We start from the raw sequence: 112,952 nt of genomic DNA, 5'->3' as shown, positions 1-112,952 counted from the left end.
GACCGTGGGCATGCCGGCCCGGCGCCGCCGGGTCGCACGCCGGGAGATCGAGAGCCGCGTACGAGCGGAGGCGTCGGCCTGACGTTCGCCAGCCCGAACTGCCGGTTCGGTACAGGCCCGTACGCCCCGTCCCGGATCCCACGGGTGGGCTTGCCCTGCCGCCTCGCTGAAGGTTGGAGGCGGTTGGGCGGGGCTGCCCTACCTCTGCCCTCTGCCCTCTGCCCTCTGCCCTCTGCCCTCTGCCCTCTGCCCGGTGAACGGTGAACGGGACCAGACCGGTGTCGTGATGACGGCCGCCACGCCAAGAGCATCGCGCCATGGCCCGGAGCGCGAGGCAGAGCTACCACTCGATCTGTCCGGTCAGTCATCTCCGGAGGTACCCGACCAGGCTCGGTGCCCCCCAGGTGCGACTGTCGTCCTCGTGGTTCCGGACGAAGCCATCGGGCCGGTCGATGGTGGAGAGCAGTGCGAAGGGCTCCCCGCTTCCCGCGTCCGCGAAGCAGGCGACGCGTCGAACGGCATGTATAGGGAGGCGAGTTCCGGATCTCCCGGCAGGGCGCGCCTGGCAGACCAGATGAGACCGCCCCGCACCGGCCTCGGGCCCATGTGCGGGGCGGTCATGTCGCTCCTGCGTGAGCTCAGGCGGCTGCCGACCGGCGGCGACGTGCGCGAAGCGCCCAGAGGCCGAGGAGCACGCCTGTGACCGCCAGGACAGCAACTCCCAGGGGTACTACGTAAGTTGAGGCTTTGCTTTCGCTGGCCTCTACCGAGGGGGGCGCGGCGTGTCCAGCGCCCTTGCCGCTGGAGTCCGGCGCGGGAGGTGCAGCGGACGCGGTGAGGTCGGGCAGGGGATATACGTCGGCGGGGCCGGGGTCACCGGGGTTTTCCAGGGCGACGCGGGGACGCACGATCCCGTAGCCGATCGAATCGTTCCGCTTGCTGCCGTCCGTGGGACCGCCGATGGTGTTGAGCATGACGCGCAGCACCTGGTTGTTGGTCCAACTCGGGTGCTTTGACCAAATCAGGGCGGCCGAGGCCGAGGCCAGGGCGGTGGCGTCGCTGGTGCCGTCGGTCTTGCACACGCCGGTCTTGCCTCCGCAAGGGTGGACCATCTCCTCGCCCGGCGCGGCCATGTCCACCTGAGCACCGTATTCGGACCACGCGGTCCTGCGGAGGTTCTTCCCCACTGCCCCTACGCCGACGACACCCGGTGTGGCAGCGGGGTACTCGACCTCGTTACCTCCGTCCCCGCTGTTTCCCACCGCGGCGAAGACCAACGAGCCCTTGTCCAAGGCGTACTTCACCGCTGCGGTCAACTGGGGCGAGCCCTCCTGCACGCCCATGGAGATGTTGATGACCCGCGCGCCCGCGTCGACCGCATACCGGATCGCCTCCGGCGCAACTGCGTTGAAACGCTTGGTTCCCTCAGCCCCACTGTTCACCTCCCCCGACATCCTTACGGGCAGGATCTTGGCTCCGGGGGCGAGCCCGAACGCGCCGCTTCCACCACCGTAGGCACCCGTACCGGCAATCAGACCGGCCATGCCGGTGCCGTGGCCGTGGCCGTGGCCGTCGGTGTGGTCCTCTCCCGGTTCGCCTTGTGTGAAGTCCTTGCCTTGGAGTACCTGACCTGCAAGGTCAGGGTTGGTCGCATCGACTCCTGTGTCGATCACTGCGACAGTGACACCCTTGCCCGTGCTGGTACGCCACATCTCCTGAGCTTTCATGGCGTCGAGAAACCACTGCTGCTCCCTGGTCGATCCTGCCCGGGCCGGCGCACCCGCGGCGCCCACGAGCAGCAGACCGCAGACCGCAGACGCGGCAGCACTGCGAGACGTACGTCGAAACGTTCCGGCCGGCATCAGCATCCCTCGTCGCTTCGCTGGATCTGACACATCTCCGACCTCGTCATTCGATCACCGGGGGCACAGCGCGGTCCGCACCCCGCAGCCAGGTTTCCTCATCCTCCGTGAGGTAGCCGGGGCTTCGACCCGCCGCTCTCCTGCCCTGAGGGCGCGCGGCTTGAGAGCCCCGCGCCGTACCGGCAGTGCCCGGTCGGCCAATGGTGGGTGTACCGCCTGAGACGCCCCCGCGCTCGGGCCCAGCCCCTGTCGATGAGGAAGAGCGAAATCCCGCGCTCCCCGCCTGTCGCGCGCTTCCGCCACTCACCCCTCTGTTCGGCACGGGCGTACCGCGAGCAGGGGCCCCGCCCGGCCTGCCAACCGGCTGCCCAGCGGGGCCTGCGCCTGCGGCGGGACCAACAACTCCACGCCCTCCCGCGGCCTCCGCTCCGACGACCGTGCCTCGCGGCGCTGTTCCCAAAGGCTCGCCCGAGGACGGTGGAACAGGTCGACCTCCGATGATGCCGACATCGCCACTCGGCAGACGTCGGGGGGCGAAGCGGGAGGGACCCGGCTCGGACACCTGCGGGGGCTTTGCTACCAGCCCGTCGCGCCCCGGGCCGACCGGACGGACGATGGGCGCTCGCCCCTCGCCGCCAACCAGCGGCGGCGGGACGGCCCCGGGCTGCGTCGCCATGCCGTCATCGGCTCCGCCAGGAACGGGAGCAGATCGGCCGTCAGCGGTTTCGGCCCTGTGGGGAAGCACAGTCGTGGAGTCGACCTCCATAGCTGCAGGGCGTTCACTGTAGGTCGGCACTGGGCTCTCAGCCGTTTTCTGCCCGGTGCTCACCACTCTCGGCACGGCCTCATGTTCCCTCGCTCCAGACACGGAATCGAGGGCCGATGGGGGCGACCCGTCGCCCACCACTGCACCTGGACGAGCCACGTCCTGCGCCGTCTGGTCGCGGGTCCGGCTCTCCGGCACGATCGCCGACGGCGGTGGCGGAAACCTGGGCCGCTCCAAGCCGTTCATCTGCGTAGCCGACACCTGGTACGCCTGCCCCAGCTTCCGCATCTGCGCGACAGCCTCCTGCCGCACCTTCTCCTCGTCCGCCGCCAGCGCCGCCAGCTCCCCGGCGGACTTCCGGCTCACCGCCGCCGCGTCCGGGTCGTTGTGTGCCGCCCGTGCCGCATCCAGGTTCGCCTGTGCGCCCGCCTTGTCGCGTGGGATGGCGGCCTGCGCCGAAGCGATCGCGTCGGAGGCGTGACCCAGCCACGTGGCCGACCCTTCGCTGAAGTCACCCAGCCGCAGCGTGGCGTTGGCAAGGTCCGCGCTCCAGGTGCGGAAGGCGTCCGCGCCCGCCCCCTTCCACTCCACCCACTGAGGACGGACCTTCAGCTCGTCCGCGATCTTCCGGATCTCTTTGGCCGCTTGCGCCAGCCGGTCGGCGGCTCCCTGAACGGTGCCGCTGTTCGCCTGGTCCAGCCAGGCGAGCATGGCCTCGTGACTCATGCCCTCGAACGGCATGCTGCCACCGCTCTCCTTGCCACCCATCAGATCGTCCCTCCGGCGTCGCCGCCCGACGACGCGCCCGGCTTGGCCCGCTGGCTGGCACCACCGCCCGGACCGATCTCCGGCTTGGCCCGACCGGGCTCGTACTCGCCCCCGTAGTGCTTCTTGGTCTGCACGCTGATCGCCGCCATCCGCGCGCGGATCTCGGCGTCGATGTTCTGGTAACCCTTGTGGGAAGCCAGGACAGCGATGCCCATGCCCTCGATGGAATCCGACAGCAGCGCCGACAGGCCCTCCAGCTCGGCGATCACCGTCTCGTACGAGGTGAACAGACCCGAGGCCTCGGCGAACGCCTCTCCCCCGCCCCCGAACTGGTCGCGGACAAGCCGCTCTTGGCCGACCTCACCCGGGCCTGCCGGAGACCCCTTGAGGTTCCGGATCAGCTCGTCGACACGCTGCTGGAACTTCGTGAACGACGTCAGCTCGGTGACCACGTCCCCCGCCGCCGCCTGCGCCACAGCGAGCGCGCTGAACGGCCAGGACCGCGACTCCGACGCCGCCCCACCCCCGCTTGGTGGCACACCACCCTCCCCGTACAGCCAGAGCCTCACCTGCAACTCTAACCAGCGGCGATTACTGTTCACAGTCGCATCATCGCAATGAGTGATCAGGACGGGCCAACCTTGACCAGGCCGGCAGATCGGGACAGCGACGCGTCTACCGGGCTACACGGTCAGCTGGGCGGGCCGCTTGAAGACCTGTCGGCCGTGCCAGATGACGAAGTCCGGGTCGAGGGACGGACGTCCGGGGCGCGGGGAGGCCAGGGGGCGGTTGTGGAGGGCGTCTATGGCTTGCCCGGCGGGACTGCGGGCTACGTACTGCTGGGACACCTGGATACTCAGGCTGGTGGTGAGGCCGAGCACACCAAGGTCGAAGAGCGTGTGGTGCAGTGCGCACAGGGCCAGCCCGTTGTGCACCTCGTCCGGGCCGTCCTGACTGTGCCAGCGGACGTGGGCCGCTTCGAGTCCGACGGGGTTACGTCCGAGCGCACCGTCGAAGCCGCACATCGCGCACGCGAAGGCGTACGCGTGGAGAACCTCCTCAGCGAACCCGGCGCGACGCGCTGCTCGCCTCCTCCGAACCCCCGGCTGCTGGGCGGCTTCTTCGGCCGCGATCAGATCGAGGCCGACCTCCGCGCAGATGGGGCCTTCCAACGCCGGGGTGAAATGCTGATCCAGCAGGAGCCGGGCCGCAGCCGCCAGATTCGCCGGGTCGGTCAAGAGCTGCTCAATGTTGGGATGCAGACGTCCGTGCGCGCCGACTCTCCGCAGCAGACTCCCGCGCTCCTGGGTGTCGGGGGCAAGGGGCGCGCCGTTCCCGTCCCTCACGTCCCAGAGGTCCCGCTCGAGGTGGACGAACGGCATAGCGGCCCGCTCCCGCGCCCGCCTGGGATCGGCCATCGTCGGCCCGAAGTCATTGATCAGACGGCTGACGGGGTCCTCCGCTTCCTCGTACGAGACCGCGGTGCTGCCCACCGCGGAGAACCGCCCGATCAGCCACAGCAGGAGCAGCGGCTTGTGCGGGGCGCGCCGGCTCCCGATCTGCGCCCGGCGCACGGAAGCCAGCAGTCCCATCAGCTCCTCAACCGTCATGCCGCCAACTCTGGCATGCGCCACGCTGACAGATCCCTTGGGTGCCGTCCCGCCATCGCGCAGCGCACCGCCCTCACCGCGAATCAGACTCGCGAGCCAATGGAAGTCGGCGGCACCTCTGCGTCCCGCACCCCGCGGACACCGCAGCCCAGAAAGCGAAGCTCGCAGCCCTTAGCCGATCCACAACACAAAAGAGCGGACCGTGATCCTGGAGTCACAATCCGCTCTGTCATGCGTTCTTACTGGGTGTCCGAGGGGGGACTTGAACCCCCACGCCCGATAAAGGGCACTAGCACCTCAAGCTAGCGCGTCTGCCATTCCGCCACCCGGACTAGGTGTTGTCTTCGCGGTGTGTTCCCCGCGGCGACATAGAGAACTCTACCAGGGGTTCGAGGTGCTGTTCACCCGCATATCGCGTGGTCAGGCGAGCGTCAGCTCTTGTTCGCCGACACCCAGTCCTCGTTGGCCTGCCAGGCGTACAGAGTGTTGCCCTCCATGTACGCGTAGTACAGGTCGCAGCGGGCCGCGGCGCGCTGCTCCGCGTGCTTCGGGAACCAGGTCGCCTTCATCGCCGGGGGCTTCGGGGAGGCGGGCTGGTCAGGCTTGCACGTGGGCGGGAGGGATCCCGTCGGGATGGTGGCCTTGAGGAGGCGGTCGCCGCCCGTCGTCTTCATCGCGTACTCGATCCGCTTCGCCTCGTCGGGGAGCCAGCGCGGCACGGAGGCCCGGTCGCCCTTCGCTTCCTTGCCCGAGCTGTAGGACGCGGCTTCGTCATGGCGGTTCGTGTACCAGTCCTGCGCGGCCGGGACGGCTACGAACCCGGCGAAGCCGAGGGCCACCGCCACCGAGGCGACGGTGAGGACGACGGTCCGGTTCCTGGTGCGGCTGGCCGGCATGGCTCTCGCTCCTCAGTGGTCAATGATCAGTGGTCAGGGGGCGGCGGTCGGGGAGGTCGCTCAGGTCCGGACGGGCTCCGTGCGTGCGCCGCGGCCGTCCCGGTCGGCCGGGAGCGCTCGCCGCGCTTCCTCTCTCTTCCATTCTTCGCGCCCAGATGTACGCATTCGTACTCCGGGAGGACCAATGTGTGTACGACTGAGGGACCACTCGGCGGCGTAGCAGGATCAGCACTGCGGCGCACGCCTAGCCTCGCCGCGTGAGCAAGGGCGAAGACAAGGGCATCGGGAACGGCACCCGGAACAGCAAGGGATACCGGCGGCCGCGGGCGCTCTCCCCGTTGCGGGAGCATCTGCGGGACACCTTCTGGTTCGCGCCGACCGCCGCCATGGTGCTGGTCTTCCTGCTGTGGACCGGCGCGTACGAACTCGACGCGGCCCTCGTGCGACTGCTCCAGGACCACGAGAGCTTCGACGACGTCGATGACCTGATCCGGATCGTCAACGACGTAAAGCCCGTGGTCAACACGGTCAGCTCGGCGATGATGACCTTCATCGGTGTCGTCTTCAGCATCTCGCTCGTCGCCGTGCAGATGGCGGGCGGGCAGTTCACGCCCCGGGTCGTACGGATCTTCGTGCGATCGCGGATCACCAAGCTGACTCTCGCCGTCTTCCTCTCCACCTTCACACTGTCGCTGCTCGTGCTCACCTCGTTCGAGAGCGACACAGACCCCCGGCTCGTGACCGGCGTCCCGTTCCTGCAAAGCGTCCTGACCCTGCTCATGGTCGCCCTGAGCCTCTTCCTCTTCATCGCGTACGTGAACTCCACGCTGCGCCTCATGCGGGTCGGGTACGTCGTCGAACGGATCACCGCCGAGGCCCTGCGGGTCGTCGACAAGATGCCTCGCGGTGATCTCGACAGCCTCGACCTCGATCCGGAGATCGCCCGGGTCGGACACAGCGGACGCGCCGGGGTGCTGCGGGACGTGAACATCGCCCGGCTGGTGCGGGCCGCGCGGCGGCACGACGTCGTGCTCCGGCTCATCCCCCGCATCGGGGATTTCGTCGTGCCGGGCACCCCGCTGCTCGCGGTCCACGGCCCCCTCGATGCCAAGCCTCCCTCGCGGGGCGCGCTGCGCTGCACCGTGTCGGTCGGTGTGGAGCGTACGTTCCACCAGGACCTCGGGTTCGGGCTCCGGCAGCTGTCCGACATCGCGCTGCGCGCTCTCTCCCCCGCCGTCAACGACCCGACCACCGCCGTCCAGTGCCTCGACAGGATCGTCCAGTTGCTCTCGGCGCTCGCGGACCGGCCGCTCGGCGCCGTCGGGCATCCGGACGGCCGGGGGCAGGTCCGGCTCGTCCAGGATGTGCCGGACTGGGCCGACCTCGTCGACCTCGGCTTCGCCGAGATCCGCCTCTGCGCGATCGGAAACCCGCAGGCCACCCGCCGGATCATGGCCGGGCTCGACGACCTGCTCGACCTCACCCCCGCATCCCGCCGCGAGCCGCTGCTCCGGCATCGGGAGCTCCTGGCCCAGGCCGTCGCCCTCGCGGTGCCGGAGGCCGCCGAGCGCACGTTCGCACTGGAGCCGGACCGGCAGGGCATCGGATGACCTTGCCGTGCCGGTCCGGAGCAGACGGGGCCGCCCCTGTCTCTACGGGATCAGCTGGTCCGCCGGGAAGTTGCCCGGCGCCCGCTCGCCCCGCCGGGCGGGAGGCCGTGTCTCCGGAATCCATGGGCCCGGAGCCGGTACCCCGGGGCCACTGGTACCGGTAGGTACCGGGACGCCATGTCCTCGGCCCCCATGCGCCGGGAACCCACAGCCTCAGCCCCCATATGCGCACAGCCTCCCCAGAGTTGAGACAGTCCGGGGCGGCTTCGTTCCGCTCGGCTAGGGTGTCGGCCGCACATGGGAACGACATGCCTGCTGGGGGAACGTATGTCTGCCGTCGATGGCACAGCGGGGGCGAGCGAGGACGCCCCGGGGCACCGGGTCTCCACCCTGGAGCTCTTCTTCGACCTCGTCTTCGTCTTCACGATCACACAGCTGACCGTGCTGCTCACCCACGACCTGTCCTTCGCCCAGGCGGGCCGGGTCCTGCTGATCTTCGCCGTCCTGTTCTGGATGTACGGCGCCTACGCCTACCTCACCAACCAGGTGCCGCCGGAGACCAACGCCCGCCGCATCCCGCTGATCCTCGGCATGTGCGGCTTCCTCACCTGCGCCCTCGCCATCCCCGGCGTGTTCACCACGAACGGCGTCGCGTTCGGCCTCGGCTACCTCCTGGTCACCGTCGTCCACGGCGCCCTCTACGCCCTCCTGCACGGGCGGCACGTGCTCAGCTTCGCGCTCACCAACGGCCTCTCCGCGCTGTGCGTGACGGCGGCGGGCACGGTGAGCGGCCGGGCCACCGAGGCCCTCTGGCTGGCCGCCCTGATCATCCAGGCCATCACCCCCGTCCTCTCCAGCCGCATCACCACCGACGTCGACGGCGAGCGCGTCCCGGTCACGGGCCGCGTCGGCACCCTCGACCCGGCGCACTTCGTGGAGCGGCACGGCCTCCTCCTCATCGTCGCGTTCGGCGAGTCCGTGATCGCCATCGGCGTCGGCTCCGGTGATCTCAAGCTGGACTGGGGCCTGTTCGGCGGCGCGGCCCTGGCTCTCGCGCTGGCGACCGCACTGTGGTGGACGTACTTCATCCGCGACGAGGAGGCCGCCGAGCAGGCGCTGCGGGCGGTGTCCGGGCTCGCCAGGTTCCGGGTGACGATGCTCGCGTACTACTACAGCTTCGTGCCGATGCTGCTCGGCGTCGCGGTGCTGGCGGCCGGGGTGAAGAAGTCCATCGGCCATCTGCCCGAGCACCTGCCGACCGCGCCCGCCGTCGCCCTGGCGGGCGGTGTGGCTCTCTTCCTCGCGGGCAACGTCGCCTTCCGGGCGGCGCTGCACATCCCGCCGTTCCGCTTCCGCGCCGCGGGTGCGGCCGCCGCCCTCGCCACGATCCCGCTCGGCACACATGTCTCCTCGCTGGCCGAACTGTTCGCCCTGGTAGGGGTGTTGGTGGCGATGCTGCTGGCCGAGGCGCGGTGGGCGCCCTGCTCGCACGGGGCCGCGCGAGAGTGACGCGTCTGCCGAAGGGCGGGGCCGGGCATGTGCGGCCCCCTCCTGCCCTTCTGGCACCTCGTAAGGTTGCTGGGATGACATCACAGCACGCACCCGATCTTGGCCCCCACTCCCCCGAGGGCGAGGAGAGCGTCGAGGAGATACTGCGGGGCGCGCACATCCGGCTGCTGGCCGTCGACTCGCTGACCCCGCGGATCGCCCAGGCCATGACCTACGCGCGCGTGGTGGCCGACGGACTCGTCTTCGCGTACGCCCTCGACCGGCCCACCAGCGTGCGCGTCCTCACGGACAGGGACGTCGAACGGGTGGGCCTCGAAGCGCTGGGCGCCGCGGCGTACGCGAACCTCATGCGGGCGCCCGCCGAACACGACGAGGTGACCGAGCAGGGTGCGCGGCTGCACACCGTCTACGGTGATTCCCACTTCGTCGCGAGCAAGGCGCTGTACCTCTCCGAAGCGGTGCGGCAGATCACCGGCGAGCCGCTCCCCGACGACGGCGCTCTCGTCGTCGTCCCGAGTCGGCACAACCTCGTCTACCACCCCATTGTCGACGGCACCGTGACGGCCGGTCTCAACAGTCTCGCCTCGTACGCGCTGGGCGCGTACGAGGACAGCGGCAAGGGCGCGTTGTCCCCGCGGGTCTACTGGTGGCACCGCGGCCGCCTGACCTCGCTCACGGCCATCGACCACGAGACGCGGGTCTTCTCCTTCGACCTGCCACCGCGCCTGCTCGGCCTGATGAAGGGCCTGGTACGCCTCGACGGCGGCGGACGTCTGGCCGGTCGGGCCGCCCCCGAGACGCCCGGCGTCACCGAACTCGCTCGCACCACCGCCCAGTTGATTTCAGGCGTCACAGAGAATCCGGCCCGGCTGGGCGAGGCGTTCCACTCGGCCGTAGCCTTGGCCCACGCCCACTGCGCCGCCGATCCCGGGGCCGCGCACATCGGCACATGGGACGCCTGGGCCACCGCCGTACAGCTCGGGTCGGCGCTGTTCACCGGCGCCGACCCGCAGGAATGCCACCTGGGCGAGGACCTGGTTGCCTCCCTTCCCGCGACGCGCGCCGAACCGCCCGTGGACGCGCGGGCCTGGCTGGACGCCCTGTACTTCGCGGTGGTGTGCCGCCAGCGGGACCGGATCAGCAGGTTGTGCCAGGTGCCGCTGGAGCGGCTGGGCGAGGACGACTCGGTCGACGAGTACGTCCTGGACTGGATCGATACCCTGCGGACCTTCTTCGCCGGGGGCTCCATGGACGATGTGGTCCACAAGCTCCTCGCCACCATGAAGTCATCCATGCCGGACGCCGTGACACACGCGCCCATGGACTTCGTGAACCGGATCGACTACCAGCCGGCGGCCCTGTTCCACCGGTATGTGGCGGCCGACCACGACGCCTTCGCCGAGACGCTGGCCGAAGCCCTCCAGGAACACGGCGGCTACTGGGGCGAATCCACCGCACCGCGGGCCCGGGTCGCCCTGGGACCGCTCGCGATGGCGAGCCTCGCCTACGACCGCGGCTTCCCGATCGCCTCGAAACAGCCGTATCTGCCGACCTACCTCCTCAACCGCGAGCGCATCGAGGACATCCCGTAACGGCACCCTCCGACGGCCGGGGCACGCGGGCCCCGGCCGTACTCAGTCGGCCGTCGCCCGGCGGACCCGGTAGTTCCAGCGATGGAGCGACCGGACGACGGTCGCCGCGCCGCTGGGGTTGGCGCTGTGGACGAACACCATGCCGATGTGGAAGGGCCGCCCGTTGAAGGCGGCTTCCTCCAGGAGGGTCACCACGGGCATGATGCTGTCGTCGCCGCCGAGGTCATGATCGAGCCAGAGCTCGTCGATGGCGACGTCCCGGTGCTCCTCCAGGAGCCGCACGCCTTCTCGGCTGGTGCGGGCGATGTGCGTGGCTCCGGGAAGCGCCCGGAGGTCATCGATGCCCAGGACGATGCGCGCCGGTGCCGTCGAATCCTTGTTCACGTCGCCATCATCCCAGGTGGGCAGCCGCGGGAGCTGCCCCGAAGGCCCGGCCCCGGGTTGAACGCGTCGTCCCGCGGCGACCGTTCACGAGCACGCGCGGGCGGCGACCGATGACCGCACCCCGCGCCCAAAACCCATGTGCGACGGCCCGTACCCCTCTGGGAACATGCCCGGATGGTCCACCCTCTCGAACCCCTGGTCCTCCGGCACACCCACCGTCTTCCCGCCCCCTGCGGTCCCGCCGGGCAAGGCGGCGTCGCCGCGCGGCAGTTCGACGCGGCGTTGATGTCCGTGGGCTACAAGCTGTCGGCGGACCTGCTGGCACACCTGTCGGCGCTTTCCGAGGGGACGGTCGTCGACACCGCGGTACGGACGCTCGACACCGTCCGCGCGATGGCCGGTGACCACGTCCAGCACAACGCCTACTTCATCGATTTCCCGGCCAACGTGCCGGAGACATTCGCCTTCTGGACCCAGTGCGTCGTCGACGCGCTCGCCGACGGCGTGACGCCCGAGCAGCTCAGCCCCGGCGTGGTCAACCTGCTGACCCTCCCCGCATACGGCACCTATCAGCACACCTACGCCGAGCTGCTCGCCGCCCACGAAGAGCTCATCGCCGCCGCGGGCGACCGCCTGACGATCCTGCACCTGGGCGGCGCTCCGGACGACGAGGTGACCGCTCTCTACCTGGCCCTGGCCGGGAGCAGTACGCCGCTGGGCGAGGAGGGTCTGCTCGACCTGGCCGTGCTCGCCGGGCACTGCGTGGACGGCCCGCAGCCGGAGACGATCCTGGTGCGGGAGAACCGTGCCGTCGTCAACCGCGCCCGCCTCGACGCGGGCGCCGACCTCCTCCTGGACACCGTCACCGACGTGCTCCGGCTCGCCTGCGCCCTCGCGGACGGCGATGTGACCCTGCTGGAGCCGACCCGCTTCCGTTCGCCCTCCCGCCGGGTCCGGCGCGCCCTGCTCGCGGGCCTCGACTCGGTGGTAGCGGCGGCCCCGGCCAAGCTCGCCGACGTACCCGCGCACCGTGAGGCGTGGAAGCGCCTGGGTGAGCGGCTGCACGCGCACGAGTACGGGGCGCGGTGGCCGCACGCCGCGGACGTGTTCGCCGTGGCCCGGGGCGAGAAGCAGGCGCGCTCCTTCGACAGCCGCGTCGAGGAACTGCTCGGCGCGCACGACGTTCTCGGCGCGGTGCGGCTGCTGGAGTCCGCTCCGGGCAGGCTGTTCCGTTCGCTGGACCGCCTGCTGCGTGGATGCGTCACCCAGGACGAGCGGGACGCGGTGGTCGCCGCCGTCGAGCGGGTCGCCCCGCAGGTCGCGGGCCGGGTCGTGCTGTCGGTGCGGGAGCACCTCCACAACCGCGCGACCAAGGGCGTGGAGCAGCGTGTCTTCGTCAATCGCCTCGGCCGGGCCTGGGTCGCGCCCGACACCCGTCCGCCGGTGCCCGCGACCGAGCGCGACCGTCTCACCACCGCCTTGGACGCCGAGATACGCCGGCGTCTGCCCGCCCCCGGCCATCTGCTGATCGACCCCGACGTCCTCGATGTCGCCCTCCCGCTCAGCGGCAAGGCGTCGGCCGCGGGCCTCGGCGTGCTGCCGCGCGGCTCGCTGTCGCCGGTGGAGGGCGAGCTGCTCCGCTTCTTCGTGCACTGGAAGCAGACGAGCCGCACCACCGACTTCGACCTGTCGGCGCTGATGCTGAACGCCGCCTACGAGACCGTGTCCTGGCTGTCGTACACCGCGCTCACGGAGATCGAGGGCGAGCACTCCGGCGACATCACCGACGCACCGGACGGCGCCTCGGAGTTCATCAACCTGCGCCTGGGTGCGGTGCGCGGCACGTACATCGTGCCGCAGGTCAACATCTACTCGGGGGAAGGCTTCGAGGAGGTCGAGGAGTCGTTCTTCGGGTTCATGCTGCGCGACGCCGAGCAGCGGGGCCGCCCCTTCGAGGCTCGTACGGTGCGCATGAAGTCGGAGCTGCGCGGCCCGGGCCGGGTCGCGCTGCCCCTGGCGTTCGTGCGCGGAGACGACGGCCGCTGGCACGCCAAGTGGCTGCACCTATATCTCAAGGGCCATCCCAACGCCAACCGCGTTGAGCGCAACAGGGTTTCGCTGGCGACCCTGCTGCGCGGCATCGTGGAGCGCGACCACCTCACGGTCCGCCACCTCACGGAGCTGATGGCCGACAGCACCACGTCCACCACGCTCTGGGACGGCACGACGGTCCCGGACGGCCCGGTCACCTACATCGGCCTGGAACGCCCCGAGGGGCTGCACCCGGACTCACACGTCATCACCCTGGAAAACCTGCGCGACTTGATCCCCGCCTGACTGCTAACGTTGGCCGGGCGAGGCCATGAACGGACTTCCTTCTCACACTCCTTGAAACTAGTCCCTTCGCTTTCCTCGCCCTCGATGTCACGCCGGGGCGCCGCAAGGCCATCCCGGCGTCGTCGTATCCCCAACTCCCCGTATTTCCACGGTTGATGGCGTCGCGGTGCCGAGTACAGCCCGACTCCCGTTCGCCTGTCCGCGCGGGCGTCAAAACCGCGACGTGCCGATGGGCTCCAGCCGGAGCTGCTGCGGGGCCGTCTTCAAATAGGCGGAGAGATCAGGCAATGGGGCGGGCGCCTCGCCGGTCGAGAACCAGAGCACGACATCCTCGCCGGTCCGGACCGGCAGGGCGGGGAAGGTGTTCTCCGCGTGCTCGGTCCGGTGCACCGCGAGGGCCGGGGTCCCGGCCGCGGCCAGGGCGGGACGCAGGTGCTGCTCGAAGTGGTCGGTGAAGCGGGAGTCCAGTGGGTGGCAGACGGTCACCACGACCGGCTCCGTGGTGTCGGGGGCGGCGAAACCCGGTCCGCGCAGCAGCAGTACGTCGTCCGAGTCCAGCATGGTCGCGTTGGCCGCTTCCCGGTGGGCCTGCCAGACGGGCCCGTAGTAGAAGGCGTGCAGCGCCCGCGCCCGCGCCTCCATGTCCGGGAAGCTGCGCATCCACACGAACCGGTCGGCGTCGTCCAGATCCCGGAACCGGCCTCCCATCGTGATGCCGGCGGCCTCCTGCCCGGTGACGAATTCCCGCTCGAAGAGCTCAACCAGGGTGTCCCGGCATCCCGGGAGGAGGGTGTACTGCCGGAGTTCGACTATGGCGTTCATGGGCCGCAGGTTAGGGCCGGTCCCCTGTCAGATCCTGTCAGTTGACCGACGGACTTCCCTGACGGACGTCTCACTGTCCCGGGCGGCGGGGCGGGACAGGTCGGTAACCCGATGTCGCGGTACGAGGGCCGAGGGGATGCACCGAGGTGCCCACCACCGCGATGGCCGACGGCGCCGCACCATCGCCCCTGCTCCGCCCGCACTAACGGCGCGGGCCGCAGGGCGTTAGTGGAGCGTTTCCGGCGGCTGCGAGCGTTGCCCACGTACGCCCGCAGCCGTCGGCGCGACCAACGGGGCTGCCGCAGCCCCACGACGAATGGACGTGCCGGTCGTTGCGCGTGGGAGGACCGATGCACGCCAACGAGCAGACCCACCTGCAGGACGGCGGTAAGCCCGCTCGCACCGCGGCGGCGCGCCCCGCACCCGGCCGGGGCATTCCGGCCAGCCTGCGTGCTCTGCAGAGCGGCGCGGGCAATGCGGCCGTCGTCCAGATGCTCCGCCAGGCCGGTCACCCCTGGGCTCAGGAGCAGCACCAGCACACCGCCGGCTGCGGCCACCGGCGGACCGAGCCCCCGACACAGCCCGCCGTGCAGCGCTCCACGGTCCCCGACGTCCTCAGAACCAGCGGGCGCCCCCTGGACGAGGCCACGCGGACCGACATGGAGACACGGCTCGGCGCCGACTTCTCCGACGTACGCGTGCACAACGACGCCGCGGCCAAGGCGTCCGCCACCGAAGTGGGCGCCCGCGCGTACACCAGCGGCAACCACATCGTCATCGGCCAAGGCGGCGGCGACCGGCATACGCTCGCACACGAGCTCACCCATGTCATCCAGCAACGCTCGGGCCCCGTCTCGGGCACCGACAACGGCGCGGGCCTGAAGGTCTCGGATCCGGGTGACCGGCACGAGCGCGAGGCCGAGGCCAACGCCACGCGGGTACTGCGGGCGCCCGCGTCCGGGGCAGCCGCGGCGAGGACAACCGGTCCGGGGAAGTCCGAGGGGCCTGCGACGGACCGCCCGGAGATCCAGCGCGCCAATGACCGGAGCCGGAACCCGCACGCGGGCAACGGCCCCAAGGACAAGAAGGACCAACCCGACTGGGAGCTCACCGCGCACCACATCGTTCCCCACACCGCGTTGAAGAGCGCACTGGAGAAGCTCGACCCGACGGACCGGCAGGACGTCCTCGTCGAAGCGATTCCCGACAAGATCAGCAAAGACATGCTGCGGGGCCTCGGCCTGTCCGAGGAACAGTGCGCAAAGACGAATCGGGTGACGCTCCAGAAAGATCTCAAGGACAGGACGAAGACCGCCGAGGAGATCGTCCCGGGGACCACCTACGACGAGATTCGTCTCGCGTTCTTCGAATGGCAGGGCGGGAACCAGTTCCTCGGCCCCAACACCAGCATCCGGGCGGAACCGAGCTCGGACAAGGACGGGATCGACGTCGACGGCCAGTACTTCCTTCCCCAGGAAGCCGCCCAGCTCAAGATGGAGTTCAGCAAGGTGACCAGGCTGGGCAACGAGCTGAAGGCCGCGTTGCGGGCAGGGGGCGCGTCGAGGGAACTCGCCGACGTCCTGAAGAAGCTCCTGGCCCTGACGCGTGACGTCGTCCCGACGACCTTCGATCCGGCGGGCTGGGTCGAGCTGACGGACCCTCAGCAGATCACGGCACTGGCGGAGAACAAGGAGCTGGGCCGGAGCCACCTCAAGGAATACTCCTTCTTCAACTTCGGTGCCACCGGCATCGACGCCTGCCCGATGATCCAGAAGCGGGACGACGGCCACTACTACGAGCTACAGGGCGCGGACAAGGACGGAAGCGGCTGGAAGCCCTACAAGGGCGACTACGCGACGAAGATCGAACCGAGACTCCTGCAGATCAAGGGCAATTCGACCTACGTCAACATGGCCAAGCTCCGCCAAGCGCACCAGAAGCTGTACGAGTACTGCGTCGAGCAGAAGCAGCAGACCTCCACCTTCCTCCCGAGGACTCTGTGCACGAAGCTGCGCATCGCCTGACCCGGCGGACGGATGGTGACGACGGCGCGCGCGTCAGCTGCGGGCGGCGGCACTGGGCACGCGCCGTGATGGCGCCGCTCGGACGGGTACGGGCGTGGTCGCCGCAACCGCGATCGCGGCCACCGGGACCGGCTTTCGGCGCCGACTTCCTCCCTCGTCACGGGTGACGTACCGCCGCCCTCGCGGCCAGCGAGCCCTGCCGCCCGACTGGCCCACCCCCGCAGCCACCGGCGCGGGCGGGGCCGGTCACTCCGCGGGGTGGGCCTCGCGCCAGGCCGCCATGGAACGGTTCCACTCGTCGCCCGACAAGGCCGTCAGGGACGCCGGGAACAGCCCGTCCTCCTCGCGGCTGACGTGGTCGTGGAGCTCCTTGACCATGGAGTCGAACTGGGCCCGACCTTCGGGCGTCTCCAGGTCCAGCGCGGGCAACCGGATGCTGTGGTCCCGGTGCTCGTCCACCAGGACGCCGATGTAGTCCGCGTATTCGGGATCTTCGCGCATCACGGCGAAGAGGCCGTTCTCCTCACCGCGCCAGTGCGAGGCCAGCTCCCGCGTCATGAAGGCGATGAGCTCCCGGGCCCGCGCCGTGTCGCCCGCGGCCAGCGCCCGCTGGGCGTCCCCGGCCGCATCGGTGACGCGTTCATGCTCGGCGATGAACTCCTTGATGAGGGGAATCTCGCGACATCCGCAGTAATGACACATGTCGTCAGTTGTACGTCCACGCGGGCACGACAGCCTGGGAGACACCGCCTGCGTCACGACCTGGGCCCGCGCCCTCCACCCGATCGGCGAACGGGCCGCCTCCCGCCGAGGGTCATGCGACCGGGCCGGACCACACCGCCTCGTCGTACAGGATGCTGGGGTGGACCTCCACCCGGAGCTCCTTCGCCGCATCGGCCGACACCGGGTACGAGTACTGGGCGGTGGCCGTGGCGCCCGGCGCCAGCGAGCCCCTGAACGGCTTGAACCCGGCCCTGGTGCTGTACAGCATGCCGAGGTCCTTGCCGGTCGCGTCCTTCACGTGGGGCTGCGCGAAGTCGAGGTTGAGCGGCTCCGAGGAGGCGTTGACGATGGTGAGGTCGATGTGGAACGTCCGGTCGCCGTCGTGCATTCCGGGCAGCCGGCGGCCGCTGAGTTCGAACTCGGTGGGCGGGGCGACAGTGACCTTCACGCCGCCCACGTATTCATGGCTCGCCCCGAACCGTACGGGCGCGGGGTCGGCCAGATCGCTGTCCAGGAGTTCGTCATCCGGGTCCTGCGCAGGGGCGGCGGGGAGACCGGGGGCCGAGGGCCTGCCGGAATCGCGCACTTCGTCCACCGCCGACCTGACCATGGTGGCGGTGATGATCAAGCCGACCACCGCGAGCAGGATCGACACCCCGCCGAGGACGGTGCCGCCCAGTGCCGAACTCCTGTTGGTCGCAAGGCCCTTGCGGACATTGCTCAGCCCCACCAAACCGAAGACGAGGCCGACTATTCCGAGGATCCATGCAATCCAGAAGAGGAACGGGAGGAACGCGACGAAGGTGCTGATGGCCCCGATGACCAGGGCGGCCGTACCGAGACCGTTGCGGGGCTGCGGCGGCAACTCCGACGCCCACGGCATACCCGGGTAGCTCGCCGTCGTCGTTCCCGCGTAGCCGGGCGGAGGCGGGAACGGGGGGCCGGGCGGCGGGCCCCAGTGCGGCTGGGACGGGTGCGAGTCCGGCTCCTGTCGCGCCGGCGGCTCCGGTCGCGTTGGGTGGGGGGTCGGCGATTCCGGCTGCGGTGACGGGGATGGCTGCGATGACTGCGGCTCCTGAGTTCGCGGCTGTGGCTGCGGCTGCGGCTCAGGGGAATCGGCGGGCGCTGTCATGCGAGTCCTTCGGCGGTGCTGTGCGGGGCCGCACCACAGTAGCAGCGGGCTTTGCGCCCCCTTTACCCGTGAGGAGATGGCCGCTCTTGCGAGACGCCCCCGCAGGAGGTAGCCGCCGCGCGAAAGGCTCTCCCGAGAGGGCGAACGAGCATGTGCAGCGCGGCGAATTCACCCAGCCAGCAGGGCAGTTGGAAGCGGGGCCCCGCGGAGTCGGAACTAAGACGGCAGGCCGATCGTCCTGGAGGACATGTCTTCCGTACTGGTTCTCGGTATCGACCCGCACACTGTCCCCGGCATGGACGGGGACGCGATGCGCGCGGTCCTCGACGAGGAGTTGGCCCGCTTCGGCGAGCACGGCATCGATGCGTCCATGGCCCTCATAGCGCTGGATGAGACAGCCGAATCCGTCGTGGTCGGCGCATTGGACGAGCGAGCATGGGACGTCGTCGTGATCGGCGGCGGAATCCGCAAACCCGAGCCACTGCTCACCTTCTTCGAACTGGTCGTGAACCTGGTCCGCCAACACACCCCGGGGGCCGCGATCGCCTTCAACACGAGCGGTGGCGACAGCGTCGACGCGGCGAAGCGCTGGCTCTGACTCCCGGCACCGGCCATGCCGGGGCGGGCGGGCAACGGACAGCTCCCGGCATTGTCAGTGCCCCGTGCCACAGTGAGGGCATGCTTGCGATCACGGTCGAGACGGAGAACGGGCAGCGGCACAGTCGGGCCACCGCCGAGCAACTGGCTGCCCTGGTGCACCGGATCGGTGCCGAGGGCGACCGGTTTCTGGTCGTCCAGCGCATACCCGATCTGCCCGACGTGTTCCTCCAGGTGTGGCACGACGCGACCAGTGACGGCTACAGGCTGGAACACCGCGACGGCGCAGCCGATCGGCACTTCGGGACGACACTCGACGGGCCGGAACCGGTGATCGCGGCCATGACCGGCTGGGCGCGCGCCAGGGACGATTGGGGTGCCGGACTGGAGTGGGAGCGGCTGGACTTCGAGAACCCCGCCCCTGTTCCGCCGCTTGAGCTCGGCGAGGAGGAGCGCGGCCTGCTGGAGACGCGGGTCCGCGAGGTGATCAAGGGCGGCTACGCGACGCGGGCCCAGTTGGCGGAGCTCGCCGAGGACTATCTCGTCTCCGGTGACTCCCGGCCCGTGTCGCCCCAGCAGGCACGTCAGTTGGTGGACCGCATGTGGCTGGAGCGAGTGGCGGAACAGTCCGCCTGGGCGGACGAGGAGACGGACCCGGAGCGGCTCGGCCGGGCCTTCGCGGCTCTGGGGAAAGCCGGTCTCACCGCCCGGGAGAACTTCACCTGTTGCCGCCCGTGCGGCCAGGCGGAGATCGGCGGGGCGGGCTCACCCGACGCCCGTGGCTTTGTCTACTTCCATTCCCAGGCTACCGACGCGGCCGCGTCCGGGCACGGACTCACGCTGCTGTACGGCGGGTTCGACGGCTCGCCGGACACCACGGCGTCCGTGGGCCGGGAAGTCGTTGCCGCCCTGGAACGGTGTGGCCTGTCGGTCGAGTGGGACGGCGACCCCGGCAAAGCCATCACCGTCATACCGCTGGACTGGCGCAAACGCCTCGTTGGCTGACGGGAGTTGACGGGCAGGGGGGCGGGCGTTGCGGACGGGGTCAAGACCTCCCCTACAAGGCCGCACTCTCGTGGTCGTGCCCCGCCTCCACGGGGCACTCCTGGTGCGGTCACGGGCAGCGTACGACCTGTCCCGCGTACGACAGGTTCCCTCCGAAGCCGAAGAGCAGGACCGGGTCGCCGGTGCGGATCTCGCCGCGCTCCACCAGTTTGGAGAGGGTCATCGGAATGCTGGCCGCCGACGTGTTGCCGGACTCGATCACATCGCGGGCGATGACGGCGTTCACAGCGCCGATCTTGCGTGCGACGGGTTCGATGATCCGCAGGTTCGCCTGGTGCAGCACGACCGCGGCCAGGTCCTCTGGTGTGAACCCGGCCCGCTCGCAGACCTGACGGGCGATGGGCGGCAGCTGAGTGGTGGCCCAGCGGTAGACGGACTGACCCTCCTGCGCGAACACCGGCGGGGTGCCCTCGATACGTACCGCGTGCCCCATCTCGGGCACCGAACCCCACAACACCGGCCCGATCAGGGCCTCTTCGCTCGCCTCGACCACCACGGCGCCGGCACCGTCACCGACCAGGACGCAGGTGGTGCGGTCGGTCCAGTCGGTCACGGCCGTCATCTTGTCCGCGCCGATGACCAGCGCCCGTCGCGCGGTGCCGGTGCGCACCAGGCTGTCGGCCGTGGCCAGCGCATGCGTGAACCCGGCACAGACGACATTGAGGTCCATCACCGCGGGCGAGCCCATCCCGAGCCGGGCGGCGACCCGGGCGGCCGTGTTCGGTGAGCGGTCGACGGCGGTGGAGGTGGCGACCAGGACCAGGTCGACGTCGGCGGGGCTCAGCCCGGCGGTGGCCAGCGCCTTCGCTCCGGCGTGCGCGGCCAGTTCGTCAACGGGCTCGTCCGGGCCCGCGACATGGCGGGTACGGATCCCGACCCGGCTGCTGATCCACTCATCACTGGTGTCGACCAGCTCGGCGAGGTCGTCATTGGTGAGCACCTTGGCGGGCTGGTAGTGCCCGACTGCGACAACGCGCGAGCCTCGCATGCCGGTCATGACGGATCTCCTCGGGACGAACATGGACTGCTGACATCCGGAGCCATCCAGTCTTCGTGGCTACTGATCGGTACAGGGGCGCGGGACCCAACAGGATTCACTGCCGCACCTTTGGAGCCTTGTGTCAGCGTTTCGTCCGAGCGGAGTGCGTCAGATATCGCGATCACTGCGAGAAAGAGGCTATGTAGACAATATTCCGTCGACGATTCCGGCTCCTCCAGCCAGCTGCTGACGGTTTTCGCCGACGGATGCCGGGCCGCCCGACGAGAGCCTCCGGGACTCCAAGATCAGTAGCGGAGCTTGAGCTGCGGTGCCCCCAGGCCCGGCTGAGCAGAACCCGGGTCCCGGTTGTCCGTCATGCCGGACAACCACAAGATGTCCATGGGCTGGGCGGAGCCCCCGATGGGTGCCGTGGTCGGGGCAGCACAACGCCCAAACATGCGCACGGAGCGACACCGCGCCTTCTACGGGCACCAAGCTGTTCCGCGTCTCGGGAAACGTGTCCCCGCCGGGCATGTACGAGCTGCCGTTCGCCTCCTCGCTCGGGCTGATCGCGCTCTCAGGCCCACCGGAACGGGTGCGGACCGTGCTCCTGGCGGTGCGACGTCCCGCTTCGTACGCCCCGACGAGCTGGACATCCCGCTCACAATCGGCGGGCCCGACATCGCGGGTGGCAGCCACCCTGGGACGAGGCGGCCCGGACGGCGACCCCCGCCGTGTACGCCTAGCGCGGCGTCGGCTGCAACGTCACCCTCCCTGTGCAGGACAATGAGACCGTCCAGGTCACCTCACCGCACGACATCCCGGTGACCCAGGCCAACCTGTGCGTCAGGACGCTTCGGCTCCCAGCACGTACAGACACGAGCACGCACAGACACGAGACCGACCAGAGCGACTGTAGGGACTGAGGGCATGGGACGAGTCACCGAACGCCGCCGCGTCATCCGCATCCGAGACGGTGCGGTGTCGACCCGCCCGGACACCCTGGTCGCGGAGGAGCCTCTGGAGATCCGGCTCAACGGGAAGCCCCTCGCGATCACGATGCGGACGCCGGGCGACGACTTCGCCCTCGCAGCCGGGTTCCTGGCCAGCGAGGGGGTGCTCGGCTCCGCGTCCGAGCTCCAGTCGATCGTGTACTGCGCGGGCGCGACGGCCGACGGGCACAACACCTACAACGTGGTCGACGTGAAACTGGCGCCCGGCGTCGCGGTGCCGGACATCACCCTCGAACGCAACGTGTACACGACGTCCTCGTGCGGCCTGTGCGGCAAGGCCAGTCTGGACGCGGTCCGTACGCAGGCCCGCTTCCCGATCGCCGACACTCCCCCGGTGCGGGTGAAGCCCGAACTGCTCGCGAGCCTCCCCGACCTGCTGCGCGCCTCGCAGCAGGTTTTCGACCGGACCGGGGGGCTGCACGCCGCCGCGCTGTTCTCGCCGGAGGGCGAACTGCTCGACGTCCGCGAGGACGTGGGCCGCCACAACGCGGTCGACAAGCTGGTTGGTCGCGCTCTCCAGGACGACCGGCTGCCGCTGTCGCGCTGCATCCTGCTGGTGTCGGGGCGAGCCTCCTTCGAGCTCGCGCAGAAGGCCGTCATGGCCGGGATACCGGTCCTCGCGGCGGTCTCCGCGCCGTCCTCGCTCGCCGTGGACCTGGCCGCCGAGTCGGGCCTGACCCTGGTGGGATTCCTGCGCGGCACGTCCATGAACGTGTACGCGGGGGACGAGCGCATCGCCCTGCCCACGGACGTCTGACCACCCCGTCCAAGCGGCCCGGCAGGCGAGGTGCGCCCCCCTGCTGCTGGTTCTGCTTCTCCTGTTCGCGGTCGAGCGGCCTGGCAGGCGAGAGACGCCCTTGCACCGGCCGGGTCTTCGCCTGCCGCCGCCTGGTCTCCGGCCTTGTCGAGAGCGCTCTCAGCGCCCCCTTGTCGGCGGCGAGGTCTCGATCCCGAAGCTCGGTCGGGAGCGGACCAAGGCCTGGTCGGGGCCCCTGTAGGCCGCCATGCGGCACCCGCTTACGCTGGCCCAGTGCGGCGAGTGACGCTGCCCTGATGCGGAGGAAGCGGCGCGATGCATGTGAGTCGGCGTACGGTGCTGGCGGTTGCGGCCGGGGGCTTGCTCACCGGGTGTTCTCGGTCGGCCGCCCCCTCCCCGGCCCCCGCCTCCCCCACTCCCGCTTCCTCGCCCTCCTCGGTGGCGGCCACGGGTTCGCCTCCGCCCTCCACGCCCCCGGCCGCCATTCCATCGAAGGCCGAGATCGTGGCCAGGTACGGCAAGCAGACCCCCACGAGCTGGGGGCTGACCGTGCCGGGAGCGCTCTCACGCCTTCCGGCCAGCGGCAAGACGGCCGCACTGACCTTCGATGCCTGTGGCGGCAAGGGCGGCGGCGACTACGACCGTGCGCTCATCGAGTTCCTGCGTCAGCGTTCGGTTCCGGCGACGCTGTTCATCAACTCCCGCTGGATCGAGGAGAACCCCTCGGTCTTCAAGGAGCTCGCCACCGACTCGCTCTTCGAGATCGCCAACCACGGCACCCGGCACCTCCCTCTGTCCGTCGCCGGACGCTCCGCCTACCGAATACCCGGCACGCGGAACGCGGGCGAGGTGTATGACGAGGTCTCCGGCAACCGCGCCAAGCTCACCGACCTCCTCGGCCGGCCACCGCGTTTCTTCCGCTCCGGAACCGCCTACTGCGACGACGTGGCGGCCAAGATCGTCACCGACCTCGGAGAGCGCTTCGCGAGCTTCGACGTCAACGGCGACGGCGGAGCGACTTTCACACCCGCACAGGTGCATCAGGCGATGCAAAGCGTGCGGCCGGGCTCGGTCGTCATCGGCCACATGAACCATCCGAAGGGCGGCACGGCAGCCGGAATGCGCCTCGCCGTGCCTCACCTCCTCGACACGGGCTACACGTTCGTGCGTCTGTCGGACGCCGTCAAAGCCTGACTTCAGACGCTCGGGCCGCGCCCCGGACCGTATCGCCGGATGCGGAGAGCCCAGGCATGGGCCAGCGCGACAAGACCCCACCCCCGGTCGTGGCACGTCCGGGACCTGCGACGCGACCACGGCACCGGCTCCCGGCCCGACGCCCCACGCCCCACGCCCCACGCCCCACGCCCCACGCCCGACAAGCGGTATCACCGCCGCACTCCGAACGCGAACGGCGCCAGCCCACGTCACCTAGGGTGCAGACGACCAACTCTCCTCTGTGAAACTGGTGTTGTATGCCGATCGCGCGCAGATCAGTACTGGCCGGTTCGACGGCAGCCGCGGCCGCGGCTCTCGGTGCCGCGGGGAGCGCCGAAGCCGCCGACCGGCCCCAGCCCCCGCCGCTGCCTTTACTCCAGCGCACACCGAGCCGCATCGGCGCTCCTGGCGTGGCGGGCCTGCACCTCCAGTTCGGCGCGGACCCCGCCGCCGAGATGACCATCTCCTGGATCAGCCCCCAGTCCGTGCGCCGCCCGCATGTGCGCCTCGGCTCCCCGGACGGGGGCGGCGGCCCGGTCATCGGCGCCGAGACCCGCACATACCGCGACGGTCTCTCCCAGGCGGAGGTGTATGTGCATCACGCCCGCCTGACCCGGCTTCGGCCGGGCACCACGTACCTGTACTCGGCCGGACACGACGGCGCCGCGCCGGAGACGGGTTCGTTCACCACGGCGCCGCGCGGCCGCGCGGCGTTCACGTTCACGAGCTTCGGCGACCAGGGCGCCCCCAACCTGCGACGGGCCGTCAAATGGCCTGCGGGCGGGGCGCCTTCACCCTCCGGACGCTTCCCGCTCTACACCAGCAGCCAGGCGGGCACCGCGGCCTCGGCCGACATCGTGGCCGCGGTGGAACGGGTGGGTCCCCTCTTCAACCTGGTCAACGGTGACCTCTGCTACGCCTCCGCGGCCGGCGTCGTCGGCCAGGACCGGGTGGCGACGTGGGCGGACTGGTTCATCGGCAACAGTCGCTCGACGCGACTGCGGCCGTGGATGCCGTGCGTCGGCAACGGCGAGAACGAGAAGGGCAACGGCCCGCTGGGCGTGGCCGGTTACCAGACGTACTTCACCCTGCCCGGGTCGGCGGCAGACACCGACCCGGAGACACGGGGCCTGTGGTACGCCTTCACGGTCGGCGCGGTCCGCTTCATCAGCCTGGCCAACGACGACGTGGCCATCCAGGACTCCGGCGACACCTACGTACGGGGATACTCCGGGGGCGCCCAACGCCGCTGGCTGGAAAGGGAGTTGAAGGCAGCTCGGGCAAGTGACGGGATCGACTGGATCGTCGTCTTCATGCACCACCCCATGATCTCCAGCAGCCGCAGCGGAAGCGGGAGCGATCTCGGTATCCGCGAGGCGTGGGGCCCGCTCTTCGACGCCTACGGGGTCGATCTGGTACTCAGCGGCCACGAGCACTACTACGAGCGCTCCCTGCCGGTCCGCGGCACCCTGCCGAACGAGGCCCGCACCCCGGTCCCGGCATCCACCAGGACCGATGTCGCCGACACCGCCAAGGGCACCGTCCACATGATCATCGGGGGTGGCGGCAATTTCGCGACCACCCAGGACGACCTGTTCGAGGAGCCCAAGGGTCGGGTCGTGGTCGATCTGGGCAAGGAGACCGAGGGCCGCCACCGCAAGGCGGTCTTCGTCACGGAGGACGCACCCTGGCGCGCCGTCCAGGACCGCGTCCACACCCACGGGTTCGCCGCCTTCGACGTCGACCCGGGCGATCCCCGCACCGGTCACACGTTCATGCGGGTCACGTACTACACCTTCGACGGGCCGTACGGGGACCTCACGCCGGTCGACCACTTCACCTTGGAACGGCCTCGCCGCGACACCCGGCGCTGACCGAAAGGCCGGGCCCACCGTCCGTGACCGTAGGGCGCGGGCCGCAGGAACAGGGGGCGGCGGCGCATCCGCCGCCGCCTCTCGAAAAGTGTAGGAAAAGCCCTGGCGGCAGGAGCGAAACGTCCGGGTCCCAGCGATTTGGCCGTGCGGGTTTTGTTTTCCCTTTCCGTCATCGGGCCGGATAGGAGACATGTGCGATCCGGCGTGATTTCGTCAGGACTGACGGGACTGTCCGAAGACCAGGGGTTGCGGTTTCGAACGCTGCCGGTATGGTCGAGTCCGACTTAGAGGAATGACCAACTCCGGAGTACGGAAAGAAAGGTGGGGGTGCCGCCAGCCATCCGGCACGATGCCGCGAAGCCGCGTTTTCCGGCTATTCGCCGGGCCGGTGAGCGATGCCGTCAGGCCCGAGGCCTCAACCCGGCGCCACACCCGCGAGCATGAGGTTCGCCCACTTCGGGGGATAGTTCCGGTCCGGATTTCCAAGGCATCGCGTCGGCGATTTACGACCTCTTTCCGTATGACGGAATGCGAAGACGACCGAAAGACGTTCGAGGCGAGGCAGATCATGAACGCTCCCACCACGACGGGCGAGAACGACTCTTCCGGCGGCGGCAACGGCGAGCGGGGCTGGTTCACTCCGCCGAAAGCGGCCTCTGCCGCTTCCCGCGAACCGCGACGGGATCAGCACGACGGCGATGAAGGCATCGCCGATCCCCGAGGCAGACAGGACGTACGGGGAAACAGCCCCGGCAGCGTGCCGAGTTCGATACGGCCCGTAGGCAACGCAGCCGAGCGGGCGCGCACGGCGGAGGCCCAGCCCACGCCGCCTCCCTGGCTGACCCGGCTCTCCCACCCCGGTGACGGAGACCGCGCCGTGCCCCCGCTCGAGACCACCCCCGCACAGGCCGCCCCCGGCCGCCAGCACGAGCACCAGCACGAGTCGCAACGGCACCCAGTGCGAGACGCGAACAAATTCGACGGCCCGGAAGGGACCACCCGAACTGCTCAGCCCGCCGAGGCAGCCGGACATAGTGAAGCGCCCCGGTCCTATGAGGCCGCCGAGCCCGGCGAGGGCCCCAGGGCCGCCGCTCAGGCCCCCACGTCCTATGAGGCGGTCAGGCCGGGCGAGGCCGTCTGGCCGGACGATCCGGGCACATGGCCGGACGACACGGCCAGCCCTGATGAAGTCAGCAGCATTCATGGGACAGTTGAGGCCGAACACACCGAGCATGCGGAAGACGCCGACGTGAGTGCACCGCCGACTTCCAACACCTGGCCTGCCGCGGCGGTGCACGGCACGCCGTCCGCCACCGCCGCGGACACACCAGAACCGGAGGCCGCTCCTGGCCCCTCCGCCGGCGCTGCCTCCACGGCGGCCTCCCCCACCGCCGTCCTCATCCGGCGCACCATGACGGAGATCGGGCCCGTCGCCGACAAGGTGACCTCCTACTTCTACGCGCTGCTCTTCGTGCGGCATCCCGAGCTGCGCGCGCTCTTCCCCGCCGCGATGGACGCGCAGCGCGACCGCCTCTTCAAAGCGCTGCTGACGGCGGCGGAACACGTCGACGACGCCGACACGCTGACCGACTACCTGTCCCATCTCGGCCGCGGTCACCGCAAGTACGGCACCAGACCCGAGCACTACCCGGCCGTCGGGGAGTGCCTGCTCGGCGCGCTGGCCCGCTACGCCCCCGACACGTGGGGCCCGGAGGCAGAGGCGGCGTGGGTGCACGCCTACACCGCCGTCTCGCAGATCATGATCGATGCCGCCGCGGCGGACGAGTCCGTCTCCCCCGCCTGGTGGCACGCCGAGGTCGTCTCCCACGAGCTGCGGACCCCCGACATCGCGGTCGTGACCGTACGCCCCGACCAGCCCTACCCCTTCCTCGCCGGTCAGTACACCACTCTGGAAACCCCCTGGTGGCCGCGCGTGTGGCGGCACTACTCGTTCGCGTCGGCGCCCCGCTCCGACGGGCTGCTCTCCTTCCACGTCAAGGCCGTCCCGGCCGGCTGGGTATCCGGAGCCCTCGTCCATCGCGCACGCCCCGGCGACGTCATCCGTCTCGGACCCCCAGCAGGTTCCATGACCGTAGACCACACCACTGACAACGGCCTGCTGTGCCTGGGCGGCGGCACCGGTATCGCCCCCATCAGGGCACTGGTCGAGGACGTCGCCGAGCACGGCCGCCGTCGTCTCATGGACGTTTTCTACGGCGCCCGCACCGGAAGCGACCTGTACGACATCGACCCCCTGCTGACCCTGGCCCGGAAGCACCCCTGGCTGTCCGTGCGCCCCGTCGTCGCGACCGGCCCGGTCGGCGGCGAGGTGAACAGCATCAGCGGACAACTGCCGGACGCCGTAAGGCAGTACGGGCCCTGGCGGGCGTACGACGCGTATCTGTCCGGACCGGCCGGAATGGTCCGCAGCGGCGTCGACGCGCTGATGGGATCCGGCATGCCGTCCGAACGCATACGGCACGACTTCATCGAAGAGCTGGTCACGGCAGGAGACTGAGGACTTGGCGACAGAGATCGAGCACGGCAGGGCGGCCGAGCCGGGACGAGTACGTCCCGGCAGTGAAGGCGAGCACCTGATACAGCGTCACCTCGGCACCACCGAGCGCGCGGACCGCTTCTACGACGAGCAGGTCCTGGACCAACTCAACGAACGCATGAGGGAGTTCGTGGCCCGCCAGGAGATGTTCTTCCTGGCCACCTCGGACCGGAACGGCGAGTGCGACTCGACCTTCCGGGCGGGCCCGCCGGGCTTCCTGCGGGTCCTGGACGAACACACCCTCATCTACCCCGAGTACCGCGGCAACGGCGTCATGGCCTCGATGGGCAACATCGCGGAAAACCCTCACGTCGGCGTCCTGATGGTCGACTTCACCCGGGACCGCATCGGCCTGCACGTCAACGGTCGGGCCCGCATCCTCCTGGACGAGGACGTCCGCGCCCACCACCCCGACATCCCGCTCGACCCGGCCCCCGGCCGCCGCGCCCGCCTGTGGGTGGAGGTCACGGTGGAAGAGGCCTACATCCACTGCGCCAAACACATCCCCCACCTGCAGAAGGTCCCTCCACAGCAACGTGCCGCACGCGCCTGGGGTACGGACGACTCCCGGCGCAAGGGGGGCGACTACTTCGGGGCGGCGGAACAGTCCGGGGCGGCCGCCCCGACCGGCGGCCATGCGGGGCGCACCGTCCCGGCATCCACCTGAGAGCGCTCTCGCTCGGCACCGCATGCGAGCATCACCTGAGGATGCCCGCGCCGAGGAGAACTGCCCCGGACTGGCACTCACGCAACTCCAACAGCACGCAGCATGACCGGAGTTGCGACGCCGACACGAACGGCCCGTCGCGCGGAGAAGCGAAAGGCCCGTTCGCGGCGCGCTCCCTGAATTGGCCACGAAGAGAACCCTCCCCCGGGAAGACGGGGAAGTCGGCTCCACTCACCGCACAGGACATCCCCTCGCCCTCCCGCTCAGGAGGACATGGCTCAGCGCGCGCGTCTGCGGGCCTCGGACGGGGCCGGGATCATCTGAAGGGCAAGTGTGGCCGGCGGGTCGGCCTCGCCGGGGCCGCCTTCTCTGGCCCAGGCCAGGATGTCGTCGGTGGCGTCGTCGTCGAGTACTCAGCCGATCCAGGCCGCCCGGGCGCCTCGCTGGCGGGCCCGGCCCGAGGGCTGGACCACGATCACGTTGGCCTGGCCGCAGGGCCCGAGGCAATCGGTGGTGCGTACCGCGAGCCGGCCGCCGGATTCGGCGGCTGCCGTACGCAGACGGGCGAGCTGGCGGGCATGGTCGGTGCCGGGGTTCTTGCGGGCGTCCCCGCAGCAGCACCCGCGGCAGACGACGAGGGTGCAGGGGCGCGAACCGGCCGCGGATATCGTGAACTTGGGCACGCGATCAGCCGAATCCGACGGCGGAGGAGGTGATGACCGTTCCGAGGCGGGGGAAGTTCAGGGCCACCGCGGCCCGGTGTTCGTCCTCGGTCAGCGCGGCCATGGCGTCCTCCGCGAAGAGCAGCTCGTAGCCGTGATCGGCGGCGGCTCGGGCCGTCGACTCGACGCCGAGGTTGGTGGCGATGCCGCCGAACACGAGGGTGCCGATTCCGCGTTCCGCGAGCAGTCCATGGAGCCCCGTACTGTGGAAACCGCCGATGGTGCGCTTCACCACGACCAGGTCGCCTTCGGCCTGGAGACCGGCGACGAGAGCGCTTCCAGGCGGCTGGGCGGCCACCCCGGGACGTTCGACCCGGACGAGTACGACGGTCGCGCCCGCCGCACGGAAGGCGTCCGCCAACTGCCTTGATGTGGCGACTACTTGCTCACCGGAACGCGGCGCGAGCGGCAGCGCGGTGATGCGGTCCATCAGATCGACGAGGACGAGCGCGGTGCGCGCGGGGTCGACAAGGGCGGGCTCGCCTTCGAATGCGGTCATGGCGGCACCGTACCGGCCCCGATGATCTAGACCGTACGCCGGGGACCGCTTCAGGCCACGGCCAAGCTCCGGGGACCCGGGCCGGATCGGCTGCGACCCCGCGACACGGTGGAGATCACGCCTCGTGCAGGCGCGCCAGGAGCGCCATGAGCCGACGCGCTTCGGCGGGAGCGAGCGGCGCGAGGAGACGGGCGTTGGCATCCTCTGCCGCGGCCGCACAGCGTTCGAGGAGACTCTCACCGGCCGGGGTGACCGTGACCGCGTTCTTGCGGCGGTCCCTGGGATCGGGCTCGCGGACGGTCAGGCCGTCGGCCTGGAGGTCGTTGAGGATGCCGACGAGATCCTTGGGGTCGATGGAGAGTCTGCGCCCGAGGTCGGCCTGCGCGATCGGGCCGAGTTCGGACACCGCGGCGAGCACCGCGTGATGCAGCATTTTGACGCCGTGCTCTGCCAGCGCCTCCGCAACGAGGCCCCGCCCGCGCGCCGCCACCCGGCCGATCAGCCAGCTCGGGAGTGACTGGATGTGCTGGAGCGGGGGGATGGCCCCGCGGGGCCCGTTCGCCGCGCCGGCCCCATGTGCATTGCCGGACGCACTGGCCCCACCAGCCCCCTCGGACTCGGCGGACTCGGCGGACTCGGCGGGAACGTCGCCGGCGCGTGCTGAGAGCGCGACCTCAGGCCCGGTGCGCGAAGAGCTAGGGCGGGCACGTTTTGCAGCCCGACCAGCCCGATCAACGCGGTCAGTCCGGCCAGTCCGGCCCGGCCCGTCGCCGGGGGCGGCTGCCGAGGTGAGGTCGGCCGCCAAGGCGGGGCCGTTGAGAGCGCTCTCACTCATGCGGGTCCTCCGAGTCATGCAGGCCTGCGGGCTTTGCGGACCATGCGCACCCTCAACACCCTAACCCGAGCCCATTGGGCTTCCCAACGATTCGCTTCAGCTATACCGTTGGGACTCCCAATGAATTTTCGACCCCGGGAGGGTGCATGCGTCGCGTTCGGTATGAGATCAACGGCGGCCCCGAAGTCATGTTCCTTGAGGACGTCACCCCGCCCGCACCAGGCGCCGGTGAGCTTCTGGTCGACGTCGAGGCGATCGGGGTGACCTTGCCCGTGGTGCGCAAGCTCCGCGAGGGCAGCGAGCCGATACCGCTGGGCGGCGAGGTGGCCGGCACGGTGGTCGCGCTCGGCGAAGGCGTCACCGGGTTCGCGGTCGGCGACCGGGTGACAGGGCTCTGCTTCGGCCACGGCTACGCGGAACAGGCCATCATCCATACCGCGATGACCTCGCGCATCCCCTCCCATGCCACCTTCGTGGACGCCATCGCCTTGGTCCGCAGCGGCGGGGTGGCGCGCGGCGCCTACGTGGCCGGGCGCACCGAACCCGGCGAATCGGTCCTCGTCACGGCCGCCGCGAGCGCGATCGGCACGCTCGTCCTGCAACTGGCCAGGGCAGGCGGTGCGCGGCGCGTCGTCGCCGCCGTCAGCTCTGCCGACAAGGCCGACTTCGTACGGGGGTTGGGGGCGGACGAGGTCGTCCTCTACGACGACGAGTCCTGGGGCGAGCCGGTCGACGTGGTCATCGACGCGGTCGGCGGCAAGCTGCTCACCCGTGCCGTGAAAGCGCTCTCACCCGGCGGCCGCCTCGTCGCCTTCAGTTCGGGCGGCGGCAGCATCGAAGCGTACGACCTGCTCGTGGGCGGGAAGTCCGCCATCGGGTTCCAGATCGCGCTGATCGCCCGCAACAAGCCGGAGCTGTACGCCCGCTGGCTCGACGAGAACTGGGAGCTGCACGCCGCCGGAGAACTCCGCACCGCCGTCGCGGCAGAGCTGCCGCTCGAGGAAGCGGCGCGGGCTCACGAGATGATCGAGTCGCGACGCAACCAGGGCAAGGTGGTGCTGCTGACGGGGCGGCCCTGAGGCGTTGTCGCCCGAGCACGGCGGGGGCCCGGTTTTACGGAGCGGTTGCTGGGCCCGAGTGGCGGCCCTCACCGCCGACATACCCGGCGATTGGTCGGGGCCGGGTCTCGGCACCTACCGGAGATCCGCGCCCAGCCCCGACCTCGGCCCGCACCGAGCCTCATGGGGACGCAGGCTCGGCGACCAGCTCGCTCCAATCGATGCGGTACGAGTACTGCCAAGCCATCCTCTTCTCCGGCTTGAGCAGCTTCATCATCGGCGGCATCAGCAGGTCCCGCACGACCCGGCCGACCGGCCCGGCTGCCTTGTCGTTGTTGATGCGGGCCGTCTCGGCGATGATCCGCTCGACACGGGGCCGACGCAGCTCCTCGTACGCGGCGAAAGCAGGCCCGTACGGCAAGTCCCTTACGCAGCGCGCGAGTTGGACCGCGCTTTCGACGGCGAGTGAGGCGCCCTGGCCGGAGCTGGGTGAGGCTGCGTGCGCGGCGTCCCCGATCAGAACCATGCGTCCCCGGCTCCAGTGCGGCACCTTCAGCATGGCCTCGACCGGCCCGGTGAGAGCGAGTTCCGCCGGGTCGGTGCGGGCCAGCAACTCCTTGGCGGGCGTGCGGTCGTCCGCCACGAGAGCGCTCAGCTCGCTCAGCCATTTCTCGGCGCCCACCTCGGCCGCGCGGGCCGCGGAGAGCGGCTCCGGACTCGGCAGATTGACGAACCAGCCTCCCGAGGAATCGTCGAAGATCTGGTAGCCGAAGAACACCCGGCGGCCGTACGTCATGTGCATCTTCCCGCCGCTGGACGGCAGTCCGGTGTCCTTGACTCCGGCCCCGATGCCGATCAGGCCCGCGTATGTGGGTCCGGGCGCGGCCGGGTCGATCAGGGTGCGCGTGGTGGAGCGTATGCCGTCGGCGCCGACCAGGATGTCGGCGGTGGCGCTCGTCCCGTCGACGAAGTGAGCGGTGATCGAGTCGTCGCTCTCCTCGGCACCCACGAGTTGCTTGCCATGGTGAATCCGCACGCCACGCCGAGCGGCCTCGTCGTACAGCGAGGCGTACAGCTCGGGGCGCCACACGAACTGGCTGGGCTGCGCGCCGGCGGGGGTACCGAACTCCGCGAGCTGCCGACCGTTCCAGCTGTGCACGACGATCGCGTGGACCGGGGCGCCGACGGAGCGGACGACGTCTCCGGCGCCGATCGCGTCGAGGGCGGCGATCCCGTTGGGAGCGATGCTCATGCCCGCGCCGACGCCGTCCGACCTGCTGTCGTACGCCTCGTACACATCGGCCTCGATACCGGCCCGGCGCAGAGCCATCGCGGCGACAGGTCCTGCGATGCCGCCGCCGATGACCAGCGCACCTCGGACGCGCGTTCCGGCGTTCACGACCGCCGCCCCTTCTGTCCGTTCTTCCCCTCCGCGATCTCGTGGGTGCGCCGCATCTCCTGGCGATGGGCGCGGTCGGTCAGCGCGACCAGGGTCGCGATGCCGCCGCGGTTGATCCGGATCTCGCCGGAGTCGATACAACCGAGCAGCGTGATACGGCGGTTGGCGCTCCCGTCGTGCGAAGGCGAGGGGCCCTGGGCGTCCTTGACCTTGCCCCGGCCGGTCCACTTCAGGTCCCAGTGGTCGATGACGGCGGCGTCGTCGACAAGCAGCTTGACCGTGGTGCGACGCACGTAGAGGCGGATGTCGATCTCTTCGGGGAGCGCCTTGGAGCGCAGATCCAGGACGACGAAGCCGGACCGGGCGCGGATCTCGAAGCGGCCCGAGGTGGTCCATTCACCTATGTGCTTCACAGCCATGTGGTCGGCGTGGATGTGTTCGGCAGGCGCCATGTGGTCGGCGAGCGGAGGGGTGATCGAGGGCGTGGTCATGGCCGTGACCTTCTTTCGGTGAGTTCCATACAGATGGGTTCAGGGCTGCTTCAGGGCTGCTTCAGGGCTGTCGGGGCCAGAGGTGACGGATTGAGGGGTTGATGGGTCAGGAGCGACTCGTTACGCCACGGGAACGTGAGCCTGACGCGCTCCCGGGGATGGGAGAGGGGGGCGGGACTGTGGGCCGGATTCGCGCGAGGCGCGGATGTCCCCGCCGTTGTCGTCCGGCCCTCCCTTGGCCTCGTTTCGACCCCTTGATAGTTGCATTGCAACTAGTATCAAGTCAACTAGTTCCTTCGTGAGTATCATCCAGATCATGACGTCGCTCCCCCGCAGCTCCCCGCTCGCCTTGACCGTCCTGGCCCTGCTCCACTACAAGCCGCTGCACCCATACGGGATCCAGCGGCTGATCAAGGACTGGGGGAAGGAGCAGGTGGTGAACGTCGGCCAGCGCGCGAGTCTCTACCGGACCATCGAGCGCCTACTGGCGGCGGAGCTGATCGCGGTCCGCGAGACGGGACGCGACCAGCAGTACCCGGAACGAACCGTGTACGAGGTGACCGAGGCGGGGCGCGAGGTCACCCGGACCTGGCTCGACGAGATGCTGGCGGCGCCCAAGGCGGAGTTCCCGCAGTTCCCGGCCGCCCTGTCGCACGCGCTGATGCTCGCGCCGCACGAACTCCTCGACGCGTTGGAGCGCCGACTGACCAGGGTCGACGCGACGCTGAGGGCAATCGACGCGGGCCTCGCCTCGGAGTCCGCGTCCGGCCTGCCCCGGGTTGCCTCGCTGGAGAGCGAGTACCTGCGGGCGATCACCGCCGCCGAGGTGAAGTGGCTGCGCGGAGTCACCGATGACCTGCGCGAAGGGCGACTGCCGTGGTCGAAGGAGGACCTGATGGCGTTCGCCGCGCAGCAGGAGAACGGAGCTGGGCCCCGAAAGGACCTGGAGGGATGAGAGCGCTCTCAACCGAGCAGCTTCAAACGTGGGCCACCCGTGACGGGCCTCGTCGCTGCCTGCGCCTTCAAGGTTCCAACGGCGCCCCAAATTTCAGCCCCATCCCGACAGCCGCTGGGAGCGCTCTCAGCAACCCGTGGCCGCAACGGCATGACAAATTCCGTTGTCCCAAGAGCGCGTTCAGACGATCCTCCCCGCATGGAGCTTCCCCAGCAGGTCATCGTTGTGGACGACAGCCTCACGCTGCGCGCTTTCGACGCCGAGGCGGACCTTCCGGAGTACTTCCGGGTCATCGAGGAGTCGCTGGAGCACCTGCGTCCCTGGATGCCCTGGGTTGCCGAACACGGCCTGGCCAGGACCACCGACTTCCTGGCCCGCCGCGCGGGACGCTGGGCGAGCGGTGACGAGTACACGTACGCGATCGTGCTGGACGGCGCCATCGTGGGCGCCTGCGGCCTGTTCCGGCGCGACGACACCCGGGAGGAGGTGCGCGAGATCGGCTACTGGTTGCACCCGGCCGCCACCGGCCGCGGCGTCGCCACCCGGACCGCCCGCGCCCTGGTCGATCAGGCTTTCCGGCTGCCCGGCGTCGATGCGGTCGAGGTCGTCCACGATGCGGCCAACCGTTCCAGCGCCGCCGTCCCGGCCCGGCTCGGCTTCGCCGAGCACCTGCGCCGCCCCAACGAACCGCTCGCCCCAGCCGAGACCGGCGTCGACCAGATTTGGCAGCTGACTCGTCACCAGGCAGAGGCTGCGAAGGCTTCCGAGCGAACCGAGGCTGCCCCGGAGCGCTGATGAGCGGCGGCCTTTCCAGGACCTGGAAGCGCTCTCATCGAGCGGCACTCTCCGGTCCGCGCCGGCCTACGCGCGTGACACGGTTCCCCCGGCCGAGGCCCGCCCTACTCCCCGACCCGCACGCCCCGCCCGCGATCGGCCGGGACTGCGTCCGTCCCCGGCTCCTGTTCGGCCAGCGGGTCGCGGGCGCGGCGCTTGGCGATCACCGCACACACCATCAACTGCATCTGGTGGAACAGCATCAGCGGCAGCACCGCGAGGGAGGCCTGGGCCCCGAACAGGACGCTTGCCATGGGGAGTCCGGCGGCGAGGCTCTTCTTCGACCCGGCGAACTGGATGGCGATGCGGTCGCCCCGGTCGAAGCCCAGCCGCTTCACCCCGTACCAGGTCAGCATGAGCATCGCGGCGAGCAGTACGGCCTCGACGGCGAGCAGGGCGCCGAGTCTGTACACGCTCACTTGGTGCCAGATGCCGCGGGCCATGCCTTCGCTGAACGCGCTGTAGACGACCAGCAGGATCGAGCCACGGTCGACGTAGCCCAGGACCTTCTTGTTGCGGACCAGGAACCCGCCGACCCAGCGCCGCAGGAACTGCCCGGCGAGGAACGGCACCAGGAGTTGCAGCACGATCTTGAGGAGCGAGTCGGCGGAGAAGCCGCCCCCGCTGTTGCCGAGCAGGCCCGCCGCGAGCAGCGGGGTGATGACGATCCCGGCGATGCTGGAGAAGGAGCCCGCGCAGATCGCGGCGGGTACGTTGCCGCGGGCGATCGACGTGAACGCGATCGATGACTGGATCGTCGACGGCACCAGACAGAGGAAGAGCAGTCCGTTGTAGAGGTCCGGTGTCAGGAGGAACGGGACGAGCCCCTTCGCCGCCAGGCCTAGCAGCGGAAACGCGACGAACGTGCAGGCCAGCACGGTGACATGAAGGCGCCAGTGGCGCAGCCCGTCCATCGCCTCACGGGTCGAGAGCCGGGCCCCGTACAGGAAGAAGAGGAGCGCCACGGCCCCCGTCGAGGCGCCGCTTGCGACACTGGCCGCGGACCCGGAGGCCGGTAGCAGCGCGGCGAGTCCCACTGTGCCGAGCAGCGCCAGTATGTACGGGTCAACCGGCAGCCAGGACGGCAGCTTCGGGGTGCGGCGGCTCATGTGCTCCACTTACATGCTCGGGCGTTCGGTCTACGGCGTGTTGTCGCCCCTGCGCTTTCCGGCGCCGGGGCGAGTGCTGGCCCGGCCTCGCTCTGGCTGAGTCCGGGTTCCATGCGGAGGCGGATTCCGGCCAGCGGTGCCGTCCGGGATCGCGCATTCTCGATGCTCCCCTTTCGACACCTGATCGGGAATCCCGTACACCACTCTCACTGTCATCACGTTTCGCGATGGCCGGGCTACCGTGAGGGCATGTACGACGCGAACCAGCTGCGGACGTTCCTCGCCGTCGCGCAGACGCTGAACTTCACGCAGGCCGCGCGGCGGCTCGGGCTGCGGCAGTCGACGGTGAGCCAGCACGTGCGGCGCCTGGAGGACGCGGCTGGGCGGCTGCTGTTCAGCCGGGACACGCACAGCGTGCGGCTGACCGAGGACGGCGAGGCGATGCTCGGCTTCGCGCGCACGATCCTGGCCGCACACGAGCGGGCCGCCCACTACTTCACCGGGACGCGGCTGCGCGGCCGGCTGCGGTTCGGCGCCTCCGAGGACTTCGTGCTGACCCGGTTGCCGGAGATCCTGCAGGCGTTCCGGCGCGACCATCCCGAGGTGGACCTGGAGCTGACGGTCGAGCTGTCCGGGACCCTGCACCGACGGCTCGAGGCGGGCCGTCTGGATCTGGTGCTCGCCAAACGGCGCCCCGGTGACAGCCACGGCGAGCTGGTGTGGACGGACGAGCTGTGCTGGATCGGGGCGCCCGGCCTGCGGCTCGACCCGGAGCGGCCGGTCCCGTTGATCTTGTTCCCGCCGCCCGGGATCACCCGGGCGCGGGCGCTCGAAGTCCTGGAGGACCACGGGCGTTCCTGGCGCATCGCCTGTACGAGCGGCAGCCTGAGCGGCCTGATCGCGGCGGCCCGCGCGGGCCTCGGGGTGATGGCCCACACCCGTGGCCTGATTCCGCCCGGTCTTGACCCGCTCCCGGCGCGTGCGGGCCTGCCGGAGCTCGGCGGGGTGGACTTCGTCCTGCTGCACAACCGGCGGGGCTCGGCCGCCCAGGACGCGGCCGGCGCGCTGGCCTCGGCGATCCTGACGGGCGGAGACCGCCTGCATCCGGGACACGGGCGCAGTACCGGCTGAGCGATGGCGCGCGGCACTCGTTGACGGCGCCGGGGGCCGGGGGCGTCAGCACATGTCGGTGGCCGAACCAGTGTGGGCGCGATCCATGGGTAGCCGAGTGTGGTCCGGACCAGATCGGGCACAGCCGTGGGCTGGGGGTGACCGGAGCGTACAGATTCCGTGGAGATTGCCTTCCGCAGAACTTGCCTTTGAGTCAGCAAGGCGCCCGAGCGGTCCCCATGTGGGCCTGTTTCGGTCGCTGACCTGTGAAGACGTCGTACGTCTCGACTTGCAGAAGACCCCTGTCACCGAAACTGCCCGTGAGGTACGGTCACCGCGCTGTGCGGAGCGCCACCGGGGGTGGCCACCCCGGAGGGAGGCAGGTCATTGCGCGAGTTCACGGTCCCACCCATGGCGACGGCGCCTCAGGTCGGCGGGCTGGCGGACGCGGTCTTCGATCATGCCCTCGACGACCCGTACCGCGTCGCCGTCTGCCGCAAGGACGCCTCCGGCCGCTGGCAGAACGTGACGGCCGCGGAGTTCAGGGACCAGGTCTTCGCGCTGGCCAAGGGATTGATCGCGGAAGGGGTGCGGTTCGGGGACCGGGTCGCCATCATGGCGCGCACCCGCTACGAGTGGACGCTCTTCGACTTCGCGCTGTGGACGATCGGCGCCCAGCCGGTACCGGTCTACCCGACGTCCTCGGCGGAGCAGGTCTTCTGGATGCTCCACGACTCCGAGGTCACCGCGTGTGTGGTGGAGCACGAGGACCATGTGATGACGATCGGCTCCGTCGTCGACCGCCTTCCCCGGCTCAAACGCCTGTGGCAGCTCGACACCGGGGCGCTCGACGAACTCCTCAAAGCGGGCGAGTCCATCGACGACGAGGTGGTCCACCGGCACCGCCGGGCCGTGACGCCGGAGTCGGTGGCGACCGTCATCTACACCTCGGGCACCACAGGACGCCCCAAAGGGTGTGTGATCACCCACGCCAACTTCATGTTCGAGACCGACATGCTGATCTCCCGCTGGGAGCCGGTGTTCCACTCCCGCCCCGGCGACGAGGCATCCACCCTGCTGTTCCTCCCGCTGGCCCATGTGTTCGGGCGGATGGTGGAGATCGCCGCGATCCGGGGCCGGGTGAAACTGGGGCACCAGCCCGCCCTGTCCGCGTCCGCGCTGCTGCCCGACCTCCAGTCGTTCCGGCCGACCTTCATCCTCGCCGTCCCGTACATCTTCGAGAAGGTGTTCAACGCGGCCCGCCGCAGAGCCGAGGCCGACGGCAGGACGGGGCCCTTCGACAAGTCGGTGGACATCGCTGTCAAGTACGCGGAGGCCATGGAGCAGAAGGCGTTCGGCCTGGGCCCCGGTCCGTCGGCGGCGCTGCGGATGCAGCACCAGTTCTTCGAGAAGACGGTGTACGGCAAGGTCCGTGAGGCGATGGGCGGCCGGGTGCGGCACGCCATGTCGGGCGGCTCCAGCATGGGGCGCCGGCTCGGCCTGTTCTTCGAGGGCGCGGGCGTCACGGTCTACGAGGGGTACGGCCTGACCGAGTCGACCGCCGCCGCCACCGCCAATCCCCCCGAGCGCACGCGGTACGGAACGGTCGGACAGCCCATCCCCGGAACCACGGTCCACATCGCCGACGACGGCGAGGTGTGGATCCACGGCGGTCAGGTCTTCTCCGGGTACCTGAACGAGCCGAAGGCCACCGAGTCCGTGCTCAGGGAGGGCTGGCTGGCCACCGGGGACATCGGGGCGCTGGACGAGGACGGCTACCTCACCATCACCGGGCGCAAGAAGGAGATCCTGGTGACCTCCGGCGGCAAGAGCGTCTCGCCGGTCGCCCTGGAGGAACGGGTACGGGCACATCCCCTGGTCGCCCAGTGCATCGTGGTCGGCAACGACCGCCCGTACATCGCCGCGCTGGTCACCCTCGACCAGGAGGGCGTCGACCACTGGCTCGCCATGCGCGGCAAGGCCCCGCTCACCCCGTCCGAGCTGGTGCGCGACCCGGACCTGGAGACCGAGGTGCGGCGCGCGGTGGTCGCCGCCAACACCCTGGTCTCCCAGGCCGAGTCGATCCGCACGTTCCGGATCCTGGCCCACCAGTTCACCGAGGAACACGGCCTCCTCACCCCCTCGCTCAAGCTGAAGCGCCGGGCGATCGAGGACGCGTACGGGGCCGAAGTGGAGGCGCTGTATCACTGAGAGCGCTCTCCGCCCGGCCCGCGAGCCCGCCCCTGGACTTCGGGGAGGGGGCCGTGGGCCGCGTGAGAGCGGTTGCTCGCGCCTGTCAGGTGGGGTCAGCTCAGCTCGAGCACCTTGTGCATGCCGAGGAACGCGTGCGGCACACCGTTCTTGTCGTCCGGAATGAAGCAGAGCAGCGCGTACCGGCCCGGCGGGAGGCGGTGGGCTCGCAGCAGCACACTGTGCCCGGGAGAAACCGCGCCGATGCCGAGAGCGGGCCCGGTGAACGGCGCCGGGCCCGGGTTTCCGGCCGCGACACGGTCGAAGTACGCCTGGATCTCGGCGTCTGAGGTGCCCGGAGCGACCGGCTGGAGCTGCATTTCGTGCAACTCGTCCGCCGCGTTGTGCACCAGAATCGGCTCCCCGGCCTTGTGGAGAGCGCGTACATCGAAGCGGGGCCCGGCCGGCGTCTCGCGTGTGGTCACCACGGCACCGTCGAAGTCACGCAGATCCCCGTGCCGCCCGCCGTCGAGCCACAGGACGCGGAAGACGGGGTGGGCGGGGTCCTTGAGGAAGGCCGTGAAGTCGAGCAGGGCCAGGCGGCCCGGCTCGATCCTGGTGGTGAAGGTCTCCGGTACCTCCGGCGTGACGAGAGCGCCGCCGGCCGCGTCCGCTTCACCACGGAGCGCCGAGACGCCCTGCGCCGACACCGCCGGCGTGTGGCTGACGGCCTTGGCGAGATCGTCGAAGACGGTCCGCAGCGGCACCCCGTCGTGCGGGCGCAGGAGTTGCAGCTGGCGACCGCTTGCGTCGTTCGTGTGGACGCGGAAGGTGGTCAGACCGCCCAGGGCATGGTCGGGCGCCTTGATCCCTGACGCGTCGACGCTGACGTTGACCGGCTCCGGGGCATGATGCGGCCGCGTGGCGCTGGCCTGCGTCACGCCGCCGATCACGCCGGTGAGAGCGAGCGCGGTGACGGCCGCGGCCCTGGCTCCACGTCGTAGCAGTGCGGTGCTCATGAAACTCCTGTTCGTGGTGCGAACCCCCAATCACCCAGGCCACCACCTCGCGCCGCGCCCCACCGTCCGCCACGCGGGCAGCAGCTCCGATCGGAGCAGAGCCCCGCACCGCGCCGCACCGCACCGGCTGCGGTCGGCACGAGTGTCCTGTGGCTTGTCACGTCCTCGCCCCGACGGGCTCAGTGCGGTGACCACATCGCCCGACCAACCCGATGTGCCCGCCAGTCCGATGGCACACCACGCACGCCGACCAACGTCATGTACGTACGTGACCATCCACGTCAACGATCAGGACCGCGGCCTGACCTTCGACACGAACGAGTTCGGCCAGCAGAGACGCGTCAGCTTTCCGCTCCTCAGCCCGCGTACTGGGAGACGATTTTGGTGAAGGCGTACGGAGACTGGCTGACCCCGCTGCACGAGTCGCCTGCGCCGCCCGAGGAACACTGGCGGTCCCGGTTGACCGCCCAGAAGGTGAAGCGCGCTATGTGATGCTGCCGGGCGTAGCCGAGGATGCTCTGGAAGTCGCCGGTGGTGACGGTCTCGTCGGACTCGTCGGTCTTGCCGTTCATGGAGGAGACGCCGATGTGCCGGTAGGCGGCGTCGTCGCTGTACCCGTAGGCGCTCTTCACCGCTGACTTGAGCCCTTCGAGAGCGCTCACCGTGGCCGAGCCCATGGACCCGCTGTGGCTTCCGAAGTCGAACGGCATGATCGTCCAACCGTCGTTGGCGAGCCCAGCCGCCGCTCCCTTTTTGATGAGGTCCCTGCCGTTGGTGTCCGGCCCGCTCGGGGTCGTCCCCATCGTCACGTAGGTGACGATGCCGGGGTTGCTGGTCTTGACGATCTTGAGAGCGCTCACCACGCGCTGCCGCACGGTGGCGTTCGAGAATTCGGTGGCTTCGATATCGATGTCGAGGGCCTTCAGGTGGTACGCGTTGATCACCTTCTGGTACGCACCCGCGAGCGCCGAGGCGCTGGAGCACTTCTCGCCGAGCTTGTTGCCGCTCCAGCCGCCGACGGAGACGACCACATTGCCGCCCGCGCCGCGGATGGAATTGATCGCGCTCTCATCGGAGCCTCCGGTCAGGGCGCGGGAACCGTCCCACTTCGGGTTGCATCCGCCGTCGGAGAGGATGAACGCCAGCGTGAACCACTTGACGCCGGTGGCCGCCATCACGTCGGTGGGCTTCTGCGGGTTGCCCCAGCCGAGGTACTCGTACGGAGCGACCGCCATCGCGCCGGATGCGGCGGAAGCGGACGCGGTGGCGACCGACCCGGCGGAAGTGACGCCCTCCCCCGAGGTGCCGGCGGCGCTGGCCTTCGGGATCGCGCCGACCAGGGGCAGGATCAGACAGCCAAGGCCTGCGAGGCCCGCGGCGAGACGGCGTGGGGGTACGGCAGTGTGCATGGAGGGGTCCTTCCATGGGGGGTTCGGCGGGTGTCAGTGGGACTCAGGAGCAGAGGTCGGGAGTTGGGCAGGGTCAGGTGTCTCCGAGGCTGAGGGCTTCTGCGGCCGGGGGCGCTTGGGCCGAGTCGCTTCTCAGGACGGGTTACTGGTCTGATCGCGTCGGGAGGCGCGGCGGGACCGGGTGAGAGTTCGGCCAGGGTTGGCGGTACACGGTGGGGAGCTCGCTGCGGGCTTGGGGTGCACGGGGGCGCTGGGGATGTACTGCGGGCTTCGTCAGATCGGCGCTGATCGGGGCTAGCTCAGGGCGGTGCGAAGGCGTGCGGTCCAGGGGTGTTAGGAAGGCTTCCTAACACCCCTGCATCGCAGCGCCTGCAACGCCTGTTGTCAATGCCCCGCGTGGGCCCAAATCCCTTTCGCCGTACAGGAGTTGCTTTAGGCAAGGCAGGGTGGACCGGGGTGGCGGCTCGACCGCCACCCCTGCCCCCTCGACAGGAGCCGCCCCCCGGCGGCCCTACCGAAGTTTCTGCTCAGCCCCCTTCGGGGGACCCGAGTTCGGAACGCGGGCGAGGCTGGCATCGGAGTTCACGAGCGCGGAAGCGAGAGCGCTCTCAGGCCCGTAGGGGTCCATAGCTGCCGACGGACCGGACGCCACGGAAGCGCTCTCAGGACGGGCAGGCACCCCCGAACCCGACGACGCGTAAGCGCCCCCGAGCCACGCCTCGTCGATTCGCAGGCGCTTGTAGCGTGCCGTGTCCGTCGCGGTCGCGTACGTACTCGTCACCTCCAGGCGGACATGACTGGTGGAGACGGCCGGAATGTCGATGAAGGCGACTCCCCGCGCGCTTGGCAGGGTGCCGGACTTCACCGGGCTCCCCCAGCTCTTGCCGTCGGCGCTGACGTACACCCTGTATCCCTTGATCCGCGCCGACTGCTCGGTGTCCGAGCGGGCGTAACTCACCGAATCCTCACGCTGGTTGATGCCCAGGTAGCGGACGGTCCGCGCCGCGTCCAGATTGAAGTCGAGCCGGACAGGGAGGGTCTTGTTGTTGTCCCAGTAGGTGAGGTAGTCGGCATCGGCGGCGGCCGCCGCACCATGGCCACTCGCGGACGCCGAGGCGCTCATCGCGTACGCGGACGGGGCGATGACCCCCACGCGCCCCCGCGCTGTCACCTTGAACACGGTGTCGTACGGGTCCCAGTCGGACAGCCCCGTCAGGCTGAGTGTGCCGTCGGCCTGGCTGTATGGAATTGCCGCGCCCGTACGGAGGTTGGTGACCGCGGTCACCTGGTAACCGTTGTCCCGCAGCTTGAGGGTGGACGTGCCCGGCGGGGTGATGACGTGGATGTACTGGAGGACGGGATCGGTCTTGCTGATGGTGGTGACCCCCTGGGCACCGTCGTTCCAGACGCCGGGCTTGAGGCCGCCGTACAGGTAACCGCCGCCCTCGACCCCGTGCAGGGACGCCCAGATCGGATCCAGATAGCCGTTCGCGAAGTCGTTGAAGGCTGCCTGGTTGGATGGGAACTTCCCGTTCACCTGAGCCGTTTCCGCCATGAGGGCCTTCACCGACGAGCCAGCGTTGGTGATCAGCCTTCCCAGAGTGAGTTTCTTGTCCACGGCCGGGTTCGTGCCGTCGTACCACCAGGCGCCCGTGGACGGCAGCTTGAAGTCGGCCTCGGTCAGGCGGGGCTGCGCGGTATAGAGCGCCTGCGGGTAGTCGTACGACGGCGTCATGCCCGTCTTCTGCTCATTGCTGATCATGTCCATGATCGGCGTATCTTCGTTGTTGTTGCTGAGCGTGTAGGCGGGGCGCTTCTGGTAGATCTGCTGGTACAGGTTGTGGCTCAGCCAGTAGTCGTTGTCGTTGTCGATCCAGAAGCCGCCGAGGTCCGGGTAACGGCCCATCACCTCGAAGAAGTTGTCGTAACTGAACTGACCGAAGCCGTCGCGGGTGGTCAGGTCGACCTGAGTGCCCTTGTATGCCGAGTAGCCGGCCGAGTCGAGCCACTCGTGGCCTCCATCGGCGTGCCATTGGGGATCATCCGTCATGTACAGGATGGTCTTGAGGCCTTTGGCCTTCGCTGCCGCGATCAGCTCTCCGAGGAAGTCGCGCTTCGTGGAACAGCTGCCAGGGATCTTGGAGGGCCATGGCCTCGCGTAGCCGAGGCGGCTGTGGAACGTGGCGAGTACGAGGTACTGGGCATGCAGTTTCCGCGCCTCGTCGACCCAGTAGTCGGGGGTCCAGCCGCCGGTCGTGACATCGGATTCCCAGGCCGAGCAGTTGGTGTGGGCGGGGGCGGTGCGTTCACCCCAGTGCAGGAACAAACCGGAGGTGGAGGCACGCAGGAAATCCTGACGCGGGTTCTGCAGATCGGCACGGGCCGGGGCCCGGAGCGAGAGGGTGCCGAGTATCAGCGCCACCACTAGCAGGAGCCGTGCGACCAAGCGGCCGCGCCTGTCTGAGAGCGTTCTCATGCGGGTCCGTCCAAGTGATCGAGGCCGGGCGCACCCTGGGCGGAGGGAGCGGTCGACCGGGTGGTGGCGCCTGTGGTCAGCTGGATGTTCGGGGTCTAGGCCGCCCAGCGCCGTACGGTCCCGCCGCCGGGGGCGTTCGCCGCGGTCCCCGCCCTGTCGACAGCCCGGCTGTCTTCGGCGAGCCGTCTCGCGTGGCCCCGTAGTCCTTAGTCCTTGAGGTTGAACATGGCCGCGCTCGGGACTGGTTGGCGATCGGCCATGTGAGTCTTCATAGAGAGCACTGCGCGTGTTGCGCTTTGGATCGGCGGTAACGCAGTGGCCGGGCGCACAAGGACGTGGGTCGTGGCTGGCTGGACGAGGGTGGGCGCGGCGGTGGGGCTGCGCCAGAGGCGGTAACCCGACGAAGGGCAGCCCGGCGAACGTGAGCCACCTCCTCGCGTACGGGCGCATGTACGTACCTCCCTGGGCGGGCCGTCAGACAAGTTGACAGCCCCGTGGGTTGGTCAGCAGCAGGTAGGTGCTTGGGTAGGCCCCGAGGTCTCGCCGAGGGGTGTAGATGCCTCACCTCGGCCGGAAACCGTCGGCGAGAAAGGTGTCGCCCCCGGTCACCGCCCTGCCGGTGACCGTCGTGCCGCCGCTCCTCCGAATCCAACGCACCGAGCCCGCCGTCTTGTCGCCGACTTTGATCTGGGCGTCGCCGTCGGCCCACCTGTCGTGCCGCGATTCGAGGTTGAAGCAGCCAATGGGGTTGGTTTGACGGAGAGTTGGAGTTCGATGGTCTGCACGCGTTCACCCGACGCGGTGGCTGCACGACGATGGGCGAGGTTCCGTTGCTGGCCTGCTTCATCTGCATGATGCGGGTGAAGGCGGTGGTCGCCTTGAGCAGGCTCGGGTTGAACATCGGGTGCGTGGCCCTCCAGATCCGGCCCGGCAGCCAGGGTGAGTGCGCGCCCTTGCGAGGCCGGGCCACGCAACGTTCCGCTGCGGGACCCCGCCACCCGCCGCGATGCCGCCCACCCGCAGCAGCATGGCGGCCCGCCTACCGATCGGCGTGGAAGTAGCGGGTGGCGTCGAGAGCGCTCTCGAAGCCCGTGCACTCGGGGGTCGACCGGCCCGCGACAGTCGCGGCTGTCTCATCCGATGTTTCCTGCATGTCTTTCACTGATTGCACCAACCTTCCTGAGAGGTGGGTTTAGGAGTGAACGATGTACGGCGCGGACAGGCGCAGTTAGCTGGACGGGAAGCACCATGTTGTTCACATGAGTGTCCATTGTTCAGGCACGTGCCCTAGCGTCGCGTCTTGTCGAGGCCTGGTCAATGGTTTGGACCGAGGAGGTCGGAGCTGTATCGGCCCAGTAATCCGGCGGCAGTGGTCACCAGTTCCTGAGCGGCGAGTCAGGAGATGTACTGAGCCGCTGGTCAGGTGCGATCGGGTCGGGATCGGGTGGGCCCGTTGGGAATGCGTCGCTCCGCTCGTTCGTTGACGATGGGAGTACCAACCGACGACGTAAGGATCGACCGCTCGTGAGCAAGGTCCCCTCCATCACCCTCAACAACGGCGTCGAAATGCCGCAGCTCGGCTTCGGGGTCTGGCAGGTGCCGGACGACGAGGCCGCGAAGGCGGTCGCGACGGCTATCGAGTCCGGGTACCGGAGCATCGACACCGCCGCGATCTACGAGAACGAGCGAGGCACCGGCAAGGCCGTCGCCGCCTCTGGGGTCGCCCGCGAAGACCTCTTCGTCACGACGAAGCTCTGGAACTCGGAGCAGGGCTACGACTCGACCCTGCGGGCCTTCGACGCCTCGCTCGACAAGCTCGGCCTCGACTACGTCGACCTGTACCTGATCCACTGGCCGGTGCCGGCCAAGGACGCGTACGTCGACACGTACAAGGCGTTCGAGAAGATCTACGCCGACGGCCGCGCGAAGGCGATCGGCGTGTCCAACTTCCAGCCGGTGCACTTGGAGCGGCTGCTCGGCGAGACCTCGGTGGTCCCGGTCGTCAACCAGATCGAGCTGCACCCTCAGCTCGCCCAGGTGGAGTCGCGTGCGCTGCACGCCAAGCACTCCATCGCGACCGAGGCCTGGTCGCCGCTCGGTCAAGGCCGGGGCCTGCTTGAGGTCCCGACCGTGGTCGCGATCGCCCAGAAGCACGGCCGTACCGCCGCCCAGGTGGTGCTGCGCTGGCATATCCAGATCGGCAACGTCGTGATCCCCAAGTCCGTGACGCCTTCGCGGATCAAGGAGAACATCGACGTCTTCGGTTTCGAGCTCGACGCGGACGACCTGGCCGCTCTCGCCGCGCTGGACGAGGGCAAGCGCCTCGGCCCGAACCCGGCAGAGTTCAACCTCGGCGCCTGATCACACACCCGATCGGACACAGACATCTACGCGGCTGACATCGCGTGCGGCTACGCGCCACATGTGGGCAGCACACATGTGCCGACGCCACACGCTGGCCAGGCATATGGGTCCGCCCTGGGGCGACGCCACACCTCGGTGCTGGTGCCGTAGAAGTCCGGGGGAGTCACATATGGCGACGACATACACGTCTACCCCACACGCTCTGAGCGCACACACACGCTGATCACCGTGTGAAGAAGGGGCGTCACCCGATCAAGTCGAGTGACGCCCCTTTTGTCGTTTTCCGGACGCAGGTTGGTCAGGTACCAACCAAGAATGTTCATTCAAGTGCGCCACCCAGGCAAAGCGTTCGACATCAAGCGATAAATCCTCTTGTCCTGCGCATGACCTTCCCGATGGGATCGCGACGACCGCCCCGCGCGGCTTCACCCCACTCAGGGAGCATTCATGCGCATAGCCCGCCCCCGGACTCGTACCGCAGCAGCGACAGTTGGGGCCACCGCCCTTGCCGCCGCCGCGGTGATAGCCACCCCGCTGTCCGGGTCCGCCACTGCTGCACCTGCCGTCCCGCAGGTAAAGCCCGTCCCGGCCGTCGCCGGACACCTGCTCGCCCACTCGACCAGTGGCCCGCTCAGCACCGAGCAGTGCCAGGCCAAGTGGAAGATCGCCTGCTACGGCCCGCTGCAGTACCGCCAGGCGTACAACCTGAACCCGCTCTACAAGGCGGGCATCACCGGCAAGGGCCGCACGATCGTGATCGTGGACTCCTTCGGCTCGCCGACGATCCAGCACGACCTGGACGTGTACAGCAAGCAGTACGGCATTCCCAGCAGCAAGGTCGACGTGGTCAAGTGGGGCAACGTACCCACGTGGGACCCCAAGAACAAGGACATGACCGGCTGGGCCGGTGAGTCCACCCTCGACGTCGAGATGGCCCACGCCGTGGCCCCCGACGCGAAGATCATCCTGGTCGAGACCGCGGTCGCGGAGACCGAGGGCGTCACCGGTCTGCCCGAGATGATGGATGCCGAGAAGCACCTCATCGACCGTGGCATCGGCGATGTCATCACCCAGAGCTTCGGCGCCACGGAGAACACGTTCCCCGGCTTCGACAAGGGTGACTTCTCCAGCATCAAGAACCTGCGGTATGCGTTCAAGGACGCGGCGGCCCACGGTGTGACCGTGCTCGCCTCCTCCGGTGACGGCGGTGCCACCGACAACACCGCGGACGGCAGCGGCTACTACAAGGAGCGCGTGAACTCCTGGCCCTCGTCCGACCCGCTGGTCACGTCGATCGGCGGCACCCAGCTGCACCTCGACGACAAGGGCAACCGCCTCAGCCCTGAGAGCGTGTACAACGACAACGGTTCGGGCGGCGGCGGGCAGTCGCACGTCTTCCAGCGCCCCTCGTTCCAGAACGGCGTGCGCGGCATCGTCGGCAACCGGCGCGGCACCCCGGACATCTCCATGGCGGCCGCGGTCAACGGCGGCGCCTGGGTGTACTCCAGCTACGACCCGACCGCCGTCGGCTGGGACGTGTCGGGCGGTACGAGCGAGGCGAGCCCGCTCTTCTCCGGCATCGTCGCCCTCGCCGACCAGGCCGCCGGCCACCGCCTCGGCAATATCAACGAGGCGCTGTACTCGCTCTACAAGCACGAGGGGTACAAGCCGAGCTCCGGCCTCGTGGACGTCAATGACGGCACGAACAACAGCTACCAGGGTGTCACCGGCTACACCGCGGTGAACGGCTACGACATGGCGACCGGCATCGGCACCATCGACGCTGCCCACTTCGTGAAGGCGCTGGCCCGCGAGAGCCGTCACCACTGACGGCACCGCACCACGGCCTGACGGTGCCGCCGCCCGGATTCACGGGCGGCGGCACTGTCGCGACCGTATCCTTCGGGATCATGAACGACACCCAGAACCCCACCCTGCCCGAGGGCCGCTATCTCGTACGCAACGTCGGCAGCGGCCTGCTGCTCGAGGTGTACGGGAACGCCTAGGGCAGCGGGGCCAATGTGCAGCAGGGCAAGGAGAGCGGTTCCACGGCGCAGCAGTGGCACATCTCCCCCGTGCACAGTGGCGGCGGGCTCTACCACCTGGTGAACGTGAACAGCGGCAAGCGGCTCGACGTCGCCAATGCCTCCACCGAGAACGGTGCCAACGTCCAGCAGTGGAAGGCGAACAACTTCGGTGCCCAGGAGTGGCTCGTGGAACGGCACTTGGACGTGCCGGGGCGGGTCACCCTGGTCAGTTACATCAGCGGTCTGCTCCTGGAGGTCGCCAACGGCTCGGCCGAGGAAGGCGCGAACGTACAGCAGTGGGAGGACACCGACTCCCCCGGCCAGTGGTGGGAACTGGAGCCCGTGGACGAGTAGCACGCCGCTGGGCGGGCCGGACACGCACGTCGCGAGAGCGCTCTCATCTCCTCGCGGCCGCACGATCCCGGCCCCACTCGGGAGCGGCCGCGCATGCGTGTGCGACGAGGTCCTCACGGAACCCCGGACACCAATCCACCGTCAACTCCGATGACACGGCTCCGTGTGCAACGCGAGCGAACGCCGCAAGAAGAGGTACAAGAGTGACTCACGGGAACGGGCCGAACCGGCGGACCCTGCTGCTCGGCTTGGCGCTGGCCGCGCCGGTCGTGGCTGCGGGCTGCGACGGAAGCCACGACAAGAAGTCCGGGGCGAACAGTTCCCTGTCGGCCGCTGCCGTGCCGTCCGACACCGGGCACGACACCACGATCATGATCATCAGGCATGGCGAGAAGCCCTCCTCGGGCGATCCGGGCTTCGACGAGGCCGGTAAGCAGGACAAGAAGTCCCTGACCCGACGGGGCTGGGAGCGCGCTCACGCGTTGCCCCGCCTGTTCACCGCGCCCGCCTCCAACAGCGGTTCGCCTGCCGGTTCACAAACGGCCCTTCCCCGCCCTGCAACCATCTACGCCGCGACGGATCAGGGCCCGCATGCCGGTGCGCATCGGATGCGCCAGACCGTGACACCGCTCGCCGAGGCCCTCCATCTGCGGGTGACCACCGACTTCCCCGAGGGTGGGGAGAAGGAGCTGGCGGCCTCGGTGCTGGCGGCGACGGCGCCCGTCCTCATCTGCTGGGAGCACTCCAGGATCCCGCCGATCGTCGACGCCCTGGGCGCAGCGCACGTGGCCGGGGTCCCTGCGAAGTGGCCCGACCGTTTCGACCTCGTGTGGGTGTTCACGCGCCGAGCCGGCACCTGGGCGTTTCGGTCGGTGCCCCAGCACCTGCTGTCCGGCGACGCCTAGAGAGCGCTCCCAGCGCCGGCCCCGGGACCTGGATCCCCGCGCCGTGAACGCACTGCACCCCTTGCCGTTCGAGAGCGAACGGCAAGGGGCAGGTGAGCGCAGAGGTTCTCGCAGGTCAGCTCAGCCGATCTGCGCTCCGTACGCCTGGAGCGCGTCCGGTACGGGCTGGAAGAACGTCTCGCCGCCCGAGCTGCAGTCGCCGCTGCCGCCGGAGGTCAGGCCCAGGGCCGTACCGCCGTCGAAGAGCGAGCCTCCGCTGTCGCCGGGTTCGGCACAAACGGTCGTGTCGATCAGGCCGTCGACCTGGCCCTCCGCGTACGTCACGGTCGCGTTGAGGCCGGTGACCTGGCCTCCTTGGACGCCGGTGGTGGAACCGCTGCGCTGGACCTGCTCGCCCACCGTGGCGTCGCCTGCGCCGCTGATCGGCTGGGAGGAGCCGTTGTACAGATCCACCGCGCTCGGGTGGTCGATGTTGTTCGTGTAGCGCACCAGGGCGTAGTCGTGGCCCGGGAACGTGGAGGCCTCCGTGACGCCGATCTCCGAACCGCCCTGCTGGTCCGACCAGCTGGAGACCGCGTTGCCGCAGTGCCCGGCGGTCAGGAAGTACGGCTGCCCGCCGACCGTCACGTTGAAGCCGAGCGAGCAGCGGGCGCTGCTGCCCCAGATCGCGTCGCCGCCCGCGATGAGGGGCTGGAAGCGTCCGGCCGTTCTCTTCAGGGTCACCGTGTCGCCGAGACTTCGCACCACCTTGTCGAGCTGGGCGAGCCGGCTACCGGTGACGGTGCGGTCTGCCTTGACGACCACCTTGTTGCTGACGGGGTCCATCGACCAGGAGGTGCCCGGTATCGAGGCCTTGACCTTCAACTCCTGCCTGGATGCGTCCAGTTGGGCCATCGAGTGCTTGACCGTGCGAGCTTCGGCGCCCGCCTTGCGGACGCTGTCGGCGGTCGCGGCGTCGACCACGTTCACCACGAGTTTCTTGCTCTGCGCGTCGTAGAACGAGCCTGCGGTGCGGCCCGCGAGAGCGGTGTCGATCCGGTGTGCCAGCTGCCCGGCCGCTGCGGCGGACTGTGTGGCGGAGTTCGGTGCGGGGGCGGCATCGGCACTCTGCATCGTCAGGGTCGCGCCGAGCGCCAGGGCTCCCGCGGCGGCGGTGGCCGCACGTCGGCCTGACATCCATCGCTGCTTCAACTCACAACCTCCTGTGGGGGGTTGAGCCCGGCAACGGGTTTTTCGCCGGGCCCGTTGGGGCGCGATGACCGGGTCACGCGGCGACCGGGTTCTCCGGCAATCACCGCCGTCCGTGCCAACTCGCCGCGTCGAGTATCCGTACCCTCACGTCCTCCCGACAAGCGAAGAACTCGCCTGTTCAGTAAGGGAGTTGGGGGCCATTGAGAGTGAGAGGGGGTGGTGCGCGGAGAAATTCGAGCCGTGCGTGAAGGAACGAGGGTTGTTCGTAAGGAGGTTGAGGTGGAATTGCCACGAGAGGGCCATGCGGCGGGATCACCTCTGCGGGACGGCTTCGACGGGGCGGGCCCCGAGGCGACCGCGGATCAGTCCCGGGACAGTTCGCGGTAGCCGGACAGGATGATGTCCACGGTGCGGTCGAAGCGCGCGGCGAAGTCGAGGCCGACACGGGTGGCCGTCACCTCGGCGAGCAGGGGAAAGCGCTCCGGGTCCGGTGCCACGTCGTCCAGGTCGGGCGCGGCGGCACGTTCGCCCGGGGTGTGCCCGGCTTCGGCGAGGGTGTGGCCGATGACGAACGTGGCGAGCGAGTTGACGATGTCCGTCGCCGGGCCCAACCCGAGACCCGCACCGGTCAGGGCAGCCAGCCACTCCTCCAACAGGACCAGATCCTCGGCGGAGCTCAGCGGGCGAGTCGCGATGAGCGGCAACACGCCCGGGTGGCGGAGGAGTTCGGCCCGCAAGCCGACCGCGAAGGCCCGGGCCCACTCGGTCCAGCCGGCCGAGGCCGCCCCAGCCCCGGCCCCGGCCCCAGCCCCAGCCCCAGCCCCAGCCCCAGCCCCAGGCGACGATGCGGTCGGGGTGCCGTGGGGCAGCCCGGCGGTGGCCCGACGTACCACTCGTCCGACGAGCGCGTCCAGCAACTGCCCTTTATTGCCCACGTGGTGATAGAGCGTCATGGCCTCGACCCCGAGCTCGGCGCCGAGCTTGCGCATGGTGAGCGCGGCGACGCCTTCGCGGTCGACGAAATCCAGCGCCGCGTCCAGCACCTTGTCGCGACTGAGCCCTGCTTTGGGTCGCGCCCGTCCGTCCGCCATCAGGTCCTTCTCCCACCTCTTGACGATTCTTACGCCGTAAGGGCACTGTATCCCTGTCGCGAAACTTACATCGTAAGAATCGAGCACCACCCACGATCCCAACCGGGCATCGCGGGCCAAGGCATCCGCTTCCGGAGGTTCACCATGCTGCTCGGCACTTCACTGCGCCGCCTCAACGACGGCGTCGACTACGCCGCCTTCCGCCAGGCTTGGCTACCCGACGAGACCTTTCCCGGCGACCCGCGCCGCGTACTGAGCGCTCTCAACCTCGAAGACCCTCAGGAAATCCTGACGTGCGCGCTCATAGACGCCGAGCCTGGCGACACCCCGGCTTGGATGGAGCGCATAGCGGCAAGCGAACAGCGCCGGATGGACCGCCTCGCGGGCCTGGTGGGCCCACCGCTCGGGGGCGGGGTCTTCCGTGTGGTCGGTAACGACGATCTCTCCCAGCACATCCGGGCCTGAAAGCGCTCTCACAGCCTGCCGGGGCCCTTTGCGAGCCAACTCGGTCGAGGCGTGGCTAAGGGGGACGCTCAGGTGCCCCGCTTGCACAGGGCCCGGTGCTCCTGTGGGCTGATACCGCGAACCCGTTTGAAGGCGGCGCTCAGCGCGAACGCCCCGCTGTATCCGACCTGCCGGGCGATCGCCTCCACGGTGGCATCCGTCTCGCGCAGCCGGTCGGCGGCCAGGGCCAGGCGCCAGCCGGTGAGATAGGCCATGGGCGGCTCCCCCACCAGCTCGGTGAAGCGCCGGGCGAATCCCGCCCGCGACACTCCGCACCGTGCGGCGAGCGAGGCAACGGTCCAGGGGTGTGCGGGAGCGTCCTGCACCAGCCGCAGGGCGGGCCCGACCACGGGATCGCCCATCGCCCGGTACCAGGCGGGCGCGTCCGCGCCCGGCCGCGAGAACCACGAGCGCAGCACCGCGATGAGCAGCAGATCGAGAAGCCGGTCCAGGACGACGCTCTGGCCGGGCTGGTCGCGGGAGATCTCCTCGTCGAGCAACGGCATGAGCGAGCAGTTCCACTCCTGGGCGGTCAGCAGCAGCACCGGAGGCAGGGCGTCGAGCAGCCGCCCGCTGATCTCGCCCTCCATCAGGTAGGTGCCCACCAGCATGGTGGCCGAGCCGTCCAGGGCGTTGCCCCACGTGCGTACGCCCAGGTCCATGGAGGCTGAGAGCGCTTCCCCGCGCAGAGTGGTGCAGGTCGCGCCGGGGCCGATCCGCGCGAAGGGAGCGAGATCCAGTGCGTGGGTGACCGTGTACGGGTCGGGGCCGCGCGCTATGACGATGTCCCCGGGAACGATGTGCACCGCGTCGCCGCGGTCCGGCACGATCCAGGCCTCCCCCGCCGTCATCGACATCAGGGAGATGGGCGCCCGGTCCTCGATCCGCACGGACCACGGGGGTTCCATCACCATGCGCAGCAGGAAAGCTCCTCTGGCGCGTGGTCCGTCGAGCAGTCCGGCGAGTGCGTCCATGAGGTCAGCGTAGAGCGTGCGGAGCGGTCCAGGAGCTGGACGAACGCGTATGGGAATTGGCCCTTGGCGCATGGAGAGTCCACAGCCGCTCGATGACGCTGGAGCCATGACGAACAAGACGGACAAGAGGCAAATCCCGCAGCTGGCAGACGACTTCAAGGAGGCGTACGGCATGGACGAACGCACGGTGCTGGTGACGAGTGGTACGGGAAAGACGGGCCACCGGGTCGTCGAGCGGCTGGCCGCTCGCGGGGTGCCGGTCCGGGCGGGGTCCCGGAGCGGGGAGGTCCGCTTCGACTGGGCGGACGACTCGACCTGGGCCGCCGCCCTGCGAGGCACGTATGCCGCGTACGTCGCCTACTATCCCGACCTCGCCGCACCGGGCGCGGTGGACGCGATGCGCCTGTTCGGGCGGCTCGCGGCGGCGAACGGGGTGCGCCGGGTGGTGCTGCTCTCGGGCCGGGGCGAGCCGGAAGCAGCCCTCGCCGAGAGCGCTCTCCGCGAGGCGTACGCAGACCTCACGGTGGTCCGTGCCGCGTTCTTCGCGCAGAACTTCAGCGAGGGCCCGATGGTCGACGGCGTCCTGGCGGGAACGGTGGCCTTTCCGGCCGGTGAAACCGCCGAACCCTGGGTGGACGCTGATGACTTGGCCGACGTCGTGGTCGCCGCCCTCACCGAGGAAGGCCACCTGGGGCAGACCTACGAACTGACCGGCCCGCGGCTGCTCACGTTCGCGGAGGTCGCGGCCGAACTCTCCCGCGCCACGGGTCGCGAGATCCACTACGCGCCGGTGTCGGGCGCCGAGTACGCGGAGATGCTCACGCAGTACGGGATGCCCGCGCCCGAGGCGCAGTGGCTCGCCGGGTTGTTCACCACGCTGCTCGACGGCCACAACGCGTCGACGACGGACGGTGTGAAGCGTGTGCTGGGCCGCGAGCCCCGCGACTTCGCGGACTTCGCGAGGAGCGCGGCAGCGGCGGGTGACTGGCACGTCTGAGCTGGTACGGCCGGGGCCCGAAGCGCGGGGTCGGAGCGGGCGGGGCGGACGGGGGTCGGCCCACCTGCCCCGGCCCCGTCCCGGTCGTGGCCCCGAGCCCCTGGTCCGGCGGGCAGCCGCCCCGGCGAGAGCGCTCTCGCCAGCGGGTGCCGAGGTCGATCAGATGCGAAGAGGTCCCTGGGGCGGGCCCACTGGCAGGGTCCCTGGTGCGGACCCCGTCGAAACGCCCCTCACGTGCCCTCACACCCAGCCGCGTCACTCGACGTACAGTGCAGCCAACTTGCTTGCAGTGTCGGCCAGTTGGGCGCGTAGCTCGACCGGAGCGAGCACCTCGATCTCCGCGCCGAGTTCCAGGAAGGCTCGGTGGGCATGGTCCAGGGATTCGACGGGCAGGACGGCGCGAATCCAGCCGTCGGGCTCCTCGGCACCCGTCTCGGCGAGTGCGCGGGCGGCAGGCCCGGTGAGCCGTTCGGCGCCGCGCGGCGAGAGGCGTACCAGCGCCTCGGCCTGGTACAGCCGGGCATGGAAGTCGTCCTGCGCCCGCTGCCAGTGGGAGGCCAGGTCGAATCCCTCGGGTATTGAGAACTCCTCGCCGCTCGGGGTGAGTTGGAGGATCTGATCGACCCGGTACGTGCGTGGTCCTGGCCCGGCCACGACGTACCAGCGGCCCGCCTTCAGGACCAGGCCGTACGGCTCCAGACGGCGGTCGACGTCGGTCGGTTCCTTCCAGCGGCGGTAGCGGACGTGGAGGACGAGGCCGCGCCACACGGCGTCGGCGACCTGCTCCAGGAACGGCACCGGGTCGGCGTCCGCGTACCAGCCGGGGGCGTCGAGGTGGAAGCGCGACCGGATGCGGTCGGCGTGGGTGCGCAGTTCGGACGGGAGTGCCGCGCGCACCTTCAGCTGGGCGGCGGCGAGGACCGGGCCGAGCCCCAGGGCGGCTGCCGGGCCGGGCAGTCCGGAGAGGAACAGCGCCTCGGCCTCGTCGCTGGTGAGGCCGGTGAGCCGGGTCCGGTAGCCGTCGACCAGCTGGTACCCGCCCGCATGTCCCGCGTCGCCGTACAGCGGCACGCCGGCGGCCGCCAGCGCCTCGGTGTCGCGGTAGACGGTGCGGACGGACACCTCCAGCTCGGCGGCGAGCTGGGCGGCGGTCATTCGCCCCCGGTTCTGGAGGAGGAGCAGCAGGGAGACCAGTCGGCTGGCGCGCATGTCGGCCAGTCTGCCCGAATCCACTGACAGCGGATGTCAGTGGAGCGCTCCTACGGTCCTGCCCATGAACGACTTCGACTTTCTCGTAGGCAGCTGGGACGTCCACAACCGCAGGCTGCTCGATTACCTCGATCCGGACAGCGGCTGGGAGGAGTTCCCGGGCCGCACCCGGGGCTCCGTGCACTTCGCGGGCGGCGCCCACTTCGACGAGATCGCGTTCCCGGACAAGGGGGGCTCGGGTCTGACCCTGCGGCTCTACGACCGTGACGCCGGTGAATGGTCCCTGAACTGGGCCAGCAGCCGCACCGGCCGACTCAATCCGCCGGTGCGGGGCCGCTTCGGCCCCGACGGCACCGGTGAGTTCTACGGCGACGACACGTACGACGGCAAGGACGTGAAGATCCGTTTCCGCTGGTCGGGGATCAGCGCCACGACCGCCCGCTGGGAGCAGTGGTTCTCCGCGGACGGCGGCGACACCTGGGTACTCAACTGGATCATGGAGATGACACGGGCGGAGGAGTAGGCGCACCCGGCGCGAGAGCGCTCTCAGTCCGTGAGCGCTCTCAACCCGTCCGCCGCACGGGCGGGCTCCAGGTCAACGCGCGCCATGGGCCGGGGCGATCTCCTCGACCCGGTGGGCGAGTTGGAAGTCCAGGTCGGTCAGTGCGCCGCCCGCGTCGTGGGTGCTCACGGTCAGGGCGACCGTGTTGTAGCCGAGGGTGAGGTCGGAGTGGTGGTTGAGCTCCTCCTGGATCTGGGCGACGTGGATGACCATGGCGGTCGCCGCGAAGTGGTTGGCGAGGCGGTAGTCGCGGGAGATCCGGTCGCGATCCTCCGACAGCGACCAGCCCGGCAGCTCACGCAGCCGGTCCTCGACGTCCTTCTGCGACAGCGGCTCAACAGGCATGTCGGGATACTCCTTACGGGGTGGTGACATCGCGGGGTGGAACGGTGACGCGGAGCTTCCACATCCGTAGCGTCTCCTCTATGCGTGTACTTGTCACGGGAGGCGCGGGCTTCATCGGCTCGCACATTGTCACAGCCCTTGCCGCACACGGCCATGAGCCGCTCGTCCTGGACCGGGCGGTCCGGCCGGGGGACGACGTTCGCGATCCGGATGTCGTGGCTGCGGCGCTTCACGGGGTGGACGCGGTGTGCCACCAGGCGGCGATGGTGGGGCTTGGCACCGGTTTCGCCGACGCGCCCGCGTATGTGAGCTGCAACGACCTCGGCACCGCGGTCCTCCTGACCGCGATGGCCGACGCCGGGGTGCGCGAGCTGGCGCTGGCGGGATCCATGGTGGTCTACGGGGAGGGTCGCTACGAGTGTGCCGAGCACGGGGTCGTACGCCCCGGGCCGCGGCCGGTCGCGTGGCTCGACGCGGGCCGCTTCGAGCCGCAATGCCCTTACTGCCAGGCCGAGTTGAGCCCTGGCCTGGTCGCGGAGGACGCGCCGGTCGATCCGCGCAACGTCTATGCCACCACCAAACTGGCGCAGGAGCACCTGGCCGCCGCCTGGGCCCGGGCGACCGGCGGGCGGGCGGTGTCGCTGCGCTACCACAACGTGTACGGGCCCGGGATGCCGCGCGACACGCCCTATGCGGGGGTGGCCTCGTTCTTCCGCTCGTCTCTGGCGCGGGGCGAGGCGCCGCGGGTCTTCGAGGACGGCCGCCAGCGCCGGGACTTCGTCCACGTACGTGATGTGGCGGCGGCGAACGTGGTGGCACTGGAAGCGCTCTCACAGCGCCGGCCCGGCGCGCTCACCGCGTTCAACACGGGCAGCGGGACCCCCCACACCGTGGGCGAAATGGCCCGGGCGCTCGCCTCGGCGCACGGCGGCCCCGACCCGGTGGTGACGGGCGAGTACCGGCTCGGCGACGTACGGCACATCACGGCGGACTCGACACGGCTGCGCGGGGAGCTGGGTTGGAAGCCGGCGATCGGCTTCGACGAGGGGATGGCGGAGTTCGCTTCGGCGGAGAGGTAGCCGGGGGCGGGAGGCGGCGAGGCGAGGCGAGGCGCGTGCATGGGACGGGCCTCGCCGCGCTCGGCTCACGCCGGTGCTGTCGGCAGGGTCAGTTCGAAGCGGCAGCCGCCCGCCACGTTGCGCACCTCCGCGCGCCCGGAGTGGGCCTCCACGATGCCCCGGACGATCGCCAGGCCAAGGCCCGCGCCACCGGGCGGGGTGCGCGCCTCGGTTCCGCGCCACCCGGTGTCGAAGACGCGGGGCAGGTCGTCGTCGGGGATGCCGCCGCAGCCATCGGTGACGGAGAGCGTGACCGCTCCTTGGCGGTCCTCGGCGGCGACCGCGACAGTACCGTCGGCCGGGGTGTGGCGGATGGCGTTGACCAGGAGGTTGGCGAGGACCCGGGTCATCTCCTTGCCGTCCACCTCGACCGGCACCGCGTCGACACGCTCTCCGACGAGGCGTACCCCGTGTTCACGGGCCAGCGGATCCGCGCCCGCCAGCGCGTCGCCGATCAGGTCGTGGACGGACATGCGGGCGGGATTGAGTGAGAGCGCTCCCGCGTGGATCCGGGAGAGCTCGAAGAGGTCGCCCACCATGGAGTTGAGGCGCTCGACCTCGGTCCTGATCTGGCGGAAGTAGCGGTCCGGATCCTTGGCCATGCCATCTTCGAGGGCCTCGGCCATCGCGCGCAGACCGGCGAGCGGGGTGCGCAGGTCGTGGGAGATCCAGGCGACGAGTTCGCGCCGCGAGGTCTCCAGGGCGCGCTCGCGTTCCCGTGACTCGGTCAGCTTCGCGCTCGTCGATGCCAACTCCCGACTCAGGGCGGCCAGTTCGGCGGTCGCGGGGCCTGCGGGGGCGTCGAATCTGCCGCCGTCACCGAACGTGCGGGTGGCCAGGGCGAGCCGACGGCTGCTGGCGACGACCCGGCGGCCGAGCAGGAGCGCGGTGGCCAGCGAGGCGACCGCGGCCATGGCGACGACCACGGTCACCACCGTCAGGTCGTGGGAGTTCAGGAGCATCGCCCATGCGACGGCAAGGGTGCCGGCCAGCATCGCGAGAACCGCGACGGCCGCGACGACGGCGACGGATGCCGTGAGCGATCGGTGCCGCAGGAGTCGCAGGGCCAGTGCCCCGCCCAGCCCCGCGGCCGCGGCGCCGAGGAAGGCGTACAACGCGATGAGCAGAATGTCACCCACGGTCGCCTCCGCGCGGCACGGCCTCGTTCGTCGCGGCGCTGCCCGGTTCGTCCCCGTGGGCACCCACCCCCTGTGGCACAGCGCCGTGTGGTGCAGCACCGTGTGGCATGGCGCCGCGTGGTCCAGCCCCATGAGTCCCGGCACCGTCCAGCCCAGCCGCACCCGGCTCGACCCCATGGGGCCCGACGCCATCCGGCCCACCTCCATATGGCCCGGCGCCATGGGGCCCACCCTCATAAGGCCCAACACCATCCCCCCGTGCATCCCCATAGGGTTCAGCGCCATGTAGCGCGCCCCCATGGGGTCCGACGCCATGGGGTCCAGCGCCATGGGACCCGCCCCCACGTGGCCCGGCTTGATGAGCCCCGCCCCCGCCCCGCTCCCCGTCCGCGTCCGCCTCGAAGCGGTAGCCGACGCCCCACACCGTTCGGATCAGGGTGGGCTTCGCCGGGTCGGTTTCGATCTTGCCGCGGAGGCGGCGGACGTGGACGGTGACCGTGGACAGGTCGCCGAACTCCCAGCCCCACACCTCGTGCATCAGCCGTTCACGGGAGATGGCCTCGCCGGGGCGGGCCAGGAGGTAGGCGAGGAGGTCGAACTCCCGCAGCGTCAGGGCCAGTTCACGACCATCCTTGGCGGCGGTGCGGGCGGCCGGGTCGAGCGCGATACCCGAACGGGACACGCGCGGCCCCGGGCGAGGCGGAGCCGTACGGGCCCGGCGGAGTACGGATTCCACGCGCAGGACGAGTTCGCGCGGGCTGAACGGCTTCGTCACGTAGTCGTCGGCCCCTATCTCCAGGCCGAGGATGCGGTCGTCCTCGTCACCCCGCGCGGTCAGCATGATCACGGGTATCGGGGCCGTGGCGCGCAGTCGGCGGCACACCTCCAGGCCGTCCATGCCGGGCAGCATCAGGTCGAGAACCACCAGGTCCGGGCGGCGGCGCGCGGCAGCGCTCAGGGCGGCGGGCCCGTCGGCGGCGAGGTCGACGGCGTGGCCCGCGCGTTCCAGGTAGCCGGTGACGACCTCGGCGACGGTCGGATCGTCGTCCACGACCAGGATGCGGGTCTCGGTGCTGTGCATGGCACCCAGCGTCGCACCGCTCGGGGGCGTCCGTCTGCGCCGGGTGGGCCCCGGGCGGGCGATGTCCGCGTTTCGTAAGAACCCGAAATCCGTTTTGTCCGGTTCGGATTCGTACGGTGAGCACGTGACTGAATCCCCCTCCGCATCACTTCCCGCGTCCCAGTCCGGTCCGCCCTGTCCGCCTTCCCCATCCCAGCCGTCGCCCGAGGCCTCGTCCCGTTCCTCCTCCGCCGCCCCTCCCGGCCCGGCCGGGGTGACGGTGGACGTCGTGCTGCCCTGTCTCGACGAGGCCGAGGCGCTGCCCTGGGTGCTGGCCCGCATCCCGGACGGCTGGCGTGCTGTCGTGGTCGACAACGGCTCGTCGGACGGTTCACCCGATGTTGCAAGCGCTCTCGGCGCGACGGTCGTGCACGAGCCCCGGCGCGGATTCGGCGCGGCCTGCCATGCCGGGTTGCTCGCCGCCGAGGCCGAGTACGTGTGCTTCTGCGACTGCGACGCCTCCCTCGACCCGGCCGAGCTGGTCCCCTATGTACGGGAGGTGGCGTCCGGCGCCGCCGACCTGGTGCTCGGCCGGCGGCGACCGCAGGGGGCCGGCGCCTGGCCGCTGCACGCGCGGGCCGGGAACCTCGCGCTGGCACGGATGCTGCGCCGCCGCACCGGGCTGCGCCTGCACGATCTGGGACCGCTGCGCGCAACGCGCCGGGAAGCGCTGCTCGGCCTCGGGCTCACCGACCGGCGCAGCGGCTACCCGCTCCAGATGGTGGTGCGGGCTGCGGACGCGGGGTGGCGGGTGGCCGAGCGTGAGGTGCCGTACCGGCCGCGCACCGGGAAGTCGAAGGTCACCGGGACATGGCGGGGCACCTGGCAGGCGGTGCACGACATGCGCAGGGTGCTCGCGGAGCCGCCGGTGGCGGCGCGCACGTCGGTGACGGCCCGATGACGGGGACCATGGGCGGGTCGGCGGCGGGTACGACGCTGATCGTCCTCGCGAAGGCGCCCGTGCCCGGCCGGGTCAAGACGCGGCTCACCCCGCCCTACACCCCCGAGGCGGCGGCCCGCATCGCCGAGGCGTCGCTCGCCGACACCCTCGACGCGGTGCTCGCGACCCCCGCGCGCAGAAGGGTTCTGGTGCTCGACGGCGAGCCCGGGGCGTGGCTGCCTCCGGGCATCGAGGTGTTGGCGCAGTGTGCGGGCGGCCTGGACGAGCGGATCGCGGCGGCGTTCGCGGCATGTACCGGGCCCGCGCTGCTGATCGGCATGGACACCCCTCAGGTGAGTCCGGCCCTGCTCGCGCCCGCGCTGGGGGAACCGAATCGGCCGGATGAGGCGTGGTTCGGCCCGGCCGAGGACGGTGGTTTCTGGGCGCTCGGCCTGACGGAGCCCGACCCCGCGCTGCTGCTCGGGGTGCCGATGTCGGTGCCCGAGACCGGGCGCGTGCAGCGGCAGCGGTTGTGCGACGCCGGGCTCAGGGTGCGTGAGCTGGCCCGGCTGCGCGACGTGGACACCTCGCGGGATGCCGAACTGGTCGCGGCCGAGGCTCCCCACGGCCGCTTCGCCCGCTCCCTGACAGCGAGCTGGTCCACGGCCCCCGAGCCCCCAGCCCCTCAGTCCGCGGCCTCCCGGACCTCCGTCGCCGAAATCCCGACCGCCCAACCCGCAGCCCCCCGTTCCTCAGCCACCGGCCCCGCCCCCTCCGCGTCCTCGACAGCCGGGCCGGGCGCATGGTGAGAGCGCTCTCGGCCACCGCCCCGACCGCCTGGCACGCCGACCCCTACACGGACGCGCTCCGCTCCGGGCGGGGGCCGTTGTTCCTGCGCAGACCCGACGGCTGGCTGCTGCCGCTGGAGGTCGAACGCTGGTGCGCGGAACCGGACTTGGCGGATCGTACAGTGCTGCGCCGCTGCCGGGGCGCGGTTCTGGACATCGGCTGCGGGCCCGGCCGTCTGGTGGCTGCGCTCGCCGCCGAGGGGGTCGCCGCGCTCGGAGTCGACGTGAGTCCCGAGGCGGTCCGCCGCACGCGGGACTGGGGCGGCAGCGCGCTGTGCCGCTCGGTCTTCGACCGGCTTCCGGGCGAGGGGCGCTGGGACACCGCACTGCTCGTCGACGGGAACGTGGGCATCGGGGGTGACCCGGCGGTGCTGCTCGGCCGAGTGGCCCAACTCGTCGTGTCGGGCGGCTTGTTGATCGCGGAGGCCGCTCCGTACGAGATCGACGAGCGGATCCGGGTGCGGGTCGCCGACGCGAAGGGAGCGGAGGGTGGCGACTTCCCCTGGGCCCGGCTCGGCACCGGCGCGCTGCTGTCCTGCGCCCGCCCGCTCGGCTGGCGTCCGGCGGGCCGCTGGACCGCGGCTGGCCGACCCTTCGTGGCCCTCCGGCGCGGGTAGAGAGCGCTCTCGCCCGGCCGCGTACCGGGTTCCGCGGTCCGGCGGGGCCGCCCCCTCGCGTCCCTCTCGGCGCGGCCAGAGAGCGCTCTCGCCCAGCGGCGTACCGCGTCCGCCTCGCCCGGAAAGGCACCCGGGGTGCTCGCGGGTGGCAGGTCGCGAACAGTGCGACGGCGACTCCGACGGACCAGGCGCAGGCGCAGGCGGCGCAGCTGCTTTCCGGGATGCCCAAAGGGCGGGGTGGGGGATGGACCCCGCCCCGCCCTTCGCGTGTTTTGGCCACCTCACGTGCAGTACCTGTGTCGCGTGCCTCCGCGCCCCACGCACTGCACACGTTCAGGTCAGCTCACGTTGAGCGCCGTGTCGTCGATGACGAACGACGTGGCCAGGCTGCTGTCCTCCGTCCCGTTGAACTTGAGGGTCACCGTCTGCCCCGCGAACGAGGAGAGGTCGAAGGACTTCTGCGAGAAGCCAGTGTTCTTGTTGAGGTTGGAGTAGCTCGCCAGGGTGGTCGAACCGGCGGTCACCGTCAGCTTGTCGTAGGCGGTGGAGGTGGTCGTCTCCTGGGTGTCGATGTGGAGGTAGTAGGTGAGGGTGGCGTGGCAGCCGGCCGGGATCGACACGGTCTGCGAGAGCGTGTCGGTGTGGGTCGTGCCGTAGCCGTCGAGCCAGGCCTTCCACGAGCCGGAGTGCGCGGCCTCGCCGCTGGAGTTGTCGATGACGCCCGCGGTCGCCGACCAGGGTGCGGCGCTGCCGGTCTCGAAGCCGGGGTTGCCGAGCAGCTGGGTCGGGGTGCAGGTCCCGCCGGAGGTGCTGACGGTCCAGGTGAAGGACGTCGAACCGCTCGCGTTGGTGGAGTCCTTGGCGGTGACGGTGACGTTGGACGAACCCGCGGCGGTCGGGGTGCCGGAGATCAGGCCGGTCGAGGAGTTGATGGACAGCCCGGCCGGGAGGCCGGTGGCGCTGTAGGTCAGCGTCTGGCCGCTGTCGGAGTCGGTGGCGTGGATCTGGAGCGACACCGCGGTGTTGACCTGGGTCGACTGGTTGCCGGGGTTGGTGACCGAGACGGTGTTGCCGGTGCTGGTGCCGCCGGTGAAGGCCGCGGTGCCGTTCGGGGTGCCGAGGCCGGTCGGGCCGTCGTAGCCGGCGCCCGCGGTGCACAGGTAGGAGGGGCTGCAGCTGCCGTTGGCGCCGGAGGTGACGTCGTTCAGCGAACCGGTGTGGGCGTACGGGTAGGACGCCGGGTCGGTGTTCGCGGTCGGGGTGCCTGCGAGGGCGTACACGCCCGCGATGATGGGCGAGGAGGCGCTGGTGCCGCCGTACACGTTCCAGCCGGTGGCCTGGTAGCTGTCGTACACCGCGAGGCCGGTGGCGGGGTCGGCAACCGCGGAGACGTCGGCGACGGTGCGGTTGGAGCAGCCGGTGTCCTTCTGCCAGGACGGCTTCGGGTCGTAGGCGGAGCAGCCGGAGCCCGCGCCCTGGCCGCCGGAGCTGGTGCCCCAGACCGATTCGGACCAGCCGCGGGAGTTGCTCGCGCGGCTGAGCGAGGTGCCGCCGACGGCGGTCACGTACTGGGAGGCTGCGGGGTATTCGACGCCGTAGCCGCTGTCACCGGAGGAGACGGTGATGGCGACGCCCGGGTGGTTGAAGTAGGAGGCGTCGGAGCTGGGGTCGGTGGAGTCCTCGCTGCCGCCGTAGCTGTTGGAGACGTACTTGGCGCCCATGGTGACCGCGCGGTTCACCGCGGTGCCCAGGTCGGCCATGCTGGCGGTGTTGGCCTCGACGAGCAGGATGTGGCACTGGGGGCAGACGGCGCTGACCATGTCGACGTCGAGGGAGATCTCTCCGGCCCAACCCGAGTCGGCGGTCGGGTAGTTGGTGCCGCCGTTCTGGTCGACCTTCTTGAAGCAGCCGTTGGCGGTGGTGCAGGCGGGCAGTCCGTACTGCGAGCGGTAGGTCGCGAGGTCGGACTCGGCGTTCGGGTCGTCCTGCGCGTCCACGATCGCCACCGTGGCACCGGAGCCCGCGCCGGAAGGCAGGGCGTACGCGCTCTGCAGGTCGCTGGGGCCGTACCCGGAGGGCGCGGCGGCCGGGGATATGCCGAGGTGGTGCCGCACATCGGTGCGGGCCAGGGCCAGGCAGGACATCATGCCCGCCTTGGTCGGCTGGGCGCACAGCCGCTGGGTGTTGGCGGGCTGGGCGCTGGAGCCCTGCGTGGCGGCGGCGACGGACGGGGCGACGGCGATGAGTCCACCGGTGACCAGGGCCGCCGCGGACAGCACGGCGGTGGCGACGCGGCCGGTCGGCCTGGGGAGGCCGAAGGGTCTCTTCGAGTACAAGGAACTGCCCTCCATGGGGGGGTTGGTTCGCCGGACCGGGGGCGAGCGGGGGCGTTCGGGTGTGCGGCGGGGCGGATCCGGCGCGTGCGGCATGACGTGTGACGATCGGCGGTACCCGTGCGGGGTGAGCGGCGGTACGGGTGCGGCACGTTCAGCGGTACGTATGCGGTGCGAACGGCGGTGCGGGTGCTGGGCGGTCAGCGGTACGCGTCCCGTGTGCGATGTGATCGGCGGTGCGGGTGCTGGGCGCCCGGTGGTGCGGGTACGCCGTGTTGTCGTACGGGGATGCAGGTGATCAGCGCGTGCGGCTATTTCTGATCAGTGCATGACAGTGACACCTCGCGAAAACTGCCACCCGCTCAGGTGGTGGCACGGTTGAAGGTAGCGACGGCCACCGGGGTCGACAACAGCCTTTGGCAAGCCCCAGGCAAAGCCTTGTCCTCGAAATGGGATGGATCACCGATCGCGGAGCCCGCGGGATTCCCAAAGGATCACAGGACTGCTCAGAGCCGGGGGTACGTGTATACGGTGGCGTGCAGCCGAGCCGAGGAGGACGTACATGGAGCGGGACGGGGACACGCATGGAGCCGGATGAGGGGTCGGTCAACGACCTCGTCGAGCTCGGCCTCTCCCGCTACGAGGCGCGGGTCTACCTCGCTCTCGTCCGGCGCGACTCCTACACGGCGGCGCAGGTGGCACGGGAGGCCGAGGTGCCGCGGCAGCGCATCTACGACGTCCTCGACGGGCTGGTCCGCGCGCAGCTCGCGGTGGCCCACCGGGGGCGCGTCGCCACGTTCACCGCGGTCGCCCCCGAACTCGCCGTCACGCGCCTGATGAACCGTCAGAGGGAGTCGCTCGAACGGCTGGAGAAGGTGTCGACGGGGCTGACGTCGCTGCTGCTGCCGCTCTGGACGGACGGCCGCGCGCACACCGATCCGCTCGACTACATCGAGGTGCTGCGCGACCAGCGGCAGATCGCCGAGCGCTTCGCGGACATCCAGGAGCAGGCCGACACCGAGCTGCTCTCGTTCTGCATGCCCCCGTTCGTGGCCCCGGCCGCCAACACGAGCGGGATGAAGGCGACCCGGCGGCTGCGGCGGGCCAAGGGCACGGTGCGGGCGGTGTACACGCACGACGCGCTGGCCGACGCGGAGGTCCTGGAAAACGTGCGGCGCTTCGCCGAGGCGGGCGAGGAGGCCCGCTTCACGCACCGGCTGCCGCTCAAACTGGTCATCGCGGATGCCTCGTTGGTGCTGTGCGACATGCCGGATCCGGTGGCCGGAACCGGCTCGACGACGGCCCTGTACATCGAGCACCCGGCGCTCGCGGCGTGTCTGCGGCTGGCGTTCCAGAGCGTGTGGGAGGTGGCCGAGCCGATGCGGGCGGACCCCAGCGCAGACTGACCTCGCCCACGTGCGGCGCCGGGAACGGCCCGGCGGAAGGCGCGGAATCCTCCCATCCGCGCCGCCCGCCGCCCCCGCCGTCAGCTCTCCGGCGCGTCCGGTCGGCGCGTCCTTCCGCGGGCCCAGCGCCCCACGCCGATCAGGACCGCGAGCGCGGCCACCACCGCGAGGGACAGCAGTAGACCGCGTACGTAGTCCAGCGGCAGCACGGACGGATTGGCGGTCGGGAGGGGGCGCAGCAGCACCGGGAGCGCGATCAGGGTCAGGCTGCCCATGGTCATCAGGGCGGCGCGGAGCAGGCCGCGGTGCTTCAGGCCGCCGAGCAGCAGGCCGGTGGCGAGGACCAGCGGGGCGATCACTCCGTCGTGCAGGACGACGGCCCCGCCCAGCCAGATCAGGACGTCCCAGTGCGTGGTCTGGTCCCAGACGAGCAGCGCGCCGAAGCCCATCAGAGCGAGCCCCGCCGCGCCGAGCACGGTGCGCATCACAGCACCTCCAGGCGGGTGACCCACTTCGTCTGGAGCACGCCGGGGCGGTTCGGCGCGATGACGCGGGCGGGGTAGCCGTGGTCGGGGGTCAGGATCTGCCCGTTGAGCCGGAGGGCGAGCAGGGTCAGCGGGTCGTGGGCGTACTCGCGGCCCATCTCCATCACGCGGTAGGAGCCGTACTTCTCCAGGGAGGTCACCCGCACCCGCGCGTCCGGCGGGGCGCCGGCGCGGCGCAGCAGGTCGCTCATGCGCACGCCCGTCCAGTGCGCGGACTTGCTCCAGCCTTCGACGCAGGCGATGGGCAGGACGGACTCGTGCTGGGAGAGCGCGGCCAGTTCGTCGAGGGTGAGCGTGTAGGGGCGGGGGCCCGCGACCGTCAACCGGTAGGCGGCGGAGTCTACTTGGCCGACTCCGGCGGTCGCTGCGGTGCGGTTGATCGGGAGTCCCTGCGGACCGTGGTCGGGGTGGCGCGGCGCGAGGACGTCGAAGGCCTTCAGGGGGGTGAAGGCCTGGCCGACGGTGGTCAGGGTGACCGCGCCGACGGCGGCCGTCACGCCGGTCAGCAGGGAGCGCCGGTCGGGCCCGTCGGTCGCGGGAAGCGCGAGCGTGCCGGGCGACCGGCGTCCCCAATGCGCTCTGATCTCGGGGTACTTGACGGCCAGGTGCAGCAGGAGGGCGCCGGTGAGCAGCCAGGCCACCGCGAAGTGGACCGGCACGAAGGAGAACGGCCACGGATACCACTGCACCGTGTTCAGGAGCCCGGTGAGCAGTTCGAAGACCGCGCCCGCGACGAGGACCGCGACGGAGATCCGCTCCAGTGCGTGGCGTACGGAACGCAGCGGCGGCCAGGCGAACAGCTTCGGGTACACCGCCCACAACTTGGCGAGCAGCAGCGGAATCGCGGCGATGCCGGTGGCCACATGCAGGCCCTGGGTGAGCCGATACCCCCAGACGGGCCTGCTGGGCAAGACGTCCACCAGCCATCCTGGCTGGTGCTGGAGGTAGTGACTGATCAGTCCGGTGCCGAAGCACACCGTAATCGCGACACCCAGCCAGCGGCCGATCGAGGTCGCCGTACGGGCGTCGTGCAGCCTGCCCCGGAAGGCGGGCGGGCGCACCGCGGGAAGTCGTGGCTTCATGGCTCCATCCCACCGCGGCCGGACCCGTTTCCGGGCGGCCCGACACCTTACGGTTCGCGAACGCCGCCGCCCGGAGCGGGAATGTGATGACGCAATCAATACCGTGACAAGGGCGCGGACCCATGGTTAGGATCTTCGGGCAGCATCGCGTGTCGGTCACCGGCCGGGTGAGACATGGAGGTGCTGTGAGATGCCTTTTGGAGGCATTACACCGTGTCAGTGCAGTTGAATCACACGATCATCGGCTCCCGTGACAACCGGATCTCCGCTGAATTCCTGGGCAATATGCTCGGCCTTGAGGTCGGCAAGGAATGGGGACCGTTCGTGCCCGTGGTGACCGGCAACGGAGTCACTCTCGACTTCGCCACGGTCCCCGAGGGAACCGATATCACACCGCAGCACTATGCGTTCCTGGTGTCCGAGGAAGTGTTCGACGCGGCTTTCCAGAAGATCACGGATCTGAAGCTTCCGTACTTCGCGGATCCGCACCGGAAGCACCCCAACGAGATCAATCACAACGACGGCGGTCGCGGGGTGTATTTCCCCGATCCGTCAGGCCACTGGCTGGAACTGCTGACCGTTCCCTATGGCGGCTGGCAGTAACCCGGTGACGCGGTAGTCCCGCGCTCGGTGCGCCCCCACGCCCGGCCGAACCTTACGGTTCGCGGACGGCGGGGGCGCCCTGCCGTCCGGAGCGGCTCGCAGGTGCGAAGCTCGCGGGGTGACCCATGGACCTGTCGTACGCACCGCCGCTCTGCTCGCCGCGCTCACCACCGTGCTCGCCCTGACCGTCCGCCGCGACGACTACGCCGGCGACCCGGGCGGGCTCTCCTGGTGGTACGGGGCGGCCTGGCTGCTGTTCGCGGCGGCCGTCTGGTCGTTGCGCACGGTGCCGGTGGGCCACCGGGCGGCCCTGATCGTCGCGGGCTCGGTCGCCGTCGCCGCCACCGGCCTCCTCGCTCCCCCGCGCACCAGCACCGACGCCTACCGGTACGCCTGGGACGGCCGGGTGCAGGCGGCCGGGATCTCCCCCTACGACCATGCGCCGGCCGACCGCGAGCTGGCGGGGCTGCGCGACAGCTGGCTGTTCCCGACGGACCCGGCCCAGTGCGCGCTGCCCGACCACGCCGCCGTCGACGGCGGCTGCACCCGCATCAACCGACCGACCGTGCACACCATTTACCCGCCGGTCGCCGAGGCCTCCTACCTGCTGGTGAACGCGCTCTCACCCGGCTCCGCCCGCCTCAAGCCGCTGCAGATCGGGGGCGCGCTGTGCGCGGTGGGCACCACCCTCGGACTGCTGCGGATGCTGCGGCGACGCGACCCGGACGGGACGCGGGGCTCCGTGTCGGGCGCCGCGTACTGGGCGTGGTGCCCGGCCCTCCCCCTGGAGGCGGTCAACAACGCGCATGTCGACGTCCTGGCCGTGCTGTTGACGGTCGCCGGGCTCGGCGCGCTGACCGGCGGGCAGGGCCCGGGCCGCCCCGCGATCGGGCGGCTGCGTGCCGCGTCGGGAGGGGCCCTGTTCGGGGCGGGTGTCGCGGTGAAACTGCTGCCCGCCGCCGTCCTGCCCGCCGTACTGCGACGGCGCCCGGTCACCGTCCTGCTCTCCACGGCCGGGGTGATCGCGCTCTCCTATCTGCCCTACGCCCTCGCCTCCCACTCCTCGGTCTTCGGCTACCTCGGCGGCTACACCCAGGAGGAGGGGTACGACGACCCGTCCACGCGGGGCCGGTTCGCACTGCTTCGGCTGGTGCTGCCCGACGACTGGTCCCTGCCGGTGACCGCCGCCGTGCTGCTCGCCGTCACCGGACACGTCCTGTGGCGCGGCAAGGCCGAACGCCCGTGGTCCGGCGCCCTGTTGCTGCTCGGTACGGCCTTCCTGCTGCTCACCCCCGGCTACTCCTGGTACGCCCTGCTCCTGGTCGCCCTGGTCGCGCTGGACGGGCGCTGGGAGTGGCTCACGGTGGCCGCCGCGGGCGCCGCCGCCTATGTGACGGCCCCGGCCGCGCCCGACTTCCCCGTACCGACGACGGCGTACGGGGTCGCGGCGTGCGCGGTCCTCGCGGGCGGGCTGCTCCGGCGCCGAGCGGTGCGCGGGGCGGGACGGCCGGAGGCGTTGTCAGTGGAGCGGGTTAATGTCTGAGCTATGACAACTGCCGCACTCGAAACGGGAGTAGGGCCGATGCTGCGCGGCTGGCGCGAGCAGCGCCGGATCAGCCAGCTGGAGCTCGCGCTGCGCGCCGACTCGTCGGCCCGGCACATCAGCTTCATCGAGACCGGCAGGTCCCGGCCGAGCGAGGAGATGATCCTGCGCCTCGCCGAGCACCTGGACGTGCCGGTGCGCGAGCGCAACGCACTGCTGCTGGCGGCCGGTTACGCCCCGCACTACGCGCAGACCCCGCTCGACGACCCGTCGATGAGCTCGCTGCGGGAGGGCATGGAGCGCCTGCTCCAGGCCTACGACCCCTATCCGGCGCTGATGGTGGACGCGACGTACACGGTGCTCGCCGCGAACCGCGGGATCGAGATGCTGCTCGAAGGCGTGGCGGGACATCTGCTCACGCCGCCGGTCAACGCGATGCGGCTCACCCTCCACCCCGAGGGCCTCGCCCCGCGCATCCGCAACCTCCCGCAGTGGCGGGGCCACCTTCTGGAGCAGATGGAACGGCAGATCGCCCTGCTGCGCAGCGAGACCCTGCGCGAGCTGTACGACGAGGTCGCCGCCCACCCCGTGCCGTCCGGCCGGGAGGAGCCGGGCGACACAGAAGTCCACCGGGCCTTCCCCTTCGCCCTGCCCCTGCGCATCGAGCACGCGGGGACGGTCCTGTCCTTCATATCGACCATCGCCACGTTCAACACCCCGATGGACGTCACCGTCTCCGAGCTGGCCATCGAGACCTTCCTGCCGGCCGACCCGGAGACGGCGAAGTACCTTCAGTCGCTCATGCCGTAGCCGGGACGCGGTCCAGGAACCCGGCGACGGAGCGGATGCGGCCGTCCTCGGCGAGGGTGATCACATCGAACCCGGCGACGGGGGCGGAGCCGTCCGCGACCGACACCAGCTCCCAGCCGAAGCGGGCGATGTCGTGATTGCCGTCGACGGGGCCGAGCGGGCGGAACTCGAACCCCGGGAACTGGGCGTGCGCCCCGGCTATCACGGCGGCCACTCCTTCGTGTCCGGCGACCTGGGCGAGCGGGTCGGTGTAGGACCCGTCCTCGGTCCAGGCCGCCGCCACGGCCTTGGCGATATCCTCGGCCGAGTCGGCGTTCCAGGCGGCGAAGTAGCGGGAGACGGCGGTCTCGTAGCGGTTGTCGGACATGGGAATCAGCCTCCGTGAAGTACGTCCTGCCTGGTCAGAGAGTCGGAACCCGACCGGAGTGCGCCGCCCGGGTCCCGATGTCCTCCACTCTGCCGGGGGGCGGCGGGAGGGTCGATTACCGCCGAGGTAATGGGCGGGCGGAGGGGAAGGCGAGGGGGGCGAGGGCGTGGGGGCAGCGGGGCCCGGCAACGGGGAGGGGCTGATCTGGTACGCCTCGTACGGCTCCAACATGCATCTGGACCGGCTCGCCCACTACATCGAAGGCGGGCGGCCGCCCGGCGTGGCACGGTCGTACCCGGGGTGCCGGGACCGGCGCCCGCCCGCCGTGTCCGTGCCGGTGGAACTGCGCGGGGCGTTGTACTTCGCGACCCGCTCCTCGGTGTGGGGAGGCGGCCGGGCCTTCTACGACCCCGGGGCGGACGGGCGCGTGTTCGCCCGGGCGCACCTGGTCTCGGCGGGCCAGTTCGCCGACATCGCGGCGCAGGAGATGTACCGGGAGCCCGGCGACGATCTCGACCTCGGCGAGGTGCTGAGCACGGGAAGGGCCGTCCTGGGCGAGGGCCGGTACGAAACCCTCGTCTGCGCGGGGCGGCACGAGGGCCTACCCGTCCTCACCTTCACCGCGCCCTGGCACCTGCACGAGGTCACGGGGTTGGCACCCTCGGCCGCCTACCTCCGCCACCTCGCCAAGGGCCTGCTGGAGACGGGGCATTGGGGCATGCGTGAGGTGACTTCCTACCTGGCGGCCTGCCCGGGCGCGACCGGCCTCTGGACCGAGCGCGCCATCACGGAGCTGCTGGCGGAGGGCTGATCCCCGATCAACTCCCGCTCTGTCATGGTCGGTTGCCGTGCGTCGTTCCGGCCGGGAAACCTTCAACATCACGTCCGTATCCTTGATCGACGTCAAGGCCATAGTGGGACCGGGTGTTGAGGGGGACATTGATGACGGTGAATCTGCGGGTTGGGGCGACGGCGGCGTCGGGTGGTCTGGTGTTGCGGCCCTGGCGGGCGGACGACGTCGAGTCGGTCATCGAGGCGTACGCCGACCCGGTGATAGCCCGCTGGGCGAGCAGGCCGATCGACAGCCCTCAGGAGGCTCGGCGGTGGCTCGATGTGCAGCGGCAGGGCTGGGAGAACGGCACGCGGTGCGGCTTCGCGGTCTGCGAGGAGCAACCCGGCCTGGCGGAGGGCACGTTGATGGGGAACGTCGTGCTGAAGTGGCAGGACGGGGGCGGGCGGGAGGTCGCCGAGGTCGGCTACTGGACCATGCCCCACGCCCGGGGCCGGGCCGTGGCCCCCCGCGCCCTGGAAGCGCTCTCAGCGTGGGCCTTCGACACCTTCGCGGGTGACGGGCTGGACCGTCTCGAACTGATCCACCAGGTGGACAACCTCGCCTCGTGCCGCGTAGCGGAGAAGACCGGTTACCGCTTCGACCGGATCCTTCCCGCCCAGCCGCCCTACCCGAGGGACGGCCACCTCCATGTGCGCGAGGCGGGCTGAGCCTGGCTCAGCGGGGCGAGCACCCGGGGCCTGCGCCACCTCCACGCGGGCGGGGCGGGCCGAGCGGACTCGGGAGGTTTCGGCCGACGGGGAGGACCGAGCGGACTCGAAGGGTTTCGGCCGACGTGCCCGGCCGTTCCCCCGTACGGCCCAGGATCCGGGCGCGGGGCGGTGCCGGGATGCCAAGATCTCCGCATGTGGTGGGTTCGGCATCCCTGGAGTCCCATGTCCCGCAGGTCACGCTCCCTCCTCCACTGCCTCGCGGCGCTCGTCGCCACGCTCTCCCTCGGATTCACCGCCCCGCGGGCAGCGCCCGACGATCCGTATCCCGGCCCGTACTGGGTGAACCCCGTGTCATCGGCCGCCGTGCAGGCCGCCGAGTGGCGCCGCACTGGCCGGACCGCGGACGCCGCGCTGATCGAGCGGATCTCGCTGCGGCCGCAGGCGGAGTGGCCGCGGTCCGACGGGGTCGAGCAGTCGGTGCGGAGCCTGACCGGCGCCGCCTCGCTCGCCGGGCGGATCCCGGTCCTCGTGGCGTACAACATTCCCCACCGCGACTGCGACGGCGAATCGCAGGGCGGCGCCGAGGACGCGGACGCCTACCGTCTGTGGGTCGACGCCTTCGCACGTGGCATCGGCGAGCGCCCGGCCGTCGTGATCGTCGAGCCGGACGCGGTCGCCCACCTGGTGAGCGGGTGTGAGAGCGCTCCGACGGAAGAGCGCCTCTCGCTTCTCGCCTACGCCGTGGACCAGTTGAAGCGCGGGCCCGCGACGAAGGTGTACCTCGACGCCGGCCACGCCGGCTGGATCAGCGACCAGTCGAGCTTGACGGACCCGCTGCGGGAGGCGGGGGTGGACCGGGCCGACGGGTTCTCGCTCAATGTCTCCGCGTTCCAGACGAACGCGTCCAGCGCCGAGTACGGACACCGGCTCTCGGCCGCGCTCGGCGGCAAGCACTTCGTCGTCGACACCAGCCGCAACGGCAACGGCCCCTACTCCGGCACCGACTCCTGGTGCAACCCGCCCGGCCGGGCCCTGGGCACGCCGCCCACGGCGACCACCGGAGACCCGCTGATCGACGCCTACCTGTGGGTCAAGCGCCCAGGTGAGTCGGACGGCACCTGCCGCGACGGCCCCGAAGCAGGGCGCTGGTGGCCCGAGTACGCACTGGAACTCGCCCGCGGGGCGAGCGCGTGAGGTGCGACCGGAAGCCGGAGCACGGGAGCGAGACGGGCTCGCGGGCGGCGGTGCCGGAGCTGAGCCCTGTCCACCGTCCGCCCCTCGCAGGCCTGCGTCTCGGGCGCCGCCCCGAACAGCGCGCCGAGCACCTTCAGCACCACGCGAGTGCGGCGCAGGGCAGCGAGGGAGGCGGACGGCACGAGGACAGCTCTGCCCCTCCGCCGCGGTGACGTGCCGCGATTCCCGGCAGATCCGCTCGACCGGGTGACTCCTCTTGGCAGTCCCGGCGCGGCGTGGCAGTCCCGGCGCGGCGATGTCTTCCGCTGATCTGCCCACGCCACGCGTGGCGCCTCGCGGTTCCGGCCCGCACGGCGGCGGGCCCTGGGCGGATGGGCTCACACCCTGTCGCCCGCCCGAGGCACGGGCCACGGGGAGCAGGTCTCGGAGCCTCGGCCGGTCGTGGGATCGGGTCCGTCGTGTGCGGCACGGAGTCCGTCCCACACGCCACGGATCCGCCCTCGGCGGCGGTCGCTGGGGACCGGCGAGGGCGGAGTCGTGGTCACGCCCGTGCGGGGTCTAGCTCTGCGGCGGGGGGTCCTGCGGCTTGTCGGAGCCCAGCTGCTCGTTGAGCCGCTGCTGAGCCATGTCGACCTGGCTCTGGTACTTGTTCCCGGTCTTCGCGTCGAACGCGTCGCCCGCCTTCTCGACTCCCTGCCGTGCGGTGTCCTCGTGACCCTTGAGCATGCCCTTGAGCTTGTCGAGCATCGACATATCTGCCTCCTTGCGGATGCTGGCACACCCAGCATCCGCGCATTCGCGGAGGTTCGCACCCCCAGACGCGACCGGGCCGGGCCCGGCCCGTCTCCCAGCGGCCCGGGGCCGGGCCCCGGGGGCCTCCGGCTCCGTCCAGCCCGGCCGGGCTAGTGGTCCTTGCCCACCGCCAGCTTCCTGCCGGAGACGGTCGCCACGACGCCGTCCTTCTCGACGCGCACGCCGCGCAGCCGCAGGTCCTGTGCCTCCTTGGGCAGCGTGAACGAGAACGAGAGGCGGTCGGACAGCTCAGGGGGACGCATCGCGATCAGGCCGGTGATCAGTTTCGGATCGATACCGACCTTCGACAGCAGCCAGGGATGGTCCACCACCACGTCGACGAGATTGACGTGCATCAGCTGGTCGAGGAACCGGGGCGTGCCCACGAGCGTGTGGAGCTTCGCCTCGTTGCGCAGCGCGAGGTCGACGTCCTGTTGCGGCACGCCGAGCCGCTGCACGACGGCCGGGACCGCCAGGAGGGCCTTGACCCGCGCCGTGTCCCGGCTGATGAGTTCGGCGGTCTCGCGGTGCAGCGTCAGGCCCCGGTCCCGGCCGGGGCGGTAGGTGGCGATGCCGGGCATGTCGAGGCTCATGCCGTCGATGTCGGTGGACAGGCCCTGGTTGCCGTCGAGCCGCAGCTGGGCCTCCGCGCTGACGCGCAGTTCCTGACCGGCGATGGTCAGCTTGCCGTCAGCGCCCACCGTGTTGTCGCCGCGGCGGCTGAACTTGACCTGGGAGGCGGCGAGTTCACGGTTCATGTCGTCGAAGGAGAGCGTGATCTCGCCGTCGAGGTCGCCGATGACCGCGCCGCGTATGTCGCTCGGCAGATCGCCCGTCATCGTGATGTCGCGGGCGCTGGCCCGTACCTGTGCGAGCGACACCCGGTCGGCGGGCACGTGCGGCACGGTGACGTCCACGCGCTCCAGGCGCTTGTCCAGGACCTGGGTGAGGAAGGGGAAGCCGTGGATGTCGACCTGGGGCGCGGCGGCGAGGTGGAGGTCGCTCTGGAGCGCTTTCTGCGCCTTCTTCTCCGCGTACATCGCAGCGCAGCGGTCCGCGAGGACGAGGAATCCGGCGCAGAGCGCGAGGGCGGACAGCAGCTTCGCCACGCGGGGCAGGGCGGCGAAGGGGCTCCGGCGGCGTCGGCGGCCGCGGCGGCCGTTGCCCGCTCGGCGGTGGTCGGGCGGGGCCGAGAAGAAGTCGTCCTCGGGCTCGGTGTCCACGGGGCGGAACGGGATGAGCGGCCCGGTCAGGGTGTCCGCCGCGTCGTGCGGCGCCGTCCCTTCCGGTATCGCCCCCGAGTCGTGCGCGGCCTCGGTCCAGGGTTGATCGCCCGGGTGGGGGTCGGGCTCGGGGTCGGCCAGGGCGGCGAGTTCGTCATAGGGGTTGCGGTAACGGGGGTGCATGCGTGTGGGGGTTCGCATCGGCTCATCCCACCACACATGATCCACTCGTACGCAACCCGCTCTTGGCGGTACGTCCGAAATGGCCCGGCCCGTGACGCCCGCGCACCGCTCGCACGGCACGCGGGCGTGGCGAACAACACGTCAGGCGCCGGTCCGCTCCTGGGTGTGCTGCCTGCGGGCCGCCATCCACGCGTACACGAGGACGCCCGCGAAGAGGAACAGCACGCCCTGGTAGACGGCTTCGTACCCGGAGCCCGCCACCAGCCACATCGAGAAGCCGAAGGCGAGCACGGCCAGGACGCTGTCGCGGACCAGTCGCGAGCGGTGAACGCGCTCTCCCTGGCCGGAGGCGAGGAAGTAGATCTGGGCGGCGGTCGACAGGAGGTAGGGCACGGTGGCCGTGAAGGTGGTCACCAGGACCAGGATCTCGAAGACGCCCTGGGAGCCCGCCGTGTAGTTGTAGACCGTCAGGAGCGAGGCGAGGACTGCGGTGACCAGCACACCCACCGTCGGGACGCCACGCTTCCGCTTGCCGAACACCTGCGGGAAGAGGCCGTCCTTGGCGGCGGCGTACGGGGTCTGGGCGCTCAGCAGGGTCCAGCCGTTGAGGGCGCCGACCATGGAGACGAGGGCGGCGAGGGCGACCGCGGTGCCGCCCCAGGAGCCGCCGAACATGGAGTTCACGGCGTCGGTGAAGGGCGCGGTGGAGCTGACGAGCTTGTCGTGCGGGACCGTTCCGAAGACGGAGAGCGTGCCCAGGAGGTAGATCACGGCGGCGCCCAGGGTCCCGAGGATGGTGGCGCGGCCGACATTGCGGCGCGGGTCGCGGACCTCGCCCGCGCTGACGGCGGCGGACTCGACGCCGAGGTAGCTGAAGAGCAGGATCGCCGCGGAGGCGGATATCGCGCCGAGCCCGGACTGCCCGCCGCTCTGGAAGGGGCCGAGGTTGGCGGGGTCGAAGAAGAAGAGACCGCCCACGGCGACCAGGAGCAGCGGGGCGAACTTCAGTACGGTGGCGACGAGTTGGACGGCGCCGACGTACCGGGTGCCCGCGAGGTTGGCGAGGGCCGGGAGCCATTGGAGCAGCAGGGCGGCCGTGATCGTCGCCGCCTTGGACTGGTGGACGGGTATGAGCACGTCGAGGTAGCCGACGGCGGCGACCGCGAGGGCGGCGTTCGAGACCCAGGTGGTGATCCAGTAGGACCAGGCGGCGAGGAACCCGGCGAAGTCGCCGAAGGCCGCGCGGGCGTAGACGTACGGGCCGCCGGTCTGCGGGTGCCGCTCGGCGAGCCGGCCGAAGACCAGGGCGAGCGTGATCGCACCGGCCGTGAGGACGGCGAACGCGACCAGGCTGATCGTGCCGAAGGGGGCGACGGAGGCGGGCAGCAGGAAGATCCCGCCGCCGATGATGTTGCCCATGACCAGAGCGGTCGCGATCGGCAGGCCGAATTGCCGGGCGTGCTTGCTCTGGGTTTCTTGCGTGGTCATGGTAGGTGGGAGCGCCTCTCGTACGGGACAAACCTGACCATGGTCAGGTACGTCAGGCACCGCACCAAATCAGCTGGTTTTGTCCTGCGAGGCGAGGCCGACAACCGGAAAAGGTCCTTCCGGTCCGTGTGTTGACGGCGAATTCTCCACCCCCGCCATTGGCCCGGCACCCGCCGTGACCTGCGGTCCCCGGGCTTCGCGCAGCCAGCGCCGCAGGACGTGGTGCACCTGCTCCGCGCCGACCAGTTCGCCGCCGTCCGGCACCGGTTCGCTCAGGTCGAGCGGGGAGAGCAGGAAGGGGTGGGACTGCTCGCCGCCGAGCCCGCCGTGCGAGCCGATCTGCTCCTCGAAGGCGTGCACCTGCCCGGTGGCCGGGTCGTACATCGAGTTGACCATGATGTCGGCGGTGTGCGGGAAGCTGTCCGCGCGGCGCACGGCGTCGGCCGCGCCGCGCCCGAATCCCGTCAACGGGCCCTGTTCGTCGGCGAGTTGGGCCAGCGGCGTCTCGCTGCCGCCCCGGCCGAGGACCACCGCGCCGTGTTCCTGGCTGCCCACGAGGAGGAATCCGATGCCGGGATGGTTCGCGAGGGTGGCGAGCAGCGCCGGGTGGCGGCGGTCGATGTGCTCGCGGGTCAGGCGGCCGCGGGTGTCGGGGAAGGAGATCAGGCCGAGGTTGCCCGAGGCCAGCACGACCGGGTCCGACTGCGGCACGGGAGCGCGTTCCTCCCCCTCCTCGACCGGCCGGTGCAGCGCGACCCGCACCGCGTACCTGGCCTCCGCTCCGCTGCGGGTACGGCGGGCCCGGCGCGGCACGGGCAGCCCGCAGCCGGCCCGCACGAGGTCCTTCAGGGTCAGCCCGAAAGCGCTCTCAAAGGTCTCGCCGGGGCTCTGTCCGTGGTCGGACAGGAGCACGATGCGGTACGGGCGGGGGGCGTGCGCGGCGGCGCCTGCGATCAGGGCGAGGGACCGGTCCAGGCGCCTGAGGACCTGATCGGTGTCCCGGCCGCTCGGTCCGGAGTGGTGGGCGACCTCGTCGTAGGCGACCAGGTCGGCGTAGACGGCGGTGCGTCCGGCGAGCAGGTCGCCCATGACGGCGGCGACGACCACGTCCCGTTCGACGACCGTCGCGAAGGCGCGGATGAACGGGTAGAGGCCGCCGCGTTTGATGCGCGGCGACACGCGGGCGAACCTGGCCCTCCTCGACTGGACGATCTCCCGGCCGACCTCGGCGACGAACGAGCCCGCGGTGCGCACGGCGTTGGCGGGGTCAAAGAAGTAGGCGAAGTATCCGGCGCGAGAGCGGTTGCGGCTGTCGCGGCGGGCGGCGGCCGTGAGGACCAGGGCGACCTGGTCGGCGCCGCCGGAGAACAGGTTGCCCCGGCTGGCCCCGTCGGCGGTGAGCAGTCCGCCGTCGCCGGTGCGCTCGACGGCCCGGCGCTGGAGTTCGACGGCGGACGCGGGCCGGTTGGAGACCATCACCTCGCCGCGCTCCTTCTCGTACCAGCGGAAGGCGGGCACGTCGAAGGTGGAGCCGTGCAGGATGCCGAGCTGGCTCGCGCCGGTCTGGCTCGACCAGTCGGTGCGCCAGGGCGTGAGCCGGTGGGTGCCCTTGAGCCAGGTCGCGACGGTCGGCATGAGGCCCGCGTCGACGGCGCGGCGCAGCGTCTGTTCGCCGACGCCGTCGAGCTGGATGAAGACGATGCCGGGCGGGCGCGGCACCGGGCCGCCTCCGTGCCTGCGTCTGCGGCGGTCGGCGAGCCGGGACAGCCTGCGACGGTAGGCGTCGTCGTCGCGTACGGCCAGCGCGGTCGAGGTCGCCGACGCCACCGCCGACATCACGGCGGCGACGATCACCGCGGTCTCGGGCTCGGCGGCGCCCCGGCCGGTGGGGATCAGCCGGAGCGCGATCAGGAGCAGCGAGCCGTTGAGGAAGAACACGAGCAGGCCGAGTACGAGGGCGGGCACCAGCAGGAACGCGCGCACCACGAGCGGCCACACCAGCGCGCTGAGCAGGCCGAACGCGCCCGCGCCCCAGGCCGCGGTCAGCGCGACCCGGGTGATGCTGTCGCCGTTGTCGGAGGTGAGTTTGAAGTCGGGCAGGACTCCGGCGAGCACCATCATGGTGAGCGTCGAGACGACCCACACGACGATCACCCGCAGCAGGGCGCTGCCCGTCGTCCGCCATCGCCCCACGCCGCCCGCCTCTCACCTCGCCCGTTTCCCTTCCACCCTGCCATAAGGGGAGAAAGCGGCTGCGGCGTGCCTTGGGGCGGGAGCCCGCGGGCTCCCGGGCGCAGGTCAGCAGCCGTCGTATCCGGCGGTGGGCATCGAGAGGCGGCGGTGGATGTGGGCCTTCTTGGTGGCGTCGTAGGCGGGCTCGTCGAGCCCGGCCGTCTCCAGGCGCACCCCGCGCCGCTCGCACTCGGCCGAGAACTGAGGCACCGACGTCAACGCCCTTGCCAGAACACGCTCGTTGGGGGCGACGAACACGTCGACGAGGCCCGCGTCGACATCCGCCCAGAGGCCGACATGGTCCGGACGCAGACCGTAGAAAAGCAGCTGCCTGGTGACTACGTAGCCCCGGCCCGCGGCCCACTTCGCACACATCTCGTGCTGGCTGCGGGTGTCCACCAGAAAGGGATCGAGATCGAGTTCTTCCAGCGGGGTCAGACTGGCGATCGCCGCCACACGTACGTCGTCGTCCATCGCTGTCCCCCTGGGTGAGCTGTCGGGGCCGACCCTACTCCCCCATCACGGCGGCGAGGAGTAGCCGCAGGAGTGGCAGATCTTCCAGCCGTCCTGGCTCACCGCCAGGACACCTCCGCAGCGCGGACACTGCTCGCAGTGCATGGTCACGGCAGGCCTCCCCTCTGGTGCCGGATGACTACCCCGACTGCCGTGCTTTGCGCGCGCGGAGATTTAGGCTCGTCAGCAACTGTCGTCGAGCCAAGGAGTGGGTTTCGTGCCGGTGGAGGTCACCTGGTGGGGTCATGCCACCTGCACGATCGAGGAGTCCGGGACCCGTCTGGTGACCGATCCGCTCTTCGCGCGGCGCCTCGCTCATCTGCGCCGGCGCCAGGGCGAGGTGCCGCCGCCCGAGGCCGCCGTGGCCGACGCGGCGCTCGTCTCCCATCTGCACGCCGACCATCTGCACGTGCCCTCGCTCGCGCGGCTCGTGCCCGGCACCCGGCTGATCGTTCCGGCCGGGGCGACGCGTACGGTGCCGGGGCTCGCGCGGCTCGGCCTGCCGGTGACCGAGGTGCGGCCCGGCGACACCGTCGACATCGGCGCCCTGCGGGTACGGGCCGTGCCCGCCCGGCACGACGGACGCAGGCTGCCGCTCGGACCGCACCGCTCCCCCGCGCTCGGCTACGTCGTAGAGGGCGGGGCGCGCACCTACTTCGCCGGGGACACCGGCCTCTTCGAGGGCATGGCGGAGGCCGTCGGGCCGGTGGACGTGGCGCTGCTCCCGGTCGGCGGCTGGGGACCCCGCCTGGGGCAGGGCCATCTCGACGCGGGTCGCGCGGCTGAGGCACTGGCCTCCTTGGGAGCGCTCTCGGCGGTGCCCGTGCACTACGGCACGTACTGGCCGATCGGCATGGACGCGGTGCGGCCGCACGAGTTCCACGCGCCCGGCGAGGCGTTCGTACGCCACGCGGCCCGGCTCGCCCCGAAGGCGACCGTGCACCGCCTCGGCCACGGCGAGAGCGTACGTCTGGAGGCCAGGCCATGAGCGCGGGCCGGATGCTCGCACTGGCCGCGGCGGTGACCCCGGAGTCGACGCAGCAGGCGGTCGGCTGCCCGACCCTGTTCGTGCTGGTCGTGCTCGGGGCGCTGGTCCCGGTGGTGCCCACGGGGGCGCTGGTGTCGACGGCCGCGGTGGTGGCCTTCCACCAGACCGCCTGGTTCTCGCTGCTGCTGGTGTTCGGCGTGGGCGCGCTGGCCGCGTTCCTCGGCGACGTGGCGCTGTACTGGCTCGGGCAGCGCGGGGTGCGCTCCAGGAACGGCTCCCGGTGGCTGGCGGCGCTGCGCGGCCGGGCCGCGCCGGACCACCTGGACCAGGCCCGGCGCAAGCTGAACGACCACGGGGTGGTCGTCCTGGTCCTGTCCCGGCTGGTGCCGGCCGGGCGGATCCCGGTGATGCTGGCCTGCCTGCTCGGCGAGATGCCGCTGCGGACCTTCGTACGCGGCGACATCCCGGCCTGCCTCGCCTGGGCGGGCGCGTACGGCCTGATCGGCATCCTCGGGGGCTCCCTGTTCGACGAGCCGTGGAAGGGCGTGGTGGCGGCCGTCGCGCTGACCCTCCTGATCAGTGGCGCTCCGGCGGGGTGGCGGAGGCTGCGCCGGGGGCGGCACGGACGGGTGGCTGCCGCGGGCGCGGGCGACGGGGGTGGGGGCGCGGGCGGGTGACGGGGGTGGCTCGCGGAGGCCGGGTTGGGTCGGCGACCCGAGGGCGGCTGAGAGCGCTCTCGGCATTTCGGGGCTCCGGCGGCGCGGTCCGGGCCAGACGCGGGAGAGCGCTCTCACGCGCCCTCTCGCCCGATGGACCCCAGCCACCCGCCGGCGCCCCCGCTCACCCCAGCCCCCCGAGCACCTCCCCGAATCGGCTCAACGCAGCGCGCACGTGCGGGAGTTGCAGGGGGTCGGGGGCCGCCAGGGATGCTTGGCGTTGGTCTTCGGTCGAGCCGAGGAGGGGGCCGGTGGACAGGCGGGCGCGCAGGGCGCCGAGGTCGTCGTCGAAGCGGTGGCCGCCGGGGGTGGGGGCGGCGAGGCGAGCAGTGAGGTAGTCCTCCAGTTCCATCGAGTCGGTGACGCCGCGCGCGGCGAGGGCGGTGCGGAACGGACCGAGGTCGACGTAGAGATGACGGCCGGTCTCGGGAGGCCTGGCCAGGGCGCCCGCTTCCAGCACCGCGTGGTGGGCCGCGGCCGCGACGCGGGCGTGCAGGGCCGCGGCCCGGCGCACGCGGTCGACGACGGGGGCGGGTTCGGTGAGGGCGAGGGTGGCGGCCGCGGCGACGGGCGCGGCGACGGCAGCGCCGAGCGCGGCGAGGATGTCCAGGGTGCGGGCCCGGCGCGGTTCGGCGGCCTCGGTGCCGGGGAAGCGGGCGATGGCGGCGGGCCAGCCGGGCGGGGTGAACGCGCCGCCGAGGTCGCAGAGGACGGTCACGTCCTCGGGGCACATCTCGGCGGGACTGAGCGGCACCGTCTCGTGCGGGCGGTGGACGGTGTCGCGCCAGGTTTCGTCGCTGATGATGTGCAGCCCCTCGTCCACGGCCGCCTCGCAGGCCTCGCGGACCGTCTCGGGCGGCGCCACGGTGGCGGTCGGGTCATCGGCGACGCAGAGCAGCAGGAGCCGGGGATCGCCACCCTCGGCCCGCACCCGGCGCACCGTTTCGAGCAGGGCGTACGGATCGGGCACGCCGCCGCACTCGGCCGGGGTGGGCACGTGGTAGACGGCCCGGCCGAGCAGCCTGGCCTGCGGGGTCCACCACGCCGGGCACGGTCGGGGCATGAGCACGTCACCGCCGTACGCGCCGAGCAGGGCGATCAGGAGGGGCTGGGCGCCGGGGGCCGCGACGATCCGGTCCGCGGGGGTGGGCAGTCCGCGCCGGAGCCAGTAGCCGCGAGCCGCCTCGCGCAGTTCGGGGCCGCCGCCGGGTGGCTCGGGTTCGGTGCGCGGGGCCCCGGCGGCGAGCGCGGCGGCGAGTTCCGGGAGTACGGGCAGTCCCGGCTCCGGGGCGGGTGGGCCGTAGCGCACCGGCCCGCGCCCTTCGGCGGCCGTCCCCTGCATGCCGTTCCCTCCTTGGCCCCGTCCCGCGCGAGCCATGCCTTTCCTGCCTTTATACGGAGGTTTGGCGCGGGGCGCCGCTTGTACGGGTGCCTGGCGCCCCCGCGCCCGGCGGGGATCAGTCGGCCGGGGCCGCCAGCGCCGAGAGTTCGGATTCCAGGCCGCGGCCCTTGGTGCGGACGACCGCTTCGGCGACGTCGGCGAGTTTGCGGTTGGCGCGCTGGGAGATGGTGCGCAGGATGGCGAAGGCTTCGTCGGCCTCGCAGGCCAGGACATGCATGACGATGCCGCTGGCCTGGTCGATGACCGGGCGCGAGCGCAGCGCCGTCTCCAGTTGTTCGACCTCGGCGAGAGCCGCGCGGTAGCGGCGGTCGCGGACCAGGGCGGTGGTGGTCTCCTGGGCCAGGGCGCCCACCGGGCCGCGCACGAGGGGGGTCAGCGAGCCGGGGCGGAAGCCGTACAGGCTGACCGTGACCTCGATGCCGGACCGGCGGAAGGGGAGGGTGACGCAGGAGCGTACGCCCGATTCGAGGGCCAGGGCGCGGTAGCCGGGCCAGCGGTCCTCCGTCAGCAGGTCCTCGGTGTCCACGGGTTCGCCCGCGCTGAGCGCGCTCGGTATCGGCCCGTCGCCGCAGGCGAGTTGGACGGAGGCGAGCGGCGCGAGGTCGGGGTGGGTGGCGGTGACCCGGCGTTCGGGTCCGCTGGCGGAGATGGTGGCGACGGCCCCGCAGCAGGCTGGTGCACAGCGTGCGGACTGTTCGGCGAGCAGGGAGAGCCGTCGGGCGGTGGTGGTGGTCTCGGGTTCCTGGTGTTCCGGCTCGGTCAGCATCGCGAAGACCTCCTCATGCTGCGGCTTCCCGGCCCGCGGGGCCCGAAACGGTGGCCCCCGGGCACCGGCGCGGGGGGCTAGCTTTCTCCCATGACGCAAACGGAGGACGACTTCGGCGAGGAACTGGCGGATTTCGTCAGACGGGTGGGCGAGCTGCGCACCGCGCGCGCTCGCCCGGCGGGGGAACAGTTGACGGTGCTGGACGCGGCGCTCTTCGAACTCCAGCATGTGGCGGAGCAGTTGTGGCCGCGCTACGAGCGGATCATGGCCGCCACCGGATCCCCTTCACCTGGGGAGCGACAGGAGCGGCAGCTGCTGAAGGCGCTGTTCCAGCGGCTGCCGTTGCCGGTGGCGCTGGTCGACCGGGAGACGGTGGTACGCCGTCTGAACTTCGCGGCGACCGGCCTGACCGGCGTCCGCGCGGGGTACGCCACGGGGCGGCCGCTGGCCGCGCTGCTCACCCCGGGCGACCGAGCGGCGTTCCGTTCGCAGGCCGCAGCGGTGGCCCGGGGCGAGGGCGACCGGGGTCTCACCGTGCACCTCCAACAGCGTCCCGACGAGCCCCTGTTGGCGACCTTGACGGCGCTGCGGCCGCCGGACGAGGCGCAGTCGGCGGTGCTCGTGGTGTTCCAGGCGGGCAGCGCGCGCGGCTCGGCGGCCGCTCCCCCGCCGCCCGCGCTCCCCGATCTCGCCGAGTCGACCCGGCATGCCGAACTCATGGACGTGATTGACCTCATGGCGTCCACCTTGCTGCAACTCCACACGGGCGAGCGCGAGTTGCTGGTGGGCGGGGCCGCGCGCGTGCTGTGCGGCCGGTTCGCCGACTGGATCGTGTGCGATCTGGTCGAGGGCGGGCTGCGCCGTGCGGTGGTACTGGGCCCCTCGGGTCCGGCGGCGGCTCCGCTGCTGCACGCGGTGGCCGGGCAGGACCCGGCGCGCTGCCCGCTGGTGCTGGAGGCGGCGCGGGCCGGGAACGGGGCTCTCCAGGTCCAGCCCGAGGACGCCGACGGCTTCGGTCACGACCCCTCGGGGACTCCGATGCTCGCCCGCGCGGAGGTGTCGTCCCTGATGTGCGTGCCGCTCGGGGCGCCGGGGCCGGTGACGGGGGTGCTCACCCTGTTCCGCACCGGGTCGGCCCGCCCCTTCTCGATGGCGGAGGGGCGGGCGATGGACGTGATGGCGCGTCACATCACGCTGGCTATGCGGCGTCCGGCTCCTGACGGTCCTGGCGAGGCGGCAGATTCCGCTCCATGCACGTCAGTTGATCCGCGCGAGGAGTCCTGCGCGTCCGCGACGCCCCCTGCGCCGGCGGCGCCGCGGCCCGCAGCTTCGCCTTCGACTTCCCCTCCGGACGCTCGCCCGCCCCGGCCCCGCTCCGCGCGGAACGATGGGACGGACGGGTCGGCCGCCGCTGATCGTCGTGCGGATCCCGCAGGGCCTGGTCCCGCAGACGGGTGCAGCAGCGCGTGAGGAGCCGGGACACGTGCATCTGCGAGATGCCGAGGTCCTCGGCTATCCGGCTCTGGGTCATGTCGCGGAAGAACCGCATGTAGAGGATCTTGCGTTCGCGCTCGGGCAGGCAGCGCAGGCCGCGCTTGACGGACTCGCGGTCGACGACGGTGTCGAGGGCCGGGTCGGCGCTGCCGAGCGAGTCGCTCAGGCTGTATCCGTCCTCGCCGCCGGGGAGTTCGGCGTCGAGGGACAGGGCGCTGAAGCTGTCGATGGCTTCGAGCCCGGCCCTGATCTCGCCCTCGGTCATCCCGGTGTGCGCGACGAGGTCGGCCACGCTCGGCCGCTGACCGTCCGCGCTCGCCGCGAGCTCCTGCGTCGCCGCTCGCACCCGTCCCCTCAAGTCCTGTACTCGGCGCGGCACATGGAGCGTCCACATGTGGTCGCGGAAGTGCCGCTTGATCTCGCCCGTGATGGTGGGCACGGCGTAGCTCTCGAACGCGGCGCCGCGGCTGGGGTCGTACCGGTCGACGGCCTTGACCAGGCCGAGCGCCGCGACCTGGCGGAGGTCCTCCAGCGCCTCGCCGCGGTTGCGGAAGCGCCCGGCGAGCCGCTCGGACATGGGCAGCCAGGCACGGACGAGTTCCTGGCGCAGTGCGTCGCGTTCGGGGCCCTCGGGCAGTGCCGCGAGCCGTTCGAAGGCGGCGGCGGTCCTCGGTGCGTCGTCGTGCGGATGCCTGTGCTTCGCCGTGGTGTTGGTACGCATATGCGATCCAGCTCCCTGAAACGGTGCGGCGGATGGTTGTCACCGGGGAGCCTGCGGCCGGGCAGCGTGGCCGGACGCCCGGAGCGGACAGCCGCTCCCACGGACGTGCCTCCGGTCCGAAGCACGAGGTTCGCCTGCCCGGAGTCCGCAGGGCCAAACGTGCTGTTGTGCGAATGGCGTCGGGGACGCGTTTCCCCCGGCCGGAGCCCGGTACCCGGTCCCGCGCGCGGGGCCCAACGGGGCCGCGCCACAGCGGGATCGAGGAAGACGGGGCGTGAAGCCATGGCACGTTTCGTGCGGGATGTGATGACGGTGGGCGTGTGCGCGGTGCACTGCGACGCCTCACTGGTGGAGGCGGCGCGGCTGATGCGGGCCCAGGGCAGCGGGAATGTGCTGGTGACCCGGGCCGGGCTGGTCATCGGGGTGCTGACGGACCGGGACATCGCGCTGCGGGCGGTGGCCGAGGGCGTCGATCCGCTGGCGGTCAGCGCGCAGGCGGTGTGCACCCGGGCTCCGGTGTGCGTGGGCCCGGACGACGAGGTGGCCGAGGCGGTGTCGTTGATGCGCCGGCACGCGGTGCGCCGGCTGCCGGTGGTGGCGCAGGGGCGCCCGCTGGGCATGGTGAGCCTCGGCGACGTGGCCCACCCTGCCGAACGCCCGGTCTGAGCGCCGCGTAGCCCCGTTCTGCCGGACGGGAGCGCGTCCCACCCGGCCGGGCCGCCCCCGTCGGCGCTGCTGGGACGGCAGCCTGGTCTGGACGTCGGCGCCGGGCGGCGGCGTCACGGGCTCGGCGAAGAGCCCGCTCCTGAGAACGCGGCGACCTCGCGGACCGCGAACTCGCCTAACTGTTACAGGAGTTGCCCGTCCGCGCCCATGGGGCACGAGGGGTCCCGGGCGTGCGGGGCCCGCAGGGGCTCAGGCGCACAGGGCCGCCGGGGCAGGCACACGTCAGCGGTGTCCCAGGACGTTGATCACGCGGCCATTGGGGTCGCGGACGAAGAAGCGTCGCACTCCCCACTCCTCGTCCTGGAGCGGATGGACGATCTCCGCGCCGTGCTCGCGCATGAGGGCGTAGGCCGCGTCCACGTCGTCCACCTCCACGCTCAGGTCGGGCGTGAGCGGGGCGGTCTTGTCGTCGGCCATGAAACTCACCTGCGCTCCCGGGCTGGACGGCGAGGCGAGCGTCATGATCCATCCGTGGTTCATGACCTCCTCGAAACCCAGCAGGCCGTAGAACTCCTTGTTCTCCCGCACGGACTCCGACTGGATGTTGGGCACCACACGACGTACGGCCATCGACGACTCCGGAGAAGAAGGGCAGGGCAACGGGCAGAGCTGTGGGACTCCTCAGGACTACTACGGCGCGCGCCCCGGCGCACATGTTTTCCGCGACACGGGGGACGGAAGGGGCGGGTCGTGTCGAGCCGCGCCGCAGGTGGGACCGGTTGGGCGCGGGGCGCCAGGGTACCCGCGCGCCATGAAGCACTCGACTTGGCACAAGCGACTCGGCGCCCGCGACAAGGCGCTGTTCCACTTCGCCGCCACCCGCAACTGGCCGGCCGCGGAGGCCGTGCTGCCCCGGCTGAGCCGGGCCGCCAACCACGGCGCCCTGTGGTTCGCGACGGCCACCGCGATGGGCGCGACCCGCTCTCCCCGCGCCCGCCGGGCGGCACTGCGCGGTCTCGCCTCGCTCACGCTGGCCTCGCTGACCGTGAACACCGTGGCCAAGCGCTCGGTGCGCCGGGCCCGCCCGCTGCTCGACGCGGTGCCACTGGTACGCCAGTTGAAGCGCAGCCCGATCACCACGTCGTTCCCGTCGGGCCACGCCGCCTCCGCCGCGGCCTTCGTGACCGGCGTGGCCCTGGAGTCGCGGGCCTGGGGCGCGGCCCTGGCGCCGGTGGGGTTCTCGGTGGCGGCGTCCCGTGTGTACACCGGGGTTCACTATCCGGGTGACGTGGTGGCGGGCGCGGCGCTCGGGGTGGGCGCCGCGTTCGCGATCCGCGGGCTCGTGCCGACCCGCACCCAGCTCCCGCCGCCCGGCCGCCCGCACGCCGAGGCCCCGGCGCTGCCCGCGGGCCAGGACCTGGTGGTCGTGGCCAACCGCGGCTCCGGCACCGCGCTGGCGAAGGCGGCGCTGATACGGGCCGCGCTCCCGCTCGCCGAGGTCGTCGAGTGCGACCCGGACGACCTGCCGGGGGCCCTGGAGAAGGCCGCGGGCCGCGGCCGGGTGCTCGGGGTGTGCGGCGGCGACGGCACCGTGAACCTGGCGGCGGCGGTCGCGGCCCGCGTCGGTGTGCCGCTCGCCGTGTTCCCCGGCGGCACCCTGAACCACTTCGCCCTCGACCTCGGCATCGAGGAGGTCCAGGACACCTGCCGGGCGCTGGCCTCGGGGGATGCCGTACGGGTGGATCTCGGCCGCTTCCGGCCCGGTCCCGATGGCGCGGAGGCGGGGTACTTCCTCAACACGTTCAGCCTCGGCGTCTATCCGGAGCTGGTGCGGGTGCGCGAGCGCTGGTCGCCGCGGATCGGCAGCTGGGCCGCGGGCATTCTCGGCTCGTACGAGGTGCTGCGCGGGGAGCGGCCGTTGCGCAAGGATCCGGCGGGCAGCCGCCCGGAGCTGTGGTTGCTGTTCGCGGGCAACTGCGTCTACCAGCGTCTGGGACCGGCTCCGGCGCGCCGCTTCGACCTCGCGGACGGGCTGCTCGACGTGCGCGCGGTGCGCGGTGGCCGGCTGCCCGGCGTCCGCCTCCTCGCGGCCGCGCTGGCCGGGCCCCTGAACCGCTCCCCCGTCCACGCCTCGCGCAGGATGTCCCGCCTCAGGGTGGCGGGCCTGGAGCCGGGCACGTCACTGGCGTACGACGGTGAAGTGGCCGCGGCACCCGAGGAGTTGGTCCTGGACAAGCTTCCGGAGGCCCTGACGGTCTACCGGCCGCCGGTGCGCCCCTGGGCCGCTTGAGCCTCCCGCAAGGGAGAGCGGGTCCGGTGGCGCCGGCTGTCCGGGCCCGTTTCAACTTGCGGCTTAGGGCGGGAATTCAGGGGAACTCGAACGCCAGGAGGTACACATCATGGTCCCGATTCTGCTGGTCCTGCTCCTCGCACTTCTTCTGTTCGGTCTCGGCTTCGCGGTCAAGGTTCTGTGGTGGATCGCGATCGTCGTGCTCGTCGTGTGGCTGCTCGGATTCCTGATGCGCAGCACGACGACGTCCGGCCGGTCGCGCTGGTACCGGTGGTAGTCGGCCGCCAGGGATCCACTGGTCGCTCCCACCGGAATTCCCCTCTCTCGGACATCCGGAAAGCCCTGGATTCCAGAAGTCGTGGACTCTAGGAGCCTTCCCTCGGAAGCAGGGGGCCGAGCGGGCCGAGGTCGATGTTGAGATCTTCCGGGCGCAGCCCGAACTTCGACCTCAGCTCGCTCATCCTGCTTTCCAGCAGCATCAGCGTGAGCCCGATCCGCTCCTCCTGGTCCTCGGTGAGCTCGCCGGTCTCGACGCGGCGCAGCGCCTGGCGCTCCATGAGCTGGCGCAGCAGCTCGACGACGGTCAGGACGAGCCGGGCGAGATCGCGCTCCACCGTGTCGGGGTCGAGTTCCACCCGACGCCGGGGCGCCCCGCCTTCCTTCCGCTCGCTCCCGCGCTCCTCCCGCCGCGGGTGCGTGCCGTTCACCTGCTGGTGCCGGGTCGTGTGCTGGCTCATCGCGACGGCTCCTTCCGGTCGTCCGCGTCTTCGAACTCGTGCGCGGTGACCCCGCCCGAGGCGACCTCGCCCGGGTCGAACTCGGTGAAGGGAGAGGGGACTTGGGCGCTGACCGAGCTCACGAGCGCGTTCAGGTCGATGCGTACGAGATCGACGTCCGCGATCCGCAGCGTCAGGTCGCCCGTGATGACCACGCCTCCGGCGAGCAGCCGGTCGAGCAGGTCGACCAGGGCGACCTCGCGCTGCGCGAGGGCTTCGGCGTCGCCGCTCACAGCCTCTCCCCACCCTCCGGCTGGTCCTGCGCGCCTTCCCGGCCCTGGGCGTCCGCGTCCTGGCCGCCGTCCGCTTCGCCGACGAAGGAGTACGGCGCCCACGGCCCGGTGATTTCCACGCGGACGCCCGTGATGTGCGGAACGCAGTCCCGCACGGCCGCGACGAACTCCTCGCTCCGCTCGCGCGGAACCAGATAGGCGGCGTTGAGAACGTTCTCGCCTGGCTCGCCGGACAGCTGGGCGTTCTGGGGCCGGTGGAGCCGTTCGGCCTCGGCCCGGTCGCACAGCTCCGCGTGCAGGGCGCGGGCGAGCGTTCCGGCCCGCCGCCAGGTCTCGTCGCGGGACTGCCGCTGGCCCAGGCGCCGGCGCAGGTAGTCGCGCCCGGTCGCCGCCTTCACCTCCGGTGCCGGTGCCTGCCGTTCGGGCTGGGCGTAGACCTTGACGCCCCATTCGACGCGGCCGTCGAGGCGTTCGATGGCCGGTACGAAGCGGGCGCGTCCGGAGTCGAGCAGACGCCGCACACCGCTCTCGTCGCGGCACACCGTGGCGAGCCTGAGCGGCAGCGGGCAGGTGATCCCGGCGAGCGCCGCGATCACGGCCTGGTGGCCGCGGGCGGTGCGGCCGAGCCAGTCCAGGTCCTCCAGGTGGGCCTTGAGCGGGGCGGCGCCGAAGTCCCCGGCGGGGACGCGGCTCACCACGGCGCACAGGCCGCGGTGCTCGATCAGACCGGGCGGTCGCCCGTCGAGCCCGAGCACGCCGTCGGGAAGCGCCCCGGTGAAGGGGCGCGTCACGGCGTACACGTACAGCAGCTCGTCGTCGTTCACATCATGCATCGGGCACCGCCCCTTGCTCCCTTTCGGTGCTCTGCGCCTCTGGCGTCCCGGCGGCGCGCGCCGATTCCAGGGCGGCTATGCGCGCCTTCAACTCCTCGTTCTCCCTCGCCATTTCACGGCGGCGGGCGCCGGTGGAAAGGGCCGGGTCGTCCTCCCACCAGTCGATGCCCATTTCCTTCGCCTTGTCTATGGAGGCGACGATGAGACGCAATTTGATGGTGAGGAGTTCTATGTCGAGGAGGTTGATGCGAATGTCCCCGGCAATGACGATTCCCTTGTCAAGGACACGTTCGAGAATGTCGGCGAGATTGGCGCCACTGCCGTCGGGCGGGTAGGCGTCGGGGAATCGTGCCGGGGTCGCCATCAGTTCCTCCGTGGTTCGGATGCGGCGCGGGTCGGGTGTTCCAGGCGGTCGAGGAGCTCGTCCTCACGGCGGTCGAACTCGGCCTCGTCGATCTCGCCGTCGGTCAACCGCTGTTCCAGCAGGGCGAGTTCGCGCCGCACCGTCTCGGGGTCGTAGTACTGCCGCTCCGCCTCCGCGGCCACCTGGCCGAGCACCCAGAAGGTGCCGCGGACGGGGGCCGCGGGAAGCAGCAGCAGCTCCTTGAGGAGGCCCACGTCCTACTCCGTGAAGCTGTAGGGCGGCAGCGGGCCGTGGACCTGGATGACGAGGTGCGGGGCGCGCTCGCGCAGGGTGTCCACGGCGGCGACGAAGTCGGCCGTTGAATCACGCGGGACGAGGAAGGAGATGTTGGCGAGCCAGCCGGTGGACTGGGGGCCGGGGCTCCGTTCCTCGGCCACGCCCTCCAGGGCGCGCTCCACCAGGACGGCGTCGGTCGCCTCGCGCTGCTGCACGGCGGCCGCGATGCGCTCGCCGAGCCGCAGCTTCTGTTCGTAGGTGCCGCCGCCGGCCTTGCGGTTGGCCTCGCTCATGGCCCGCAACTCGGCGTTCTCGGCGAGGACTTGGTGAAGCACGGCCTCCTCGTCGTGGGTGGCCTTCACGTTGTACTCGACCTTGCCGTCGAGGGCTTCGAGGCGCTCCAGGTAGCGCTTCTCGTGTTCGGCGAGCACGGCCCGCACGGCGTCGTCGTCGGGCGAGACGCCGCCGAACCGCATCGGCAGGACCGGCCCGCCGGCCCCGGCCTCGGCGAGTACGTTCTGGTGCGCGAGCAGGTCGCGTCGCTTGGGCCTGAGTTCCTCGGGGGCGTCGCTGACGAGCGCCACGAGGTCTCCCTGGGCGACCGTGCGGACCGGGCACGGCGGGTCACCGATCCCGCCCATCCGCTCCGGCAGCCGTCCGTGGGTGCGGCGGGCGATGCCGTAGACGTACGTGGTCATTCCTGCTCCTCCTTCCGGCGCGACGCGGTGCGCCGGGCGCGCGGCCTCGGCTCCGGTTCGCTCTCCTCACGGGCTTCCTTGAAGGCGTCGGAGATGGTCTGTGCGGCGCCTGAGAGCGCTCCCTTGGACTTGCCGCGGGCACCGGACTCGGTGATCTCGCCGACCAGGTCGGGAAGTCCGGGGCTGCGGTGCGGGCCCGCTTCCAGGTCGAGGCGGTTGCACGCCTCGGCGAACCGCAGATAGGTGTCGACGCTGGCGACCACGACGCGTATGTCGATCTTCAGGATCTCGATGCCGACGAGGGAGACACGCACGAACGCGTCGATCACGAGTCCGCGGTCGAGCACGAGCTCCAGGACGTCGTACAAGCCACTGGTGCCGCCGCTGCCGCCGCCTTGCTGTGCCGGGACAACCGTCATGTCGTCCGGCCCTCCTTGTCTGTAGTCCTTGGCCGTCGGTCAGCGGACAGTGGGCACCTGTCGGCTGACACGTGACGCCTGATGGGTTGGTCGGTGCTTCGCTGGGGTGCCGTGCCGGTCGTGTTCGGCGCGCCGGTCCGGTGGGCGGGCTCAGGTGTTGCGGTCGGCCCGGCCGCGTTCGTACCTCCGCAGGCGCCGGTAGCCGGTGAGTTCGCCGCCCGGGGCGAGCTCGACCTCGTAGGAGGCGAGCAGACTCATCGTGTCCGGCACTCGGGAGAGTTCGAGGACCTCGATCTTCAACTGCCATCCCTGGTCGGTGCGTTCGAACGACGAGACGGATTCGGCGGGCATGCCGATGAGTTCGGACAGCTGGGCGCGGGCGCCCCGCAGGACGTCCACCGCGCTCGGGAGGCCGTCGTCGGCACGGGATGCCGGGGCGGACTTCTTCGCCGCCGTCCCAGGTGATGTCTTGGGTGGGTTCTCCGGTTTGCTGGCCATGTCACCTCGCGTGGTAGGCCTTTCGGGTAGCCACCATGCGGCGGATCAAACCCGCGCGGGCGCACGGCGCGTCACATGCGGGCAGGCAGCGGGCACGACGACGCCCGCCGGACGGCACGGTCGTTCGTGGTGCCGCCCGGCGGGCGCGGGGTGGTGCGGGGGCAGGCCCTTCGACGAGCCAGGGAGGCCGCGTCGGGGTCAGAGCGTGAAGCGTCCGGCCGGCTTGAGCAGGTGCAGCCGGTCGCTCAGCCCGGCCGCCCCGAACGCCTCGACGAGCGTGTCCGGACCCTGGCTGAAGTGGGCCCAGTGCTCGAAGTGCAGCGGGACGACATGCCGCGCGCCCAGGATCGCGGCGGCCTCGGCGGCGTCCGCGCTGGACAGCGTGAGGTAGGCGTCGATCAGCGGTGTGCGCGCGCCGCCCGCGAACAGCAGGGCCACGTCCACGGGGCCGAAGCGGTCGGCGATGGTCCGTACATGGTCGAGGGAGGCGTTGTCACCACTGACGTACACGGTCGGCAGGTTGTCGCCGTGCAGCACGAAGCCGGTGACCTCGCCGACCACGGGCTCGCAGCCCGCGGGGCCGTGCAGGGCGGGCACCGCGGTGATCCGCAGCCGCCCGCTGCGGTAGGTCTCCCAGCTCGGCAGCGGTGTCACGCGGTCGCTGAGCCGGCTGTGCGCTTCGGCGGTGGAGAGCACGACGGGGACCCGGTCGAGGTAGTCGCGCCCACCGCGGTCGAGGTTGTCGGGGTGCTGGTCGTGGGAGAGCAGGACCAGGTCGGCGGCGCCGACCTCGTCGGCCCCGATGCCGGGCCCGGCGCTCTTGACCAGCTTGCGGTCGCCGACGGGGTAGTCGCCGGGCGCGTCGAAGGTGGGGTCGGTCACCAGCCTCACCCCGCCGATCTCAAGGACGGCCGTGGGGCCGCCCACGTACTGGATGGCGAGGTCGCTCATGTTTCCCTCCCGAGTCGATCACTGCGTGGCGGGGAGGACAACGAGCGCGGTCGGCGCCTTGTTCCCGCTGCCCGGCTGCCGCGGTCGCCCACCTCCCCCGGGGTCAGCGCGTGCGGTCGTGCGGTGCGCCCAGCGGTCCGCGCGGCGGTTCGGGGGCGCCCGGCGGCACCATCGGCGGTATGACGGGGGCGCCGGGCGGCACGCCGGGTTCCAGGGGCTCGGATGCGGGGTTCGCGGACACCCCGCCGCCGCCGTCGCGGGCACTGCGGCTCAGTACTACGGCGGCCCCCACCAGCAGGAGGCCGACGATCAGCGCGGCTGCCCAGTAGGGCAGCGCCATCGCGAGGACGAGCAGCAGGAACGCGGTGAGCGCGGCGCCTCCGTAGAGCCCCGCCGCTCCGGCTCCCGCGTACATCCGCGCGGCTCGGCGCTGTTTCCTGGTCTGTTCGCGCAGCTCGTCCTTGATGGCGTCCCGGACGACCTGGGAGAGCTGCTCCGGCAGGTTCGGCAGGTTCGTTTCCATGCGGGCCGAGTACCCGGACCGCCCGGCGGCAGTCATCGGAAGCCGACATCGGATGTCCGCATACCAAGACGACCATCTCAGATTCTGGCCGACCGCTCTAAAGTGGGCTCACCAGCAGGGCAGTTCACCGTCCTGTGGGACGCGCCGCGCCTCGGGTCGGCCGACCGCGCGGTGCGCGGAACCCGTCAACTCTCGGAAAGGGAGTCCGCTCATGTCGCAGGAGACGCCCCGGGCCACACCGGGCGAGACCGCCGTCTACACGCACGGCCACCACGAGTCCGTGCTGCGCTCGCACAGCTGGCGGACCGCCGCCAACTCGGCGGCGTACCTCATCGGTGAACTGAAGCCGCACATGCGGGTCCTGGACATCGGCTGCGGGCCGGGCACCATCTCCGCCGATCTGGCCACCCTGGTACCCGACGGTGAGGTGACGGCGGTCGACCACGCGCCGGGCATCGTCGAGCAGGCCCGCGCCCACGCGGCGGAGCGCGGCCTGGACAACATGTCCTTCGCCGTCGCGGACGTCCACGCGCTGGACTTCCCGGACGACACGTTCTGCGTCGTGCACGCCCATCAGGTGCTGCAGCACGTCGGTGACCCGGTGCGGGCGCTGCGCGAGATGCGCCGGGTCACCCGGCCCGGCGGGATCGTCGCGGTGCGCGACAGCGACTACGGCGCCTTCGCCTGGTTCCCCGAGGTGCCCGCGCTGGACGGCTGGCTGGAGCTGTACCACCGGGTGGCCCGCGCCAACGGGGGCGAGCCGGACGCCGGTCGTCGCCTCAAGTCCTGGGCGCTGCGCGCCGGTTACAGCGACATCAGGGCCTCGGCGAGCACCTGGTGCTTCACCACCGGGGACGAGCGCGCCTGGTGGAGCGGTCTGTGGGCGGACCGCACGGTCGCCTCCTCGTACGCGGGCCTGGCGGTCGAGGGCGGCCACGCCACGGTGGACGAGCTGACCGCCATCTCCGAGGCGTGGCGGTCGTGGGGCGCGCGGGACGACGCCTGGTTCATGGTGCCGCACGGCGAGATCCTCTGCCGCGTCTGACCGCCGGGCAGCGCACCGCCTCCCAGGGGGCGGAGTCTGGCGGGCGCCCGGATCCGCTGCCGCGGACGATCTCCCCCAACTAGGCTTCGGGCCATGGAGATCCTAGGCACCACGCTGCGCATCTGCGTCGACGACCTGGAGAGCGCGATCGTCTTCTACGAGCGCGTCACCGGTGGTCGTGCGCTCCGCTTCGACCGCGGCGGTGTGTCCGTCGCCGCCGTCGGCGCCTTCCTGTTGATGAGCGGGCCCGAGGCGGAGCTCGACGTGCTGCGCAAGGTGACGGCGACGGTGGCGGTCAACGACGTCGACGAGGCGCACACCACGCTCACCGAGGCCGGGGCCCACGTCATCGCGGGCCCCGTCGCGACGCCGGCGGGCCGCAACCTGATCGCGGTGCACCCGGACGGCTCGGTCTTCGAGTACGTCGACCGCAAACCGGCGTACTGAGGGGCCGCGTTCGGCCCGCCGGGACCCCGCTGTGGCCCCGCGGCGCGGCGGCAGCCGCTCGTACCGCTGCCGCTACGCGTCGAGCACGAGGTCGGACGTCGGTACGGACTGGCAGGTCAGCACCGAGGTGTCCGGCAGGGACGCGTCGGGCGTCACCAGATGGGCCGCCTTGCCGGACAGCACGGAACAGGCGCAGCTCTCGCACTGTCCTACGCGGCAGCCGCTGGGCAGGGTGAGTCCCGCGGACTCGGCGGCGGCCAGCAGGGTGCCAGCCGGTTTGGTCCAGCGCACCGTGCGGCCGGAGCGGGCGAAGGTGACGGTGAAGGCCGCGTCGTCCGGCACGGCGACCTCGCTCGGGGTGGCCCGGAAGCGTTCGCTGAAGATCTCGAACGCGGGGACGCCGCGGGCACGGAGTCCGGCCGTCAGGGAGTCGAGCATCGGGGCGGGGCCGCACAGGTAGAACCGGGCCCGCTGCTCGATCAGGTGTCCGCTCGGGGAACGGGCGGTGATGAAGCCCTCCCGGTCGTGGTCACGGCCCAGGACGTCGCCCGCACCGGGGGCGGCGTAGTGGTCGATGACACTCAACTGCGTTATGCGAAGGGCGAGTTCGCGGATCCGGGTCCGGAAGGGGTGGTCCGCGGAGTTGGCGTTGCCGTAGTGCAGGATGACCTCGGGGACGGTCCCGCCGGTCGCGGCGAGGGTCTCCAGATAGCTGAGGAAGGGCGTGATGCCGATGCCGCCCGCGACGAGGACGACGGGGGCGTCGGTGTGCGTGGGGATCACGAACGTGCCGCCGGGCCGGGTGAGGTGCAGCCGGTCGCCGACGCGCAGCGCCCGGTGGACGTAGCCGGAGAAGGCACCGTCGGGGAGGTGGCGCACGGCCAGCTCGTAGGCGGTGCGTTCGGGGGCGAGGGCCGGGCCGGTGAGTGAGTAACTGCGGCTCAGCGCCGGTGGGGTGAGGGCGCCGCCCGCGTTCTCGGCGCGTACGGTCACGTGCTGACCAGGGCGGAAGTCGGGCAGCGGGCCGCCGTCCGCGGCTTCCAGGCGTACGGTCCGCACACCGGGCCCCTCGGAGCCGAGCGCGGTCACCACGAAGGGCCGGGTGCCCGTCCAGGGGACGTCGTCGGCTGCCGGGGCGATGCGGCAGGCGGCGGAGCGCAACGGGACCGAGCCGCTGAGCGGGTCGGTGTCCGTGTGGTCGATCAGGCGGTTGAAGTTGTGGCCGTGCTCGTCCAGCGGGTCGGCGCCGGGCAGCCCGAGGTCCGGTGCGTCCTGCCACCAGCCGTACTCGCCGACCACCACCGAGGGATGCAGCGAGTCGTCGAAGCGGGCCCGCAGCCGGATCGATCCGAGCCGCGTGGACACCTCGGCCCACTGGCCCTCGGCGATGCCGTACGCGGACGCCGTCGCGGGGTGCAGATCCACCGCCGGGTCGGTGGCCCGGCGGCGCAGGGAGGTGAGGGAGCGGTGCTGGCTGTGCACGAAGTAGCCGTGCTTGGCGCAGGTCAGCACGAGCGGGAAAGCCGAGGTGGTGGGTGCGGGGTCGCGGTGTTCGGGCACCGGTGGATAGCCGTGGTCGCGCAGGCGCTGGGAGTAGAGCTCGACGCGCCGGGTGGGGGTGTTGAAGCCCGCGACGCCCGCGCCGTCCGCGGCGGCGTACTTGCGGTGGGCGAGCGGGCGCGGCACTCGTACGCCGCCGGGCCTGGCGCGGAGTTCGTCGACGGTCAGGCCGAGCGGTTCCAGCTGCCAGTTCCAGGCGGCCTCGATGTCCCCGCCGAAGAACAGCTCGCCCATGCCGAGCCGGCGGGCCAGCTCGAAGACCACCTCGGTGTCCGACCGCGACGCGCCCTGCGGCTCGACCGCCCTGGGCCGCAGTTGCACCTGCTCCTGGGCCCGGTGGCCGGCCTCGAAGCCGAAGCGCAGGGCCTCGCGTTCGTAGGCGCTGTTGACCGGCAGGACGATGTCGGCGGTGGCGCTGGTCGGGTTGGCGAACAGGTCGAGGTGCACCTGGAACTCGAGCTGCCGCAGGGCGCGGGCGACGCGCGCCGAGTCCGGCTGGGCGACCACGAGGTTGGAGCCGAAGCCGATCAACGCCCGCACCGCGTACGGCTGTTGGTTCTCGATGGCGCGGCACAGGTCACCGGCGTTGATGTAGCCGGAGGCGGGCGGGCCCAGCGGGTGCCGGTCCAGGCCGAGCGCCTTGGCCCGCTGCCCGGGCGCGAACTGGCCGAGGTGCGTAGCCGCGTTGTACGGCGGCGGGGGCACGACGTGGTTGCCGCCCTCCGCGTCGAAGGACCCGGTCAGCGCGTACAGCGTGGCGATGGCCCGCTCGGTCTGGGAGGCGTTCGCGCTCTGCCCGACGCCCGTCCAGCCGTAGTAGGCCACCTTCCGCGCGGCGCCCATCCGGGCTGCCAGCTCGCGGATCTCCCCTTCCGGGATCCAGGTGGTGCGGGCCACCTTCTCCACCGGCCACCGCGCGCAGGCGTCCGCGTACTCCTGGAACGCCGGGACGCAGGTCACCAGGCCGCCGTCCGCGGTCCGAACCGGGAACGCGCCGGACAAGGCGAACCGCTCCGGGCGGACGGCCGCCGCGCGGGTGTCGTACGGCTCGGCCCGCCCGGTGCCCAGGTCGTGCACGACGAATCCCTCGGCGTCGGCGGTGTCGGCGAGCTCGCCCGCGCGCAGGAACCGCCCGGTGTCACGGCGCACCAGGAGCGGCCCGTTGGTCCAGGAGCGGACGAACTCCTCGTCGTACGTGCCCTGTTGGATCAGCAGGTGGGCGAGGCCCAGGGCGAGGGCGGCGTCCGTGCCGGGGCGCACCCGCAGCCAGTGGTCGGCGCGCAGCGCGCTGGTGGAGCGGCGCGGGTCGACGACCGCCAGCTTCATTCCGCGGGCCTGCGCGGCGGAGACGGCGGCGGACTGGGCGAGCCATGTCTTGGCCGGGTTGAAGCCCCACAGCAGGGCGAGGTCGGCGTGGGCGTAGTCCGGAGGCGGGATCGGGGCGCCGAAGGTGAACGCGTGGGCGAAGTCCTTGTGCCAGTTGCAGATCTCGGCGCTGTAGACGGTGTTGGGGCTGCCGAAGTGGCGTACGAACCGCTCGATCCACTCGGTCGCGTCCGACACGGCGGTGCCGCTCGGCGTGGCGACGGCGAACGCGACGGCCTCCGGGCCGCTCTCGGCCGCGATGGCGGCGAGCTTCCCGGCGATCTCGGCCATGGCCTCGTCCCAGGAGATCTCCTCCCATCCGGGGTCGGGATCGGTCTTGGGGCGCGTGCGCCGCAGCGGGGTGGTCAGGCGCCGGGTGCTGTGCGCGATCTCCGGCGCGGACCGCCCCTTGGGGCACAGGGCCGCGCCGGTCGGATGCGCGGGATCCGGCCGCACATCGGTCAGCCGGCCGTCCTCGACGGTGAAGACCGCGCCGCAGCGGGACTTGCACAGCGTGCAGTAGCCGCGCTTCTCGACGACCGCCATGACAGGACCTCCGTACGCCCGGCCTCGTTGCCCCCTGTCATTGAAGCCCCACCGGACCGCTTCTCACGGCGGTCCGAAGGCCCCTGTGCGGGGGCCCAAGGGCCTGGCGGGCAGGGGCGAGGGGCCGTGCGTCCTGCCGAAGGACCGCTCGGCTAGTCCCCCGGGCGCATGCGGTAGTCGTAGGCGTCCGGGAGCGGGGCGTCCGTGAGGCGGGACCACACCTCGTTCAGGGTCTCCGCGCCCTCGCGCAGGTCGGCGACCTCGAAGCCCGCTTCGAAGAGGGCGCGGGCCGCGTCCCGGTCGCCCTCCGCGAGGAGCAGCTGGGCCTCGACCAGCCGGAAGCGGCCGCGCTCGCGCACCGCCGGCCGCAGGCGCTCCCACACCCCGCGGGCGTCCGCCGGACGCTCGGCGGCGAGCAGCGCCTCGATGGCCTCGCGGCCGAGCGCGGCGTCGGCGGCGGTCCACTGCTCGCCGTCCCTGCGCTCCTCGCAGAAGTCGTCGTACGCCTCCACATAGCGGTCGGCGGCGCGGCTGGGGTGGCCGGACAGCTGGTCGGCGACCGCGAGGCAGCGCAGCAGCGGCCAGCGGGACGGGGCGAGCGGCAGGCCGCGCTCCCAGCTGCGGACGGCCTGGGCCCGGTCGCCCGCGTGCCACTGGGCGACGCCGAGGTGGTACTCGGTGAGCGGGTCGGCGGGCGCCGTCTCCAGCATGTCGCGCCAGTGCGGGGCGACCAGGGTCGGGCCGGGCGGGGTCACCTTGCGCGGCTCCGGCAGCACGCCCGTGTGCAGCAACTCCAGCCAGGGCCACTGTTCTTGACTGAGCGTCAGCTCGGCGAAAGGCGTGCCGGGCAGCTTGGCTCCCGTGCGCAGGACTTCGAGGGCGCCCCAGCCCGAGCCGGTGGCGAGGCTCTCGCCCGGCTCGGCGTCGGCGAACGGCCGCCAGGCCGCGTACGCCTCCTCCACCGTCGCGCGCGGCAGGGCCCGCTCCAGGCGGTCGGCGGCCTCGGTCTGGGCCGCCGCCCAGTCGGCGCCGTGCACGAGGGCGTGGTCGGCGGCCAGCGGCCCGTACGCCTCCAGCCAGGCGAACTCGCCGCCCGGGTCGAGCGGCACGTGCTCCAGCTGGGTGCGGGCCAGGCCCGCCTGTATCTCGGCGTACCCGGTGGTGCCCGGCTCGGTCAGCCACTCCTGCCAGCGGCGGCCGCCGCGCCCGGAGCCCCACAGGAACAGCTTGCGGCCGCGCAACGTGTCCGTGGAGGTCTGGACGAGCCCCTGGCCGTTCTCGTCGAGGGAGGCGATCCAGCGGCGCTCGCCGTCGGGGACCTCGTAGAAGTAGTCGGCGGGGTACTCGCTGCGCAGCGGGTAGGTGCGGTCGACGCCGTCCCACGTGGGCACCGGGACCCGGCGCAGGGTGCGTTCGTAGCCGAAGTGCCAGGCCTCGTCGGCCGGGGCGAGGACACGGGTGCGCGGGCCCTCTTCGACGGCGATGTTGGACCACCAGTAGACGGGCGCCGTCCGCTCGTGCGGGTTGCGGATGCGCACGCCCACGTACAGGAAGTCGGAGCCGTCGGGGAGCCAGAGGTCCACCTGGAAGGGCAGGTCGCGCAGCCGCTCCCACTCCCACAGGCGGACCATCTCGCCGCCGTCCGGCGCCGGGACGCGAGCGGCGTGGACGGGCGCGCAGGACAGGGTGGTGTGGCCGGTGGCGCCTATGTTCCACTCGATGCCGCCGGAGAACCAGGCGCCGTTGAGGGCGAAGTCGGCGGGCTGGAACACCGGGTTGGTGTAGAGCAGTTCGCGGCCGGTGGGCTTGTGGAACAGGGAGTGGACGCGGCCGCCGAGGCCCGGCAGGACGGTGGCGCGCAGCCGGTCGTTCTCGATGACGATCGTGTCGAGCTCGACCGGGCCGCGCGTGCGCCCGTAGCCGTCGAGGACCCGCACCGGCAGCAGGGTCTCCAGCGGCTCGTACCCGATCTGGCGGGCCATGTCGCGGGGGAGGCCGTCGCGCGCCCGGTCGTCGAGGCGGTGCAGTTCGTCGCGCGGCCGCAGTGCGGGCAGGGGGTTCGGCTCGCCCAACGGGGCGCCGGGCAGGGTCAGTACGGCACGTCGCACGGTCGTGGCCAAGGCAACCTCACTCCCTCGTACGGGGCGCCGGCAGCCCTTTCGGCCGATCCCCCGATGACCATGGAACACCGAGGCACTGACAACGGCCAGGGGACCTCCCGGTCAGGATTGCGCAAAGGCGGCCACGACGAGGTCGGCGAGCAGGGCGCCCGCCGTGCCGTCCGGGTCCAGATCGGGGTCGTAGATGGTGAGGTTCAGGCCTGTGCAGCGCGGCGAGCCCACCAACGTGCGAAGCAGCGGCGCGAGTTCGTCGGGGAGCAGGCCGCCCGGCTCCGGGCTGTCGACGGCGGGCATGACGGACGGGTCGAGCACGTCGGCGTCCAGATGCACCCAGAAGCCGTCGAGCACGGGCACTTCGAGGCTCTGACGGTACCCGTCGGCGAGCTCCGCCGGACCCCACTGCCTGAGTTCGCCCACCGTCGCGGTGGGGATCTTCAACTCGGCGAGCTCGGCCCGGTCCTCGTCGTGGTCCCGCATCCCGAGGACGCGGACATCCTCGTCGCGCACATAGGGCCGCAGCCCTTCGAGGTCAGTGAGGTCGCGCTGGCCGCGGCCGGTGGCGAGGGCCAGTTCCTCACCGCCGGCCGCGCCGACGCGGTCGGAGGTGCCGGGATGGCGGAAGTCGGCGGAGCCGTCGATCACGGCGATGCCGTAGCGGCCGATGCGGCGCAGCGCGAGCGCCGCGCCGAGCTGGATGGAACAGTCGCCGCCGAGCACCACGGGGAAGTCCCCGGCGCGGACGTGGTGTTCGACGCGGTCGGCGAGCCTGCGCGTGTACGAGGCGATGGCCCGCGCGTTGAACACCCCGTCGCCCTCCTGCCAGTCTCCCCGGTCGTAGCGGGGCGGTACGACGACTCCGCCCTCGTACGCGCCGAGGCGGCGCACGATGCCCTGCTCGCGCATGGCTCCGGCGAGCTTGTAGCAGCCGGGCACGGTGCCGGGGGCGGGCGGTCGCAGGCCGAGGTTGGACGGGGCGTCGATGACCACGAGGCGTCGCATGGGCCCATCGTGGTCGAGGGCCGCGCGCGACTTCAAGAGTGGGTGGGGCCCCGGCTGGTGGATGCGGCCCTCGCGGCGGTCCGCGGTATATCGGTCGACACCTCCCGACGCGTGGGCGACGATCGACGCGCAAGGGACGTGCGGTACGGAAGGACAGCGGGACATGAGCGAGCAGCACACCTACCGGGTCATCGTGCGCGGGGTGTGGGACGGGCTGAGCGAACGGTCGCGCACGCGGCTGCTCGCCGAGGTCGAGGACCACGGCCTGACCGCGATGACGTTCACCGAGGAGGGCTCGCTCACCTACGACCGGTCGCTGAAGCACTTCTCGTGGCGCTTCACCGTCGTCTCGGACGCCGCCGACGGCGAGGAGATGGCCGCGGCGATCGCCGAGGACAGGGCGCAGACCGCGCTCTCGGCGCTGGGGCACGGCTTCCGCGATCTGCGCTCGACGGTGACGGACCTCGACACCATGAAGATCAACTACAAGGGTGGCCGGCGCTAGGCGGTGGCGCCCCGCTCCGTCATCTCCTTGGTGATCGCCCACCGTTCGTGGTCGCGCCACGCGCCGTCGATGAGCAGGAAGTCCGGCGAGTAGCCCTCCAGGCGGAAGCCCGCTCGGCGGACCAGTCCGATGGACCCCTCGTTCGCGGACTGGATGTTGGCCTCCAGGCGGTGCAGGCCGAGCGTGCTGAAGGCGTACCGCAGGACGAGGCCCAGTCCTTCGCTCATCAGGCCGCGCCCGGCGGCCGGGGCGAAGGCGCCGTAGCCGATCGCCCCGGACTGGAAGGCGCCCTCCACCACGTTGTTGATGTTGATGAATCCCGCGATGCGGCCGTCGGCCCGCTCGCACACCAGGAAGCCGTGCCGGGTGGGGTCCGTGATGAGGCGGTCCGCGTACGTCGCGTACGCCTCGGGGTCGGCGGGCGGGAAGAGCCAGGGCGCGTGCAGCGTGCGGCTCGCCGCGGCGAGCGCGGTGAACTCCTCGGCGTCCTGGTGGGTGAAGTTCCGTATGCCCACGCGGGGGCCCTCGGCGAGGAAGGTGGCCTCAGTTCGCATCGCCCCAGGCTACTGATCTTTACGGGTTCAGCCCGCCGGGCACCGCTCGGTCTTCTTCACCACGCCGATGCTGACGCGAGTGTGCTCGGCGAGGGCCGCGCCCGCGGCCGGACGCTGCGTGCACACCTTCCAGTTGAACGGCCACAGCACGGTGCGGTGCTCGCCGCCGACGTCCGCCACGTCGAGCTTCGTCCGGGCGTCGAGCTGGTGGAAGACCTGGATCAGGCCCTTGCCGACGAACGCGGGCATGGACGGGGGCGCCCCGGCCTCCTCGGCCAGGGCGATGCCCGTCGAGGCCGCGGTCACCAGGACCAGGGCGGCCGTCGCCGTCACGGCGCGGGCCCGCGCGCGCGTCACCTGCTCCGCCTCTTCATGAAGTAGCCGCCGCAGCACAGCCCCACCACGAACACCGCGAGCAGCGCGAGGTAGAGGGGCATGGAGACCTCGGGGATCAGCAGCCGGATCTTGACCTGGCGGGTGTTCTCGAAGATGAAGACGAGCGCCAGGACGGCGAGGAGGAGGATCCCGATCCTGGCCGGGGTGAAGCCGCCGCCCGCCCTGCCCGTACTGCTCGACTCGTCCCTGGGGCTCATGACCCGGCCCTTCCACTCGTGGTGCCGCCGCTGCCTTGGGCCCAGAGTGACCGATCCGGTCCGGCCCGGGGCGCTTGAGCGGTCCGTACGGGTGAGCGGGCAACCCCCGAGCCGCCTTGTCAGACAAGTGGGGGCGGGGCATGCTGGCCTTCCGGTACGTGGAGGGGCAGGTTCATGGCAGTGAGCGGGCAGCAGCGCAGGCCGGTCGTCGCGCTGTACGAGCGGATCGCGGACGCGATCCACGACGGCACCTATCCCCCGGGCTCCACCCTGCCCTCCGAGCCGAAGCTCGCGGGCGAGCTCGGGGTGAGCCGTCCCGCCCTGCGCGAGGCGCTGCTCCTGCTCCAGGAGGACGGGCTGCTCTCGGTCCGGCGCGGGGTGGGCCGGACCGTCAACGAACGGCCGCCCCGGCGCGGCTTCGAACAGCTCCGGCCCCTCGACGACCTGCTGGGCCCGGTCCGGGTGCGGGCCCTGCTGCGCAGCCGGGAGGAGCCCACCGACTTCACCGCCCAGCACCTGCTCGCGGCCGCCGGGTCCGAGCTGCGGTTCTGGGAGTCCGTCCTGGTCGGGGAGGCGCTCTCGGTCGCCCTCAGCCATGAGTGGGCGGCCCCCGAGGACGTCCTGGAACGGCTGCACCCCGCGTTCGGCGCGGCCCTGTCCGCCGAGCCCGCCGTCTCGATGCTCACCGTCCTGTGCGAGGCCTCGCGGGGCGTCGCGCTGAGCGCGCACAGCGCGGTGAGCGCGACGCTGCTCGGCCGGCGCAGGGGCGAGCAGCTGGAGCGCCCGGCGGACACCCCGGCGGTGCTGATCACCCAGGTCGTACGGGTCGAGGGCACCCCGGTCATGGCCGCCAAGCACATGCTGCCGACGGGCGCCCCGGCGCTGGCGGTCCTCCAGTCCTGACGGCGCCCCGCCGGAGCGGGGTACGGCACGCTGTACACTCCCGCCTCATGCACTTGTCAGACAACCCTGCCGCCGCCGCTCCGGTCACCCCCGCCGAGTGGATCCGCCGCGCCCCCAAGGCCGTCCTCCACGACCACCTCGACGGCGGCCTGCGCCCCGCCACCATCGTCGAGCTGGCCCGCGCCTGCGGATACACCGCGCTGCCGACCGAGGACCCGGCCGAGCTCGCGCTCTGGTTCCGCGACGCCGCGGACTCCGGCTCCCTTGAGCGCTACCTGGAGACCTTCGCCCACACCTGCGCGGTGATGCAGACCCGCGAGGCGCTGCACCGCATCGCGGCCGAGTGCGCCGAGGACCTGGCGGCCGACGGGGTGGTCTACGCGGAGGTGCGCTACGCCCCCGAGCAGCACCTGGAGGGCGGCCTGACCCTCGACGAGGTCGTGGACGCCGTCAACGAGGGTCTGCGCGAGGGCGAGCGCCGCACCGGCGGGGCGATCACCGTGCGCGCCCTGCTGACCGGCATGCGGCACACCCGGCGTTCGCTGGAGATAGCCGAGCTCACCGTCGCCCACCGCGACCGCGGGGTGGCGGGCTTCGACATCGCGGGCGGCGAGATCGGCAACCCGCCGGCCGCGCACCTGCCCGCCTTCCAGCACCTCAAGCGGGCCAACTGCCACATCACCATCCACGCGGGCGAGGCCGTGGGCGCCGAGTCGGTGCACGAGGCGGTCCAGGTGTGCGGGGCCGAGCGCATCGGGCACGGTGTGCGGATCACCGACGACATCGCCGCCGACGGCACCCTGGGTCACCTGGCCGCGTACGTCCGGGACAACCGGATCGCCCTGGAGGTCTGCCCGACCTCCAACCTCCAGACCGGCGCCGCCCTCTCGTACGAGAAGCACCCGATCGACGAGCTGCGCAGGCTCGGCTTCACCGTCACGCTCAACACCGACAACCGTCTGGTGTCCGGGACGACCATGAGCGAGGAGTTCCAGCACATGGCGGACGCCTTCGGCTACGGCCCGGAGGTCTTCGAGGAGTTCACCGTCGCCGCGGTCGAGGCGGCGTTCCTGCCGCTGCCGGAGCGCCGTCGCATCATCGACGAGATCGTGCGCCCCGGCTACGCGGCGCTCAGTTCAACGTCCCGCTGACGACCGGGAGTTGGAGCGTCCCCGTCTCGCCGGGGGCGCTGACCACCGTCACCGGTTTGACGCCCTTGTTGCCGAGGTAAGCGTCGTCGCTGGCGGCGACGGCGAACTCGATGCGGTGCCCGGCCTCGTACCGGTGCGCGATGCCGGGCAGGGCGACGGTGAACGGCTTGGTCACGTCCGGCACCCGCACCGGGGCGACCAGGCGGCGCACCAGCGTCTTGGTGCCGTCGGGCGCCACGTCGTACAGCTTGGCGAAGAGGACCAGCTTGTCGGCCGCGTCGCCGGAGTTCTGCGTCCGGCGCGCGGCGGGCGAGGACACCTTGAGGGTGGCCTTCGCCGAGCCGACCACGTCGACGGGCGCCTTCAGCGCGTCGGTGTCCCAGCCGAGGTAGGTTCCCGGGGTGTCGTAGGGCGCCGGGTCGGGCAGGCCGATCATGCCCGCGAGCGAGCTCTCCGAATGGCTCGTCGGGACCGCCCAGTTGGTGTAGGTGCGGCTGCCGCGCGCCACCTTCGCCCGGTTGTCGACGAGCTTGCCGTCGCCGGAGAGGTACAGCTGCCGCGAGAGCGGCGGGACCTTGGACGCCTCGCCGTAGCCGCTCCGCCAGTCGCGGTAGTAGGCGAAGGCCGGGCCGGTGTCGGTGTGCTTGTGCCCCCGCAGATAGCGGTCGAACCAGGCCAGGATGCGGGTGCCGGTGTAGCTGGTCTCCAGGTTGCCCTGGGCCAGGTTGAGTTCGCCGGGCGCCTGGCCCCCGCTGTGGCCCCAGGACTGCCAGATCATCTTGGTGGTGGTGCCGTTCTCCTTCAGCGCGTTGTACGTCGCCGTCGCCTCGTTGAGGTTGAACAGGCTGTCGCTCTGGCCCTGGATGAGCAGGGTGGGCGCCTCGACCCGGTCGAGATAGCTGACCGGGGAGACGCCGCGGGCGTAGCGCCGCATCGCGGCGGTGGGGGCTGCCGGGTAGCTGCCCGAGTTGAGCAGCCCGATGGTCCTGCACGCGTCGGAGACGAAGTGCACGCAGCCGAGCGTGCCCCAGCGGGACGGGTCCAGGTTCGGCAGCGTGATGGGCTGGCTCTCGCCGATGAGGTAGAACCCGTTGGTCCACTGCCATTTGAACGCGCCGGGCACCTTGCGGTCGGCCGCGTTGTTGGGGTCGAGCGCGTACGACAGGTCGTTCCAGGTGATCATCGGGACGAGGGCGTCGACGCGGTGGTCGACGGCGGCGGTGGCCATCTGGATGGCGCCTCCGTAGGAGCCGCCGATCATGCCGACGCGGGGGTCGCCCGGCCGGTCCTGGGTGACGTAGTCGATGCGGGTGCCGTCGTCCGCGGCGCGGGTCCCGGCCAGGAAGTCGACGAGCCGGGACGCCGCGCGGCCGTCGATCGCCGGGTCGTCGAGGGAGATGAGGCAGCCCGACTTGCCGAAGCCGAGCCCCGAGTAGGCGAGGGCGACATAGCCCCGGGTGGCGAATGCCTTGGCGGTGGCGTTGGTCGAGCCGTCCGACTTGCTGCCGCCGAAGCCGTTGGTGGTGAGCACGGCGGGGGCCGGGTGGGCCCTGTCGACTCCGGCGGGGCGGTAGAGATCGGCGTCGATGGCGCAGGTCCGGCCGCCGACTCTGACCGTGAACGTGAGCGCGGTGACAGTGACTTGACCGCCGGGTGCGCTCCGGCCCGGTGACGCGGCGGCCGGTGCGGCCGCGAGCAGCGGTACGGCGAGCGCCGCGCCGAGTGCTCCGGCCAGCGGCTTGCGGATCCTGGACACGGTACGGCGACGGGTCACGGCGTCCTCCACGGCGAGGCGGGCCTACCTGTCGGTAGGCCCGGGTGCGACCTCATGCTGTGACACGTGAAACTTCCGCGTCAACGCCTGGGACACGGATGGTTCGGCGCTTTTTGGCGGGGGCTCGGGCGGGAACGGCAGGCGGTCCGTGGGAGCACGCGCTCTCCCACGTCTCGTCAGGCGCGTTCCACCGCAGGGGGTTTCACGCCAGCGCGGGCTTCTCCAGGGTGAGCGTGCCGCGCTCGGCGTCCAGGACCGCGGGGACCCCCAGCGGCATGGTGAGCGCGGCGTCGCAGTGGCCGAAGCCGAGGTTCTCCACGACGGGCACGCCGAGCCGTCCCAGGCGCTCGTACAGCACGGGACGCACCCGTTCCGCGTACGGGCCGCACTCCTGCCAGGAGCCGAGGGCGACGCCGGTGACGCCCTCCAGCCAGCCCGCGCGCAGGAGTTGGGTCAGGACGCGGTCGATGCGGTAGTCCACCTCGCCCCGGTCCTCCAGGAGGAGCAGCCCGCCCGCGGCGCCCGGCCGTGCGTGCGAGGTGGCGAGGTCGGCCGCGAGCAGGGACAGGCAGCCCCCGACGGTGACACCCCGGGCCCGGCCGGGCACCATCGCTCGGGCGCCCGGCAGGCCGAGGGTCATCGCGGCCTCGGGCTCGAAGAGGGTGGTGCGCAGGGACTCCTGGGTGGTGGCGTCCTTGAGGAAGGCGAGCGCGGAGGTCATCGGGCCGTGCAGGGTGGCCAGGCCCATGCGGACGGCGAACGCCTCGTGCAGGGCGGTCACATCGCTGTAGCCGACGAACACCTTGGGCCCGGCCGCCCGCAGCGCGTTCCAGTCGAGCAGGTCGACCATGCGCTGGACACCGTAGCCGCCGCGGGCGCACATCACCGCGTCGACCGCGGGATCGCACCAGGCCTGCTGGAAGGCGCGCGCCCGCGCCTCGTCCTCACCCGCCAGATATCTGAACTCCCGGTGCCTGTCGGTGACATGGGGGGCGGCGACCGCGTCGAGGTCCCAGCCGCGCAGGATGTCGAGCCCGGACTGGAGGCGCTCTTCCACGACGGGGCCGCTGGGAGCGACCACGGCGACCCTGGCGCCCGGCCGCAGCCGGGGCGGCCGGGTCAGTTCGACGGCGCTCACTTGCCGAGCTCCAGGACGGGGATGTCGTTCCGGTCGATCGCGAACACCTGAGCGTACAGGGAGAGTTCGGCCTCCAGGGCGCGGATCATCGTGTCGGCGCGACGGAAGCCGTGCCCTTCGCCCTCGAAGGTGAGGTAGGCGTGCGGGATGCCGCGCCCGGCCATCTTCTCCAGGAAGCCCTCGCACTGCGCAGGCGGGCAGACCGCGTCGTCCAGCCCCTGCAGGAGCAGGAACGGCGCGGTGATGCGGTCGGCGTGCCGGCCCGGTGAGCGTTCGAGGTAGCGGCCGGGCAGTTCGGCGTGCGGGCCGACGAGGCTCTCCAGATACCGCGACTCGAAGTCGTGGGTGGTGTCGAGCCAGCTCGTGAGGTCGAGGACGGGGTAGCTGATGGTGCCGCAGGCGTACACGTCGGTGACGGCGAGGGAGGCTGCGGCGGTCCAGCCGCCGGCACTGCCGCCGCGGATCGCGAGGCGGCGCGGGTCGGCGGTGCCCTCGTCGGCCAGGGCGCGGGCGACGGCCGCGCAGTCCTCCACGTCGACGACGCCCCACTGCTCGCGCAGCCGGTTGCGGTAGGCGCGGCCGTAGCCGGTGGAGCCGCCGTAGTCGACCTTGACGACACCGATGCCGCGGGAGGTGAAGTAGGCGGTCTCCAGGTCGAGTACGAGGGAGACGTTGCTGGTCGGGCCGCCGTGCACCCAGATCACATAGGGCGGCAGCTCGTCGGCGGGGGCGATCCGGTCGGGGTTGTGCGGCGGATAGACGTGGGCGTGGATGTCCCGGCCGCCGGGGCCCGTGTAGGTGCGGATCAGCGGCTCGGGGTAGTACGCCGGGTCCACCGCGTCGGCGTGGCCGCAGCCGATCACTCGGGCGCGGCCGGTGGCGGTGTCCAGCTCGACGAGTTCGTAGGCGGTGCGCGGGCTCGCGGCCACGCCCACGACGCGGCTGCCGTGGGCGGCGAGGGTCGCGCTCCACTGCGTCCAGGGCCCGGCGGTGTCGACGAGTTCGCCGCTCTCGGGGTCGAGTATGCCGAGCGTGGTGGCGCCCTTGCCGTGCACGACGGCGACCAGGCCGCTCTCCAGCGGCTGGAACCAACGCCGCCCGACCAGCCAGAGGGGCCCGGCGAACTCCTCCTCGCGCGGGCACAGGGCGACGGCCTCGCCCCCGGCGGGGTCCGCGCGGTACAGGTTCCACCAGCCGCTGCGGTCGGAGGCGAACAGGAGCTGTCCGTCGGCGGACCAGTCGGCCTGCGCGATGGACTCCTCGGGGCCGCCCGCCACGGTCCGGGCCCGGCGCAGGTCGCCGTCCGCGCCGATGTCGGCGAGGATCAGCTCGGTGCCGTCCCACGGCATCCGCGGATGGTCCCAGCCGATCCAGGCGGCCCGCGCCCCGTCGGGCGAGAGCCGCGGGCCGGTGACGAAGCGGTGCCGCCCGTCGCTCAACTCCCGGACGGCGGCCCGGTCTTCGGCGGCCGACCCGTCCAGCGGCACGGCGGCGACGACGCGGCGCACATCGGTGGGGCCCTCGCCGGTGAACTCCTCCAGGACGCACCACACTTCGCCCCGCTCCAGGTCGACGCGGGGGTCGACCCAGCGCAGTCCCCCGCCGACGGCGGACAGCGGGGTGAGCGGCCGCGGCGCCGCGGTCGTGTTCGGCTCGTAGGCGTAGAGCCGCTGGTCGGGAAAGTGGACGAAGACGACGAGCGGGCCCTCGGCGCCCCGGTCGGCGCCGTTCCAGGGGCGCCCGCCGTACTCCATCACCCGGCTGCGCACGTTCCACGGCTCGGGCAGGACCGGCTGCGCCTCGCCCTCGGGACGGCGGCGCACCAGGACCCGCCTGCCGCCCTCGGTGGGGCGCGCCTCCGTCCACCACAGGTCGTCGCCGACGGCGGCGACATGATCGGCGTTGCCGTCGTGGGAGGCGGCCAGGGCCGCGTCGATCGGTGACGGCCAGCTTCCGTAAGGCCCCGTGGGCACCATCTTCCAACTCTCCCTATGCGGACCGCAGATAGTGGTCGAGGACCCGGACGCCGAAGTGCAGCGCGTCCACGGGAACCCGTTCGTCGACGCCGTGGAACAGCGCCTGGTAGTCGAGCCCGGCCGGCATCCGCAGCGGCGCGAAACCGTAGCCGGTGATGCCGAGCCGCGAGAACTGCTTGGCGTCCGTGCCGCCCGACATGCAGTACGGCACCACGTGCCCCTCCGGCGCGAACCGTTCGACGGCGGCCTTCAGCCGCAGGTACGTCGGGGAGTCGACCGGAGCCTGGAGCGCGACCTCTCCGTGGTGGAAGTCCCAGTCGACGTCGGGCCCGGTCAGCCGGTCCATCGTCGTACGGAACTCGGCCTCGCCGCCGGGCACGATCCGCCCGTCCACATACGCGATCGCGTGGCCCGGGATGACGTTGACCTTGTAACCGGCCTCCAGCATCGTCGGGTTGGCGCTGTTGCGGATCACCGGCTCGACCAGCGCCGCGGCGGGCCCGAGCTTGCCGAGCAGTTCGTCGGCGTCGAACCCCTCGGCGTCGGGGTCGGCCGCGATGCCGTGCAGGGCCGCGAGCTCCATCAGGCAGGCGCGCACGGTGGGGGTGATCCTGACCGGCCACTCGTGCTCGCCGATGCGGACGATGGCGGCGGCGAGCCGGCTGACCGCGTTGGCGCGGTTCACCTTGGAGCCGTGGCCCGCGCGGCCGTGCGCGGTGAGCCGCAGCCAGGCGG

The 112,952-nt window shown here is 71.4% G+C and carries 101 protein-coding genes, 1 tRNA gene and 5 pseudogenes (2 of these 107 cut by a window edge); 48 read left to right on the top strand and 59 right to left on the bottom strand.

Translation table 11 applies throughout. The features are described 5' to 3' along the window. A protein-coding gene (locus DT019_RS09965; RefSeq protein ID WP_114036344.1) for an NAD(P)/FAD-dependent oxidoreductase crosses the window boundary here: on the top strand, positions 1–82 show its 3' end. The gene continues 1,121 nt to the left of window position 1, outside the view; only the last 82 of its 1,203 coding nucleotides appear in the window; its start codon lies beyond the left edge, outside the window; its stop codon occupies positions 80–82. Positions 83–638: 556 nt separating this feature from the next. Here the strand turns inward: DT019_RS09965 and mycP are convergent. The 5 genes from mycP to DT019_RS09930 form a co-directional block, all read right to left on the bottom strand. Further along, complete coding sequence (gene mycP, locus DT019_RS09955; RefSeq protein WP_114036343.1) at positions 639–1,868, bottom strand: type VII secretion-associated serine protease mycosin; 1,230 nt, start codon at positions 1,866–1,868, stop codon at positions 639–641. Positions 1,869–3,395: 1,527 nt separating this feature from the next. After that, positions 3,396–3,935 carry a hypothetical protein gene (locus DT019_RS09945; protein ID WP_223279379.1) on the bottom strand — a complete coding sequence of 180 codons (540 nt, stop codon included), beginning with the start codon at positions 3,933–3,935 and terminating at the stop codon, positions 3,396–3,398. Positions 3,936–4,079: 144 nt separating this feature from the next. Beyond that, the gene (locus tag DT019_RS09940; protein WP_114036341.1) at positions 4,080–5,006 is read right to left on the bottom strand and encodes a phosphorothioated DNA-binding restriction endonuclease; all 927 of its coding nucleotides are present in this window, start codon (positions 5,004–5,006) and stop codon (positions 4,080–4,082) included. A gap of 247 nt (positions 5,007–5,253) precedes the next feature. After that, positions 5,254–5,338: transfer RNA gene (locus DT019_RS09935), tRNA-Leu, on the bottom strand. A 99-nt stretch (positions 5,339–5,437) separates the two neighbouring features. Further along, positions 5,438–5,902 carry a hypothetical protein gene (locus DT019_RS09930; protein ID WP_114036340.1) on the bottom strand — a complete coding sequence of 155 codons (465 nt, stop codon included), beginning with the start codon at positions 5,900–5,902 and terminating at the stop codon, positions 5,438–5,440. 257 nt (positions 5,903–6,159) lie between these two features. Between DT019_RS09930 and DT019_RS09925 the strand changes: the two genes are divergently transcribed. The 3 genes from DT019_RS09925 to DT019_RS09915 all read left to right on the top strand — a co-directional run bounded on the left by DT019_RS09925 (position 6,160) and on the right by DT019_RS09915 (position 10,613). Further along, a complete protein-coding gene (locus tag DT019_RS09925; RefSeq protein WP_223279378.1) occupies positions 6,160–7,512 on the top strand; it encodes a DUF2254 domain-containing protein in 1,353 nt (450 codons plus the stop codon). Positions 7,513–7,839: 327 nt separating this feature from the next. Further along, positions 7,840–9,021 (top strand): low temperature requirement protein A, encoded by a 1,182-nt coding sequence (locus tag DT019_RS09920; RefSeq protein WP_114036339.1) that lies wholly within the window; start codon positions 7,840–7,842, stop codon positions 9,019–9,021. Between the two features lie 74 nt (positions 9,022–9,095). After that, positions 9,096–10,613, top strand: a complete 1,518-nt coding sequence (locus DT019_RS09915) for an immunity 49 family protein (RefSeq protein WP_114036338.1) — start codon at positions 9,096–9,098, stop codon at positions 10,611–10,613. Between the two features lie 42 nt (positions 10,614–10,655). Here the strand turns inward: DT019_RS09915 and DT019_RS09910 are convergent, their stop codons facing one another. Next, the gene (locus DT019_RS09910) at positions 10,656–10,997 is read right to left on the bottom strand and encodes a cyclic-phosphate processing receiver domain-containing protein (protein ID WP_114036337.1); all 342 of its coding nucleotides are present in this window, start codon (positions 10,995–10,997) and stop codon (positions 10,656–10,658) included. A 174-nt stretch (positions 10,998–11,171) separates the two neighbouring features. On the opposite strand from DT019_RS09910, the gene DT019_RS09905 reads away from it, so the two are divergent. After that, positions 11,172–13,334: a TerD family protein gene (locus tag DT019_RS09905; RefSeq protein WP_114036336.1), complete on the top strand. Its 2,163-nt coding sequence runs from the start codon at positions 11,172–11,174 to the stop codon at positions 13,332–13,334. Between the two features lie 210 nt (positions 13,335–13,544). On the opposite strand, the gene DT019_RS09900 is transcribed toward DT019_RS09905, so the two are convergent. Then, entirely contained in the window at positions 13,545–14,156 is a 612-nt protein-coding gene (locus DT019_RS09900) for an NIPSNAP family protein (RefSeq protein ID WP_114036335.1), read from the bottom strand. Between the two features lie 350 nt (positions 14,157–14,506). On the opposite strand from DT019_RS09900, the gene DT019_RS09895 reads away from it, so the two are divergent. Continuing rightward, complete coding sequence (locus tag DT019_RS09895; protein ID WP_114036334.1) at positions 14,507–16,180, top strand: DUF4157 domain-containing protein; 1,674 nt, start codon at positions 14,507–14,509, stop codon at positions 16,178–16,180. Between the two features lie 246 nt (positions 16,181–16,426). Here DT019_RS09895 and DT019_RS09890 read toward each other — a convergent pair whose 3' ends face one another. Continuing rightward, positions 16,427–16,882 carry a hemerythrin domain-containing protein gene (locus DT019_RS09890; RefSeq protein ID WP_114036333.1) on the bottom strand — a complete coding sequence of 152 codons (456 nt, stop codon included), beginning with the start codon at positions 16,880–16,882 and terminating at the stop codon, positions 16,427–16,429. A 112-nt stretch (positions 16,883–16,994) separates the two neighbouring features. Continuing rightward, on the bottom strand, positions 16,995–17,786 hold the full coding sequence (locus tag DT019_RS09885) for a DUF4190 domain-containing protein (protein WP_189389391.1): 792 nt from the start codon (positions 17,784–17,786) through the stop codon (positions 16,995–16,997). A 496-nt stretch (positions 17,787–18,282) separates the two neighbouring features. Here DT019_RS09885 and DT019_RS09880 point away from each other — a divergent pair, with 496 nt between their 5' ends. Together DT019_RS09880 and DT019_RS09875 are read left to right on the top strand one after the other, a co-directional pair. Further along, positions 18,283–18,633 carry a hypothetical protein gene (locus DT019_RS09880; RefSeq protein ID WP_114036331.1) on the top strand — a complete coding sequence of 117 codons (351 nt, stop codon included), beginning with the start codon at positions 18,283–18,285 and terminating at the stop codon, positions 18,631–18,633. 80 nt (positions 18,634–18,713) lie between these two features. Beyond that, a complete protein-coding gene (locus DT019_RS09875; protein WP_114036330.1) occupies positions 18,714–19,637 on the top strand; it encodes a DUF6891 domain-containing protein in 924 nt (307 codons plus the stop codon). Positions 19,638–19,746: 109 nt separating this feature from the next. Here the strand turns inward: DT019_RS09875 and DT019_RS09870 are convergent, their stop codons facing one another. Continuing rightward, the gene (locus DT019_RS09870; protein WP_114036540.1) at positions 19,747–20,685 is read right to left on the bottom strand and encodes a beta-ketoacyl-ACP synthase III; all 939 of its coding nucleotides are present in this window, start codon (positions 20,683–20,685) and stop codon (positions 19,747–19,749) included. A 767-nt stretch (positions 20,686–21,452) separates the two neighbouring features. Here DT019_RS09870 and DT019_RS41040 point away from each other — a divergent pair. The 6 genes from DT019_RS41040 (at position 21,453) to DT019_RS09840 (ending at position 28,759) form a co-directional block, all read left to right on the top strand. Further along, positions 21,453–21,602 (top strand): hypothetical protein, encoded by a 150-nt coding sequence (locus DT019_RS41040; protein WP_388973570.1) that lies wholly within the window; start codon positions 21,453–21,455, stop codon positions 21,600–21,602. Between the two features lie 4 nt (positions 21,603–21,606). Continuing rightward, positions 21,607–22,446, top strand: a complete 840-nt coding sequence (gene fdhD / locus DT019_RS09860; protein ID WP_114036539.1) for a formate dehydrogenase accessory sulfurtransferase FdhD — start codon at positions 21,607–21,609, stop codon at positions 22,444–22,446. A 504-nt stretch (positions 22,447–22,950) separates the two neighbouring features. After that, positions 22,951–23,640 (top strand): polysaccharide deacetylase family protein, encoded by a 690-nt coding sequence (locus DT019_RS09855; RefSeq protein WP_223279377.1) that lies wholly within the window; start codon positions 22,951–22,953, stop codon positions 23,638–23,640. A 278-nt stretch (positions 23,641–23,918) separates the two neighbouring features. Continuing rightward, positions 23,919–25,535 (top strand): purple acid phosphatase family protein, encoded by a 1,617-nt coding sequence (locus DT019_RS09850; RefSeq protein ID WP_114036328.1) that lies wholly within the window; start codon positions 23,919–23,921, stop codon positions 25,533–25,535. A gap of 568 nt (positions 25,536–26,103) precedes the next feature. Further along, the gene (locus DT019_RS39495) at positions 26,104–28,053 is read left to right on the top strand and encodes a globin domain-containing protein (RefSeq protein WP_189389420.1); all 1,950 of its coding nucleotides are present in this window, start codon (positions 26,104–26,106) and stop codon (positions 28,051–28,053) included. Between the two features lie 4 nt (positions 28,054–28,057). Further along, entirely contained in the window at positions 28,058–28,759 is a 702-nt protein-coding gene (locus tag DT019_RS09840; protein WP_223279376.1) for a pyridoxamine 5'-phosphate oxidase family protein, read from the top strand. Positions 28,760–29,037: 278 nt separating this feature from the next. On the opposite strand, the pseudogene DT019_RS09835 reads toward DT019_RS09840, so the two are convergent. From DT019_RS09835 to DT019_RS39490, 3 genes and pseudogenes are all read right to left on the bottom strand, one after another. Beyond that, positions 29,038–29,442 (bottom strand): annotated as a pseudogene (locus DT019_RS09835) ((2Fe-2S) ferredoxin domain-containing protein). A gap of 4 nt (positions 29,443–29,446) precedes the next feature. Further along, entirely contained in the window at positions 29,447–29,980 is a 534-nt protein-coding gene (locus tag DT019_RS09830) for an isochorismatase family protein (protein WP_114036327.1), read from the bottom strand. A 115-nt stretch (positions 29,981–30,095) separates the two neighbouring features. Then, positions 30,096–30,521, bottom strand: a complete 426-nt coding sequence (locus DT019_RS39490) for a MarR family winged helix-turn-helix transcriptional regulator (protein ID WP_189389418.1) — start codon at positions 30,519–30,521, stop codon at positions 30,096–30,098. A gap of 440 nt (positions 30,522–30,961) precedes the next feature. On the opposite strand from DT019_RS39490, the gene DT019_RS09820 reads away from it, so the two are divergent. Beyond that, the gene (locus tag DT019_RS09820; RefSeq protein WP_114036325.1) at positions 30,962–31,894 is read left to right on the top strand and encodes a zinc-binding alcohol dehydrogenase family protein; all 933 of its coding nucleotides are present in this window, start codon (positions 30,962–30,964) and stop codon (positions 31,892–31,894) included. Positions 31,895–32,054: 160 nt separating this feature from the next. On the opposite strand, the gene DT019_RS09815 is transcribed toward DT019_RS09820, so the two are convergent. After that, the gene (locus DT019_RS09815; RefSeq protein ID WP_223279375.1) at positions 32,055–33,272 is read right to left on the bottom strand and encodes an FAD-dependent oxidoreductase; all 1,218 of its coding nucleotides are present in this window, start codon (positions 33,270–33,272) and stop codon (positions 32,055–32,057) included. Continuing rightward, the gene (locus DT019_RS40175) at positions 33,269–33,763 is read right to left on the bottom strand and encodes a hypothetical protein (protein WP_223279374.1); all 495 of its coding nucleotides are present in this window, start codon (positions 33,761–33,763) and stop codon (positions 33,269–33,271) included. Before DT019_RS40175 ends, DT019_RS09815 begins: the two co-directional genes overlap by 4 nt. Before the next feature lie 316 nt (positions 33,764–34,079). Between DT019_RS40175 and DT019_RS09810 the strand changes: the two genes are divergently transcribed. Further along, on the top strand, positions 34,080–34,718 hold the full coding sequence (locus tag DT019_RS09810) for a PadR family transcriptional regulator (protein ID WP_114036323.1): 639 nt from the start codon (positions 34,080–34,082) through the stop codon (positions 34,716–34,718). 198 nt (positions 34,719–34,916) lie between these two features. Beyond that, the gene (locus DT019_RS09805; RefSeq protein ID WP_114036322.1) at positions 34,917–35,513 is read left to right on the top strand and encodes a GNAT family N-acetyltransferase; all 597 of its coding nucleotides are present in this window, start codon (positions 34,917–34,919) and stop codon (positions 35,511–35,513) included. Between the two features lie 104 nt (positions 35,514–35,617). Here the strand turns inward: DT019_RS09805 and DT019_RS09800 are convergent, their stop codons facing one another. Next, entirely contained in the window at positions 35,618–36,661 is a 1,044-nt protein-coding gene (locus DT019_RS09800) for a bile acid:sodium symporter family protein (RefSeq protein ID WP_114036321.1), read from the bottom strand. A gap of 249 nt (positions 36,662–36,910) precedes the next feature. Between DT019_RS09800 and DT019_RS09795 the strand changes: the two genes are divergently transcribed. Both DT019_RS09795 and DT019_RS09790 read left to right on the top strand, forming a co-directional pair. Next, positions 36,911–37,792, top strand: a complete 882-nt coding sequence (locus DT019_RS09795; RefSeq protein WP_114036320.1) for a LysR substrate-binding domain-containing protein — start codon at positions 36,911–36,913, stop codon at positions 37,790–37,792. Between the two features lie 390 nt (positions 37,793–38,182). Then, complete coding sequence (locus tag DT019_RS09790) at positions 38,183–39,982, top strand: AMP-dependent synthetase/ligase (protein WP_114036319.1); 1,800 nt, start codon at positions 38,183–38,185, stop codon at positions 39,980–39,982. A 95-nt stretch (positions 39,983–40,077) separates the two neighbouring features. On the opposite strand, the gene DT019_RS09785 is transcribed toward DT019_RS09790, so the two are convergent. From DT019_RS09785 to DT019_RS09775, 3 genes are all read right to left on the bottom strand, one after another. Beyond that, positions 40,078–40,980 carry a hypothetical protein gene (locus DT019_RS09785; protein ID WP_114036318.1) on the bottom strand — a complete coding sequence of 301 codons (903 nt, stop codon included), beginning with the start codon at positions 40,978–40,980 and terminating at the stop codon, positions 40,078–40,080. A gap of 356 nt (positions 40,981–41,336) precedes the next feature. After that, positions 41,337–42,389, bottom strand: a complete 1,053-nt coding sequence (locus tag DT019_RS09780; protein WP_317617749.1) for a chitinase — start codon at positions 42,387–42,389, stop codon at positions 41,337–41,339. Between the two features lie 511 nt (positions 42,390–42,900). Continuing rightward, the gene (locus tag DT019_RS09775; RefSeq protein ID WP_114036317.1) at positions 42,901–44,865 is read right to left on the bottom strand and encodes an alpha-L-fucosidase; all 1,965 of its coding nucleotides are present in this window, start codon (positions 44,863–44,865) and stop codon (positions 42,901–42,903) included. A 1,524-nt stretch (positions 44,866–46,389) separates the two neighbouring features. Between DT019_RS09775 and DT019_RS09770 the strand changes: the two genes are divergently transcribed. The 4 genes and pseudogenes from DT019_RS09770 to DT019_RS09755 all read left to right on the top strand — a co-directional run bounded on the left by DT019_RS09770 (position 46,390) and on the right by DT019_RS09755 (position 50,515). Then, entirely contained in the window at positions 46,390–47,226 is an 837-nt protein-coding gene (locus DT019_RS09770) for an aldo/keto reductase (protein WP_114036316.1), read from the top strand. Between the two features lie 450 nt (positions 47,227–47,676). Next, positions 47,677–49,059: a S8 family serine peptidase gene (locus DT019_RS09765; protein ID WP_114036315.1), complete on the top strand. Its 1,383-nt coding sequence runs from the start codon at positions 47,677–47,679 to the stop codon at positions 49,057–49,059. An 80-nt stretch (positions 49,060–49,139) separates the two neighbouring features. Continuing rightward, positions 49,140–49,610: pseudogene (locus DT019_RS09760) on the top strand (RICIN domain-containing protein). A gap of 203 nt (positions 49,611–49,813) precedes the next feature. Then, positions 49,814–50,515: a hypothetical protein gene (locus DT019_RS09755; RefSeq protein ID WP_223279372.1), complete on the top strand. Its 702-nt coding sequence runs from the start codon at positions 49,814–49,816 to the stop codon at positions 50,513–50,515. 120 nt (positions 50,516–50,635) lie between these two features. Here DT019_RS09755 and DT019_RS09750 read toward each other — a convergent pair whose 3' ends face one another. Both DT019_RS09750 and DT019_RS09745 read right to left on the bottom strand, forming a co-directional pair. Further along, positions 50,636–51,691 (bottom strand): S1 family peptidase, encoded by a 1,056-nt coding sequence (locus DT019_RS09750; protein WP_114036314.1) that lies wholly within the window; start codon positions 51,689–51,691, stop codon positions 50,636–50,638. 377 nt (positions 51,692–52,068) lie between these two features. After that, positions 52,069–52,797, bottom strand: a complete 729-nt coding sequence (locus DT019_RS09745) for a TetR/AcrR family transcriptional regulator C-terminal domain-containing protein (RefSeq protein WP_114036313.1) — start codon at positions 52,795–52,797, stop codon at positions 52,069–52,071. Positions 52,798–52,941: 144 nt separating this feature from the next. Between DT019_RS09745 and DT019_RS09740 the strand changes: the two genes are divergently transcribed. Next, complete coding sequence (locus DT019_RS09740; protein ID WP_114036312.1) at positions 52,942–53,262, top strand: hypothetical protein; 321 nt, start codon at positions 52,942–52,944, stop codon at positions 53,260–53,262. 68 nt (positions 53,263–53,330) lie between these two features. On the opposite strand, the gene DT019_RS09735 is transcribed toward DT019_RS09740, so the two are convergent. Continuing rightward, on the bottom strand, positions 53,331–54,275 hold the full coding sequence (locus tag DT019_RS09735) for an AraC family transcriptional regulator (RefSeq protein WP_114036311.1): 945 nt from the start codon (positions 54,273–54,275) through the stop codon (positions 53,331–53,333). A 172-nt stretch (positions 54,276–54,447) separates the two neighbouring features. On the opposite strand from DT019_RS09735, the gene DT019_RS09730 reads away from it, so the two are divergent. Continuing rightward, on the top strand, positions 54,448–55,272 hold the full coding sequence (locus DT019_RS09730) for an NmrA family transcriptional regulator (RefSeq protein ID WP_114036534.1): 825 nt from the start codon (positions 54,448–54,450) through the stop codon (positions 55,270–55,272). A gap of 255 nt (positions 55,273–55,527) precedes the next feature. On the opposite strand, the gene DT019_RS09725 is transcribed toward DT019_RS09730, so the two are convergent. Continuing rightward, positions 55,528–56,481 carry a helix-turn-helix transcriptional regulator gene (locus tag DT019_RS09725; protein WP_114036310.1) on the bottom strand — a complete coding sequence of 318 codons (954 nt, stop codon included), beginning with the start codon at positions 56,479–56,481 and terminating at the stop codon, positions 55,528–55,530. A 64-nt stretch (positions 56,482–56,545) separates the two neighbouring features. Between DT019_RS09725 and DT019_RS09720 the strand changes: the two genes are divergently transcribed. Continuing rightward, a complete protein-coding gene (locus tag DT019_RS09720; protein WP_114036309.1) occupies positions 56,546–57,004 on the top strand; it encodes a hypothetical protein in 459 nt (152 codons plus the stop codon). A 72-nt stretch (positions 57,005–57,076) separates the two neighbouring features. Here the strand turns inward: DT019_RS09720 and DT019_RS09715 are convergent, their stop codons facing one another. Continuing rightward, complete coding sequence (locus DT019_RS09715; RefSeq protein WP_114036308.1) at positions 57,077–57,388, bottom strand: 4a-hydroxytetrahydrobiopterin dehydratase; 312 nt, start codon at positions 57,386–57,388, stop codon at positions 57,077–57,079. An 80-nt stretch (positions 57,389–57,468) separates the two neighbouring features. Here DT019_RS09715 and DT019_RS09710 point away from each other — a divergent pair, with 80 nt between their 5' ends. Next, positions 57,469–58,467: an NAD-dependent epimerase/dehydratase family protein gene (locus DT019_RS09710; RefSeq protein WP_114036307.1), complete on the top strand. Its 999-nt coding sequence runs from the start codon at positions 57,469–57,471 to the stop codon at positions 58,465–58,467. A gap of 65 nt (positions 58,468–58,532) precedes the next feature. Here the strand turns inward: DT019_RS09710 and DT019_RS09705 are convergent, their stop codons facing one another. After that, a complete protein-coding gene (locus DT019_RS09705; protein WP_114036306.1) occupies positions 58,533–59,645 on the bottom strand; it encodes a sensor histidine kinase in 1,113 nt (370 codons plus the stop codon). Between the two features lie 331 nt (positions 59,646–59,976). Then, positions 59,977–60,705, bottom strand: a pseudogene (locus DT019_RS40170) (response regulator transcription factor); the annotation flags it as partial. A gap of 280 nt (positions 60,706–60,985) precedes the next feature. Here DT019_RS40170 and DT019_RS09695 point away from each other — a divergent pair. The 3 genes from DT019_RS09695 to DT019_RS09685 are packed head-to-tail and all read left to right on the top strand — an operon-like array spanning position 60,986 to position 63,110. Then, positions 60,986–61,666, top strand: a complete 681-nt coding sequence (locus DT019_RS09695; protein ID WP_189389390.1) for a glycosyltransferase family 2 protein — start codon at positions 60,986–60,988, stop codon at positions 61,664–61,666. Continuing rightward, the gene (locus DT019_RS09690) at positions 61,663–62,454 is read left to right on the top strand and encodes a DUF2064 domain-containing protein (protein ID WP_411292695.1); all 792 of its coding nucleotides are present in this window, start codon (positions 61,663–61,665) and stop codon (positions 62,452–62,454) included. Before DT019_RS09695 ends, DT019_RS09690 begins: the two co-directional genes overlap by 4 nt. After that, positions 62,448–63,110 (top strand): class I SAM-dependent methyltransferase, encoded by a 663-nt coding sequence (locus DT019_RS09685; RefSeq protein WP_114036303.1) that lies wholly within the window; start codon positions 62,448–62,450, stop codon positions 63,108–63,110. The genes DT019_RS09690 and DT019_RS09685 overlap by 7 nt, the downstream gene beginning before the upstream one ends. A 338-nt stretch (positions 63,111–63,448) precedes the next feature. Here the strand turns inward: DT019_RS09685 and DT019_RS09680 are convergent, their stop codons facing one another. Beyond that, the gene (locus tag DT019_RS09680) at positions 63,449–65,446 is read right to left on the bottom strand and encodes a putative Ig domain-containing protein (RefSeq protein WP_223279371.1); all 1,998 of its coding nucleotides are present in this window, start codon (positions 65,444–65,446) and stop codon (positions 63,449–63,451) included. A gap of 581 nt (positions 65,447–66,027) precedes the next feature. On the opposite strand from DT019_RS09680, the gene DT019_RS09675 reads away from it, so the two are divergent. Further along, entirely contained in the window at positions 66,028–66,849 is an 822-nt protein-coding gene (locus DT019_RS09675) for a TrmB family transcriptional regulator (RefSeq protein WP_114036301.1), read from the top strand. 80 nt (positions 66,850–66,929) lie between these two features. Here DT019_RS09675 and DT019_RS09670 read toward each other — a convergent pair whose 3' ends face one another. Together DT019_RS09670 and DT019_RS09665 are read right to left on the bottom strand one after the other, a co-directional pair. Beyond that, positions 66,930–67,334 carry a hypothetical protein gene (locus tag DT019_RS09670; protein WP_114036300.1) on the bottom strand — a complete coding sequence of 135 codons (405 nt, stop codon included), beginning with the start codon at positions 67,332–67,334 and terminating at the stop codon, positions 66,930–66,932. Continuing rightward, positions 67,334–68,476, bottom strand: coding sequence for a molybdopterin-dependent oxidoreductase (locus tag DT019_RS09665; protein ID WP_114036299.1), 1,143 nt, complete (start codon positions 68,474–68,476; stop codon positions 67,334–67,336). The genes DT019_RS09670 and DT019_RS09665 overlap by 1 nt, the downstream gene beginning before the upstream one ends. Before the next feature lie 213 nt (positions 68,477–68,689). Here DT019_RS09665 and DT019_RS09660 point away from each other — a divergent pair, with 213 nt between their 5' ends. The 3 genes from DT019_RS09660 to DT019_RS09650 all read left to right on the top strand — a co-directional run bounded on the left by DT019_RS09660 (position 68,690) and on the right by DT019_RS09650 (position 71,432). Beyond that, entirely contained in the window at positions 68,690–69,079 is a 390-nt protein-coding gene (locus DT019_RS09660; protein WP_114036298.1) for a VOC family protein, read from the top strand. A gap of 118 nt (positions 69,080–69,197) precedes the next feature. Continuing rightward, positions 69,198–70,622 carry a glycosyltransferase family 87 protein gene (locus DT019_RS09655; RefSeq protein WP_114036297.1) on the top strand — a complete coding sequence of 475 codons (1,425 nt, stop codon included), beginning with the start codon at positions 69,198–69,200 and terminating at the stop codon, positions 70,620–70,622. 3 nt (positions 70,623–70,625) lie between these two features. Continuing rightward, complete coding sequence (locus tag DT019_RS09650) at positions 70,626–71,432, top strand: helix-turn-helix domain-containing protein (protein WP_114036296.1); 807 nt, start codon at positions 70,626–70,628, stop codon at positions 71,430–71,432. Here the strand turns inward: DT019_RS09650 and DT019_RS09645 are convergent. Beyond that, complete coding sequence (locus DT019_RS09645; protein ID WP_114036295.1) at positions 71,422–71,799, bottom strand: nuclear transport factor 2 family protein; 378 nt, start codon at positions 71,797–71,799, stop codon at positions 71,422–71,424. The two genes, DT019_RS09650 and DT019_RS09645, sit on opposite strands and share 11 nt — an antisense overlap. A gap of 229 nt (positions 71,800–72,028) precedes the next feature. Here DT019_RS09645 and DT019_RS09640 point away from each other — a divergent pair, with 229 nt between their 5' ends. The 3 genes from DT019_RS09640 (at position 72,029) to DT019_RS09630 (ending at position 74,496) form a co-directional block, all read left to right on the top strand. Continuing rightward, positions 72,029–72,610, top strand: a complete 582-nt coding sequence (locus tag DT019_RS09640) for a histone deacetylase (RefSeq protein WP_114036532.1) — start codon at positions 72,029–72,031, stop codon at positions 72,608–72,610. 131 nt (positions 72,611–72,741) lie between these two features. Further along, the gene (locus tag DT019_RS09635) at positions 72,742–73,299 is read left to right on the top strand and encodes a GNAT family N-acetyltransferase (protein WP_114036294.1); all 558 of its coding nucleotides are present in this window, start codon (positions 72,742–72,744) and stop codon (positions 73,297–73,299) included. A 225-nt stretch (positions 73,300–73,524) separates the two neighbouring features. Further along, a complete protein-coding gene (locus DT019_RS09630) occupies positions 73,525–74,496 on the top strand; it encodes a glycoside hydrolase family 6 protein (protein WP_114036293.1) in 972 nt (323 codons plus the stop codon). A 558-nt stretch (positions 74,497–75,054) separates the two neighbouring features. Here the strand turns inward: DT019_RS09630 and DT019_RS09625 are convergent. The 5 genes from DT019_RS09625 to DT019_RS09605 all read right to left on the bottom strand — a co-directional run bounded on the left by DT019_RS09625 (position 75,055) and on the right by DT019_RS09605 (position 80,888). Beyond that, complete coding sequence (locus DT019_RS09625) at positions 75,055–75,249, bottom strand: antitoxin (RefSeq protein WP_114036292.1); 195 nt, start codon at positions 75,247–75,249, stop codon at positions 75,055–75,057. Between the two features lie 149 nt (positions 75,250–75,398). Next, entirely contained in the window at positions 75,399–76,712 is a 1,314-nt protein-coding gene (locus tag DT019_RS09620; protein ID WP_114036291.1) for a DUF2993 domain-containing protein, read from the bottom strand. A gap of 123 nt (positions 76,713–76,835) precedes the next feature. Further along, complete coding sequence (locus DT019_RS09615; protein WP_114036290.1) at positions 76,836–78,182, bottom strand: amino acid permease; 1,347 nt, start codon at positions 78,180–78,182, stop codon at positions 76,836–76,838. Between the two features lie 69 nt (positions 78,183–78,251). After that, positions 78,252–80,303, bottom strand: a complete 2,052-nt coding sequence (locus DT019_RS09610) for an alkaline phosphatase family protein (RefSeq protein WP_114036531.1) — start codon at positions 80,301–80,303, stop codon at positions 78,252–78,254. 177 nt (positions 80,304–80,480) lie between these two features. Then, positions 80,481–80,888 (bottom strand): hypothetical protein, encoded by a 408-nt coding sequence (locus DT019_RS09605; protein ID WP_114036289.1) that lies wholly within the window; start codon positions 80,886–80,888, stop codon positions 80,481–80,483. Positions 80,889–81,144: 256 nt separating this feature from the next. Here DT019_RS09605 and DT019_RS09600 point away from each other — a divergent pair, with 256 nt between their 5' ends. Next, positions 81,145–81,915 carry an MBL fold metallo-hydrolase gene (locus tag DT019_RS09600; protein ID WP_114036288.1) on the top strand — a complete coding sequence of 257 codons (771 nt, stop codon included), beginning with the start codon at positions 81,145–81,147 and terminating at the stop codon, positions 81,913–81,915. Further along, positions 81,912–82,592, top strand: coding sequence for a DedA family protein (locus tag DT019_RS09595; RefSeq protein ID WP_189389386.1), 681 nt, complete (start codon positions 81,912–81,914; stop codon positions 82,590–82,592). The genes DT019_RS09600 and DT019_RS09595 overlap by 4 nt, the downstream gene beginning before the upstream one ends. 163 nt (positions 82,593–82,755) lie before the next feature. Here the strand turns inward: DT019_RS09595 and DT019_RS09590 are convergent, their stop codons facing one another. Both DT019_RS09590 and DT019_RS09585 read right to left on the bottom strand, forming a co-directional pair. After that, a complete protein-coding gene (locus DT019_RS09590; protein WP_114036286.1) occupies positions 82,756–83,973 on the bottom strand; it encodes an aminotransferase class I/II-fold pyridoxal phosphate-dependent enzyme in 1,218 nt (405 codons plus the stop codon). 115 nt (positions 83,974–84,088) lie between these two features. Then, positions 84,089–84,799, bottom strand: a complete 711-nt coding sequence (locus DT019_RS09585; RefSeq protein WP_114036285.1) for an ANTAR domain-containing response regulator — start codon at positions 84,797–84,799, stop codon at positions 84,089–84,091. A 90-nt stretch (positions 84,800–84,889) separates the two neighbouring features. Here DT019_RS09585 and DT019_RS40165 point away from each other — a divergent pair, with 90 nt between their 5' ends. Continuing rightward, the gene (locus DT019_RS40165) at positions 84,890–86,269 is read left to right on the top strand and encodes a PAS domain-containing protein (protein WP_114036284.1); all 1,380 of its coding nucleotides are present in this window, start codon (positions 84,890–84,892) and stop codon (positions 86,267–86,269) included. Here DT019_RS40165 and DT019_RS09575 read toward each other — a convergent pair. Continuing rightward, a pseudogene (locus tag DT019_RS09575) lies at positions 86,226–87,014 on the bottom strand (SigB/SigF/SigG family RNA polymerase sigma factor); the annotation flags it as partial. The gene DT019_RS40165 and the pseudogene DT019_RS09575 sit on opposite strands and share 44 nt — an antisense overlap. Positions 87,015–87,296: 282 nt before the next feature. Here DT019_RS09575 and DT019_RS09570 point away from each other — a divergent pair. After that, entirely contained in the window at positions 87,297–87,680 is a 384-nt protein-coding gene (locus DT019_RS09570; protein WP_114036282.1) for a CBS domain-containing protein, read from the top strand. Positions 87,681–87,962: 282 nt separating this feature from the next. On the opposite strand, the gene DT019_RS09565 is transcribed toward DT019_RS09570, so the two are convergent. Next, positions 87,963–88,310 (bottom strand): VOC family protein, encoded by a 348-nt coding sequence (locus DT019_RS09565; RefSeq protein WP_114036281.1) that lies wholly within the window; start codon positions 88,308–88,310, stop codon positions 87,963–87,965. Positions 88,311–88,491: 181 nt separating this feature from the next. Here DT019_RS09565 and DT019_RS09560 point away from each other — a divergent pair, with 181 nt between their 5' ends. After that, positions 88,492–89,970, top strand: a complete 1,479-nt coding sequence (locus tag DT019_RS09560) for a bifunctional phosphatase PAP2/diacylglycerol kinase family protein (protein ID WP_114036280.1) — start codon at positions 88,492–88,494, stop codon at positions 89,968–89,970. 109 nt (positions 89,971–90,079) lie between these two features. Then, entirely contained in the window at positions 90,080–90,247 is a 168-nt protein-coding gene (locus DT019_RS09555) for a hydrophobic protein (protein WP_114036279.1), read from the top strand. A gap of 88 nt (positions 90,248–90,335) precedes the next feature. Here the strand turns inward: DT019_RS09555 and DT019_RS09550 are convergent, their stop codons facing one another. From DT019_RS09550 to DT019_RS09505, 10 genes and pseudogenes are all read right to left on the bottom strand, one after another. After that, positions 90,336–90,605, bottom strand: a complete 270-nt coding sequence (locus DT019_RS09550) for a gas vesicle protein K (RefSeq protein ID WP_114036530.1) — start codon at positions 90,603–90,605, stop codon at positions 90,336–90,338. 182 nt (positions 90,606–90,787) lie between these two features. Then, positions 90,788–90,979: pseudogene (locus DT019_RS09545) on the bottom strand (gas vesicle protein); the annotation flags it as partial. Further along, entirely contained in the window at positions 90,976–91,812 is an 837-nt protein-coding gene (locus DT019_RS09540; protein WP_114036278.1) for a GvpL/GvpF family gas vesicle protein, read from the bottom strand. The gene DT019_RS09540 and the pseudogene DT019_RS09545, both read right to left, overlap by 4 nt. Next, complete coding sequence (locus DT019_RS09535; RefSeq protein WP_114036277.1) at positions 91,805–92,176, bottom strand: gas vesicle protein; 372 nt, start codon at positions 92,174–92,176, stop codon at positions 91,805–91,807. The genes DT019_RS09540 and DT019_RS09535 overlap by 8 nt, the downstream gene beginning before the upstream one ends. After that, positions 92,176–92,430 carry a gas vesicle protein GvpG gene (locus DT019_RS09530; RefSeq protein ID WP_114036276.1) on the bottom strand — a complete coding sequence of 85 codons (255 nt, stop codon included), beginning with the start codon at positions 92,428–92,430 and terminating at the stop codon, positions 92,176–92,178. Before DT019_RS09530 ends, DT019_RS09535 begins: the two co-directional genes overlap by 1 nt. Before the next feature lie 3 nt (positions 92,431–92,433). Continuing rightward, positions 92,434–93,150, bottom strand: a complete 717-nt coding sequence (locus tag DT019_RS09525) for a GvpL/GvpF family gas vesicle protein (RefSeq protein ID WP_114036275.1) — start codon at positions 93,148–93,150, stop codon at positions 92,434–92,436. Further along, entirely contained in the window at positions 93,147–93,569 is a 423-nt protein-coding gene (locus DT019_RS09520; RefSeq protein ID WP_114036274.1) for a gas vesicle structural protein GvpA, read from the bottom strand. The genes DT019_RS09525 and DT019_RS09520 overlap by 4 nt, the downstream gene beginning before the upstream one ends. A 150-nt stretch (positions 93,570–93,719) precedes the next feature. Further along, the gene (locus tag DT019_RS09515; RefSeq protein ID WP_114036273.1) at positions 93,720–94,067 is read right to left on the bottom strand and encodes a gas vesicle protein; all 348 of its coding nucleotides are present in this window, start codon (positions 94,065–94,067) and stop codon (positions 93,720–93,722) included. A gap of 198 nt (positions 94,068–94,265) precedes the next feature. Then, positions 94,266–95,018: an MBL fold metallo-hydrolase gene (locus DT019_RS09510; protein ID WP_114036272.1), complete on the bottom strand. Its 753-nt coding sequence runs from the start codon at positions 95,016–95,018 to the stop codon at positions 94,266–94,268. A 103-nt stretch (positions 95,019–95,121) separates the two neighbouring features. After that, positions 95,122–95,541: a phage holin family protein gene (locus DT019_RS09505; protein ID WP_114036271.1), complete on the bottom strand. Its 420-nt coding sequence runs from the start codon at positions 95,539–95,541 to the stop codon at positions 95,122–95,124. 211 nt (positions 95,542–95,752) lie between these two features. Here DT019_RS09505 and DT019_RS09500 point away from each other — a divergent pair, with 211 nt between their 5' ends. Together DT019_RS09500 and DT019_RS09495 are read left to right on the top strand one after the other, a co-directional pair. Further along, on the top strand, positions 95,753–96,586 hold the full coding sequence (locus tag DT019_RS09500; RefSeq protein WP_114036270.1) for a class I SAM-dependent methyltransferase: 834 nt from the start codon (positions 95,753–95,755) through the stop codon (positions 96,584–96,586). A gap of 93 nt (positions 96,587–96,679) precedes the next feature. Continuing rightward, a complete protein-coding gene (locus DT019_RS09495; RefSeq protein WP_114036269.1) occupies positions 96,680–97,033 on the top strand; it encodes a VOC family protein in 354 nt (117 codons plus the stop codon). A 72-nt stretch (positions 97,034–97,105) separates the two neighbouring features. Here the strand turns inward: DT019_RS09495 and DT019_RS09490 are convergent, their stop codons facing one another. The 3 genes from DT019_RS09490 to DT019_RS09480 form a co-directional block, all read right to left on the bottom strand. Continuing rightward, the gene (locus DT019_RS09490; RefSeq protein WP_114036268.1) at positions 97,106–100,504 is read right to left on the bottom strand and encodes a molybdopterin-dependent oxidoreductase; all 3,399 of its coding nucleotides are present in this window, start codon (positions 100,502–100,504) and stop codon (positions 97,106–97,108) included. Positions 100,505–100,656: 152 nt separating this feature from the next. Then, a complete protein-coding gene (locus DT019_RS09485) occupies positions 100,657–102,624 on the bottom strand; it encodes a DUF5107 domain-containing protein (RefSeq protein WP_114036267.1) in 1,968 nt (655 codons plus the stop codon). Between the two features lie 102 nt (positions 102,625–102,726). Beyond that, on the bottom strand, positions 102,727–103,623 hold the full coding sequence (locus DT019_RS09480) for an arginase family protein (RefSeq protein WP_114036266.1): 897 nt from the start codon (positions 103,621–103,623) through the stop codon (positions 102,727–102,729). Positions 103,624–103,786: 163 nt separating this feature from the next. Here DT019_RS09480 and DT019_RS09475 point away from each other — a divergent pair, with 163 nt between their 5' ends. Further along, positions 103,787–104,128, top strand: a complete 342-nt coding sequence (locus tag DT019_RS09475; RefSeq protein ID WP_114036265.1) for a DUF6204 family protein — start codon at positions 103,787–103,789, stop codon at positions 104,126–104,128. Here DT019_RS09475 and DT019_RS09470 read toward each other — a convergent pair. Genes DT019_RS09470 through DT019_RS09460 form a run of 3 tightly spaced genes read right to left on the bottom strand, consistent with a single transcriptional unit; the run spans position 104,125 to position 105,275 of the window. Further along, positions 104,125–104,682: a GNAT family N-acetyltransferase gene (locus tag DT019_RS09470; RefSeq protein WP_114036264.1), complete on the bottom strand. Its 558-nt coding sequence runs from the start codon at positions 104,680–104,682 to the stop codon at positions 104,125–104,127. The genes DT019_RS09475 and DT019_RS09470 overlap by 4 nt on opposite strands. A 27-nt stretch (positions 104,683–104,709) precedes the next feature. Next, positions 104,710–105,039 (bottom strand): hypothetical protein, encoded by a 330-nt coding sequence (locus DT019_RS09465; RefSeq protein ID WP_114036263.1) that lies wholly within the window; start codon positions 105,037–105,039, stop codon positions 104,710–104,712. Continuing rightward, entirely contained in the window at positions 105,036–105,275 is a 240-nt protein-coding gene (locus DT019_RS09460) for a LapA family protein (protein WP_114036262.1), read from the bottom strand. The genes DT019_RS09465 and DT019_RS09460 overlap by 4 nt, the downstream gene beginning before the upstream one ends. 174 nt (positions 105,276–105,449) lie before the next feature. Here DT019_RS09460 and DT019_RS09455 point away from each other — a divergent pair, with 174 nt between their 5' ends. After that, complete coding sequence (locus DT019_RS09455; RefSeq protein WP_114036261.1) at positions 105,450–106,178, top strand: GntR family transcriptional regulator; 729 nt, start codon at positions 105,450–105,452, stop codon at positions 106,176–106,178. 47 nt (positions 106,179–106,225) lie between these two features. Next, positions 106,226–107,329: an adenosine deaminase gene (locus DT019_RS09450; protein ID WP_114036260.1), complete on the top strand. Its 1,104-nt coding sequence runs from the start codon at positions 106,226–106,228 to the stop codon at positions 107,327–107,329. Here the strand turns inward: DT019_RS09450 and DT019_RS09445 are convergent. The 4 genes from DT019_RS09445 to DT019_RS09430 all read right to left on the bottom strand — a co-directional run. Then, entirely contained in the window at positions 107,310–109,103 is a 1,794-nt protein-coding gene (locus DT019_RS09445; protein ID WP_189389384.1) for a CocE/NonD family hydrolase, read from the bottom strand. The genes DT019_RS09450 and DT019_RS09445 overlap by 20 nt on opposite strands. Positions 109,104–109,305: 202 nt before the next feature. Then, positions 109,306–110,241, bottom strand: a complete 936-nt coding sequence (locus DT019_RS09440) for an LD-carboxypeptidase (RefSeq protein ID WP_114036259.1) — start codon at positions 110,239–110,241, stop codon at positions 109,306–109,308. Further along, positions 110,238–112,217 carry an LpqB family beta-propeller domain-containing protein gene (locus DT019_RS09435; protein WP_114036258.1) on the bottom strand — a complete coding sequence of 660 codons (1,980 nt, stop codon included), beginning with the start codon at positions 112,215–112,217 and terminating at the stop codon, positions 110,238–110,240. The genes DT019_RS09440 and DT019_RS09435 overlap by 4 nt, the downstream gene beginning before the upstream one ends. 13 nt (positions 112,218–112,230) lie before the next feature. Continuing rightward, a protein-coding gene (locus DT019_RS09430) for a M20/M25/M40 family metallo-hydrolase (protein ID WP_114036257.1) crosses the window boundary here: on the bottom strand, positions 112,231–112,952 show its 3' portion. 610 nt of this gene lie beyond the right edge of the window; 722 of the gene's 1,332 nt are visible here — the last part of the coding sequence; the start codon falls outside the window, past its right edge; it ends in the stop codon at positions 112,231–112,233.

The organism is Streptomyces sp. SDr-06, from assembly GCF_003324565.1.
Taxonomy (GTDB): Bacteria; Actinomycetota; Actinomycetes; order Streptomycetales; family Streptomycetaceae; genus Streptomyces.
This window is presented reverse-complemented; position numbering and strand designations above follow the sequence as displayed.

Bases quoted from the DNA above. Each gene is read 5' to 3' on its own strand.
- mycP (WP_114036343.1), bottom strand. From the start codon at position 1,868: ATGCTGATGCCGGCCGGAACGTTTCGACGTACGTCTCGCAGTGCTGCC.
- DT019_RS09940 (WP_114036341.1), bottom strand. From the start codon at position 5,006: ATGACGGTTGAGGAGCTGATGGGACTGCTGGCTTCCGTGCGCCGGGCG.
- DT019_RS09930 (WP_114036340.1), bottom strand. From the start codon at position 5,902: ATGCCGGCCAGCCGCACCAGGAACCGGACCGTCGTCCTCACCGTCGCC.
- DT019_RS09920 (WP_114036339.1), top strand. From the start codon at position 7,840: ATGTCTGCCGTCGATGGCACAGCGGGGGCGAGCGAGGACGCCCCGGGG.
- DT019_RS09915 (WP_114036338.1), top strand. From the start codon at position 9,096: ATGACATCACAGCACGCACCCGATCTTGGCCCCCACTCCCCCGAGGGC.
- DT019_RS09905 (WP_114036336.1), top strand. From the start codon at position 11,172: ATGGTCCACCCTCTCGAACCCCTGGTCCTCCGGCACACCCACCGTCTT.
- DT019_RS09900 (WP_114036335.1), bottom strand. From the start codon at position 14,156: ATGAACGCCATAGTCGAACTCCGGCAGTACACCCTCCTCCCGGGATGC.
- DT019_RS09895 (WP_114036334.1), top strand. From the start codon at position 14,507: ATGCACGCCAACGAGCAGACCCACCTGCAGGACGGCGGTAAGCCCGCT.
- DT019_RS09890 (WP_114036333.1), bottom strand. From the start codon at position 16,882: ATGTGTCATTACTGCGGATGTCGCGAGATTCCCCTCATCAAGGAGTTC.
- DT019_RS09885 (WP_189389391.1), bottom strand. From the start codon at position 17,786: ATGCCGTGGGCGTCGGAGTTGCCGCCGCAGCCCCGCAACGGTCTCGGT.
- DT019_RS09880 (WP_114036331.1), top strand. From the start codon at position 18,283: ATGTCTTCCGTACTGGTTCTCGGTATCGACCCGCACACTGTCCCCGGC.
- DT019_RS09875 (WP_114036330.1), top strand. From the start codon at position 18,714: ATGCTTGCGATCACGGTCGAGACGGAGAACGGGCAGCGGCACAGTCGG.
- DT019_RS09870 (WP_114036540.1), bottom strand. From the start codon at position 20,685: ATGCGAGGCTCGCGCGTTGTCGCAGTCGGGCACTACCAGCCCGCCAAG.
- fdhD (WP_114036539.1), top strand. From the start codon at position 21,607: ATGGGACGAGTCACCGAACGCCGCCGCGTCATCCGCATCCGAGACGGT.
- DT019_RS09850 (WP_114036328.1), top strand. From the start codon at position 23,919: ATGCCGATCGCGCGCAGATCAGTACTGGCCGGTTCGACGGCAGCCGCG.
- DT019_RS39495 (WP_189389420.1), top strand. From the start codon at position 26,104: ATGAACGCTCCCACCACGACGGGCGAGAACGACTCTTCCGGCGGCGGC.
- DT019_RS09830 (WP_114036327.1), bottom strand. From the start codon at position 29,980: ATGACCGCATTCGAAGGCGAGCCCGCCCTTGTCGACCCCGCGCGCACC.
- DT019_RS09820 (WP_114036325.1), top strand. From the start codon at position 30,962: ATGCGTCGCGTTCGGTATGAGATCAACGGCGGCCCCGAAGTCATGTTC.
- DT019_RS40175 (WP_223279374.1), bottom strand. From the start codon at position 33,763: ATGACCACGCCCTCGATCACCCCTCCGCTCGCCGACCACATGGCGCCT.
- DT019_RS09810 (WP_114036323.1), top strand. From the start codon at position 34,080: ATGACGTCGCTCCCCCGCAGCTCCCCGCTCGCCTTGACCGTCCTGGCC.
- DT019_RS09805 (WP_114036322.1), top strand. From the start codon at position 34,917: ATGGAGCTTCCCCAGCAGGTCATCGTTGTGGACGACAGCCTCACGCTG.
- DT019_RS09800 (WP_114036321.1), bottom strand. From the start codon at position 36,661: ATGAGCCGCCGCACCCCGAAGCTGCCGTCCTGGCTGCCGGTTGACCCG.
- DT019_RS09795 (WP_114036320.1), top strand. From the start codon at position 36,911: ATGTACGACGCGAACCAGCTGCGGACGTTCCTCGCCGTCGCGCAGACG.
- DT019_RS09790 (WP_114036319.1), top strand. From the start codon at position 38,183: ATGGCGACGGCGCCTCAGGTCGGCGGGCTGGCGGACGCGGTCTTCGAT.
- DT019_RS09785 (WP_114036318.1), bottom strand. From the start codon at position 40,980: ATGAGCACCGCACTGCTACGACGTGGAGCCAGGGCCGCGGCCGTCACC.
- DT019_RS09780 (WP_317617749.1), bottom strand. From the start codon at position 42,389: ATGCACACTGCCGTACCCCCACGCCGTCTCGCCGCGGGCCTCGCAGGC.
- DT019_RS09775 (WP_114036317.1), bottom strand. From the start codon at position 44,865: ATGAGAACGCTCTCAGACAGGCGCGGCCGCTTGGTCGCACGGCTCCTG.
- DT019_RS09765 (WP_114036315.1), top strand. From the start codon at position 47,677: ATGCGCATAGCCCGCCCCCGGACTCGTACCGCAGCAGCGACAGTTGGG.
- DT019_RS09750 (WP_114036314.1), bottom strand. From the start codon at position 51,691: ATGTCAGGCCGACGTGCGGCCACCGCCGCCGCGGGAGCCCTGGCGCTC.
- DT019_RS09745 (WP_114036313.1), bottom strand. From the start codon at position 52,797: ATGGCGGACGGACGGGCGCGACCCAAAGCAGGGCTCAGTCGCGACAAG.
- DT019_RS09740 (WP_114036312.1), top strand. From the start codon at position 52,942: ATGCTGCTCGGCACTTCACTGCGCCGCCTCAACGACGGCGTCGACTAC.
- DT019_RS09735 (WP_114036311.1), bottom strand. From the start codon at position 54,275: ATGGACGCACTCGCCGGACTGCTCGACGGACCACGCGCCAGAGGAGCT.
- DT019_RS09730 (WP_114036534.1), top strand. From the start codon at position 54,448: ATGGACGAACGCACGGTGCTGGTGACGAGTGGTACGGGAAAGACGGGC.
- DT019_RS09725 (WP_114036310.1), bottom strand. From the start codon at position 56,481: ATGCGCGCCAGCCGACTGGTCTCCCTGCTGCTCCTCCTCCAGAACCGG.
- DT019_RS09720 (WP_114036309.1), top strand. From the start codon at position 56,546: ATGAACGACTTCGACTTTCTCGTAGGCAGCTGGGACGTCCACAACCGC.
- DT019_RS09715 (WP_114036308.1), bottom strand. From the start codon at position 57,388: ATGCCTGTTGAGCCGCTGTCGCAGAAGGACGTCGAGGACCGGCTGCGT.
- DT019_RS09710 (WP_114036307.1), top strand. From the start codon at position 57,469: ATGCGTGTACTTGTCACGGGAGGCGCGGGCTTCATCGGCTCGCACATT.
- DT019_RS09690 (WP_411292695.1), top strand. From the start codon at position 61,663: ATGACGGGGACCATGGGCGGGTCGGCGGCGGGTACGACGCTGATCGTC.
- DT019_RS09685 (WP_114036303.1), top strand. From the start codon at position 62,448: ATGGTGAGAGCGCTCTCGGCCACCGCCCCGACCGCCTGGCACGCCGAC.
- DT019_RS09675 (WP_114036301.1), top strand. From the start codon at position 66,028: ATGGAGCCGGATGAGGGGTCGGTCAACGACCTCGTCGAGCTCGGCCTC.
- DT019_RS09670 (WP_114036300.1), bottom strand. From the start codon at position 67,334: ATGCGCACCGTGCTCGGCGCGGCGGGGCTCGCTCTGATGGGCTTCGGC.
- DT019_RS09665 (WP_114036299.1), bottom strand. From the start codon at position 68,476: ATGAAGCCACGACTTCCCGCGGTGCGCCCGCCCGCCTTCCGGGGCAGG.
- DT019_RS09650 (WP_114036296.1), top strand. From the start codon at position 70,626: ATGACAACTGCCGCACTCGAAACGGGAGTAGGGCCGATGCTGCGCGGC.
- DT019_RS09645 (WP_114036295.1), bottom strand. From the start codon at position 71,799: ATGTCCGACAACCGCTACGAGACCGCCGTCTCCCGCTACTTCGCCGCC.
- DT019_RS09640 (WP_114036532.1), top strand. From the start codon at position 72,029: ATGCATCTGGACCGGCTCGCCCACTACATCGAAGGCGGGCGGCCGCCC.
- DT019_RS09635 (WP_114036294.1), top strand. From the start codon at position 72,742: ATGACGGTGAATCTGCGGGTTGGGGCGACGGCGGCGTCGGGTGGTCTG.
- DT019_RS09630 (WP_114036293.1), top strand. From the start codon at position 73,525: ATGTCCCGCAGGTCACGCTCCCTCCTCCACTGCCTCGCGGCGCTCGTC.
- DT019_RS09625 (WP_114036292.1), bottom strand. From the start codon at position 75,249: ATGTCGATGCTCGACAAGCTCAAGGGCATGCTCAAGGGTCACGAGGAC.
- DT019_RS09620 (WP_114036291.1), bottom strand. From the start codon at position 76,712: ATGCGAACCCCCACACGCATGCACCCCCGTTACCGCAACCCCTATGAC.
- DT019_RS09615 (WP_114036290.1), bottom strand. From the start codon at position 78,182: ATGACCACGCAAGAAACCCAGAGCAAGCACGCCCGGCAATTCGGCCTG.
- DT019_RS09610 (WP_114036531.1), bottom strand. From the start codon at position 80,303: ATGATGGTGCTCGCCGGAGTCCTGCCCGACTTCAAACTCACCTCCGAC.
- DT019_RS09605 (WP_114036289.1), bottom strand. From the start codon at position 80,888: ATGGACGACGACGTACGTGTGGCGGCGATCGCCAGTCTGACCCCGCTG.
- DT019_RS09595 (WP_189389386.1), top strand. From the start codon at position 81,912: ATGAGCGCGGGCCGGATGCTCGCACTGGCCGCGGCGGTGACCCCGGAG.
- DT019_RS09590 (WP_114036286.1), bottom strand. From the start codon at position 83,973: ATGCAGGGGACGGCCGCCGAAGGGCGCGGGCCGGTGCGCTACGGCCCA.
- DT019_RS09585 (WP_114036285.1), bottom strand. From the start codon at position 84,799: ATGCTGACCGAGCCGGAACACCAGGAACCCGAGACCACCACCACCGCC.
- DT019_RS40165 (WP_114036284.1), top strand. From the start codon at position 84,890: ATGACGCAAACGGAGGACGACTTCGGCGAGGAACTGGCGGATTTCGTC.
- DT019_RS09570 (WP_114036282.1), top strand. From the start codon at position 87,297: ATGGCACGTTTCGTGCGGGATGTGATGACGGTGGGCGTGTGCGCGGTG.
- DT019_RS09565 (WP_114036281.1), bottom strand. From the start codon at position 88,310: ATGGCCGTACGTCGTGTGGTGCCCAACATCCAGTCGGAGTCCGTGCGG.
- DT019_RS09560 (WP_114036280.1), top strand. From the start codon at position 88,492: ATGAAGCACTCGACTTGGCACAAGCGACTCGGCGCCCGCGACAAGGCG.
- DT019_RS09555 (WP_114036279.1), top strand. From the start codon at position 90,080: ATGGTCCCGATTCTGCTGGTCCTGCTCCTCGCACTTCTTCTGTTCGGT.
- DT019_RS09540 (WP_114036278.1), bottom strand. From the start codon at position 91,812: ATGCATGATGTGAACGACGACGAGCTGCTGTACGTGTACGCCGTGACG.
- DT019_RS09535 (WP_114036277.1), bottom strand. From the start codon at position 92,176: ATGGCGACCCCGGCACGATTCCCCGACGCCTACCCGCCCGACGGCAGT.
- DT019_RS09525 (WP_114036275.1), bottom strand. From the start codon at position 93,150: ATGACCACGTACGTCTACGGCATCGCCCGCCGCACCCACGGACGGCTG.
- DT019_RS09520 (WP_114036274.1), bottom strand. From the start codon at position 93,569: ATGACGGTTGTCCCGGCACAGCAAGGCGGCGGCAGCGGCGGCACCAGT.
- DT019_RS09515 (WP_114036273.1), bottom strand. From the start codon at position 94,067: ATGGCCAGCAAACCGGAGAACCCACCCAAGACATCACCTGGGACGGCG.
- DT019_RS09510 (WP_114036272.1), bottom strand. From the start codon at position 95,018: ATGAGCGACCTCGCCATCCAGTACGTGGGCGGCCCCACGGCCGTCCTT.
- DT019_RS09505 (WP_114036271.1), bottom strand. From the start codon at position 95,541: ATGGAAACGAACCTGCCGAACCTGCCGGAGCAGCTCTCCCAGGTCGTC.
- DT019_RS09500 (WP_114036270.1), top strand. From the start codon at position 95,753: ATGTCGCAGGAGACGCCCCGGGCCACACCGGGCGAGACCGCCGTCTAC.
- DT019_RS09495 (WP_114036269.1), top strand. From the start codon at position 96,680: ATGGAGATCCTAGGCACCACGCTGCGCATCTGCGTCGACGACCTGGAG.
- DT019_RS09490 (WP_114036268.1), bottom strand. From the start codon at position 100,504: ATGGCGGTCGTCGAGAAGCGCGGCTACTGCACGCTGTGCAAGTCCCGC.
- DT019_RS09480 (WP_114036266.1), bottom strand. From the start codon at position 103,623: ATGCGACGCCTCGTGGTCATCGACGCCCCGTCCAACCTCGGCCTGCGA.
- DT019_RS09475 (WP_114036265.1), top strand. From the start codon at position 103,787: ATGAGCGAGCAGCACACCTACCGGGTCATCGTGCGCGGGGTGTGGGAC.
- DT019_RS09470 (WP_114036264.1), bottom strand. From the start codon at position 104,682: ATGCGAACTGAGGCCACCTTCCTCGCCGAGGGCCCCCGCGTGGGCATA.
- DT019_RS09460 (WP_114036262.1), bottom strand. From the start codon at position 105,275: ATGAGCCCCAGGGACGAGTCGAGCAGTACGGGCAGGGCGGGCGGCGGC.
- DT019_RS09455 (WP_114036261.1), top strand. From the start codon at position 105,450: ATGGCAGTGAGCGGGCAGCAGCGCAGGCCGGTCGTCGCGCTGTACGAG.
- DT019_RS09450 (WP_114036260.1), top strand. From the start codon at position 106,226: ATGCACTTGTCAGACAACCCTGCCGCCGCCGCTCCGGTCACCCCCGCC.
- DT019_RS09435 (WP_114036258.1), bottom strand. From the start codon at position 112,217: ATGGTGCCCACGGGGCCTTACGGAAGCTGGCCGTCACCGATCGACGCG.